Genomic DNA, 114,264 nt, shown 5'->3' with positions numbered 1-114,264 from the left:
GCGTTCCTGGTCGGCGGGGCGCGCAGCGTACGGCAGTTGGTGCACCTGACGACGGCCGCGCTGGTCGTGACGGCGTTCGCGGTGCCGGCCACCTCGGGCCGGGCGGCGCTCGCGCTGCCGGTGTTCCTCGCCCTCGCCAAGGCCCTCGCCGACCGGAAGCGACTGGTCGTGATGCTGGCGCTGCTGTTCCCGACCGTGATCCTGCTGTCCGCGGTGGCGACCCTGATCGGCGCGGGCGCGCATCTGATCACGGTGTCGGTGCTGTGGGAGGCGACCGGGGACCGGATCGGCTTCACCCAGTGGCTGCTGCTCGGTCTGCCGCTGGCGGTGACCTCCTCCCATCTGGCCGCCGAGACCGTCCTGTCGACGACCACTCGGCGAGCGGACCGCAAGGGCCCGGTCCGGATCACCGCACAGGAGATACAGCGGCACAGCGAGAGCCCGGTCACCGGTCCCTGGACGCAGGCGGAGAAGCGCTGCGCCGCGCTGCTGGCCACCGTGGTGACCCTGTGGTGCAGCGAGCCGCTGCACCACGTCTCCCCGGCGGTGGTGGCGCTGATCGGCGCGGTCGTCGCCTCCTCCCCCGCGCTCGGCACCGTGCGGCTCAAGGACGCGCTGAAGACCGTTCCCTGGTCCCTGCTGCTGTTCATGGCGGCGACCATGGCGATGGGCGTCGCGCTCGCCGACTCCGGTGCGGCCGAGTGGCTGGTGTCGGGCTTGCCGGCGGACGTCACGCCGGCCGTCTTCCTCGGGGTCGTGGTCGCGGTGAGCACGGCGGCCCACCTGGTTCTCCAGTCCCGCTCGGCCCGGTCCTCCGTCCTGGTGCCACTGGTGATCGCCGCGGCCGTGGGCGTCGGCGTCAACCCGGTCGCCGCCGCGCTCGCGTCCACCGCCGCGGCCGGCTTCTGCCACACGCTCCCGGCCTCCGCCAAGCCGGTCACGCTCTTCTCCGACATCCCCGGCACCCCCACCTACACCCCGCGCGACCTGCTGCGGCTGTCCGCCGTCCTGGCACCGCTGACCGCCGCGCTCGTGCTGTTCTTCGCCGCCGCCGTCTGGCCGCTGCTCGGCGTACCCGTGACCCGTTGAAGGAGTCCTCCATGTCCTCAGTGCCCTCAGTGCCTTCCGCGCCTTCCCTGCCCTCAGTGCCTTCCGCGCCCTCCGTGCCGTCCGTGCCGTCCGTGCTGAACCGTGTCGTCGTGGCCCCCAGCGGCTTCAAGGAGTCCCTGTCCGCCCAGGCCGCCGCGGACGCCATCGCGGCCGGTGTCCGCCGGGTGCTGCCGGACGCCGGGATCGACCGGATCCCGCTGGTGGACGGCGGCGAGGGCACGGCCGTCGCGCTGGCCGCCGCGACCGGCGGGCGGCTGGTCGCGCTGGCCGCCACCGGCCCGGTCGGCGAACCCGTCGGCACCCACTTCGCGCTGCTCGGCGCCGGGGACACCGCCGTGGTGGAGATGGCGGCCGTCGCGGGCCTGTCCCTGGTCCCCCGCGATCTGCGCGACCCGGGCACCACGACGACCCACGGCGTCGGCGAGCTGATCCGCGCCGCGCTCGACACCGGGGTGCGGCGGGTCCTGGTCGGCTGCGGCGACTCGGGCACGTCGGACGGGGGCGCGGGCGCGCTCCAGGCGCTCGGGGCCCGGCTGCTGGACGCGGACGGCTTCGAACTCCCGCACGGCGGGCGGGAGCTGGCCCGGCTGGCCCGCATCGACGCGTCCGGTCTGGACGCCCGGCTGCGGGACACCGAGCTGCTCGTCGCCTGCAACCCGTTCAACGTGCTGTGCGGCGAGCGCGGCGTGGCCCGGGTGTTCGGCCCGCAGAAGGGCGCGACGCCCGCGCAGGTCGAGGAGTTGTCGGCCGGTCTGGAGAACTGGGCGCGCGTCCTCGTCCGCGACCTCGGTGCCGTCGGCACCGACCTGCGCCACGGCCCCGGCACCGGCGCCTCCGGCGGGCTCGGCGCCGGTCTCGCCGCCGTCGGCGCCCGGCTGCTGCCCCGCTTCGACGTACTCCTCGACCACCTCGACCTCGACGCCCGCCTGGCCCGCGCCGACCTGGTGCTCACCGCCGAGGGGGCGCTGGACCACCAGACGCCGCGCGGCAAGGTCCCGGCCGAGGTGGCCCGCCGCGCCAAGCTCTACGGCCGTCCCGTGCTGGCCCTGGCCGGCACGCTCGGCGAGGGCGCGCACGAGGTGCCGGGGGTGGACGCCTGCCACGGCATCATGCCGGCGCCGATGGCCCTGGCGGACGCGTTGCTGCGCGCCGCCGAGCTCCTCACGGACGCCACGGAACGGGCGCTGCGGATGATCCTGCTGGGCTCGCGGCTGCCGGGTCAGACGGCAGTGCCGGCGGCGGACGTCCCGGCGCCGGGGGTGCCCGCGGCCGACGTCCCGGCGCTGGGGATGCCCGCGCCGGAGGTGCCCGCGGCGGACGTGTCGGGCACGCAACGCCCGTCCTCGGTCCGGTAGTTCCAGCGGGCGCCGTCGCTGACCAGCTCCCTGACGGCCTTCACGAACCGCTCGACGTGCTCGTTGGGGGTGCCCGCGCCGAAGCTCACGCGGATGGCGTTGAGGGACTTCTCCCCGGGCGCCGCCTCGGGGGCGCCGCACTCGCCCTGCGCCTGCGGGTCGCTGCCGAGCAGGGTGCGCACCAGCGGGTGGGCGCAGAACAGGCCGTCCCGCACACCGATGCCGTACTCGGCGGAGAGGGCCGCGGCGAAGTGAGAGCTGTTCCAGCCCTCGACGACGAAGGAGAGCACGCCGACGCGGGGGGCGTCGGCGCCGAAGAGGGAGAGGATCCGCACCTGCGGCACCTCGGCGAGCCCGGCCCGCACCTTCCCGATCAGGTACTCCTCGCGGGCGACCAGCGCGTCGAACCCGGCCTCGGTGAGCGCCTTGCAGGCGGAGGCGATCGCGTAGGCGCCGATGACGTTGGGCGACCCGGCCTCGTGCCGTGCGGCGCTGTCGTGCCACTCCACGTCCACGCCGCCGTCCGCGCGCCGGGTGACCTTGCGGCTGGCGCCGCCGCCGGCGAGGTACGGCTCCGCCTCGCGCAGCCAGTCGGCGCGTCCGGCCAGTACGCCGGCGCCGAAGGGGGCGTACAGCTTGTGCCCGGAGAAGGCGACCCAGTCGACGTCCAGGCCGGCCACGGAGACGGGGTGGTGCGGGGCGAGCTGGGCGGCGTCCAGCACGATCCGGGCACCGTGCGCGTGCGCGGCGGCGGCGAGTTCGCGCACCGGCCACAGCTCGCCGGTGACGTTGGAGGCGCCGGTGACGCAGACCAGCGCGGGCCCGTACGGCTCGCGGGCGGCGAGGGCGCGCTCCAGGGTCTCGACGGCCTGCGCCGGGGTGCGCGGGGCGTCCAGGAAGGTCACGTCCGCGTCGCGCCAGGGCAGCAGCGAGGCGTGGTGCTCGGTCTCGAAGACGAAGACCCGGCAGCCGGCCGGCAGCGTGGCGGCGAGCAGGTTGAGGGAGTCGGTGGTGGACCGGGTGAACACGACCTGGTCCCCGTCCCGGCAGCCGAGGAACCCGGCGACGGTCCTCCGCGCGTTCTCGAACAGGTCGGTCGAGAGCTGCGACAGGTACCCGGCCCCGCGGTGCACGCTGCCGTAGTAGGGGGCGTAGGCCGCCACGTCGTCCCAGACCCGCTGGAGCGCGGGCGCGCTGGCGGCGTAGTCGAGGGCGGCGTAGCTGACCTCCCCGCCGGTGACGAGCGGGACGGTGACATCACGGCCCAGCACGGGCAGCGCGCCCTCGGTGTCGGGACAGGCGGACTGGTCGGCGGCGAGGGCGGAGACGGACATGGGTGCACTCCCGTGAAGGCAGGTGGAGTCACCACGCGAACCGCGACGGCTCAAGCGTGGGACAAGGCGGAGAAGGCGGTGAAGGGGGATGCGGAGGCGGGGCTCTGCGGCCCTATCGCATTCGCTGATTCACGGGAGACTCCCTCGGACGACCCAGGACCCCTGGTTTCGCGAGGGGTCCGCGCTTGCCGTGAACCTTGCTGTCCACGGCCTGGTCTTCACCCGGGGCACCCCGCCACGGACGGAGGGTTGCCGGACAGTCGGCCGGGGCCTGATGACTGTCACTCATGACCTGGACAAAACCTAGGGGAAGAGAACGACGCCCCGCAACCCGGGTCCGGATCGCGGGACGCACGTCACACGGGGAGGCCGCTACGCGTTGCTCACGGCCACCCAGCGCTCCAGGACGCGCCTGGCCGCGCCCGAGTCGATCGACTCCGCGGCCCGGTCCATACCGGCCCGGATCTGCTCCGTCAGCGTCCCCGCACCCGGCTCCAGGGCCACCAGGGCCGCCGCCGAGTTGAGCAGCACCGCGTCCCGCACGGGTCCCGTCTCGCCGGCCAGCAGGCGGCGGGCGACGTCGGCGTTGTAGGAGGCGTCGGCGCCGCGCAGCGCCTGAACCGGCACCAGCTCGAGTCCGACGTCCCGGGGGTCGAAGGTCTCCTCGGTCACCCGGCCGTCCCGCACGACCCAGACCCGCGAGGTGGACGTCGTGGTCAGTTCGTCGAGCCCGTCGTCGCCTCGGAAGACCAGGGACGAGTGGCCGCGCTCGGCGAAGACGCCGGCGATGATCGGCGCCATCCGGGCGTGGGCGACCCCGATCGCCTGGGACCGTACCTTGGCGGGATTGGTCAGCGGGCCCAGGAAGTTGAACACCGTGCGGATGCCGAGCTGGCCGCGCGCCGCCGCCACATGGCGCAGGGCGGGGTGGAACTTCACCGCGAAGCAGAAGGTGATGCCGGCCTCCTCGGCGACCTCGGCCACTCGCTTCGGGGTGAGCTCCAGGTTGACGCCGAGCTTCTCCAGCACGTCGGAGGCGCCGGATGCCGAGGAGGCGGCCCGGTTGCCGTGCTTGACGACCTTCGCGCCCGTGCCGGCCACGACGATCGCCGACATGGTGGAGATGTTGACGGTCTTGGCGCCGTCGCCGCCGGTGCCGACGATGTCGACCGTCTCACCCGGCACCTCGATCACGTTGGCGTGGGCGTACATGGTGCGGACGAGACCGGAGATCTCCTCGACCGTCTCCCCCTTGAACCGCAGCCCCACCGCGAAGCCGGCGATCTGCGCGTCGGTCGCCTCGCCGCGCATGATCACGTCCAGCGCCCAGGCGGTGTCGTCCGCCGACAGGTCGCGGCCGTCCAGCAGTCCGTTCAGCAGGGCGGGCCAGGAGCGGCCCGCCGCGGTGTCGCCTCCAGCGGGGGTCACAGCGCTCATGAGCCGCTCCTGAATCGTGTGTATGGCGGGCAGGGAGTGTGGTCCCACCCTATCCAGCCCCGGGCACGGCGAAGGGCCCCGTCCGCGGAACGGACGGGGCCCTTCGACCGTGGTGTGGCGACGCTGGAGGGTCAGTGGTGGCCGTGGCCGCTCGTGATCTCCTTGTACTCCTCGACGGTCGGCTTCGGGATCTGCGACTCCTCGCCGTAGTAGCCCTTGCTCAGCTTGGCGCGGAGCTTCTCCGTGCGCTTCACCTTGCGCCGGACGCCGTTCTCGTCGACCTCCGGGCCGATCTCGGCCGGCTTGTACTGCTCGTGCGCCGTGAGCGTGTGCAGTTGCTCCTGGCTGAGCGGCTCGTGCACCTCGATGAACTCACCGTGCGGCAGGCGCTTGATGATGCCCGACTCGCGGCCGTGCAGCACCTTGTCCCTGTCCCGGCGCTGGAGGCCGAGGCAGATCCGCTTGGTGACGATGAACGCCACGACCGGGCCGACGAAGAACGCGATGCGGACGAACCAGGTGATCGCGTTGATCGACAGGTGGAAGTGCGTGGCCCAGATGTCGTTGCCGCCACCGACGAGCAGGATGAAGTACTCGGTGATCCAGGCGACACCGAACGCGGTGCGCGTCGGGGCGTTGCGCGGGCGGTCCAGGATGTGGTGCTCGCGCTTGTCGCCGGTGACCCAGGACTCGATGAACGGGTAGACCGCGATCGCCGCCAGGACCAGCGGGAAGATCATCAGCGGGATGAGCACGCCCAGGACGAGCGTGTGGCCCCAGAAGTTGATCTCCCAGCCGGGCATCACACGGATCAGACCCTCGGAGAAGCCCATGTACCAGTCGGGCTGGGCGCCGGTGGAGACCATGTCCGGCCGATAGGGGCCGATGGACCAGATGGGGTTGATGGTGGCGATGGCCGAGATGGCGGCGATCACACCGAAGACCAGGAAGAAGAAGCCTCCGGCCTTCGCCATGTACACCGGCAGCAGCGGCATGCCGACGACGTTCTTGTTGGTCTTGCCGGGACCCGCGAACTGCGTGTGCTTGTGGTAGAAGACCAGGATCAGGTGGCCCACCACCAGGCCGAGCATGATGCCCGGCAGCAGCAGGATGTGGATCGAGTAGAACCGGGCCACGAAGTCGTGGCCGGGGAACTCCCCGCCGAAGAGGAAGAACGAGATGTACGTGCCGACGATCGGCACGGACAGGATCGCGCCCTCCATGAAGCGGATACCGGTGCCCGAGAGCAGGTCGTCCGGGAGCGAGTAACCGGTGAAGCCGGTGAACATGCCGAGGACGAGCAGCAGGAAGCCGAACAGCCAGTTGATCTCACGCGGCTTGCGGAACGCGCCGGTGAAGAAGACGCGCATCATGTGCACGAACATGCCGGCGAGGAAGATCAGCGCCGCCCAGTGGTGGATCTGCCGGATGAGCAGACCACCGCGGACGTCGAAGCTGATGTCCAGCGTCGAGGCGTACGCCTCACTCATGAGCTGGCCCTGCAGCGGCACGTACGAGCCGTGGTACGTGACCTCGTTCATCGACGGGTGGAAGAACAGCGTCAGGTACACACCCGTGAGGATGATGATGATGAAGCTGTAGAGGCAGACCTCACCCAGCATGAACGACCAGTGGTCGGGGAAGATCTTGCGCATGTTGGCCTTGGCCAGGGAGTAGATCCCCAGACGGCCGTCGGCCCAGTCGGCGACGCGCTCGCCGGCCGGCGCCTTCCCGCGAGAGCGGGGGGCTTCGTTGGCTGTAGTGCTCATCCGCGCTCCCAGAAGGCAGGACCGACGGGCTCCTCGAAGTCGCCGAGCGCTTCGAGGTACCCCTCGTCGTTCACGCCGATGCGCAGTTGCGGCAGGGCGTGACCGGCGGGACCGAAGATCACCCGGGCGCCGTCGGCAAGGTCGAAGGTGGACTGGTGGCAGGGGCAGAGCGCGTGGTGCGTCTGCTGCTCGTACAGGGAGATCGGGCAACCGACGTGGGTGCAGATCTTCGAGTACGCCACGATGCCCTCGTGCGACCACTCGAGCTCGCGCTTGTCCTTGATGGCCTCCGGCTCCAGCCGGATGATCATCAGGGCCGCCTTCGCGATCTCGGTCATGAACTCCTCGTCGTGCTCGTCCAGGCCCTCGGGCATGGCGAAGGTGAGCGAGCCCACCGCGACGTCGGAAGGACGCAGCGGTTCGTGGGTGTTCATGTTGACGAGCAGCTTGCCCTTGGACCACAGGGTGTGGCGGAGCTTGGTCCCGGGCAGCGGGCCGAGGTCGCGCAGCAGGACGACGCCGGAGAGCGGCACCAGCGTGAGCGCGCCCAGCATCGTGTTGCGGATCAGCTTGCGGCGCCCGATCACGGATTCCTTGGCACCCTGCTTGAAGTCCGCGTGGACCTTGGCACGGGTCTCGGCGTCAGCCTCGATCGGGTGACGCTCGTCGGCGACCTCCTCGTCGGACATCAGCGTGCGGGCCCAGTGGACCGCGCCGGCGCCGATCGCGAACAGCGCGACGCCGAGCGTCATGCCGAGCGCGAAGTTCAGCGCACTGATGTGACCGAGCGGGAAGATGTACACCGACTCGTCGACCGGGATCGTCACGAACGAGGCGATGAAGCCGACGGTGGCCAGCATCGAGAGCGTGAACAGCAGGGCGACCGTGCGCTCGGACCGCTTGGCGGCCCGCTCGTCGACGTCCTGGATCCGGTGCTCGTGGGGCGGCAGACCCGGGTCGGCGAACGGGTGCTGCTCGTCCGCGGGGCGCATCGCGCCGTGCCCGTGCGGGGCGTCCTGCTCAGCGGGCAGGTTCTCTTCTGGAATGTCTTGGCTACTCATGACTTCTTGGCCTTTGCGGTCCGAGCGGCGACCCAGACGGCGACGGCGATCAGGGCGCCCAGTCCGAACACCCAGGCGAACAGACCTTCACTGACCGGACCCAGTCCGCCGAGGCTGAGACCACCCGGGTTCTCGGTGTCGTCGCTGTTGACCGCGTCCAGGTAGGCGATGATGTCCTTCTTGTTCTGCTCCGACAGCGTGGTGTCGGGGAAGGAGGGCATGTTCTGCGGGCCGGTCTGCATGGCCTCGTAGATGTGCTTGGGGTCGACATCCTCGAGGTTCGGCGCGTACTTGCCGTGCGTCAGGGCGCCGCCCTTGCCGGTGAAGTTGTGACACTGCGCGCAGTTGTTGCGGAACAGCTCACCGCCCTTGGCGATGTCCGCGCCCTCCGGGCCGTACTTCTCCTCCGACGGGATGGCCGGACCGGCACCCAGCGACGCGACGTAGGCGGCGAGCTGGTCGATCTCGGCCTGGGAGTAGATCACCTTCTTGCGCGGGACCTGCGCGCCGGGCTGCTGGGCCGGCATACGGCCGGTGCCCACCTGGAAGTCGACGGCCGCGGCGCCCACGCCGACCAGGCTCGGACCGTCGGTGGTGCCCTGCCCTCCGGTGCCGTGGCAAGTGGCACAGCCGACGGCGTAGAGCTTCTTGCCCTCGTCGATGGCTAGGGACTGGGCGGTTTCATCGGCCTGCGCCTTGTCCGCAGGTGCGAACGCGGCGTACAGCCCCCCTGTGCATGCCAGCGCGAGGAGTAGGACGACGAGCGCCGCCAGCGGGTGGCGTCGTCGTGCGGAGAGCTTTTTCACGGATTACCCCGGTGTCAGGATCTTCTGCGTCGATGCTTCTGGTATTGCGCGGGTGCTTGCCGCGACTACTTGATCATGTAGATCGTGGCGAAGAGGCCGATCCAGACGACATCGACGAAGTGCCAGTAATAGGACACGACGATGGCCGCGGTCGCCTGCTCGTGGGTGAACCTCCGGGCCGCGTAGGTGCGGCCGAGGACCAGCAGGAAGGCGATGAGGCCGCCCGTCACGTGCAGTCCGTGGAAGCCGGTGGTCAGGTAGAACACCGAGCCGTACGGGTCCGACGAGAGCGAGAGGCCCTCGTGCTTGACCAGTTCGGTGTATTCGAACACCTGACCGCCGATGAAGATCGACCCCATCACGAAGGTGACGATGAACCACATCCTGAGCTTCTTCACGTCACCGCGCTCGGCCGCGAACACGCCGAGCTGACAGGTGAGGGAGGAGAGCACCAGGATCGTGGTGTTCGTCGCGGAGAACGGGAAGTTCAACGCGTCGGCCTTCTCGGACCAGAAGTCCGGGCCGGTCACCGATCGCAGGGTGAAGTACATCGCGAAGAGGGCCGCGAAGAACATCAGCTCGGAACTCAACCAGATGATGGTTCCGACGCTGGTGAGGTTCGGCCGGTTGACCGACGGGTGCGCGTGCCCGGTTTCTACTGTCGTTGCTGTCGCCACGACCGACATTATGTCGGTCGCTTATCCCGCCCTCACCCCGGGGGGTGCCGTTCGGAGTGTCCCCCCTGTCTGTACTGCCCGTATGGCCCATCGAGCGGCCGGTCGAAGCCATGTCCGAACCAGTGTTGACGAGGTGTTCAAAGGAGTAGCATCCGGCGCGACGGGCTACGACTGTTTCACTGCGTATCGGAGGAAGCATGCAGCCGACCGCCACGGTGCTGGTCTACAGCGACGACTCCAACACCCGCGAGCAGGTGCGGCTGGCGACCGGTCGCCGGCCGGCTCCGGACGTTCCCGTGGTCGAGTTCGTGGAGTGCGCCACTCCGGCAGCCGCGATCAAGGAGCTGGACAAGGGCGGGATCGACGTCTGCGTCCTGGACGGCGAGGCGGTGCCCATGGGCGGCATGGGACTGTGCCGGCAGATCAAGGACGAGGTCTTCCGGTGCCCGCCGGTGCTGCTGCTCATCGCCCGCCCGCAGGACGCGTGGCTGGCGACGTGGAGCCGTGCGGAGGCGGCTGTGACGCTGCCGGTGGAACCGGTGGAGTTCGCGGGTGCGCTGGCCGCCCTGCTGCGGGAGAAGAGGCTGCAGGGCGTCTAGGGGCGCGCGGGGGTCGGGGGGCGGGCGCGCGGTCGGGGCGGCGCTCCTGTGGCTTGTCACGGCGTTCCCCGCGCTTCTGAGCGCCTCACACAGCCGTCGGCCGCAGTCTCGCCGCCTCCTGGGTGTTCGGGGCGTTGCCGGTAGCGCCCGTCAGGGCGCTTCCCGCGCGCCATTTCGCCCAGTCCAGGTTCCAGTCGCCGAAGCCGTTGCCGAAGGGTTCCATCGTCTCGCCCCCGGAGTTGACCACCTCGACGAGGTCGCCCTCCTGGACCGCGCCGAAGAACCACTCCGCGTTGGCGGTGCTCATGCCTACGCAGCCGTGGCTGACGTTGGCCATGCCCTGCGAGCCGACCGACCAGGGGGCGGCGTGCACGTACTCGCCGCTCCAGGTGACCCGGGTGGCGAAGTACACCGGCAGGTCGTACGACTCCGAGGAGCCCTCGGCGATGCCGACGGTGCTGCTGCGCATGCGTACGAAGGGTTCCTTGCCCAGGACGACCTTGACGCCGTTGCGGGTCTCGAAGCCGGGCTTGCCGGTCGTGACGGGGATCTCCCTGACCTCCCGGCCGTCCTGGAAGACCGTGAGCGTGTGCGCGGCGGCGTCGGTGACGGCCACGACGCGGTCGTCCGTGGTGATCTTCAGGGGCTTGGCGGTACCGCCCCACATCCGGTCACCGATCTTGATGCCGTCGAGGGTGCTGCGGACCTGGACGGTGGCGTGGGCGGGCCAGTAGTCCTTGGGCCGGTAGTGGAGCTTCTTGTCGTCCACCCAGTGCCAGGCGCCCTCGACGGCGGGCGTGGAGTCCACCTTCAGGGCGCGTTCGACTATGGCCCGCTGGGCGCGGTCCCGGACCGGCCGGCTCAGCTCCGCCGTGACGGGCTGGCCGACGCCGTACGCGCCCGCCTCGGGCCCGAAGGAGACGTCCAGGGTCTTCTTGGTGCTGGGCAGGCCGGTCTCGAAGGTGAGGACCTTGCGGCCGGGCGCGCCGTCGCCGTCCTCGGTGCTCACCCGGACCGTGTAGCTCGCGCCCGCGGCCAGCGGTGAGGTGCTGTGCCAGCGGGCCCCGTCGGCGGAGAGTTCACCCGCGACGTAGCGGCCCGCCGCGTCCACGGCCGTGACGTCCGTGATGCGCCCGTCGGCGCCCTCGGCGACGACCTCAAGGGGTTTGTCCGGGTCGGCCTTCTTGCCGGCGTCCGTGGGGCCGTTGAAGGAGATCTGGCCGGCCGCGTCGTACGGCGCGGCGGACAGCGGGTTGTCGTCGTCTGCGCTGCAGGCGGTGGCGCTCGCGCCGAGGGCGATCACCAGCAGGGTGCAGCCGACGACCGTACGCCCTCGCGCCTGGAAGTGAACCGGGTTGCTCATGACCTCACGCTAGGGAGCGACGTCAACAGCGGCACGACGGGTAACCCGGACGAGTGAGGAGAGTGCGCCAGACGAAGGGGCCCGGACGCTCCTGACGGAGTGTCCGGGCCCCTCGGCGCTCGGCGCGTGCTACTGGGTGCGGTTCTCACCGCGGTAGTACTCGAAGACCCAGCCGAACAGGCCCACGAGGATGACCGGTGCCGAGAAGTACATGATCCACCAGCCGACCGCCACGCCCAGGAAGGCGAGCGCTCCGCCGAGACCGAGCGCCAGCGGCTGCCAACTGTGCGGGCTGAAGAACCCGACCTCGCCGGCGTCGTCCGCGACGTCCGCTTCCTTGTTGTCCTGAGCACCGACGTCGACCCGCTTGGCCGTGAAGGCCAAGTAGAAGCCGATCATGATGGCCAGGCCGAAGGCCAGGAAGAGCGCCGTGGTGCCGGCCGGCTCCATCGACCAGTAGCCGTAGACGATCGCGACGACGAGGATGAAGACGCTCAGCCAGATGAAGAGCTGTCCCTGGATCTTCACTTCCCGGCCTCCTTGCCGCCGACGAGGGCCTTCTCACCGTGACCGACGTTCTCGAGCTGGTCGAGCGCGGAGATCTCCGGGTGGTGCAGGTCGAAGGCGGGGGATTCACTGCGGATGCGCGGCAGCGTGAGGAAGTTGTGCCGCGGCGGCGGGCAGGAGGTCGCCCACTCCAGCGAACGGCCGTAGCCCCACGGGTCGTCCACGTTGACCGGCTTGCCGTACTTGGCCGTCTTCCAGACGTTGTAGAAGAACGGCAGGAGCGACATGCCGAGCAGGAACGAGCTGATCGTCGAGATCGTGTTCAGGGCGGTGAAGCCGTCGGCGTCCAGGTAGTCGGCGTACCGGCGCGGCATCCCCTCGGCGCCCAGCCAGTGCTGGACCAGGAAGGTGCCGTGGAAGCCGATGAACAGCGTCCAGAAGGTGATCTTGCCCAGGCGCTCGTCCAGCAGCTTGCCGGTGAACTTCGGCCACCAGAAGTGGAAGCCGGCGAACATCGCGAACACCACGGTGCCGAACACCACGTAGTGGAAGTGCGCCACCACGAAGTACGAGTCCGAGACGTGGAAGTCCAGCGGCGGCGAGGCCAGGATGACACCGGTCAGACCACCGAAGAGGAAGGTGATCAGGAAGCCGGTGGACCACAGCATCGGCGTCTCGAAGCTGAGTGATCCCTTCCACATGGTGCCGATCCAGTTGAAGAACTTCACACCGGTCGGGACCGCGATCAGGAAGGTCATGAAGGAGAAGAACGGCAACAGCACGCCGCCCGTGACGTACATGTGGTGGGCCCACACCGTCACCGACAGACCCGCGATCGCGATCGTCGCCGCGATCAGACCCATGTAGCCGAAGATCGGCTTCCGGGAGAAGACCGGGATGATCTCACTGACGATGCCGAAGAACGGCAGCGCGATGATGTACACCTCCGGATGCCCGAAGAACCAGAACAGGTGCTGCCACAGCAGGGCTCCGCCGTTGGCCGAGTCGAAGATGTGGGCGCCGAACTTGCGGTCCGCCTCCAGCGCGAACAGGGCCGCGGCCAGGACGGGGAAGGCGAGCAGGACCAGCACACCGGTCAGCAGCACGTTCCAGGTGAAGATCGGCATGCGGAACATGGTCATGCCGGGCGCGCGCATGCAGATGATCGTGGTGATGAAGTTGACCGAGCCGAGGATGGTGCCGAAGCCGGAGAAGGCCAGACCCATGATCCACAGGTCACCGCCGATACCCGGCGAGTGCACCGCGTCGGACAGCGGCGAGTAGGCGAACCAGCCGAAGTCGGCCGCGCCCTGCGGGGTCAGGAACCCGCCCACCGCGATCGTCGAGCCGAACAGGTACAGCCAGTAGGCGAACATGTTCAGCCGCGGGAACGCCACGTCCGGCGCGCCGATCTGCAGCGGCATGATCCAGTTCGCGAAGCCGGCGAACAGCGGCGTCGCGAACATCAGCAGCATGATCGTGCCGTGCATCGTGAACGCCTGGTTGAACTGCTCGTTCGACATGATCTGCAGGCCCGGACGGGCCAGCTCGGCGCGCATGAACAGCGCCATCACGCCGCCGATCACGAAGAACGCGAACGACGTCACCAGATACAGCGTGCCGATCGTCTTGTGGTCAGTGGTCGTCAGCCACTTGATCACGACGTTGCCGGGCTGCTTGCGCCGTACCGGCAGCTCGTTCTCGTACGAGTCCTCCGCTGCCGAGGCACCCTGGGGTTCGTTGAGGATGCTCACAGGTTGTTCGTCTCCCGGTTCTTCTCGTGGCTCGTCTGCGCGATGCCGGCGGGAACGTAACCGGTCTGCCCCTTCTTCGCGAGGTCCTGGAGGTGCTGCTCGTAGCGCTCCGGGGAGACGACCTTGACGTTGAACAGCATCCGGGAGTGGTCCACGCCGCACAGCTCGGCGCACTTGCCCATGAAGGTGCCCTCCTTGTTGGGGGTCACCTCGAAGGCGTTGGTGTGGCCCGGGATGACGTCCTGCTTCATGAGGAACGGCACCACCCAGAAGGAGTGGATGACGTCACGCGAGGTCAGGACGAAGCGGACCTTCTTGCCCTTGGGGAGCCAGAGGGTCGGGCCCGGGTTGTCGGTCTGCGGGTTCCGCGTGCCGGGGACACCGCAGTCGTGGACGCCGCCGGCGTTCGCCGGGAAGTCCTCCTTGAACCGGTCCGGGATCGCGGCCAGTTCCTTGGAGGTCTTCGCGTCGCCGGTGGAACCTTCGACGTTCTCGACGTGGTTGAAGCACCAGCTCCACTGGAAGCCGACCACGTTGACTGTGACGTCGGGCTTGTCCTCCAGGCTCATGAGCTCGGACTCGTCACGGGCGGTGAAGTAGAACAGCACCGAGACGATGACGAGCGGAACGATGGTGTACAGCGCCTCGATGGGCAGGTTGTACCGGTTCTGCGGAGGAACCTCGACCTTGGTGCGGCTGCGCCGGTGGAAGAAGCAACTCCACAGGATCAGGCCCCACACCAGCACGCCGGTGGCCAGCGCGGCTGCCCAGGAGCCCTGCCACAGGGAGAGGATCCGCGGAGCCTCTTCCGTGGTGGGGGTGGGCATGCCGAGGCGGGGGAAGTCCTCCCATGTGCAACCGGTAGCGGTCGCCAGGACCAGGCCCGCGGTCAGTGCCTGCAGCAGCTTCCGCCGCATGGGGCGCCGCGGCGTGGGGGTACCGCCCGCGCCGCCCGCGGCGTGGGGGAGGTCGGAGCCGTTGGGACTCACGTAGCGCCTTCCCGAGAGTCTCGCCCGCGCTGTTCGGCTGCGGCCTTCTCGCTGGTCGGTCGCCGCCCTGCGTCGGGCAGGGGTTTGATGTTTATGCGGACCAAACCCTAGCCGACGTCCTCCGGGGGCTCGCGGGGAGGGTGGCATACGCGCCGGGGGGCGCCCTGAAAGGGTGGGACGGGACGCCCGCGGGACGCCTGCAGGGGCGGGGCCTGGGGTTGTTCGGCGGCTGACGGCTCGTCGTGGCCCGTCGCGCCCGCGCGGCGGAGCCGCCTATCGATCACAGCCCCGCGCCCCTGTTCGGCACAACCCTGCCGGACGTCATAGCGTTGCCGTGTGGCTTACCTCGACGCTGCTTCCGCTGTTCCGCTGCATCCCGTGGCCCGGCAGGCTCTTCAGGCCTCGCTCGACGAAGGGTGGGCCGATCCCGCACGGCTCTACCGGGAAGGGCGGCGGGCCCGTCTGCTGCTCGATGCCGCCCGGGAGGCGGCCGCGGAGGCCGTGGGGTGCCGGCCCGACGAGTTGGTGTTCACCCCTTCGGGGACGCGGGCGGTCCATTCGGGGGTCGCGGGGGCGCTGGCCGGGCGGCGGCGGGCCGGGACTCACCTGATCGTGTCAGCGGTCGAACACTCCTCCGTACTGCATGCGGCCGAGGTGCACGAGGCCGGCGGCGGGACCGTCACGCAGGTGCCCGTGGACCGGACGGGGAGGGTGGAAGCGGCGGCGTACGCGGCCGCCCTGCGCGGCGACACCGCGCTGGCCTGTCTCCAGTCGGCCAACCACGAGGTGGGCACCGAGCAGCCGGTGGCGGAGGTGGCCGAGGTCTGCCGGGCGGCGGGCGTACCACTGCTGGTGGACGCGGCCCAGTCGCTGGCGTGGGGGAAGGTGGCGGGCGGCTGGTCCCTGCTCGCGGCCAGTGCCCACAAGTGGGGCGGGCCGTCCGGGGTCGGACTGCTCGTCGTACGCAAAGGGGCGCGGTTCGCGCCGCAAGGGCCCGGCGACGAGCGGGAGTCGGGGCGGGCGCCCGGTTTCGAGAACCTTCCGGCGATCGTGGCCGCGGCGGCGTCGCTGCGGGCGGTGCGGGCGGAGGCGGCCGGGGAGGCGGCCCGGCTGCGGGAGTTGACGGAGCGGATCCGGGCGCGGGTGCCCGCTCTCGTGCCGGATGTGGAGGTGGTCGGCGACCCGGTGCGCAGGCTGCCCGGCACCGTCACCTTCTCGTGTCTCTATGTCGACGGGGAGGCTCTGCTGCACGAGCTGGACCGTGCCGGCTTCTCGGTCTCCTCCGGCTCGTCCTGCACGAGCAGCACCCTGCTGCCGAGCCATGTCCTGAAGGCGATGGGGGTGCTCAGCGAGGGCAACGTACGGGTGTCGCTGCCCCCGGGGACGCCGGCCGGGGACGTCGAGCGGTTCCTGGAGGTGCTGCCGGGCACGGTGGCCGCGGTGCGGGAGAGGCTCGGGGCGCCGGTGGCCGCGGAGGCCGTCCCGCGGACCGGTGGCGACCTCGTCGTGGACGCGACCGGCCGGCGCTGCCCCGTCCCGGTGATCGAACTCGCCAAGGTCATCGGCGACGTCCCCGTCGGGGGCACGGTCCGCGTCCTCTCGGACGACGAGGCGGCCCGCCTGGACATCCCGGCGTGGTGCGAGATGCGGGGGCAGGAATACGTGGGCGAGGAGCCGGCGGACAGGGGCACGGCCTACCTGGTACGCCGGGTGAGCTGACGCCGGCGAGGGGCGCGGGGAACCGCGCTCTCAGCCCCCACGCACCCGCCCCTCACCCGCACCAGCGCCCGCACCCGCACCCGCACCCGCACCCGCACCCGCACCGACCACACTTCCCACGGGGCGGGCGAGTGGCCGCCGCCCGGGGTCAGCCCAGGTGCGCCTGGACCTCGGCGGCCGCCTCGTCCCCGTACGCCTTCGTGAACCGCTCCATGAAGTGCGCCCTGCGCAACTGGTACTCCTGCGTACCCACCGTCTCGATGACGAGCGTCGCCAGCATGCAGCCGACCTGCGCGGCCCGCTCCAGCGGGACTCCCCACGCCAGTCCCGAGAGGAACCCCGCGCGGAAGGCGTCGCCGACGCCGGTGGGGTCGGCCTTGCGCTCCTCGTCCGGGACGCCGACCTCGACGGTCTCCTCGCCGGCCCGTTCGATGCGGACCCCCCGCGCGCCGAGGGTGGTGACGCGGTGGCCGACGCGGCCGAGGATCTCCTCGTCCGTCCAGCCGGTCTTGGTCTCGATGAGCCCCTTCTCGTACTCGTTGGAGAAGAGGTAGGTCGCCCCGTCCAGCAGTATCCGGATCTCGTCGCCGTTCATCCGGGCGATCTGCTGGGAGAAGTCGGCGGCGAAGGGGATGGAGCGGGTGCGGCACTCCTCGGTGTGCCGGAGCATCGCCTCCGGGTCGTCGGCGCCGATGGAGACCAGGTCGAGGCCGCCGACCCGGTCGGCGACGGTCTTGAGCTCGATGAGGCGGGCCTCGCTCATGGCGCCCGTGTAGAAGGAGCCGATCTGGTTGTGGTCGGCGTCGGTGGTGCAGACGAAACGGGCGGTGTGCAGGGTCTCGGAGATGCGCACCGAGCCGGTGTCGACCCCGTGCCGGTCCAGCCAGGCCCGGTACTCGTCGAAGTCCGAGCCGGCGGCGCCGACCAGGATCGGCCGGGTGCCGAGCTGTCCCATGCCGAAGGCGATGTTCGCGGCGACGCCGCCCCGGCGTACGTCGAGCTGGTCGACCAGGAAGGAGAGCGAGACCGTGTGCAGTTGGTCCGCGACGAGCTGGTCGGAGAAGCGGCCGGGGAAGGTCATGAGGTGGTCGGTGGCGATGGAGCCGGTGACTGCGATGCGCACGGCGTGGACTCTCTCCTGATGGGGAGGCGGGTTGACAGTTCACGCTACCCGGCGGTGCCGCCTGGCCGAAGCAGGCAAAACTACCCGGTAGTACAACTTTCTTCGCGGTCCGGGACGTGCCTACGGTTCTGTTATGACGAACCTGAGGACCGCCGACCCCGCCCCGGCCGACCTGGACGGCGACCTGGCGTCGCTGCGCGGTGACTGCGCCCGGATGGCCCCGCGCTGGGAGGCCCCGGCACACGCCGCCACCCGCCCCGTCCCCGTCTCCCTCATCCACGGCGTGCGGGTGCCGCGGACGTCGGCCCGGCTGCTGGACGCGATGTCGGAGTACGGCGACTGAGGCCGTTCGGGCGACGCGTGACGCCGCCGGGAACCGGATCCTCGCCCACCGCGTCCCATCGCTGTCCCCAGTAACAGCCGAAGGAGCGATGCGGTGAACACCGAGCGACCCGACAACGACGCCGACGGCGCCGACGAGGCCGGCACCGGGCGTCCCGCGCGGCGGCGTCCCCCGGCGGTCGTCGTCGCTTCCGTCGCCGCCGCCGTGCTCGTGGTCGGGACCGGCGGGGCGTATCTGGCCACGTCCGCCTCCGGCGGCGGCCGGGACGGCGGTACGGCGTCCGGGGCGGCGGGCGACGACACTCCCCCGCCGCTCGTCCTGGACGACCACCCGGCGCCCTCCCGGGACGGTACGAACGGCATCGCGCCCGGCGAGCCCAACCCGTACGGCGTCACCTACCGCGCCGGCGGCACGCTTCCCGACGGTCCCGGCTCGGCGCCCGTGTACCGGGCGGAGGGCGAGGTCACCGAGGCGGAGGTGGCCCGGCTGGCCGAAGCGCTCGGGATCGACGGAGCGCCGCGCGTCCAGGGGGAGGCGTGGAAGGCCGGCAACGCCAAGGACGGTTCCGGACCACTGCTGACGGTGAACACGCGGGCCCCGGGCACCTGGACCTTCCACCGCTACACGCCCGGCACCGACAACTGCGAGAAGGGCGCCGTGTGCAAGGCCCCGTCCGCCGACGGGAGCCCGGTGAGCGAGGCGGCCGCGAAGAAGGCGGCGGCGCCGGTGCTGAAGGCGCTGGGCCAGGACGCCGCCAAGCTGGACGCGGGCCAGGTCATGGGCGCCAAGCGGGCCGTGAACGCGGAACCGGAGGTCGGCGGGTTGCCGACGTACGGCTGGACGACCGGTGTGGTGGTCGGCGCGCAGGGTGACGTGGTCGGCGGCAGCGGCCAGGTGAAGGAGCCGGTCAAGGGCGACACGTATCCCGTCCTGGGCGCCGAGGAGACGCTGGCGCTGCTGAACGCGCCGGGCGGCGGTTCCGGCGCCGGCATCGGCGGCTGCGCGAGCCCCGTACCGCACCAGGATCGCGCCGACACACCCTGCGAGCTGCCGACGGGTACCCCGAAGAAGCCCGGGAAGCAGACGATCACCGTCGAGGACGCCGTGTTCGGGCTGGCCGCGCATCCGGTGCGGGGCCGGCAGACGCTGGTGCCGTCGTGGCTGTTCGAGGTGCGGGCGCCGGGCACCGAGGACGCCTTCACGGTCACGTATCCGGCGGTCGACCCGGAGTACCTGACGTCCGCGGCTCCCGCCTCGCCGTCCCCGGCCCCGTCCGACGGTCCGGCCTCGGCGCCGGGTGAGCCCCGGGACGTCGGGGTGAGCGGCTACACGGCCGAGGGCCGGGAGCTGACCGTGCACTTCACGGGCGGGGTGTGCTCCGACTACGAGGCGAAGGCGCGGGAGAGCGCGGGGAAGGTGACCGTCACGGTGACCGAGACCCCGCGTCCCGGGAAGGTCTGCATCCTGATCGCCAAGGAGTACGCGCGGACGGTGCCGCTCGACGAGCCGCTCGGCGACCGGACGGTCGTGGGCTCGGACGGCGAGGAGATCCCGGTGCACAAGCCCGGCGCGCGGCTGCCGGCGCCGTCCGGGAGCCGGTGACGGCGTCGGCGCGACAGACCCGACAGACGCGACAGACAGGCGAAAGGGCGGCGGCCCGGGGTTGGTCCCCGGGCCGCCGCCCTTTCGTACGGCTGTGGCGCGTGCGCCGCGCGGCTTAGCTGAAGGAGTCGCCGCAGGCGCAGGAGCCCGTCGCGTTCGGGTTGTCGATCGTGAAGCCCTGCTTCTCGATCGTGTCCACGAAGTCGATGGTGGCACCGCCCAGGTACGGGGCGCTCATGCGGTCGGTGGTGACCTTCACGCCGTCGAAGTCCTTCACCACGTCGCCGTCGAGCGAGCGCTCGTCGAAGAAGAGCTGGTAGCGCAGGCCGGAGCAGCCGCCGGGCTGGACGGCGACGCGCAGCGCCAGGTCCTCACGGCCTTCCTGGTCGAGCAGGGCCTTGACCTTGGCCGCGGCGGCGTCGGTCAGGATGATGCCGTCGGTGACGGTGGTGGTCTCGTCCGATACGGACATCTACATCTCTCCCGGGTTGTACGGAGACTGCTTGCCGACGGTTCCAACCGGCGGGGCCGCGGATTCATTCCGGGGCGGACCCGTGTCTTGCTCCTCGGCCTTCCCTTCATGCTCGCACACGCCCCGGGGAGCGGACAGCGGCTGTGGACGGCGACTGCGGACGGCGACTGCGGACGGCGGCCCGGGCACCGGGATTCACGTCACACCGACACTATGGCCGTCGTCAAACTGACGTGAACCGGTTATGATATATAGCGTCAGTTCGACGAAAAGTAGAAAAGGTGCGTGTCGTGACCACCGCCCAAACCCAGGAGCTCGACGTGCAGCCGTCGCCCCTCGCCCTGCTGCTGCTCGGCCGCGAGGCCGACCCGCGGAGCGAGCGCGGCGTGGAGTGCCCCGGCGACCTGCCCTCGCCCTCCGACCCGGACCTGGTCGCACGCGCCCGCGCGGCCAAGGAGAAGCTCGGGGACAAGGTCTTCGTGCTCGGTCACCACTACCAGCGCGACGAGGTCATCCAGTTCGCCGACGTCACGGGTGACTCCTTCAAGCTGGCCCGGGACGCGGCCGCGCGCCCGGAGGCCGAGTACATCGTCTTCTGCGGTGTGCACTTCATGGCGGAGTCGGCCGACATCCTGACCTCCGACGAGCAGAAGGTGGTCCTGCCCGACCTGGCCGCCGGCTGCTCCATGGCGGACATGGCCACGGCCGAACAGGTCGCCGAGTGCTGGGACGTGCTGACCGAGGCCGGGATCGCCGAGCAGGTCGTGCCCGTCTCGTACATGAACTCGTCCGCGGACATCAAGGCGTTCACGGGCAGGCACGGCGGCACCATCTGCACGTCGTCCAACGCCGAGCGGGCCCTGGACTGGGCCTTCGAGCAGGGTGAGAAGGTGCTCTTCCTGCCCGACCAGCACCTGGGCCGCAACACCGCGGTGCGGGACATGGGCATGTCCCTGGAGGACTGCGTCGTCTACAACCCGCACAAGCCGGGCGGCGGGCTGACCGCCGAGGAGCTGCGCGCCGCGAAGATGATCCTGTGGCGGGGCCACTGCTCGGTGCACGGCCGCTTCAGCCTCGACTCGGTGAACGACGTGCGCGAGCGCATACCGGGCGTGAACGTCCTGGTGCACCCCGAGTGCCGGCACGAGGTCGTGGCCGCGGCGGACTACGTCGGCTCGACCGAGTACATCATCAAGGCCCTGGAGGCGGCCCCGGCCGGTTCCAAGTGGGCCATCGGCACCGAGCTGAACCTGGTCCGACGGCTGGCGAACCGTTTCGCTGCCGAGGACAAGGAGATCGTCTTCCTCGACAAGACGGTCTGCTTCTGCTCGACCATGAACCGCATCGACCTGCCGCACCTGGTCTGGGCGCTGGAGTCGCTCGCCGAGGGCACCCTCGTCAACCGGATCGAGGTCGACAAGGAGACCGAGGCGTTCGCGAAGCTGGCGCTGGAGCGGATGCTGGCGCTGCCGTAGCGGGTTTTTCCACCCGCCCACCCGCCCGCCCGTGCGGGGTGTGCAAAAGGCGCGGGTCCCGCCCGACCACCTTCGGTGTCGGAGCGGGACCCGCGCCTTTTCGCGGTCTCAGACCTCCGCCGGTTCCGACGCGTCCGAGGCTTCCGCCTGCGGCGGTACGTCGCCGCCCCGCTTCGCCGCCTTCTTCTTCGCGCGCCGCTCCTTGCGCAGCTCCAGCATCGCGTACAGCGTCGGGACCAGCAGCAGGGTCAGCAGGGTCGAGGTGATCAGACCGCCGATCACCACCACCGCCAGCGGCTGGGCGATGAAGCCGCCCTCCCCGGTGACGCCCAGCGCCATCGGGAGCAGGGCGAAGATCGTCGCCAGGGCCGTCATCAGGATGGGCCGCAGCCGGTGCCGGCCGCCCTCGATGACCGCTTCGACGACGCCGTGGCCCTGCTTGCGGTACTGGTTGATCAGGTCGATCAGCACGATCGCGTTGGTGACCACGATGCCGATCAGCATCAGCATGCCGATCATCGCCGGGACGCCCATCGGGGTGCCCGTCGCCAGCAGCAGGCCGACCGCGCCGGTGGCCGCGAACGGGATCGACACCAGCAGGATCAGCGGCTGGACCAGCGACCGGAAGGTGCCGACCAGCAGCATGAACACGATCGCGATCGCCGCGAGCATGGCCAGGCCCAGGTTGACGAACGCCTCGTCCTGGTCGGCGGTGACGCCGCCGATCTCGGCCGTGGCGCCGGCCGGCAGGTCCAGCCCGTCGATCTTCGACTGAAGCTCGGTGCCCACCGCGCCGGTGTTGTCACCGGTCGGCTTGGCGGTGATGGTCGCCGCCCGCTGTCCGTCGATGCGGGTCATCGACACCGGGCCGTCCACCAGCTCGACCGTGGCGATGTCGCCGAGCTCGGCCGGGCCCAGCTTCAGGGCCTCGAGCTGCGCCAGCGTCTCGGCCGGCTGGGCCGACTTGATGACGACGTCGCGCTCGGTGTCGTCCAGGACCGCCTTGGCGGCCGGGGTGCCGCGCACCGCCTGGGCGACGGCCGCGCCGAGCGTCTGGTCGGTGAACCCGGCCTCGGCGGCCTTCGCGTTGGCCTTCACCGAGATGCGCGGCACGCTCTGCGCCAGGTCGCTGGTCACGTCGGTGACGTCGTCGAGCCCGGCGACCGCCTCGCGGACCTCCTCGGAGGCCTCGCGGAGCACCTGCGCGTCGGCCGCCTTGACGACGACGCTGAGGTCCTGGCTGCCGAAGCCGTCACCGGCGGCGACCGTGGTGGTGCCGATGCCGTCGAGCCCCGCGAGCCCGTCCTCGATGTGTTCCTGGACGTCCTCGGCGGACGCCGAGTCCTCCAGCATGAGCTGGTACGAGGCCTGGTTGGTGTCCGTGCCGCCGCCGAAGGCGGCCATGAAGCCGGACGAGCCGATGGTGACCTGGTAGTCCTTGACGCCCTCGGTGTCGCCGAGCAGCTTCTCGACCTTCTCGGCCTGGGCGTTCGTCGCCCCCAGGCTGGTGCCGGGCTTCAGCTCCTGCTTGATGCTGAGGACCTTCTGCTCGCCCTGGTCGAAGAAGTTGGTCTTCAGCAGCGGTGCCATGGCGAACGTGCCGATCAGCACGACGACCGCGATGGCCACGCTGGTGAGACGGCGGCGGGTGGCGAAGCGCAGGACGGGGACGTAGAAGCGCTGCAGGCGGCTCTTCGCCTCCTTCTCCTCGGCCAGCCGGCGGGCCTCCGCCGCGTCGTCGGGGGTGCCCTTCGGCGGGCGCAGGAACCAGTACGACAGCACCGGGACGACCGTCAGCGACACCAGCAGGGAGGCCAGCAGCGCGGCGGTGACGGTCAGGCTGAAGGAGCCGAACAGCTCGCCGACCATGCCGCCGACCAGGCCGATCGGCAGGAACACGGCCACCGTGGTGAGCGTCGAGGAGGTGACCGCGCCGGCGACCTCGCGGACGGCCTTGAGGATGGCCTCCTGGCGCTCCTCGCCGTAGCCGAGGTGCCGCTTGATGTTCTCCAGGACCACGATCGAGTCGTCGACCACCCGGCCGATGGCGATGGTCAGCGCGCCCAGCGTCAGCATGTTCAGCGACAGGTCGCGCGTCCACAGGACGATCAGGGCGAGCACCACCGACAGCGGGATGGAGACCGCGGTGACCAGGGTGGAGCGGATCGACGCCAGGAAGACCAGGATGACCAGGACGGCGAAGAGCAGTCCGAGGCCGCCCTCGGTGGTCAGGCCCGAGATGGCCTTGGAGACCGCCGGGCCCTGGTCGCTGACGACGGTGAGCGTGGCGCCGGAGCCGAGCTGCTCGCGCAGGCCGGGGAGCTTGTCCTCGACGGCGTCGGAGATCGCGACCGCGCTGCCGTCGTGGTCCATCGTGACGGCGACGGAGAGGCTCGGCTCGCCGTTGGTGCGGGTGAGGGAGTCGGCCTTGGCCTCCTGCTCCTCGACCGTGGCGACGTCGCCGAGGCGGACCGGCTTGTCGACGCCCTCACCGGTGACCATGAGGTCCTGGATCTGCTTCAGCGAGGTGAAGCCGCCGCCGACCTGGACGGTGCGGTTGGCGCCGCCCTCGTCGAAGGAGCCCGCGGGCACGGTCGCGCCGCCGGCCTGCAGGGACTGGGCGAGGGCCTGCGGGCTCACCCCGGCCTTCGCGAGTCTCGCCGGGTCGGGAGTGACGGTGACCTGGACGTCCCGGACGCCGTCGACCACGACCTGGGCCACGCCGTCGACGTCCTTCAGCTCGGCGACGACCGTCTTGTCGAGCTGGTCGGCCAGCGCCTGCTGGTCCTTGTCCGAGGTGACGGCGAGGACGACGGTCGGGATGTCGTCCGTCGACCCGGAGATGACCTGCGGGTCCACGTCGTCCGGGAGCTGGGCGCGGGCCCGGTTGACGGCCTGCTGGACGTCGGCGACGAGCTGCTGGGTGCCGTTGCCGTAGTCGAAGGACGCCATGATGACGGCGTTACCCTCACTGGCCGTCGAGGTGATGCCCGAGATTCCGTCGACGGCTTCGAGGCTGTCCTCGATCGGTTCGACGACCTGCTTCTCGACCACATCCGGAGAGGCGCCCTGATACGGCGCCAGCACGGACACCACGGGCAGTTCGATGGTGGGCAGCAACTGCTGCTTGAGCTGGGGGACGGCGATCGCGCCGAAGACGAGCGCGACGATCGACATCAGGCCTATCAGGGCCCGTTGCGCGAGGCTGAATCTCGACAGCCAGGACATGGGTCGGGGTCTCTCTTCTGTGGCCGAGCGGGGGACGAGGCACGTGCAGCGCCACACGCGGACGCCACGAGTGACGCCCACCCCAACACCCTGGGCCATGGGCGGCCCCCGTCACCTAGACCCCAGGTCCATTTCCTTATCCGGCGCATACTCCGGCCGCAGTACACCGGGCCCGGGATCACTCCACCCTTGGACGGACCAGCCCGGATTCGTACGCGGTGACGACCAGTTGGGCCCGGTCCCGGGCGCCCAGCTTGGCCATGGCCCGGTTGACGTGCGTCTTCACGGTGAGCGGGCTGACTTCCAGCCGCTCGGCGATCTCGTCGTTGGAGTGTCCGCCCGCGACCTGGACCAGCACCTCGCGCTCGCGCACGGTCAGCGTCTCCAGCCGCTCGGCACGGGCGGGATCGCGGTCCTCGCCGGACGTGCCCTCCTGCGCCAGGAAGCGGGCGATCAGCCCCTTGGTGGCGGTCGGGGACAGCAGCGCCTCGCCGCCGGCCGCGACGCGGATCGCGCTGAGCAACTCCTCCGGCTCCGAGCCCTTGCCGAGGAAACCGGAGGCACCCGCGCGCAGCGACTGCACCACGTAGTCGTCGACCTCGAAGGTGGTCAGTATGACCACGCGGACATGGGCGAGGGACGGGTCGGCGCTGATCATGCGGGTGGCGGCGAGACCGTCGGTGCCGGGCATCCGGATGTCCATCAGCACCACGTCGGCCCGCTGCTCGGCGGCCAGGCGGGCCGCCTCCGCACCGTCGGACGCCTCCCCCACCACCTCCATGTCGGGCTCGGAGTCGACCAGCACCCTGAAGGCGCTGCGCAGCAACGCCTGGTCGTCGGCGAGCAGGACACGGATCGTCATACGGGGCCCTCCGCGGCATCGGTGCGGTTCCTGACCGGAAGGATCGCATGGACCCGGAAACCGCCTCCGTAGCGGGGACCGGTGGTGAGGGTGCCGCGCACGGCGGTGACGCGCTCGCGCATGCCGAGCAGGCCGTGGCCGCCGCCGTCGGTGCCGGCCGCGGCGGCGGGGGACCCGGCAGGGGCGTCGCCCCCGTCGGCGCCGTCGTCGAGCACGGTGACCTCGATGTTCGGCCCCACCCGGACGATGCTGACCTCGGCCTTGGCCCGCGTCCCCGCGTGCTTCTGCACGTTGGTCAGCGCCTCCTGGATGATGCGGTACACGGCCAGGTCGACGGCGGTGGGCAGTTCGGTGCCCTGGTCGGTGCGGGCCACCTCGACGTGCAGTCCGGCGTGGTGGAAGGTGGCGACGAGTTCGCCGAGGCGCTCCAGGCCGGGGGCGGGTTCGGTCGGGGCCTTCGGGTCGCCGGACTGGCGCAGCAGGCCGACGGTGGCGCGCAGCTCGCCCAGCGCGGAGCGGCTGGCCTCCCGTACGTGGGCGAGGGCCTCCTTGGCCTGGTCGGGCCGCTTGTCCATGACGTGGGCGGCGACCCCGGCCTGGACGTTGACCAGGGCGATGTGGTGGGCGACCACGTCGTGCAGGTCGCGGGCGATGCGCAGCCGCTCCTCGGCGACCCGGCGGCGGGCCTCCTCCTCGCGGGTGCGCTCGGCCTTCTCGGCCCGGTCGCGGATGGCCTGCACGAAGGCACGCCGGCTGCGGACGGCGTCCCCCGCGGTGGCGCCGATGCCGGTCCAGGCGAAGACGGCGAGGTTCTCCTGGGCGTACCAGGGCAGGGGTCCGGCCAGCATGGCGGCGCCGGTCAGCACCGTCATGGTGAGCAGGCCGACCCGCCAGGCGGTGGGACGGTCGGTGGAGGCGGCGACGGTGTAGAGGGCGATGACGGCGGACATGACGACGGGCGCGCGGGGATCGCCGGTGACGCCCTCGACGACGGAGACACCGCCGGTGACCGCGAGGACCGCCAACGGGGCGCGGCGGCGGAAGACGAGCGCGGCGGCGCCGACGGCCATGAGGGCCAGGCTGAGCGCGTCGGGGGTGCGCAGGCCCCAGCTCACGCCCTCGGGGCCGTGCGGGTCCACGAAGGAGCCGGCGACCATGCACACCAGGACGGCCGCCGCGATGGCCGTGTCCAGGGCGGAGGGGTGGGCACCGATGGTGCAGCGGGCGCGGGCGAGGGTGCTCACGGCTGTTCACGGTAGCCGGAGTGGGCGTGTCTCATGTGTGGGCCCGCATTCGGTGGGCGTTGGCCGGGGGTTGCGCCCCCGGGCCCCGCTTCGGCTTGAGCGGCCTCGTCCTCAAGCGCCGGACGGGCTGGGAATTCCCGTACCGCCCGTACCGCCCGGGAAACAGGCTGCCGGGATTCACGCACCGCCCGGGATGAGGCCGTCGTCGCTCAAGAGTTCCTGAACCTGCTCCAGCGTGGCGTCCGAGGACGGGAGGATCAGATCGGACGGCTCCAGGAAGTCGTCCGGGACGGGCTCGCCCAGTTCGCGGACCTTGGCCAGGAGGGCCTGGAGGGTCGCGCGGAAGCCGGGCCCGTCGCCGTTGTCCATCTCGGCCAGCAGCTCGTCGTCCAGTTGGTTCAGCTCGGTGAGACGGCTGTCGGCCAGCGTGAGCTGTCCCTCCCCCATGATCCGTACGATCATGTCGCCCTCCTAGGCGTGGGCTTACTGCTTGTCGAAGCGCGGAGTGTCCTGCGGCTGCTGGGACTGCGCCTGGCCCTGGTCCTGGCCGCCCTCGATGGCCTGCCGGTCGGAGGTGCCGCCCCCGGCCAGCTCGGCCTTCATGCGCTGCAGTTCCAGCTCTACATCCGTACCACCGGAGAGCCGGTCCAGCTCGGCCTGGATGTCGTCCTTGTGCATGCCGGACTGGTCGTCCAGGGCGCCGGAGGCGAGCAGTTCGTCGATGGCGCCGGCCCGGGCCTGGAGCTGGGCGGTCTTGTCCTCGGCCCGCTGGATCGCGAGGCCCACGTCGCCCATCTCCTCGGAGATGCCGGAGAACGCCTCGCCGATGCGGGTCTGCGCCTGGGCGGCCGTGTAGGTGGCCTTGATGGTCTCCTTCTTCGTACGGAAGGCGTCCACCTTGGCCTGGAGGCGCTGGGCCGCCAGGGTGAGCTTCTCCTCCTCGCCCTGGAGGGTGGCGTGCTGCGTCTCCAGGTCGGTGACCTGCTGCTGGAGCGCGGCGCGCCGGGAGAGCGCCTCGCGGGCCAGGTCCTCACGGCCCAGCGCGAGCGCCTTGCGGCCCTGGTCCTCCAGCTTGGACGACTGGGACTGGAGCTGGTTGAGCTGCAGTTCCAGGCGCTTGCGGCTGGTCGCCACGTCGGCGACGCCGCGGCGCACCTTCTGGAGCAGCTCCAGCTGTTTCTGGTACGAGTAATCGAGGGTCTCGCGCGGGTCCTCGGCCCGGTCAAGGGCCTTGTTGGCCTTCGCGCGGAAGATCATCCCCATACGCTTCATGACACCGCTCATGGGCTTCGCGCGCCCCCTTCTGACCGACTCCAGCTCCAGCACCTGCGACAGAACCCACAGTACGGGCCCTGCATCCATTACCGCACTGTTCGGGGACGGATGCGCTCATCCCCAAGGACGACTGCGTGCGCTCCCGGTCCGGCGTAGGGAGTAGGTGCTCCCCGGGGTTGTCCGGAATGACCCGGTGCCCTGGGGTGTACGCAACGTCCCCTCTGTCCACTTACAGACGACCGGCGTTGCCGGATCGTTCCCCACCGGACTGGGGTCCACACCCCGGCACCCCGTACCCTTGGGTTTTGTGTTCCGTAGCCGCGCCAAGGAAGAGAAGTCACCGAGCCTCGTCAAGACGCCGGTGACCGACTCCAATCAGCCCCGTGACCCGCAGGCCCCCAAGGGAAGGCCGACGCCCAAGCGCAGTGCGGCCCAGTCCCAGCGCCGCAGCGTCGCCAACACCCCGATGACGCGCAAGGACGCCGCCAAGCGCCAGCGCGAGGAGCGCCGGACCGCGATGGCGCGGCAGCGCGAGGCGCTGGCGAAGGGCGACGAGCGGTACCTGCCGGCCCGCGACAAGGGCCCGGTCCGCAAGTTCGCGCGCGACTTCGTCGACTCGCGGTTCAACATCGCGGAGTACTTCCTGCCGATGGCCGTGATCATCCTCGTGCTGAGCATGATCCGGGTGGCCTCGCTGCAGAACGTCGCACTGCTGCTGTGGCTGGTCGTGATCGTGATGATCGTGCTGGACTCGATCGTCACCGGCTTCCGGCTGAAGAAGCGTCTCGCCGAGCGCTTCCCGGACGAGCGCAGGCGCGGCGCGGTCGCCTACGCGCTGATGCGTTCCCTCCAGATGCGCCGGCTCCGCCTGCCCAAGCCCCAGGTCAAGCGCGGGGAGCGGCCCTGAGCACGACGCCGTTCGCCGACGGCGCGGCCGATGCCTGGCTGGACAGGCCGGGTGCTCTGCGGGACGTCGTGCGGCAGGAGCTGGTGGCCCGGCAACTGGACGAGCAGATAGCCGGTCGTTTCCCGGTCGGCAAGCGCCTGCGCGTCCTGGACGTCGGCATGGGCCGGGGCGCCCAGGCGCTCCGGCTGGCACGGGCCGGGCACCAGGTGACCGGTCTGGAGCGGGACGCCACGATGATCGCCGCGGCGCGTGACGCCCTGGCCGGCCAGCCCGAGGGCATCCGCGAGCGGATGCGGATCATCGAGAGCGACGGCCGGGACACCGGCGTGCACTTCCTGCCGGGCAGTTTCGACGTGGTGCTGTGCCACGGGGTGCTCATGTACGTCGAGGAGCCCGACCCGCTGCTCGCGGGGCTGGCCCGGATGCTCGCCCCGGGCGGGCTGCTGTCGCTCCTGGTGCGCAACGGCGACGCGCTCGCGATGCGCCCCGGCCTGCGCGGCGAGTGGGCCGACGCCCTCGCCGCCTTCGACACCACCGTCTGTCGCGACAGCCTCGGCCTGGCCGTCCGCGCGGACCGGCGGGCGGCGCTGACGGCCAGGCTCGCGAGCATCGGCGCCCCGCTGCACACCTGGTACGGCGTCCGGGTCTTCACGGACACGGCCCCCGACGGCCCTCCGGGGCCGGAGGTCCTCACAACCCTGCTGGCCGCCGAGGAGCGGGCCGGCCGGACCGACCCGTACCGCGGGATCGCGGCGCTGCTGCACCTGTGCGGGGTGCGGGGGTAGGACCGGTCCGGTCCGGACGGCGCCCGTTCGGGGGTTCTCGGCAAGCCGCGCCCGCGGTGCGCGGTGAGACTCGGGGCATGAACGCTTCCCGTACCCGTCCGCCGCGGCTGCTCGGCCGTGCCGTCGCGCCGACCTGCTCGCTGCTGCTCGTCGCCGGCTGCTCCGGTGCCGGATCCGGGCCGGGTTCCGGGAGCGGGCGGGAGGGCGATCCGGCACAGGCCGCGGCGCCGTACGCGGCCAACGACCTGCAGGCCGACTACGAGCGGGTGATCAACGACGTACTCCCGTCGGTCGTGCAGATCCAGGCGGGCGACTCCCTGGGGTCGGGGGTCGTGTACGACGACGAGGGGCACGTCGTCACCAACGCCCACGTCGTCGGGGACAACAGGTCCTTCCGGGTGACGACCGCCCGCACCGAGGACGCGCTGGCCGCGGAGCTCGTTCTCGCCTATCCCGAGCAGGACCTCGCCGTCATCAAGCTGGAAAGGGTGCCCGACGGTATGAGGGCGGCCCGCTTCGGGGACTCATCGAAGGTCGGGGTCGGGCAGATCGTGCTGGCGATGGGCTCGCCGCTCGGACTGTCCTCCAGCGTGACGCAGGGCATCGTCTCGGCCACCGGGCGGACCGTCACCGAGGGCCGCTCCGGGGGCGGTACGGGCGCGACCATCGGCAACATGGTGCAGACGTCCGCGGCCATCAACCCCGGCAACAGCGGTGGCGCCCTGGTGAACCTCGACGGCCAGGTGATCGGCATCCCGACGCTGGCCGCGACCGACCCGGGCCTCGGCGACAGCGCGGCGCCCGGCATCGGGTTCGCGATCCCGGCGTCGATGGTGAGGACGGTCGCCGACCAGATCATCGAGGACGGCCGGGTGACCGACTCCGGCCGGGCGGCGCTCGGCATCACGGCCCGTACGGTCGTCGACGACGGTTACCGGCCGGCGGGCGTGGCCGTCGTCGAGGTCGGCGAGGGCGGGGCCGCCGACGACGCGGGACTGCGGCCCGGGGACGTCGTCGTCCGGCTGGGCGGCACGGAGATCACCACGATCACCTCGCTGGCCGAGGCGCTGGCGTCGATGGAGCCGGGCGACCGGACGAAGCTGACGTACACCCGCGACGGCGACGAGCGCACCACCGAGGTGACGCTGGGCGAACAGTGACGAAGGCGGGGCCGGTCCGGTCGGGACCCGCCCCGCCCACCGGTCAGGCCTCCGGCTCCGCGGCCGCTTCCGCCTCCTGCGCGTGCAGGCTCATCGGGCCGTAGATCTCGGTGGCGTCCTCGAACAGCCGCACCTGATCGGTGCCGCCCTCCTTGAGTTCCTTCCAGTACTCACCGATCCAGGACTCGGCGTCCCCTTGCGTGGTGAACTCCTCGGGCTGCACCGCGGGCTGGACCTCCGTCCCGCCGGCCGTCTCGAACCGCCACGTCCATGCCGCCATGTACGCCTCCAAGATGTGAGCACATGCAGAGCGGAAGCCGGATCTTGGTCCGGCCTCCGACCGCAGCCTATGCGCTGAGCGGGGCGGGCCGTAGAAGGCCGGGGGGCGAGAGCCGGAACCGCCGGCGCCCCTGGGGGCCTGTCCGGGGGGTCTCGGGCGCGCACGTCCCCGGGGGACCGGGGAAAATCGAGGCGTGGACGTGACTCTGCTCGGCACCGGTGCCCCCGCGGGACTCCCCCGCCCCGACTGTCCCTGCGCGGCCTGTACCGCCGCACAGGGCGACAACGCGCGCGCGGCGACCTCGCTGCTGGTGGACGGGGCGCTGCTGCTCGACCTGACACCCGGCGCCGCGTTCGCCGCCGCGCGCGCCGGGCACTCCCTGTCCGGCGTACGGCAGGCACTGCTGTCGCACCCGCACGACGGGCCCGCGGTGGAAGTGCCGGCCGGTCTGCCGCAGCCGGGGCGGGTGCCGGACGGGCGGGAGCTGGCGCTGCTGACCGGGCACCGGGTGCGGGCGGTGGCGATGGACGCGCCGGGCACCGGCTACGCCGTGACCGGTCCGGACGGGCAGCGGCTGCTGTATCTGCCGCCGGGCGGCGCGCCGGCCGGTCTGGAGGAGCCCGCCGAGCCGTACGACCTTCTCGTCGCGGACGTCGTGGGGCGGCCGGACGCGGTGGCGAGGCTGCGGGCGGTGGGTGCGGCGGGCGCGACGACGGACGTCGTCGCCGTCCACCTCGGCCACGAGGTGCCGCCGGGCCCGGAACTGACGCGGCGGCTCGCGGCGGCCGGAGCGCGGGCGGTGCCGGACGGGACGACGCTGGTGGTGGGCTCCTACGAGGACGTACCCGACGTCCCGCGGCGCACCCTCGTGCTGGGCGGGGCCCGGTCGGGCAAGTCGGTGGAGGCCGAGCGGCGGCTGGAGGCATTCCCGGACGTGCTCTACGTCGCGACCGGCGGCTCCCGCAACGGGGACACCGAGTGGGCGGCGCGGGTCTGCGCGCACCGGGAGCGGCGCCCGGGTTCGTGGCGCACCGCCGAGACGTGCGACCTGGTGCCGCTCCTGAAGGACGACGGGCCGGCGCTGCTCGTCGACTGTCTGTCCCTGTGGCTGACGGACGCGATGGACGCGGTCGGCGCGTGGGACGACGCGGAGTGGGCGGACGGCGGGGAACGGGCCCTCAGGGACCGGGTGCGGGAGCTGACGGAGGCGGTGCGCGCCACCCGGCGCACCGTCGTCGCGGTGTCGAACGAGGTGGGCTCGGGCATCGTGCCCGCCACCGCCTCGGGCCGCCGCTACCGGGACGAACTCGGCCGGCTGAACGCGGCGTTCGCGGCCGAGTGCGAGCAGGTGGTGCTCGTGGTGGCCGGGCAGGCGCTGGTGCTACGGGGCTGAGGCGTCCTTGCGCGCGATGACGCGGTGGGTCCGCGGGCCGGTGAGCACCGTGCAGCCCCGCGCCGCCAGTTCGACGTGCAGGCCCGCCGGGTGCGAGGCGCCGGGCGGGAGGACGAGCAGGCGGCGCGGGTCGGCCACGTCCACGAGCAGATGCCCGCCCGGGCGGAGCACGTGGAGGGCGGCACGCAGTTCGGCGCGCGGGTCCGGGACGCGTTCCAGGTGGTGGAAGAGGCTCACCACGTCGTAGCGGGCGCGCAGGCGGGCCGCGATGTGCGGGTCCGTCAGGCGGCCGACGAACGCCTCCTCGACACGCTCCACCGCGCGGGCGCGCAGGACCCGGTGGGTGGGGTCCAGGCCGTCGAAGGAGGTGTACGGGAAGTGCCTGCGCGCGGTGCGGGGGAAGTCGGCGTCGCCGGTGCCCACGTCCAGCCAGCTCTCGGGGTCGGGGTGGCGGCGGAGCATCGCGCGGGCGGCGAGGTCGTGTCTCAGGCGGACGCCGGCGCGGACCACGGGGTGCTCGGGGCCGGGCGTGAGCGGAGGGTTGCGGAAGACGTGCCGGCAGTCCCGGCAGCGTTCGAGCGCGGACCGGCCGGGTGCGGCCCGCCACGGGTCCTCGCGGCGCGGGCGGTGGCCCAGCCGCCGCGAGCCGCACCAGGGGCAGTCCTCGCGGTGCGGCCCGTACCCGGGCACGGGAGGCACCCGGGGGACGGGAGTCGGTGCCGAGGGGGCGGAGGGTGCGGTCATGGCGGCTCCCGGCGCGGAAAGGGGACACAGGACGGCGACATACGACGCCATACGACAAACCAGGCAAAACGTTACGTACGTGATCGCGTTCCGGGGTGCACCGACGCCGCCCGGGCGCGGTGCGCACGGGCCCTCCGTGGCGTTCGACCGGGGCCGGTACTGTTCGGCGAATGAGCTCGCTGAATCTCGACGACTTCACCGATCTGATCGAGCGCCCCGACGGCGGGGTGCGCCGCGACGCCGAGGCGCGCCGGGAGCGCCAGGTCGTCCCGCCCGGATCGCTGGGCCGCCTGGACGACCTGGGCGAGTGGCTGGCCGCGGCGCAGTCCGCCGTACCGGTGCGGCCGGTCGAACGGCCGCGGGTGGTGCTCTTCGCCGGTGACCACAAGGTGGCCGAGCTGGGCGTCTCGGCGCGGCCCGCGGGCAGCGCCGGCGAGCTGGTGCGCGAGGTCCTGGAGGGCGGCCGGCCCGTGTCCGTGCTCGCCCGCCGCCTCGGTGTGCCGGTGCGGGTCGTCGACATGGGCCTGGACTGCGACCCGGAGACACTGCCGGCCGACGTCGTACGGCACCGGGTGCGGCGCGGCGGCGGGCGCATCGACGTCGAGGACGCGCTGACCCAGGAGGAGGCGGAGGCCGCCTTCCGGGCCGGGATGGCGGTGGCCGACGAGGAGGCCGACTCCGGCACGGATCTGGTGGTGCTCGGCGACGTGAGCGTGGGCGGGACCACGGCGGCGGGCGTGCTGGTCGCCGCGCTGTGCGGGACCGACGCGTCGGTCGTCACCGGGCGGGGCGGGCTGGCCATCGACGACCTGGCCTGGATGCGCAAGTGCGCGGCGATCCGGGACGCGCTGCGCCGCGCCCGGCCGGTCCTCGGGGACCAGTTGCGACTGCTGGCGACCGTGGGCGGTGCCGACCTCACCGCGATGACGGGTTTCCTGCTGCAGAGCGCGGTGCGGAAGTTGCCGGTGATCCTGGACGGCGTCGTGACGGTCGCGTGCGCGCTGGTCGGGCAGCGGGTCGCGTTCCGGGCGCCGGACTGGTGGCTGGCCGCGCACGACAGCGGGGAGCCGGGCCAGGCCAAGGCGCTGGACCGGATGGCCCTGGAGCCGCTGCTGTCCCAGGGCGTGACCGTGGGCGAGGGGGCGGGGGGCCTGCTGGCGCTGCCACTGGTGCAGGCGGCGGCGGCGCTGGCGGCGGAGCTGCCCGAGGTCCGCGACGACGAGGCCGCGGCCGACGAGGCCGCGGTCGACGCCGACGCCCGGTGAGCCGGCGCCGGCCGCCCACCCGGCACGCGAGCCGCGCCGCGCGCACCCCCGCCGGACCCGCACCGGCCGCCGCGGGCGTCAGCGGTGGTCCGGAGCCGGATCCGGGCGGCCGCCGATCCAGTCCTGGAAGGCGCGGCGGGGCCCGGACCAGCGGCGGTCGTGGCGGTAGGCGCGCAGCCGGGACTTGGCGCGGGCGCGCGGGCGGCGGCCGTAGCAGCGCCGGGCCCAGGGCGAGCCGGGACGGGCCAGGCGGATCGCGCCGATCAGGGCGACGAGGGGGACGATCACCCCGAAGACCGCGAGGCGGGTCTTGCCCTTGGCCAGGGCGAGCAGGGAGAAGAAGAAGTTCCCGGCGACGGCCGCGATGACGCCCGCGCGGTTTTGCGACTCGTCCTCGGACATGCCGTCGACACCGAACGGCGTGAATCCGGCGAGGACCAGGACGACCAGGGCCGCGGTGACCACCACGACCTCCACGCTCTGCCGGCCCGCCTCGGTCCAGTAGACGTCGTCGAGGTGCAGGACCAGCGCGAACTCGTCCAGGACGAGGCCCGCCCCGATGCCGAAGACCACCGCCGCGAGGGCGGAGCCGAACCCGTTCCGGCCCCCCGCGACCGCGCCGAAGCCGCCGATGACGGTGAGGACGATCCCCGGCACGACGTGGTGGATGTGCACCCCGCCCGACTCGACGTTGCCGAAGGGGCCCCGGCCGGCCCGGATGAGGCGGGTGACGGCCCGGGTGATCACGAACGTCAGGACGAAGGCCGCCAGGGCGAGAAGCAGCGGCAGCTTGCCCGGTTCCATGATGTTGCGCTGCCACCAATCTCCCATATGCGCACTTTATCCCCGACGGCCTCCGGCGCCCCGGTGACCGCCGGGTAGTCTGCGCCGGTGCTCAGGACCCCCTCGCCCGACGGCCTCCGCTTCGCGTTCGGCACCCTCACCGTGTTCCCGGTCAAGGTGACCCGATGGGACCGGGAGGCGGCGCGCGGCGGCATGCTGTGCGCGCCGCTGGCCGGGCTGGCCATCGGCACCGCCGCCGCGGCGGCCGGGCTCCTGCTGCTGTTCCTGGGCGCGGGAAGCCTGCTCGCGGCGGTCGCCACGGCAGCCGTACCCGCCGCGCTCACCCGCGGGCTGCACCTGGACGGGCTGGCCGACACCGCGGACGGACTCGGCAGCGGGAAGCCCGCCGGGGACGCGCTGCGGATCATGAAGCAGTCGGACATCGGACCGTTCGGCGTACTCGTCCTCGTGTTCGTGCTGCTGGCCCAGGTGGCCGCGCTGGCCCGGGCCTACGACGGTTCCTGGGCGCGGGGCGCGCTCGCCGCCGTCGTCTCGGCGGCCGCGGCCCGGCTGGCCCTCACCCTCGCCGCCCGGGCCGGGGTGCCCGCCGCCCGCCCGGAGGGACTGGGCGCGGCGGTCGCCGGGGTGGTGCCGGCGGGTGGCGCGCTGGCGGCCACCGCCGTCGTCACGGCGGCCGGTGCGGCGGCAGGCGCGTTCGCCGGGCCCGGCGACGGGCCGTACGGCGCGCTCCGCACCGCGCTCGCCGTCCTGTGCGCCGTCGCCGTCGCCGAGCTGCTGCTGCGGCACTGCGTCCGCCGCTTCGGCGGGGTCACCGGTGACGTCTTCGGCGGGGTGGCGGAGACGGCGGCCACGACGTCGCTGGTGGTGCTGGTCCTCGGCTGAGCCCCTGGTCCCCCGGGGCCTCGCCCGCCGGCTCCCGGCGGGTGCCTCAGCAGGCCTCCCGCCACACCCCCAGCTCGTACTTCTTCAGCATCGAACTCAGCCCCAGCTCGCGGGACTCGGCGCAGAAGCGGTCGGCCGGCAGCTCGTACTCGACGTGGAAGACCGCCTTGTCCGCGTCGATGAACGGCTGGTTGTCGGCGCACTCGTTGTACTGGGCGCACTGCTCGTTGACCGCGAAGTCGAAGTCGTCCACCAACTGGGGGATCTGGTCCAGGTCGTTCTTCAGACCGACGGCCATGCCGCGGTCGTGGGCGAGCTTCGCGATCAGCCGGTTGTAGCGGAGCTGGTCGTCGGCGGTGAGCGGGAAGCCGGTCTCGTTCCTGTAGCCGTCCATGTTGTCCGGCTCCACCGCGTCGAAGCCCTTCTCGCGGCACATGTCGATGCGCTCGGCCATCAGCGGCTCCAGGACGTCCGTCGCACGGATGTCCAGCCAGCGCTCCCCCTCCCAGCCGTTGCCCCTGCCCAGCACCGACTCCGGGAACTTGTCCGCGTCGGGGCGGAAGTCCTCCCAGGCGCCGGTGGACAGGTAGCAGATGACCTTGCGGCCGTCCTCGTGCAGCCCGGCGACCGTGGCCCCGGTGTGGTCGAAGCCGTCGATGTCGTAGACCGGTACGTCGACGGACGTGTCGAGCCTGCCGCTGAGCTGCCACTGCCACGCGGTGCCGGGCCGGGGCCGCCAGTGGTCGCCGGCCTCCGGATCGTCGTCGTTGGCAGACGCGCAGCCCGCGAGGAGCAGGAGAAGGGCTGTCGACAGGGCCGGCCGGCGTCTCACTGGCGTGCTCCAGGGTGTGGGGTGGCGAGGTGGTGTACGCCGGGAATGATCTCCCATCCCGGGGGCCGCGCGGCGAACCGCGCCCCGCGGGAGCGAGCGGGGGCGGCCGCGAGCGTAGGCTCGTGCCGGGTGTTTGCCTGCCCGGGTAAAGACCGCATCGCAGGAGGGATCTAGGGTCGGTTGTCGGGCCCGGTCGACCCACCCGCATTCGGCCACAGCAAGACTTCATACGGAAGCGAGATTTCACCACCGTGACTGCTCTCACTCTCAGCACCGCCGCGGCGCCCGGCCTGCGGGCCGACGCGATCGTGATCGGTGTCGCCAAGGGCACGGCGTCCAGGTCCGAAGGTCTGGTCGTCGCACCGGGCGCGGAGGCCGTGGACAAGGCGTACGACGGCCGGCTCGCCGGCGTCCTGGAGACCCTCGGTGCCACCGGCGCCGAGGGCGAGGTGACGAAGCTGCCCGCTCCGTCCGGCTTCAAGGCGCCCGTCGTGGTGGCGGTGGGCCTCGGCGCCCGGCCCGAGAAGGACGCCGCTTTCGACGCCGAGGCGCTGCGCAGGGCCGCCGGTGTGGCCGCCCGCGCCCTCGCCGGCGCCAAGAAGGCCGCCTTCGCCCTCCCGCTCACCGAGGCCGCCGACGCCGGCGCCGTCGGCGAGGGTGTGCTGCTGGGCGCGTACTCCTTCGACGCCTACAAGGAGCCCGGCAAGGAGGCCAAGGCCAAGAACGGCAAGGCCCCGCTGGCCGAGGCCGCGCTGCTGGGCGGCAAGCCCCGCGACAAGGCGTACAAGGCGGCGATCGAGCGTGCCGCGGCCGTCGCCGAGGAGCTGAACCGCGCCCGCGACCTGGTCAACACCCCGCCGAACGACCTCAACCCCGAGGCGTTCGCGGCGGTCGCGCAGGCCGCCGCCAAGGAGCACGGCATCAAGGTGCAGGTGCTCGACGAGAAGGCGCTCACCAAGGGCGGCTACGGCGGCATCCTCGGCGTCGGCGCCGGGTCGGCGTCGGGCCCGCGCCTGGTGAAGCTGTCGTACACCTCGTCCAAGGCGACGAAGTCGCTCGCCTTCGTCGGCAAGGGCATCACCTACGACTCGGGCGGCATCTCGCTGAAGCCGGCCGGGCACAACGAGACCATGAAGTGCGACATGGCCGGTGCCGCCGCCGTGTTCGCCGCGGTCGTCGCCGCCGCCCGCCTCGGCCTCGAGGTCAACGTGACCGGCTGGCTGGCGCTGGCCGAGAACATGCCGTCCGGCTCCGCGACCCGCCCGGGCGACGTGCTGCGCATGTACAGCGGCAAGACGGTGGAGGTGCTCAACACCGACGCCGAGGGCCGGCTCGTGCTCGCCGACGCGCTGTGGGCGGCCTCGCAGGAGAAGCCGGACGCGATCGTCGACGTGGCGACCCTGACCGGCGCGATGATGCTGGCGCTGGGCAACCGGACGTACGGGATCATGGCGAACGACGACGCGTTCCGTGCCGCGGTGCACGAGGCGGCGGAGGAGGTCGGCGAGCCGGCCTGGCCGATGCCGCTGCCGGAGCACCTGCGCAAGGGCATGGACTCGGCGACCGCCGACATCGCCAACATGGGTGAGCGGATGGGCGGCGGGCTGGTGGCCGGCCTGTTCCTGCGCGAGTTCGTCGGCGAGGGGATCACCTGGGCGCACCTGGACGTCGCGGGCCCGGCGTTCAACGAGGGCGGGCCGTTCGGGTACACCCCGAAGGGCGGGACGGGCACGGCTGTGCGGACGCTCGTGCGGGTCGCCGAGCTGACGGCCGCGGGGGATCTCGGCTGACGTCGCCCGCGCGCTCGGGGCGCGGGTGATCGTGACCGCGGGCCCGCCGTGGCTCGTCGCGCCGGTCCCCGCGCCCCGCACGGCGCTGTCCGGCCGCCCCTGACAAGGGAACGTGGGGCGTCTCACACCCCGGCCCCACGTCTCGTTCGCCTCTCACAAGTGCGAAGATGGGGCTCGGCAGGACAGGGCCCCACCTAAGGGCCGAGAACAAAGAGCGGCCGGACACCAGCCGCCGACCGGTCACTGGAGACCGGCGTGGCGCACATGCATGGAGGACGTGACGTGGCGAACGACGCCAGCACCGTTTTCGACCTAGTGATCCTCGGCGGTGGCAGCGGTGGTTACGCCGCGGCCCTGCGCGGGGCGCAGTTGGGCCTGGACGTCGCCCTGATCGAGAAGAACAAGCTCGGCGGCACCTGCCTGCACAACGGCTGCATTCCCACCAAGGCCCTGCTGCACGCGGGCGAGATCGCCGACCAGGCCCGCGAGAGCGAGCAGTTCGGCATCAAGACGTCCTTCGAGGGCGTCGACATGGCGGGCGTGCACAAGTACAAGGACGACGTGGTCGCCGGCCTGTACAAGGGCCTGCAGGGTCTGGTCGCCTCCCGCAAGGTGACCTACATCGAGGGCGAGGGCCGGCTGTCCTCCCCCACCTCCGTCGACGTGAACGGCCGGCGTGTCCAGGGCCGCCACGTCCTGCTGGCGACCGGCTCCGTGCCGAAGTCGCTGCCGGGCCTGGAGATCGACGGCAACCGGATCATCTCCTCCGACCACGCCCTCGTCCTGGACCGCGTGCCGAAGTCGGCGATCATCCTGGGCGGCGGTGTCATCGGCGTCGAGTTCGCCTCCGCGTGGAAGTCCTTCGGCACCGACGTCACGGTCATCGAGGGTCTCAAGCACCTCGTGCCGGTCGAGGACGAGAACAGCTCCAAGCTGCTGGAGCGCGCCTTCCGCAAGCGGGGCATCAAGTTCAACCTGGGCACCTTCTTCGAGAAGGCCGAGTACACCCAGGACGGCGTCAAGGTCACCCTCGCCGACGGCAAGGAGTTCGAGGCCGAGGTCCTGCTCGTCGCCATCGGCCGCGGCCCGGTCTCCCAGGGCCTGGGCTACGAGGAGGCCGGGGTCGCCATGGACCGCGGCTACGTCCTGGTCGACGAGTACATGCGGACGAACGTCCCGACGATCTCCGCCGTCGGTGACCTCGTCCCCACCCTCCAGCTCGCGCACGTCGGCTTCGCCGAGGGCATGCTGGTGGCGGAGCGGCTGGCCGGTCTGAAGACCGTCCCGGTCGACTACGACGGTGTGCCGCGGGTGACGTACTGCCACCCGGAGGTCGCCTCCGTCGGCATCACCGAGGCCAAGGCCAAGGAGATCTACGGTGCGGACAAGGTCGTCGCCCTGAAGTACAACCTGGCGGGCAACGGCAAGAGCAAGATCCTGAAGACCGCGGGCGAGATCAAGCTCGTCCAGGTCAAGGACGGTGCCGTGGTCGGCGTCCACATGGTCGGCGACCGCATGGGCGAGCAGGTCGGCGAGGCCCAGCTCATCTACAACTGGGAGGCCCTGCCGGCCGAGGTGGCCCAGCTCGTCCACGCCCACCCGACGCAGAACGAGGCGCTCGGCGAGGCCCACCTGGCGCTGGCCGGCAAGCCCCTGCACTCCCACGACTGACCTCCCTCGGTCATTGGGCGCGACGACACAGACTTCCGCAATTCGTAAGGAGCAACCGAAACCATGGCGGTTTCCGTAACCCTTCCGGCGCTCGGCGAGAGCGTCACCGAGGGCACCGTCACCCGTTGGCTGAAGGCCGAGGGTGAGCGCGTCGAGGCCGACGAGCCGCTGCTCGAGGTCTCGACCGACAAGGTCGACACCGAGATCCCGGCCCCCGCCTCCGGCGTGCTGTCCTCCATCAAGGTGGCCGAGGACGAGACCGTCGAGGTCGGCGCCGAGCTGGCGCTGATCGACGACGGCTCCGGCGCCCCCGCGGCCGAGGAGGCCCCGGCCGCCGAGCAGGCTCCGCAGGCCGAGCAGGTCGCGGAGCCGGCACCCGAGCCGGCACCGGCCGCCCCGTCCACCGAGCAGGCCGCCCCGGCGCCCGCTCCCACCGCCGAGGCCTCCACCGGCGGCGGCGCCGCCGAGGGCACGGACGTGGTCCTGCCCGCGCTCGGCGAGTCCGTCACCGAGGGCACCGTCACCCGCTGGCTGAAGTCGGTCGGCGACAGCGTCGAGGCCGACGAGCCGCTGCTCGAGGTGTCCACCGACAAGGTCGACACCGAGATCCCGGCCCCCGCCTCCGGCACCCTGCTGGAGATCGTGGTCGGCGAGGACGAGACCGCCGAGGTCGGCGCCAAGCTCGCCGTCATCGGTGCGGCGGGTGCCGCTCCGGCGGCCGCCCCGGCCCAGGAGGCCCCGGCCGCCCCCGCGCAGCCCGAGCCCACCCAGGCCCCGGCCGCCCCCGCGCAGCCCGAGCCCGCCCAGGCCCCGGCGCCGACTCCGGCCCCGGCGCCGGCACCGCAGCAGGCCGCCCCGGCCCAGCAGGCCCCGGCCGCCCCCGCGGCTGCGGCCCCGCAGGCGCCCGCGCCGGCCCCGGCCGCCACCCCGGCCGTCCCGGCCGCCGCCCAGCCGGTGGACGAGGGCGCCTACGTCACCCCGCTGGTGCGCAAGCTCGCCGCCGAGAACGGCGTCGACCTGTCCACCGTCAAGGGCACCGGCGTCGGCGGCCGTATCCGCAAGCAGGACGTCACCGCCGCGGCCGAGGCCGCGAAGGCCGCCGCCCCGGCTCCGGCCGCCGCTGCCGCGCCCGCCGCGAAGAAGGCCCCCGTCCTGGAGGCCTCCCCGCTGCGCGGCCAGACCGTCAAGATGCCGCGCATCCGCAAGGTCATCGGCGACAACATGGTCAAGGCGCTGCACGAGCAGGCGCAGTTGTCGTCGGTCGTCGAGGTCGACGTCACCCGCCTGATGAAGCTGCGCGCCCGCGCCAAGGACGCGTTCGCGGCGCGTGAGGGCGTCAAGCTCTCGCCGATGCCGTTCTTCGTCAAGGCCGCGGCCCAGGCGCTGAAGGCGCACGCGCCGATCAACGCCAAGATCAACGAGGCCGAGGGGACCATCACCTACTTCGACACCGAGAACGTCGGTATCGCGGTGGACTCCGAGAAGGGCCTGATGACCCCGGTCATCAAGAACGCCGGTGACCTCAACCTGGCCGGCATCGCCAAGGCGACCGCCGACCTGGCGGGCAAGGTCCGGGCCAGCAAGATCAGCCCGGACGAGCTGGCGGGTGCGACCTTCACCATCAGCAACACCGGTTCGCGCGGCGCGCTGTTCGACACGATCATCGTGCCGCCGGGCCAGGTCGCCATCCTCGGCATCGGTGCCACGGTCAAGCGTCCGGCCGTCATCGAGACGGAGGACGGCCCGGTCATCGGCGTCCGCGACATGACGTACCTGACCCTGTCCTACGACCACCGCCTGGTGGACGGCGCCGACGCCGCCCGCTACCTGACGGCGGTCAAGGCGATCCTGGAGGCGGGCGAGTTCGAGGTCGAGCTCGGCCTGTAACCCCCTGCCCGTGGGCCTGTACGGTGCCCCCGCCCGGAGCTTCCCGGGCGGGGGCACCGTCGTGTGCGGGCCGTATCCGTCGTGTAAGTCTCGTCTCACCTGCGTGAAAGCGCCCCCGTGCGCCCTTCCGGCCGGCGGTGACGGCCGTATTGTTTCTCAACGTCAGTCGCCCCAGGGGGCCGGAAGGGCCCTCTCCCGAAGGAGCTCTCATGACCGCGCCCGTCGTCCACTCGCTGCGCGAACAGATCCGCGAGCACATCCTGGAAGGGATCATCAGCGGACGCTGGCAGCCGGGCGAGCGGATCGTGGAGCGCCGGATCGCCACCGAGCTGGAGGTCAGCCAGACGCCGGTGCGGGAGGCGCTGCGGGAGCTGGAGTCGCTGCGGCTGATCGAGTCGGCGCCGAACAAGGGCGTACGCGTACGCAACCTGACCGCCGCCGACCTGGAGGAGAGCTACCCGGTCCGGGCCGGTCTGGAGGCGATCGCGGCGGAGCTGGCGGCGGACCGGCTCGCCGAGGACTGCTCCGCCCTCGAACCGCACGTCGCCGCACTGTACGAGGCCGACCGGGTGTCCGACGGGACGGCCCAGGTGCGGCACACGGTGGGCTTCCACCGGGAGCTGGTGCGGGCGGCCGGCAACTCGGTGCTGCTGCACACCTGGGAGGGCCTGGGCATCGAGGTGTTCACGGCGCTGTCGATACGGTGGCTGGGGACGGTGCAGCAGTCGTACGCGGAGGAGCACGACGAGCTGGTCGCAGCGTTCCGGCGCCGGGACCCGCGGATCGACGAGATCGTGAAGGCCCACGTCCTGGGCTGCGCCCCCCGCGCGTAGTCAGTCGCCCCCGCCACCGCTGCGGGGGCGCGGGGGACCGCGTGATCAGCCAGGCCGCACCCGCACCCGCCACGCCTGCGAACCACCCGAGCTCTACCGCGCTCACCTGCACGAACACCCACCAGGGCGGGACACGCCGTGCCATCGGCGGAGGCACCCCGTGCCTACTTTCTCGTGATCAAGAGGTTTTGCCCCTCAACCCTTTGATCGATCATCGATCAGCGAGTTACAGTCACGGACGGGCTTCCACCAGAGCCTCAGCCCTGTCCTGCCAAAGACCTAGGGCACCCCCGAACCCTTGACGATGAGGGAACCCCCTTCGACTGAGGAAGGCGGCGACATGACCGACCCCAAAGCCATCCAGCCGAGCGAGCTCGACCAGCTCCCGGACCGCGACCCCGAGGAGACCGCCGAGTGGCGGGCCTCCCTGGACGCCGTTACCAAGGCGGCCGGGCCGCACCGTGCCGCGTACCTGATGCGCCGCACACTGGAGCGCGCCGAGGGCGCCGGCCTCGCGCTGCCGAAGCTCCTCGAGACGGACTACGTCAACTCCATCCCGACCGCCGACGAGCCCGCCGTGGACGGCGACGAGGCGATGGAGCAGCGGATCACCGCCTGGAACCGCTGGAACGCGGCGGCGATGGTGACCCGCGGCAGCAAGCACGGCGTCGGCGGCCACATCGCCACCTTCGCCTCCGCGGCCTGGCTGTACGAGACCGGCTTCAACCACTTCTTCAAGGGCAAGGAGGGTGACGGCTCCGGCGACCAGCTCTACATCCAGGGCCACGCCTCCCCCGGCATCTACGCCCGCGCCTTCCTCGACGGCCGGCTGAGCGAGGAGCAGCTCGACAACTTCCGCCGCGAGGCCGGCGGCAACGGCCTGCCGTCCTACCCGCACCCGCGCCGGCTGCCCTGGCTGTGGGAGTTCCCCACCGTCTCCATGGGCCTCGGCCCGATCTCCGCGATCTACCAGGCGCGGTTCAACCGCTACCTGACCAGCCGCGGCATCAAGGATCTGACCGACTCCCACGTGTGGGCGTTCCTCGGCGACGGCGAGATGGACGAGCCCGAGTCCACCACCGCGCTCACCCTCGCCTCCCGCGAGGGCCTGGACAACCTGACCTTCGTCATCAACTGCAACCTGCAGCGCCTCGACGGCCCGGTCCGCGCCAACTTCAAGATCGTGCAGGAGCTGGAGGCGCAGTTCCGCGGCGCCGGCTGGAACGTCGTGAAGTCGCTGTGGGGCACGGCGTGGGACGAGCTGTTCCAGCTCGACACCACCGGCGCGCTCGTACGCCGCCTGCGCGAGGTACCGGACGCGCAGGTGCAGACGTACCAGACGCGCGACGCCGCCTACATCCGCGAGGACTTCTTCGGCAAGGACCCGGCGCTCGTCGAGATGGCGAAGCTGCTGAGCGACGACAAGATCCTCGAGTGCTTCCACTACTCGCGCGGCGGCCACGAGTCCCGCAAGGTCTACGCCGCCTACCGGGCCGCGCTCGCCCACAAGGGCGCGCCGACCGTGATCCTGGCCCAGACGGTCAAGGGCCACACCCTCGGCAAGGGCTTCGCGTCCAAGAACGCCAACCACCAGATGAAGAAGCTCTCGGTGGACGAGTTCAAGGACATGCGCGACCTGCTCGGCCTGCCGATCAAGGACAGCGACTTCACCGACGGCGTGGTCCCCTACGGCCACCCGGGCGCCGACTCCCCCGAGGTCCGCTACCTCCAGGAGCGCCGCGCCGCCCTCGGCGGTCCGGCCCCGGCCCGCCGCGTGCACCCGGTCGCGCCGCTGCCCGCGCCCGCCGAGAAGGCGTTCGCGTCCTTCGACAAGGGCTCCGGTTCGCAGAGCGTGGCCACCACGATGGCCTTCGTCCGCCTGGTCAAGGACCTGGTCCGCGACAAGGAGACCGGCAAGCGCTGGGTGCCGATCGTCCCCGACGAGGCGCGCACCTTCGGCATGGAGAGCCTCTTCCCGTCCCTGGGCATCTACTCGCCCAAGGGCCAGACGTACGAGCCGGTCGACCGCGACCAGCTCATGTACTACAAGGAGGCCGAGAACGGCCAGATCCTCAACGAGGGGATCACCGAGGCCGGTTCGATGGCCGACTTCATCGCCGCTTCCACGTCGTACGCGACGCACGGCGAGGCGATGATCCCGTTCTACATCTTCTACTCGATGTTCGGCTGGCAGCGCACGGCCGACCAGATGTGGCAGCTCGGCGACCAGCTCGGCCGCGGCTTCCTGGTCGGCGCCACGGCCGGCCGGACCACGCTGACCGGTGAGGGCCTCCAGCACGCGGACGGCCACTCGCCCGCGATCGCGGCGACCAACCCGGCGGCGCTGACGTACGACCCGGCCTTCGCCTACGAGGTCGCGGCGATCGTCAAGGACGGTCTGCGCCGGATGTACGGCGAGGCGGCCCCGGACGAGGACCCGAACGTCTTCTACTACCTGACCGTCTACAACGAGCCGATGCCGCAGCCGGCCAAGCCGTCCGCCGCCGGCGTGGACGAGGGCATCGTCAAGGGCCTGTACCGCTTCAACACGGCGGAGACGGCGGGCCTGGCCCCGGCCGCGAACGCCCCGCGCATCCAGCTCCTGGGTTCCGGCACGGCGATCCACTGGGCGCTGAAGGCGCAGCGACTGCTCACCGAGGAGTGGGGTGTGGCCGCCGACGTGTGGTCCGCGACCTCCTGGACGGAGCTGCGCCGGGACGCGATGGAGGCCGACGCGGCGCTGCTGCGCGGCGAGGAGCGGGTGCCGTACGTCCGTCAGGCGCTCCAGGGCGCCGAGGGCCCGGTCCTCGCGGTCTCCGACTACATGCGTCAGGTCCCGGACCAGATCGCGCAGTGGGTCGAGCAGGACTGGTCCTCGCTGGGCGCCGACGGCTTCGGTCTGTCGGACACCCGTGAGGCCGCCCGCCGCCACTTCGGCGTCGACGCCGAGTCCATCGTGGTCGCGGCCCTGGCCCAGCTCGCGGGGCGCGGCGAGGTCAAGGCGACGGCCGTGAAGGAGGCGCGCGAGCGCTACGGCCTGTAAGGACCGGTACGACGTGAGGAGGCCCCCGCCGCGGCGGGGGCCTTCCGCGTTCTCCTGCATCATGTGGGCATGCGCGCTGCCCGCCTGATCAAGATGGTGCTCCTCCTCCAGTCCCGCCCGTCGATGACCGCCACCGAGCTGGCCCGGGAGCTGGAGGTGTCGGAGCGGACCGTGACGCGGGACGCGCAGGCGCTGTCGGAGGCGGGCGTGCCGGTGTACGCGGAGCGCGGCCGGGTCGGCGGCTACCGGCTGATCGGCGGCTACCGCACCCGGTTGACCGGACTCGCCCGGGGCGAGGCGGAGGCACTGTTCCTGTCCGGGGTGCCGGGGGCGCTGCGCGAGATGGGTCTTCAGGACGCCGCGTCCGCGGCCCGCCTGAAGGTGTCGGCGGCCCTGCTCCCCTCCCTCCGGGACGCCTCCCGTACGGCCGCGCAGCGGTTTCACCTGGACGCGCCGAACTGGTTCCGGGAGCCGGAGACGCCCGAGCTGCTGCCGGCGGTCGCGGACGCGGTCTGGGACGACCGGACCGTCGCCGCGCGCTACCGGCGCGGGGAGGACGAGGTCGTCCGGGAGCTGGAGCCGTACGGGCTCGTGCTGAAGGCGGGGGTCTGGTACCTGTGCGCGCGGGTCGCGCGGGCGGCGGACGACGGGGCCTTCCGGGTGTACCGCATCGACCGGTTCACGGCGGTGGAGGCGGGTGAGGAGCGCTTCGCGCGGGACGACGGCTTCGACCTGCCCGCGTTCTGGGCGGAACGGGCCGAGCAGTTCGCCCGGTCGATCCTGCGGGCGGAGGTCGTGGTGCGGCTGTCGGCGCAGGGGGCGCGGGGGCTGCCGTACGCCGTCGGCGCGCTGTCCGCCCGGGAGGCGCTGGCGGCCGCCGGCGCGCCGGACGCGGACGGGTGGGTGACGGTGACGCTGCCCGTGGAGTCCGAGGAGGTCGCGTACACGCAGCTCGCGGGGCTCGGTCCGGAGGCGGAGGTGCTGGCACCACGGACGCTGCGGGAGCGGTTCGCGCGGGACGCACGGCGGCTGGCCGGGTTGTACGGCGACGGGGCGGACGGGGACGGCCCGAAAGGCGACGGGGCGGACGTGGACGGGTCGGAGGCCGACGGGGTGGACGGGGACAGGTCCGAGGCCGACGGGGTGGACGGGGACGGGTTGGACGGGGGCGGGGTGGACGGGGAGGCGGATCCGGCCGGCACATAACGATCCGCCGCACTCCACGTGCGTACCACCCCTGCAGGGCCGATGCTGGACCCGTGATGGACGAGACGGAGTTCTGGGAGCTGATCGACGCCACCCGGCAGGGCGCCGACGGCGACCCCGAGGACCAGGCCGACCTGCTCGTGGAGCGGCTCCTCGGGATGGACCCGGACCTGGTGCTCGACTTCGCCCGCCACTTCGAGGCCCGTTACAACCGCGCCTGCACCTGGGACCTGTGGGGCGCCGCGTGGGTGCTGCTCGGCGGGGCGAGCGACGACGCCTTCGACTACTTCCGGTGCTGGCTGATCGGCCAGGGCCGCGAGGTGTACGAGGGCGCGGTGCACGATCCCGACTCGCTCGCCGAGCTGCTGGACGACTTCGACGAGGAACTGGACGGCGACGGCGAGGAGCTCGGCTACGCGGCCGACGAGGCCTACGAGCAGCTCACCGGCACCGTCGCCCCCGACCTGGGCATCGCGCCCGCTCCGGCGGAGCCGCTGGGCGCCCCGATCGACCTGGAGGACGACCGGGCGCTCGCCGCGCGGTTTCCCCGCCTGTGGGAGCGGTTCGGGCAGGACTGACCCGCCCGCCCCCGCTCACGCGGTACGGCGGCGGCCCGTGTCCGACGGGAGGTACGCCTGGGGCCGGTCGGCGCCGAGGTCAGCCGGGCCGGCCCTGGAGCCGGGCCGCCTCCTGCCTGATGTCCGGGAGGCGGGCGGTGAGGGCGGCGCCCGGGCAGCTCGTCTGGTAGCCCTCGTCGTGGCCCGCGACGGCGGGCAGGGTGGCGGTGGCGCCGACGGCGTACCGGCTGAGGCCGTTGCTGGAGACCAGGCTGGCCTTTCCACGCGGATCGGTGTCGGTACGGCCGAGCTTCCAGGCGGTCAGCGCGGCGATGGCGTCGGTCAGCGCGTCGGGCACGGGCACGCCGGCGGTGAAGGTGCCGAGGGCGGCGATCCCGGTGGTGCGGTGGTTGAAGCCCTGGGTGTGGGCGCCGGTGACGGCCCGGTCGATGCCGCCCGCGCGGCCCTCGTAGATGGTGCCGCAGCGGTCGACGACGAAGTTGTAGCCGATGTCGTCCCAGTCCCGCGCGCCGGTCTGACCGGTGTAGACGCCGCGGAGGATGGCCGGCACGTCGGCGCAGTCGTAGCCGTTCGGCGTGTCCGTGTGGTGGACGAAGACGGCGAGGATCTTGTCGTCGTAGCGCGGGGGCGGCTGCGCGCGGGCGGCGTCGCCCAGCCAGACCGACCGGGGCACGACGGGCGGCCGGGGCGCGGTGTGCCGGTCCGCCGCGGCCGGCCGGGGGTGCGCCGCGGCGGCCCGTTCCACCCCGCTCGCGCACAGCGCCAGTGCGGCGACGGCGGCCAGACCGGGCAGGCAGCCGAGCAGCACGCGTACCGCGCCCGGCAGGCGGGCGGCGCCCGGCATGGGAACCGCGCGCCGTTCCCGGGCGTCGGGCGGTCCTCGGAAGACACGCATGGATCCACTGTCCGGCGGATCCGGTCCGCCCGCGATGTGTGCTGTGCCACGCGGTGGAACCATCGTCCCGGTCCACGACGTTTTCCGTTTGACCGCTCCCACTCGCACTCACTCGTACTCACTCGCCGACACGCACGGGGGCCGTAGCCGGACAGCCACGGCGTCGCGGGCTGATCACCGGGACCGTCCGGCACGTACTCAGGGACCGAGGCCCGCGGGGCCCGGACGGAAAGGCGGCTCGCGTGGACCTGCTCGACATCGTGCTGGTGCTGGTGGTGCTGGCCTACGCGGCCTCCGGCTACCGGCGCGGACTGCTGGCCGGCTGTGTCTCGCTGGCCGGCTTCGTGGGCGGCGCGGTGATCGGCGTGTGGGTCCTGCCGTGGGTGATGGACCTGGTGTCGCCGGGGTCGACGGCGGCGACGGTGACCGCCGTGTTCACGGTGCTGCTGCCGGCGGTGGCCGGCCACGAACTGGCGGGGCGGCTGGCGCTGCGGCTGCGCCGGGAGCTGGACGCCGGCCCGCTCCGGGTCGCCGACGGTGTCGGCGGCGCGGTGGCCAACGCGGCGGCCGCGCTGATCGTGGCGTGGGTGGCGGCGAGCGTGCTGGCGGCGTCCTCGTCCTCGCTGCTGACCTCGGCGATCCGGGACTCGACGGTGCTGGGCGCGGTGCAGCGGACGATGCCGGACACCACCCCGGCGTGGTTCTCCCGGGCGACGTCCGCACTGACCGAGGCGGGGTTCCCGCGGGTCTTCAACCCGTTCGAGAACGAGTCGACCGCCCAGGTCGCCGACCCCTCCGGCGACAGCGTCACGGCGGCGGCCACCAACGCGGCCAAGCTCAGCACGGTCAAGGTCGAGGGCGTCGCCGGCACCCAGGGCCGGGAGGGCAGCGGCTTCGTCTACGCGCCGGAGCACGTGATGACCAACGCCCACGTGGTGGCCGGCATCGACGACCCGACCGTGCGGGTCGGCGGGGTGGGCCCGTCGTACGAGGCGCGGGTGGTGCTGTTCGACCCGGGCGAGGACGTGGCCGTGCTGTACGTCCCGGACCTGGCCGCGCCCGTCCTGCGGTTCGACGACGACGCGGAGCGCGGCGACCCCGCGGTGGTCGCGGGCTATCCGCAGGACGGCGACCTGGACCTGCGCGCGGCGACGGTGGCGAACCGGATACGGGCGACCGGACAGAACATCTACAGCGACGCGAACGTCACCCGGGAGATCTACTCGATCCGCTCCACGGTCCGCCCCGGCAACTCCGGCGGTCCCCTGCTGACCACCGACGGCCGGGTGTACGGCGTGGTCTTCGCCCGCTCCACCTCCGACGCCCGGACCGGATACGTGCTGACGGCGGACGAGGTGGCCGACGACGCGCGGCGCGCGGCGGACGCGACGGAGGCGGTGGACACCGGCGAGCCCGTCACGTCGTGAGCGTCGGCGACCGGTCACGAGCCGGTCAGGGACCGATCACCCGGTCACGAGTCGGCCGGGGGCCGGCCGGGAGCGGGCCGAGGGTCGGCCACGAGCCGGTCAGGGGCCGGTCAGGAGCCGGTCAGGGGCCGACCAGCGACTGCCCCATCAGCACGTCGTCGACGTACTCGCCGTCGAGATGGAACTCCTGCGGCTGCACTCCCTCGACGACGAAGCCCTCGGACTCGTAGAGCTTGCGGGCCGCGGTGTTGTGGCCCAGCACGCGCAGGGTGACGCGCCGGGCACCCAGGCGGCGGGCCTCCTGCACGGCGGCCCGGACGAGCGCGCGGCCGACGCCGTTGCCGCGGGCCGCGTCGGAGACGGCGAGGCCGCGGATCTGGCGTACGTGGGCGTTGGAGGCCAGTGGCGTGGGGAAGCCGAGGCGGACGTAGCCGACGACGGCGCCGTCCAGTTCGGCGACCAGGTGGTCGGCGGGGCCCGAGGTCTCGCGGAAGAAGGGGTCGTCCGGTCCCGGCGGGGGCGAGACGGCGTGCAGCGAGGACCAGGTCTCCTGGTCGAGCCGGCGCAGCGGCTGCTCGTCGTCGGGTCTGGCGTGGCGTATGTGCGGGACTGGCATGACGATCACTGTACGACGGGGAACCGGGAGCCGGTCCGGGGTTTTTCCGGGCCCGCGCGGCAGGATGGGCGCATGGAGGATGGGCGCATGGACAGGGTACGTTCCCGCGTGGCGGTGGCCGGCGCGTCCGGTCTCATCGGCGGCGCGCTGGCGCGGTCCCTGGCCGCGGACGGGCACGAGGTGGTGCGCCTGGTACGCCGCGCGCCCCGGGACGCGGACGAGGTCCGGTGGGATCCCGAGGGGGGTCGCGTGGACGCGGCCGGGCTCGACGGGTGCGACGCCGTGGTCAATCTGGCCGGGGCCGGGGTGGGCGACCACCGCTGGACCGACGCGTACAAGACACGCATCCGCAGCAGCCGGGTGCACGGCACGACGGCGCTCGCGGAGGCCGTCGCCTCGCTGGAGCGGCGTCCGCGGGTCTTCGTGAACGGCAGCGGGATCGGCTTCTACGGGGAGACCGGTGACCGGGCCGTCGACGAGAGCGCACCCGCGGGCGAGGGCTTCCTGCCGTCCCTGTGCGTGGAATGGGAGGCCGCCGCGGTCCCCGCCCGGGAGGCGGGCGTACGGACGGTGTTCGTGCGGACCGGGCTGGTCGTCGCCCGCCGGGGCGGTGCCTGGGGGCGGCTCTTCCCGCTCTTCCGGGCGGGGCTCGGCGGACGGCTCGGTGACGGGTCCCAGTACTGGTCCTTCGTGGCGCTGCACGACGAAGTGGCGGCCATCCGGCACCTTCTGGACCGCGAGGACCTCTCCGGCCCCTTCAACCTGACCGCCCCGCACCCGCTGACGAACCGTGAGGTCACCGCGGCCATGGGGCGCGTGCTGCACCGCCCGGCCCCTTTCGCGGTGCCCGCCCCGGTCCTGCGCGCGGCGCTCGGCGAGATGGCCGGCGACGTCCTGGGCAGCGCCCGGGTACTCCCGGCCCGCCTGCTGGAATCGGGCTTCCGCTTCGCGTTCCCGGAGATCGACGGGGCGATCCGGGCGGCGCTCTGAGGGAACCGGCGCCGACCACGCGCCGACCCGTGCCGACCACTTGGTGGCCATACCGAGCTCGCATGCGACCGTCGTGCGACCGTGCCCTGTCTCCGTGCGACTCCCCTTGACCGTTTCCGGCCCTAACCTCGACTCGAACTCGGGTATCCCTCAAGCCGGTTGGGGGCATGACGTCCTCAGCGGCCGCGCAACCTCGAGGAGGGGCACGTGCTTGAGCCCGCGTACCAGGCGGACGTCGTCGTCGTGGGAGCCGGGATCGCCGGACTCGCCGCGGCGCATCGACTGACCAGCGCAGGAGTGACGACCACGGTCCTGGAGGCCGCCCATGGCGTGGGCGGCCGGATGGCCACCGAGAAGGTCGACGGCTTCCGGCTCGACAGAATCGGCCAGCCGCTGTCCACGGCGTACGCCGAACTACGCCACACCCCAGGGCTCGACGGCCTCGCGCTGCGACCGTTCGCACCCGGGGTCCTCCTGCACAGCGAGGGCCGTCACCACCGCGCGGGCGCTCCGGCGGGCGCGCGGGGCGCAAGGGGCGCACTTCATGCGGTGCGCGCCCTTGCGAGCGCCCCCCGGTCGGTTCCCGCGCCCCGGCGCCCGGCCAACGCGCCGGGGACGTCCGGGGGGCCCGTGACCGCCCCTCGCACCCGGGCGGGGGCCCCGCTGGGCACCGCCGTCGACCAGGCCAGGCTCGGCGCCGCGCTGACCCGCCTGGCGAGCACCCCGGTCGAACGGCTGCTGGCCCGGCCGGAGCTGCCCGCCGCCCAGGCGCTGGCGGTCCGCGGGCTGCCGGCCCGCACGATCGACGGCTTCCTGCGCCCGCTGCTCGCCGCCCTGCTGTGCGACCCGGAGCTCACGACCTCCAGCCGGTGCGCCGACCTGGCGCTGCACGCCTTCGCCGGCGGGCGGCTCGGGCTGCCCGAGGGCGGCGCCGAGGCGCTGCCGGAGCTGCTGGCACGGGCGCTGCCGCCCGGCACCGTGCACACCGGCGTCCGGGTCATTTCGGTCGCCACCAACGCCGTGACCACCGCGGAGCACGGCGTCATCCGCTGCCGGGCCGTCCTCGTGGCGACCGACGCCCGCGCCGCGGCCGAGCTGCTGCCGGGCCTCAGGGTGCCGGACTTCCACCCGGTGACGGTCGTGCACCACACGACGGACGTCCCCCCGGCGACCGGCGCCTCCCTGCTGCTGGACGCGGACCGCGGCGGCCCGGTCGCCCACACGGCGGTGGTCAGCCACGTGGACCCGTCCCGCGCACCGGCCGGGCGCGTCCTCGTCTCGTCGACGGTCCTGGGCGCTGTCCCGTCCGACGTCGACACCGCCGTACGCATCCATCTGTCCCGCCTCTACGGCACCCCGACCACCCGCTGGGAGACCCTCGCCGTGCACCACACGCCCGAGGCGGTGCCCGCGATGCGCGCACCGCACGATCTGCGCAGGCCGGTGCGGCTCCTGGCCGGCCTGTACGTGTGCGGCGACCACCGCGACACGAGCACGGTCCAGGGCGCGCTGCACTCGGGCCACCGGGCGTCGGCGGCGATCCTGACGGACCTGGGAGCGGGCCGGCCGATGCACACGGCGGAGGCCCTGCCCACGGCCCGCGCCGCCTAGCGGCCCGCCGACGCGACCGCTGCCCGGGACGTGCCCCGGGCAGCCCGTCGTCGCGCGCCCCGCCCGGCTCCCCGGCACCGCCGCCTCGTCCCGGCTACCGGCTACCCCAGCGCCGCCACCCTGTCCCGGTACCCCCGCACCGGCGCCGCGTCCCGGTACGGCTCCAGGCGCCGTTCGAAGTCGCGTACGTACTCCGTCGCGCGCACCGACCGCATCTCGGCCGCCTGCCCGGCCGCCTCGGCGGCCAGTTGGCAGGCCTGGTCCAGTTCGCCGAGGCCGAGCCGGGCGGTGGCGAGGACGACCCGGCAGAAGAGCCGGCTGCGGGCGTAGACGGGGGCGCGCAGTTGCAGCGAGCGTTCCGCGTGCTGGGCGGCGGCGCGGAACTGCTGCAGGTCGCGGTGGCAGTGCCCGAACTCGTCGGCGAGCTGCGCCTCGTCGAAGAAGCGCGCCCAGTGCGGCACGTCGTCGCCGGGCCGGGCGGTCTCCAGGGCGCGCTCCGCCCGGACCAGCGAGGCGGTGCAGGCCCGCACCTCGCCGAGCAGGCCGTGCGCCCGGGCCTCGGCGGCGTGCAGCAGCGTCTGCACGACCGGCGGCGCGGAGGTCCCCACGCCCTGCTGCGCCACCCGCGCGAGCTGCACCGCCTCCCGCCCGTGGCCCAGGTAGACGGCCTGGCGGCTCATGGTGACCAGCACGTACGAGCCGTACGCCCGGTCGCCGGCCGCCTGCGACAGCCGCAGCGCCTGTACGAAGTAGCGCTGGGCGAGGCCGTGCGCGGCGATGTCGTAGGAGGTCCAGCCCGCGAGCCGGGTCAGGTCGGCGGCGGCGGCGAACAGCCGGCGGCCGGTCTGCTCGCCGTAGGTGCCGCGCAGCATCGGTTCCAGCTCGTGCTCCAGGTAGCGCACGAGGGCCTGGCGGGCGTGTCCGCCGCCGTACCGGTCGTCCAGGCTGCGGAACAGCTCGCCGACCGAGCGCAGCGCGGCGAGGTCGCCGCCGGTCACCTTCTGGCCGGGCGCGCGCTCGGCCGGGACCCGCCGGCGGGACGGGGCGAGCTGGGCGGGGATTCCTGGTGTCGCCGGACGGCCCTGCGCGGGGATGCGTACGGGCACCTCGACCCGGGCCACCTTCTCGTCGGCGCGGCCGATCAGCCAGTCCCGGCTGGGCACCACGAGGCCCGCCGGAGTGAAGGCGATCTTGCGCAGTTCGGCGTGGCTGCCGGAGTCCTTGCGCCACAGCCCGCCGACGATGTCGACGGCCTCGTCCGGGGACGCGGCGAACTCCAGCCCCGCGTAGACGGGCGCGCAGGCGTCCAGACCGAGGTCCTGGGCGGTGAGGCGGCGGCCGAGGCGCCGGGTGAAGACCTCGGCGATCAGGGCCGGGGTGGTGCCGCGGGGCTGCTGGCCGCGCAGCCACCGGGTGACGGACGTCTTGTCGTATCTCAGGTCCAGGCCGTGTTCGAGTCCGAGCTGGTCGACGCGACGCGCGAGACCCGCGTTGGAGAACCCCGCTTCGGCGATGAGCGCGGCTAGCTGGCGGTTGGGGGTGCGCTGCGCGGGTCGTTCCGTCATGGTGCGGTGCGGTCTCCTGCCTTCCGGGCGTTCGATGTGCCCGGAGCGCCTGTGAGCAGCCCTTATGGCCTCTCGAACGGCGCGAATGTAGCGGAGAGTAAACACCCGATCGCACACTTCGACCGGCATTCATCCGATCGTGTGAGGATTGCCCGCCCTGCTGACGGCGAACGGACGGTCGTACAGTGGCGTGGGCACGGTTCGTGCCTTACGACCTTCCAGGGAGGCACTTGCCGTGAGTGAGCTGCGGTTCGTCCGAATGGGGTTCGGTGCCGATCGCGTCGAGTACCAGGAGGCGTGGGACGAGCAACGCCGGGTGCACGCCGCGCGGTTCGCCGACGAGGTCCCCGACACGGTGCTGCTCCTCGAACACCCGCCGGTCTACACCGCCGGCCGGCGCACCGAGGACGGCGAGCGTCCGCTGGACGGCACACCGGTCGTCGACGTCGACCGCGGCGGCAAGATCACCTGGCACGGTCCGGGCCAGCTCGTGGGCTACCCGATCCAGAAGCTCCCGCGTCCGGTGGACGTGGTGGCGCACGTACGGCGGCTGGAGGAGGCCCTGATCCGCACCTGCGCGGAGTTCGGCCTGGAGACCAGCCGGGTGGAGGGCCGCAGCGGGGTCTGGGTGCTCGGCGACCCGGTCGAGCGGCGCCCCGCGCTCGGCGGACTCTCCCTGGACTTCGACCCGCGCCTGACGGACGACGAGTTCGACCCCCGCCTGAACGGCCCCGACTACGCCCCGTCCAACGCCGGCCAGCGCCGCGAGGACCGCAAGATCGCCGCGATCGGCATCAGGGTCGCCAAGGGCGTCACCATGCACGGCTTCGCCCTGAACGTGAACCCGGACAACAAGTGGTTCGACAAGATCATCCCGTGCGGCATCCGCGACGCGGGCGTCGCCTCACTGGCGGGCGAACTCGGCCGTGATGTCACCATCGAGGAGGTACTGCCGGTGGCGGAACGCCATCTGCGGGACGTCCTGGAGAACGCGGACCCGAAGCCGCGGGTGATCGAGAAGACGCCCGCATGACTCCCGCGCCGGCGGCATGAAACCAGCCCGTCCGGCGTTGGAGGACGAGGCCGTTCAGGCCGGGAGCGGGGGCCTGGGGGCGACAGCCCCCGGCAGGGCCGGTACCACCGCCGACCAACAAATCAACGGGCGTACCCTGAAGAACGCCGAAGAATCAATCGCTAGGGAGCCGGTCGTGTCCGCAGTCGCACCCGACGGACGCAAGATGCTGCGCCTGGAGGTCCGCAACAGCCAGACCCCCATCGAGCGCAAGCCCGAGTGGATCAAGACCCGGGCGAAAATGGGCCCCGAATACACCAAGATGCAGAACCTCGTGAAGAGCGAGGGCCTGCACACGGTCTGCCAGGAAGCCGGCTGCCCCAACATCTACGAGTGCTGGGAGGACCGCGAGGCGACCTTTCTCATCGGCGGCGACCAGTGCACGCGGCGCTGCGACTTCTGCCAGATCGACACCGGCAAGCCCGAGGCGCTCGACCGCGACGAGCCGCGCCGGGTCGGCGAGTCCGTGGTCACCATGGACCTGAACTACGCCACCATCACCGGCGTCGCCCGTGACGACCTGCCGGACGGCGGCGCCTGGCTGTACGCCGAGACGGTGCGCCAGATCCACCAGCAGACGGCGGAGCGCGCGGACGGCCGCACCAAGGTCGAGCTGCTGGCCCCCGACTTCAACGCGGTGCCGGAGCTCCTCCAGGAGGTCTTCGCCTCCCGCCCCGAGGTCTTCGCGCACAACGTCGAGACGGTGCCCCGGATCTTCAAGCGCATCCGCCCCGGTTTCCGCTACGAGCGCTCCCTGAAGGTCATCACCGAGGCCCGCGACTACGGTCTGGTCACGAAGTCGAACCTGATCCTCGGCATGGGCGAGACCCGCGAGGAGATCAGCGAGGCGCTGAAGCAGTTGCACGAGGCGGGCTGCGAGCTGATCACCATCACGCAGTACCTGCGCCCGTCGGTGCGCCACCACCCCGTGGAGCGCTGGGTCAAGCCGCAGGAGTTCGTGGAGCTTCAGCAGGAGGCCGAGCAGATCGGCTTCTCCGGCGTGATGTCGGGCCCGCTGGTGCGGTCCTCGTACCGGGCCGGACGGCTTTACCGGATGGCGATGGAGCAGCGTCACTCCGCCACCGTGTGAATTCACGCACAAGTCACTACTCGCCAGTAATGGCCGATACGCCGCGGTCCCGACCGTCCTCGCAGATGAGGACACCGGTCGGGGCCGCGACGCCGTTGTGGCCTGCGGCATCGCGGCTTCACGTCCGTTTGACCGGCGGGTCACGCCCTGGTAACACCAGTCTGTGACCCTGGTATCACACCACGTACACCCGTCTCCGCACCCGGAGCCGTACCGAGGGGGGACCTCCACGATGCAGGCCGCGCCAGTTCGCCCCACCGCCGTCCGCGCCACCGCCATCCCGTCGTTCACCACCGCGCTGCGGGCCGTCGAGTCGCTGCTGATGAGCGGCGGTCAGCGCACCGCCCGGCGCAACGCCTGGACCTCCGTGCTGGAGGACCGCCGCCGCGCCGAGGACCGGATCGAGACGGAGCGCGTCCTGCGGCAGTCCGTCGCCGGCCGCCCCTGATCCCGGTCCGGCCCGCGTCCCCTCCCCCGCGCCGGGCACTGCCGTCGTCGGCGCTTTCGGGGACACGTAGACTTCGTGCCATGGCGAGGAAGGAACCTGCAGCGGACGCTGCGAATCCCGGGCGACTGAAGCAGATCGCTCTGACCTACAAGATGACCCGCAAGGCCGACAAGAAGATCGGTCTTGTGCTCGCGGGTGTCGGCATCGTCGTCTTCGGTGTCCTCCTCGCGATCGGTTTCTTGATCGGTCACCCCATCTACGCGGGCATCCTGGGCGTGCTGCTCGCCTTCCTCGCGACGGCGATCGTCTTCGGGCGCCGGGCCGAGCGGGCGGCCTTCGGCCAGATGGAGGGCCAGCCGGGCGCTGCGGCGGCCGTGCTGGACAACATCGGCCGGGGTTGGACGACGACACCCGCGGTGGCGATGAACCGCAACCAGGACGTGGTGCACCGCGCGGTCGGCAAGGCCGGCATCGTGCTGGTCGCGGAGGGCAACCCGAACCGGGTGAAGTCCCTGCTCGCGGCCGAGAAGAAGAAGATGAACCGCATCGTCGCCGACGTGCCCGTGCACGACCTGGTCGTGGGCACCGGCGAGGGCCAGGTCGAGCTGAAGAAGCTGCGCACGACCATGCTCAAGCTGCCCCGCGTCCTGAGCGGCCCGCAGGTCACCGTGACCAACGACCGGCTGCGCGCCCTGGGCGACCTGATGAGCAACATGCCGCTGCCCAAGGGCCCGATGCCGAAGGGCATGCGCATGCCCAAGGGCGGCAACCCCAGGGGACGCTGACCCGTAGGACTCCGATACGCCGGTACGGCGATGGGGCGCCCGGATCACTCCGGGCGCCCCATCGCCGTACCGGCGTCGTACCGCCTGCCTCGTACCGTCTGCCTTCTACCGCCGGCGTCGCGCTGTCCGCGTCGCGGTGACGGCGTCGTGCCGTCCGTGTCGCGGTGACGGCGTCGTGCCGTCCGTGTCGTGCCGTCCGTGTCGCGCCGTCCGCTAGATCCGCACTTCCACGGTGCGCGCCAGCCGGTCGTGCAGGCCCCGGCCGTCGCGGTCCCAGATCAGCGCCGGGAGGGCGACGCACAGCAGGGCCGAGCGCAGCAGGGCACGCAGGGGACTCGGGCGGCCCGTCCCCAGGTCCAGCACGCGCAGGCGGAAGAGGCGCTTGCCCGGGGTGAAGCCGACCGTACCGACGGTCAGCACGCTCAGCACGAAGAAGATCAGCAGGGCCCAGTTGCCGGTCGCCTGGTCGTAGCCGTCCGTGATCAGGCCGTATGCGATCAGGAGGCACAGGGCCCAGTCGACGGCCAGGGCGCCGATCCGCCGGCCCGGGCGGGCGATCGAGCCCGGTCCCTCCTCGGGCAGACCGAGCTGCTCACCCCGGTATCCGAGATCGGCGCCGGCCTCTTCGATGGCCGCGCGCGGCCCGGAAAGCCACGATCCGATTGCTTGCCTGTTGTCCACCCGTCCACGGTACTGCGGCCGTATATGACCGAAGGACGGAGGGTGGGCGCAGGGGCCGCGGGGCGGCGTACGGCGGGGTGTGGCGGGCCCGGATGAGGCCTAGGCTGGAACCGAGCCGGTTAACTTCTGCGAAACAAATGGGTCACGCCCGAGAAATCACCCGTCCCTAGGGTCGAGGAAGCGTGTGCCACCCGCACTGGCCGCACGAACGATCTACCACCCCGGCGGGACGGTCGGGAGTAGGAGGAGCTGGATGTTCCAGAACGCCGACGACGTCAAGAAGTACATCGCAGACGAGGACGTCAAGTTCGTCGACGTCCGGTTCTGCGACCTGCCGGGCGTCATGCAGCACTTCACGTTGCCCGCCGCGGCGTTCGACCCCGACGACGAGCAGGCCTTCGACGGCTCCTCGATCCGCGGCTTCCAGGCCATCCACGAGTCGGACATGTCGCTGCGCCCCGACCTGTCCACCGCGCGCCTCGACCCGTTCCGCCGGGACAAGACCCTCAACATCAACTTCTTCATCCACGACCCGATCACGGGCGAGCAGTACTCCCGCGACCCGCGGAACGTGGCGAAGAAGGCCGAGGCCTACCTCGCCTCCACGGGCATCGCCGACACGGCGTTCTTCGGCCCGGAGGCGGAGTTCTACGTCTTCGACTCCGTCCGCTTCGCCACCAGCGCGAACGAGTCCTTCTACCACATCGACTCCGAGGCCGGCGCCTGGAACACCGGTGCCCTGGAGGACAACCGCGGTTACAAGGTCCGCTACAAGGGCGGTTACTTCCCGGTCCCGCCGGTCGACCACTTCGCCGACCTGCGCGCCGAGATCTCCCTGGAGCTGGAGCGGTCCGGCCTCCAGGTCGAGCGCCAGCACCACGAGGTGGGCACCGCGGGCCAGGCGGAGATCAACTACAAGTTCAACACGCTGCTCGCCGCGGCCGACGACCTCCAGCTCTTCAAGTACATCGTGAAGAACGTGGCCTGGAAGAACGGCAAGACGGCGACCTTCATGCCGAAGCCGATCTTCGGCGACAACGGCTCGGGCATGCACGTCCACCAGTCGCTGTGGTCGGGCGGCGACCCGCTCTTCTACGACGAGCAGGGCTACGCCGGCCTGTCGGACATGGCCCGCTACTACATCGGCGGCATCCTCAAGCACGCCCCGTCGCTGCTGGCCTTCACCAACCCGACGGTGAACTCCTACCACCGCCTGGTGCCGGGCTTCGAGGCGCCGGTGAACCTGGTGTACTCGCAGCGCAACCGCTCGGCCGCGATGCGTATCCCGATCACGGGCTCGAACCCGAAGGCCAAGCGCGTCGAGTTCCGCGCGCCGGACGCCTCCGGAAACCCGTACCTGGCCTTCTCGGCCCTGCTGCTGGCGGGCCTGGACGGCATCAAGAACAAGATCGAGCCGGCCGAGCCGATCGACAAGGACCTCTACGAGCTGGCTCCCGAGGAGCACGCGAACGTGGCGCAGGTCCCGACCTCCCTCGGCGCGGTCCTCGACCGCCTGGAGGCCGACCACGAGTTCCTCCTCCAGGGCGACGTCTTCACGCCGGACCTGATCGAGACGTGGATCGACTTCAAGCGCGCGAACGAGATCGCGCCGCTGCAGCTACGTCCGCACCCGCACGAGTTCGAGATGTACTTCGACGTGTGACCGACGCCCGGGTCCGGCCCGGGTCGTCCGACGCCCCCGTCTCCTGCTCGCCAGGGACGGGGGCGTCGTCGTTGGCCGAAAAGCTTTCCAGAGGGAACCCGGCCCGGGATCATGTTTACTGACACGGTTGTTCGAGTCAGGGGACGGGGAGAGGGACCGGACATGTCCGATCGGGACGAAGAGGAACGCGAGTTCGACATCAAGTGGGCGGACGGTGCCGAGCACAAGGAACCCTCCGCACGCGCCCGTATGCTCGCGGCGCGCTGGAAGGAGAACCCGCCCGGACCGGTCCCCTTCCGCGCCGACCCCGAGCACGTGGGGTCCGGACGCCGGTCGTCGTGGGTGTCCACCGCCGTGGTGCTGGGCTGCGTGGCCGCGCTGATCGTCCTGCTCGGGTACGCCAACTTCCGGGCGTCCTACTAGGCCGCACAGCGGGCCGCGGCCCGGCGTTGTCAGTGGTGCCGGACAGGATGGCCGTACCGAGGACGCGACAGGCGGGTGGAGGCCGGTATGGGTGAGGGACCGCGGCACATCGGGACGGCGGAGCGGCGGGACCGGCTCGCGCTGCGGCAGCGGCTTGCGGGACCGTCCCGGGCGGAGAGCCCGGAGGAGGTCGCCGGTTCGCTGGTCGCGCTGCACGGCACGGACCCCGCGACGGTGTACCTGGCGGTCGGCGCACGGCTGGCGGACGCGGCGAAGACCGTGGGTGATACGGAGCGGGCGCTGTACGAGGACGGGACACTGGTCCGGATGCACGGCATGCGGCACACCGTGTTCGTGTTCCCGACGGAGCTGACGGCGGTCGTGCACGCCTCGACCGGTCGCACCGTCGCCGCCCGCGAGCGGGCCACGTTGCTCAGGAACATGGCGGAGGCCGGGGCGCCGGACGCGGCCTGGCTGACGGAGGTCGAGGAGTCGGCGCTGGCCGCGCTGGCCCGGCGCGGCCAGGCCACGGCGGCCGAGCTGGCCCGGGACGAGCCGCGCCTGAAGGAGCAGTTCGTCTACGCGGCCGGGAAGAGCTACGAGGGCGTGCACACCGTCTCCACCCGGCTGCTCAAGGTGCTGGGCGTGGAGGGCAAGGTCGTCCGGGGCCGGCCGCTGGGCTCGTGGACGTCCGGCCAGTTCCGCTGGGCGCCGGCGCCCGAGCATCCCGCGCTGGACCCGGCCGAGGCGCAGGCGGAGCTGCTGCGGCGGTGGCTGGCGGCGTGCGGGCCGGCCACCGAGGAAGACCTGAAGTGGTGGACGGGGTGGCGCGTGACGGAGGTGCGCCGGGCGCTGGCCGCGATCGGCGCGGAGACGGTGTCACTGGACGAGGGCACCGGGTACGTCGTCGCGGGTGACGCCGGTCCGGTCGCCGGACCTCCCGAACCGTGGGCGGCGCTGCTGCCCGCGCTGGACCCGACCGCGATGGGCCGGCGGCAGCGGGACTGGTACCTCGCGCCCGAGCTGCGGCCGATGCTGTTCGACCGCAGCGGCAACGTGGGGCCGACGGTGTGGTGGAACGGCCGCGTGATCGGCGGCTGGGCCCAGCGGGCCGACGGCGAGATCGTCTGGCGGGTGCCGGCCGGCGAGGGGATCGGCCGCGACGCGGAGAGTGCGATCGCGGCGGAGGCGGAGCGGCTGGCGTCCTGGGTGGGGACGACACGGGTCACTCCGCGGTTCCGGACTCCCCTGGAGCGGGAGCTGTCGGCATAGGCACGCTCACGCGGCGCCGGACGGCTCCTCGACGCCGGGCCGGGAATCCCGGCCCGCCGGGTGGCCACCTTCTCGCTCCCCTCTGGTGAGACCGGGGACGAGGCCGACGGGGCCAACGAGGCCGTGCAGGCGGAGCCGGGTTTCCCTCCGGGGGCGGCAGCCCCCGAAGACCGCGACAGCGACGCCGGGCGCCCGCAACGAGCGGCACCCGGCGCCACCGCTCACCGCGAGTACCGCATCAGCGCCCGCACCATGTGGCACGTCGTGTCCGACGGCGGGTGGACGCCGATCGTCTCGGCGGCGCTGCGTATCCTCTCGTTGCGCGCCTGGTTCGGCAGGTACACGCCGGAGTCGAGCAGGGCGATGGCGAGCCGCATCGCCTTGAGCCGGCGGTTGTGCGTGACGTACCACTCACGGGGTCGGCCCGCCGGCAGCGGACGCTTCTCCACGGGTTCGTACGGCAGGTCGAGCAGGACGGGCCGCTTGGCGGTGGACTGGGTGGGCAACGGCTTCGGCTTCAGTGCGGCAGCGGGCACGGGCATCCTCCTGTCGCGGTCAGGGCGCCGTCCGGACCTCCCGGCGACACCCTCGAACACTGCTTCTATTTTACCGCCCACCACTGACAAAAGCCCCTGGCCACAAGGGCTTTCGGGGTCCCTGTGACGCACGGGGTGAACGAGTTTTCGCACCCCCCGGGCTACCGTGTGCGGCATGGAGATCTGGATCAACCCGGCCTGTTCCAAGTGCCGCAGCGCGATCAGCCTGCTCGACGCCGAGGGCGCCGACTACACCGTCCGCCGCTACCTGGAGGACGTACCGAGCGAGGACGAGATCCGCGAGGTGCTCACCCGCCTCGGCCTGGAGCCGTGGGACATCACCCGCACCCAGGAGGCCGCCGCGAAGGAACTGGGCCTGAAGGACTGGCCCCGTGACGAGGCGTCACGCGACCGCTGGGTCCGGGCGCTGGCCGAGCACCCGAAGCTGATCCAGCGTCCGATCATCACGGCGGACGACGGAACGGCCGTCGTGGGCCGCACCGACGAGGCGGTCCGGGATGTTCTGTCCCGTTAGCCGATGACTTGTCGGGCGCCGGGACTCAACACCGTCCGCGCTGTTACCCTGCGCCGCCATGACCCACGATGATCAAGGAATGCAGCACGGGCAGCACGGGCAGCACGGCGCGCACGACCGGGCCGCGCAGTACGGGCAGCAGCCGCAGTACGGGCAGTACGGGCAGGAGCCGCAGTACGGGCAGTACGGGCAGCAGCCTCCCTACGGCCCAATCGGCCCGTACGGCCCCGCGGCGGCCACGGCCGCCCGGGAGGCCGAACAGCAACGCATACGCAGACGCCGCCGCACCCGGGTCGCGGTGGTCACGGGAACGGGTGGTGTCCTCGCCGCGGCCATCGTCGCCGGCACCCTGATGTACACGGGTGGCGATGACGGTGACGACCGGGCCGCGCCGTCGTCCGCCACGGCGTCCGCCACGGCCGCCGCCGTCCCCTCCGTCTCCGCCGCCCCGCCCTCCGACGCGCCCTCCGCCCTGCCCTCACTGCTCGCACGCCCGGTGGTGCGTCCGGAGCAGGCCTTCCCGGAGACGAGCGTGCGCCTGTCCGACGGCTCCCGGTACAAGCGCGTCGACCTGGCCACCACCACCGAGTGCGCGCAGGGCATGTCCCCGGAGCTCGCCGCCCTGGTCGACCAGGGCGAGGGCTGCCTGCGGCTCACCGCGGCCCTCTTCACGGACGCCGAGCGGCGCTCGCAGGTGAGCGTGACCGTGGCGAGCTTCGTGCGCGCGGAGGACGCCGGGACGGTGTTCGCGATGGCTTCCATGGACCCGGTGACGTACCAGACGGTCTCGCTCGACCCGCCGCCCGAGGCAGGGCTGCCGACGGTGCCGCCCGGGTCGGCCGGCGTCTTCCGGCGGCTGATGACCGTGCGGTCGGTGGTGTTCTCGAACGGCCAGTGGGGCGACGGGGCGGAAACCGGGGAGGAGGCGCTCACCCGGCAGACGGAGGGCCTGCTCCAGTACGCCAACGACAACGTGGTGGCGTACGAGGAGGGCGGGGTGTGACACGGGTTACCCGCGCGTGCCGGCACGACCGCTGAGCAACTTCGTTCGGTATCCCGTACATAACGGCGTACGCTTCCCCACCTCTTCAGGAGACGCGCATGTCGCGCAGGAAAACTCTCGGTACGAAGAAGAAGGTCGCGCTGCTGGTCGGCGCGGCGGCGGTGGCCGGCGGCGGGGCGTTCGTGACGGCGAACGCCTCGAACGCCGCGCAGACCACCCAGAACGCGCGGACGACGTCCGCCCAGGACTCCTCCGTCTGCCAGGGCCTGGCCACGGCGCTCGGCAACAACCAGCGGTTCATCGACGGCCAGCGGGCCGCTCCCGACGCGCAGTCGGAGGCCAGGATCGCCAACCGCGAGGCTGTCATCGCGGAGATCGAGCGCAAGCAGGAGGCGTCCGGGTGCGCGGTCGGGGAGTCGGCTCAGGACTCCCAGGCCACCCAGCCGCCGCAGGGCGGCCCGCAAGCCGGGCAGGACACCGGGCAGGACACCGGGCAGGAGGCGGGCCGGGAAGCCGGGGAGCAGGCCGGAGGCGCCGGCCAGGCAGGCGAGGAGGTCTGCGACGGCTCCACCGTCACCCTCTCCGGCGAGGGCGGCGCACCCGCCGCCTCCAGCAACCAGTTCCCGGTCGGCACCAAGCTGAAGGTGACCAACCTGGACAACGACAAGTCCACGACGGTTGAGGTCGATTCCGTCTCCGGTAGCTGCGTACTGCTCAACAACGCGGCGTTCGAGCAGGTCCGCGAGCAGGGCAAGTTCCTCGTCCGGCGGGCACTCGTCGAGAGGGTGGGGTGAGTCTCGGCCACCCGGCGGAGCGGGGAAGTCACGGAGGCGGCGGCCGCGGACGGGCGGGAGCCGTGGGAGACGCGCCACACCGACCCCAGGTAACACGGGGTTCACAAACGGGCAACGGACGGGAAATCGCCTGTTGGCACGCTGCACGGCAGTAGTCGCGGCGCCCAGTGCCGCAGCGCCGCAGCACCCGCAGTGCGCCCGGACCCACCCCGAAGGATGTGTCACCGTGACCTTCAAGGCCGAGTACATCTGGATCGACGGCACCGAGCCGACGGCCAAGCTCCGTTCCAAGACGAAGATCATCACGGACGCCCCCGCCGGCCTGGACACCCTGCCGATCTGGGGCTTCGACGGTTCCTCCACCAACCAGGCCGAGGGCAGCTCCTCGGACTGCGTGCTCAAGCCGGTCTTCTCCTGCCCCGACCCGATCCGCGGCGGCGACGACATCCTGGTGCTGTGCGAGGTCCTCGACACGGACATGACCCCGCACCCGAGCAACACCCGCGCCGCGCTGGCCGAGCTCTCCGAGCGCTTCGCCGCGCAGGAGCCGATCTTCGGCATCGAGCAGGAGTACACGTTCTTCAAGGGCGCCCGCCCGCTCGGCTTCCCCGAGGGCGGCTTCCCGGCCGCGCAGGGCGGCTACTACTGCGGTGTCGGCTCGGACGAGATCTTCGGCCGTGACGTCGTCGAGGCGCACCTGGAGAACTGCCTGAAGGCCGGCCTCGGCATCTCCGGCATCAACGCCGAGGTCATGCCGGGCCAGTGGGAGTTCCAGGTCGGCCCGCTGTCGCCGCTGGAGGTCTCCGACCAGCTCTGGGTGGCCCGTTGGCTGCTCTACCGCACGGCCGAGGACTTCGAGGTCTCCGCCACCCTGGACCCCAAGCCGGTCAAGGGCGACTGGAACGGCGCCGGTGCGCACACCAACTTCTCCACCAAGGCGATGCGCGAGGGCTACGAGGCGATCATCACCGCGGCCGAGTCGCTCGGCGAGGGCTCCAAGCCGCTCGACCACGTCAAGAACTACGGTGCCGGCATCGACGACCGACTGACCGGCCTGCACGAGACGGCCCCGTGGAACGAGTACTCCTACGGCGTCTCCGACCGCGGTGCCTCGGTCCGCATCCCGTGGCAGGTCGAGAAGGACGGCAAGGGCTACATCGAGGACCGCCGTCCGAACGCCAACGTCGACCCGTACGTGGTGACCCGCCTGCTGGTGGACACCTGCTGCACGGCGCTGGAGAAGGCCGGCCAGGTCTGATCCGGCCCGGCTCCGGCGAAGGGGCGTCCACCACGTCGGTGGGCGCCCCTTCGCGCCGCCGTCACGACCCGCGCCGCCGTCAGGCCCGCCACCACCGTCAGGCCCGCCACCGTCAGGCCCGCCACCGTCATGACTCGCCGCCGTCATGACTCGCCGCCGTCATGACTCGCCACCGTCGTGACCCGCCGCCGTCGTGACCCGCCGCCGTCGTGATCGCGTTGTCAGTGGCGCGTGCCATCGTGGAGGGCATGGAGATCGACGGGGACCTCGCCATCAGGGTCGAGACGGAGAACTGGCAGACGCACACCGGGATCCGGGCGGCCGCGCTGCGCGAGCTGGTGACACGGATCGGCGGCACCGGCGACCGTTACCTGGTCGTCCAGCGGATACCGGACATCCCCGACGTGTTCGCGCAGGTGTGGCACGAGGAGGGCGGGGACTACCGGCTGGAGCACCGGGCCGCCGAGGAAGCGTTCTTCGGCACGGCCCTCGGCGATCCCGGCCGCGTGGCGGACCTCCTGACCGGCTGGGCACGCCAGGAGACCGGCTGGGACACCGGCGTCGACTGGGAGCCGATCGACCTCGGTCCGCAGCAGGAGGTGCCGGAACTGCCCGAGGAGGTCCGGGAGAAGGTCGAGCGGCGGGTGCGGGAGCGGCTGCGCTGCGGCTACGACGGCCGCGGGTCCCTGGCCGAGATCGCCGAGGACTTCCTGACCGGCGGTGACCACGGGGAGCGGCCGGTGTCCAAGGCCCAGGCAAGGCGGCTGGTGGACCGGCTGTGGCTGGAACGGCTCGCGGAGCAGGAGTGCTGGGACGACGGCGCCACCGACCCCGACCGGGTCACCCGGGTCTTCGGGACGCTGGACGCGGCCGGGATCACCGCCCGGGAGGACTTCGCGTGCTGCCGCGGCTGCGGCATGGCGGAGATAGGCGCGGAGCGCGCGGGCGCGCGGGGCTTCGTCTTCTTCCACCGGCAGAGCACGGAGAGTGCGGCCGAGGGGTACGGACTCACCTTGCACTACGGCGGTTTCGACGGTTCCGAGGACACCACCACGGCGGTCGGACACGAGGTCGTGGCGGCGTTCACGGCGGCCGGGCTGGCCACGCGATGGGACGGCGATCCGGGCCGGGCCATCACCGTCACGCCGCTGAACTGGCGCAAACGGCTGGTGGGCTGACCGGTTCGGTGTCGGCTCCACGCCGGAGCGACGCCCACGCAGCAGGAGGCCCCGGTAAGCGCCGCCCACGAGGCGCTTGGCCTTAGCTGTCGGCAGACGGGTGTTCCCTCCGTCCGGCGCGCCGGGCACAGTGATCCGCATGAGGCTACTGGTGCTGGGCGGTACGGAGTTCGTGGGGCGGGCCGTGGTGGAGGCGGCGCTCGGGCGCGGCTGGGAGGTGACCGTCTTCCACCGCGGGCGGCACGCCCCGCCGGACGGGGTGCGGTCGCTGCACGGCGACCGCACCGAACCCGACGGGCTGACCGCCCTGTCCGACGGCACGTGGGACGCCGTCGTCGACACCTGGTCGGCGGCGCCCCGCGCGGTGCGGGACGCGGCGCGGCTGCTGCGGGGCCGCGCCGGCCGGTACGTGTACGTGTCGAGCTGCTCGGTGTACGCCTGGGCCCCGCCCGCCGGGTACGCCGAGGACGCGCCGCTCGTCGAGGGCGCCTCGGCGGACGCCGGGCCGAGCGACTACGCCCGGGACAAGCGGGGCGCCGAGCTGGCCGTCCGGGACGCCTTCGGCCCGGACCGTTCGGTGCTCGTCAGGGCCGGGCTGATCCTCGGCCCGTACGAGAACATCGGGCGGCTGCCGTGGTGGCTGAACCGCGTCGCACGCGGCGGCCCGGTGCTCGCGCCGGGCCCGCGGGACCTCCCCCTCCAGTACGTCGACGTCCGCGACCTCGCCGCCTGGGTCCTGGGCGCGGTGGAGCAGGAGCTGAGCGGACCGTACAACCTGGTCTCCCCGCCCGGGCACACCACCATGGGCGCCCTGCTCGACGCCTGCGCGGCGGCCACGGGCGGCGCCGCCGAGCTGCGCTGGACCGCCCCGGAAGCCGTTCTCGCCGCCGGCCTCGAACCGTGGGGGCAGTTGCCCGTGTGGACACCGCCCGGCAGCGACCTGCACGACGCCCTGCAGAGCGCGGACGTGTCCCGGGCGCTGGCGACGGGCCTGAGCTGCCGCCCGGTCGGCGACACCGTCACCGACACCTGGGCCTGGCTGCGGGACATCGGCGGCACGGCGCCGCAGCGCCCGGACCGGCCGCCGGTCGGCCTGGACCCGGAGACGGAGGCGAAGGTGCTCGCGGGCGGCGGGAGCGGACCCGGCGGTGGTGTACCTGGCACCACCCCCTGACCGGGGGCCGGGCCCAGTGCCCCGCGCCGTCGGCTCCGCGAGACTTGCGGCATGAACCTCGAGACGAAGAGCGACGGCCGGCGCACCGGCCGGAGGACCCGGACGCGGGGTGTGGCACTGTCCGCCGGGCGCGGACTCGCACTCGCGCTGATCGCCCTGCCCGGCGCGGTGCTGTGCTTCTGCCTGACCCTCGTGTCCGTCGCCCTCGTCCCGGTCGGGATCGGCATCGTCACCACACCCTGGGTCCTGACCGGCGTGCGGGCGTTCGCGGACCGGCGGCGGCTGCTCGCCGCCGAGTGGGGCGGCGTGCGGATCCAGCGGGCGTACCGGCCGCTGCCCGAGGACGCCAATCCGTGGGGGCGTACCTTCGGGATGCTGCGCGACCCGGCGACCTGGCGGGACTTCCTGTGGCTGCCGGCCGACATGACGGCCGGCTTCGTCACCGCGCTGCTGGCCTTCGCGCTGCCGCTCTACCCGCTGGAGGGCTTCGCGATCGCGGCCGGGCTGTGGCGGGTCCTGCCCGACGGGTACTGGTACGGCTTCGTCCGGGTCACCGACCAGAGCTCCGCCTTCTACGCCGCGGGCCTCGGCGCCGTGCTCCTCGTCGTCGCCCTCTGGCTCGCCCCGCGCCTGCTGCGGGCGCACTTCCGGCTCACCGCCGCCCTTCTCGGCTCCGGGCAGGGCGAACTGGCCGAACGGGTGCGCGTGCTGACCGAGACCCGCCGCGACGCCGTCGACACCTCCGCCGCCGAACTGCGCCGCATCGAGCGGGACCTGCACGACGGGGCGCAGGCCCGGCTGGTCGCCATGGGCATGGACCTCGGGACGATCGAGGCACTGCTGGAGAAGGACCCGGCGAAGGCCCGGGAACTGCTCGCGCAGGCCCGCCGGTCCTCCGCCGACGCCCTGACCGAGCTGCGCGAGCTGGTGCGCGGCATCCACCCGCCGGTGCTCGCCGAACGCGGCCTCGGGGACGCCGTACGCGCCCTGGTGCTGCGGCTGCCCGTCGCCGCCGAGGTCGACGTGGAACTGCCCGGCCGCGCCGAGGCACCCGTGGAGTCCGCCGCGTACTTCGCGGTCAGCGAGATCCTCACCAACACCGTGAAGCACTCCGGCGCCGACCGGGTCTGGATCGACATGCACCACGACCAGGGGCGGCTGCGCGTCGCCGTCACCGATAACGGCCGGGGCGGCGCGGTGACCGGAGCGGGGTCGGGGCTGGCCGGGGTGGAGCGCCGGCTGGGTACATTCGACGGCGTCCTGGCCGTCAGCTCGCCCGTCGGCGGCCCCACCATGGTCACCATGGAGATCCCTTGCGCGTTGTCCTAGCCGAAGACCTGTTCCTGCTGCGCGACGGGCTGGTCCGGCTGCTGGAGGCCCACGACTTCGAGATCGCCGCGGCCGTCGAGACCGGTCCCGAGCTGTCCCGGGCGCTGGCCGAACTCGAGCCGGACGTCGCCGTCGTCGACGTACGCCTGCCGCCCACGCTGACCGACGAGGGCCTGCAGTGCGCACTCGAGGCCCGCCGCAGGCGGCCGGGAATGCCGGTTCTGGTGCTCTCCCAGCACGTGGAGCAGTTGTACGCCCGGGAGCTGCTCGCCGACGGCAGCGGCGGGGTCGGGTACCTGCTCAAGGACCGGGTGTTCGACGCGGAGCAGTTCGTGGACGCGGTACGGCGGGTGGCGGCGGGCGGTACGGCGATGGACCCGCAGGTCATCCAGCAGCTCCTGAGCCGGCGTGCGGCGGAGGACCGGCCGCTGGAGCGGCTGACGCCCCGCGAGCTGGAGGTGCTGGAGCTGATGGCGCAGGGGCGGACCAACGCGGCGATCGCCGGCCGGCTCGTCGTCACGGAGCGGGCGATCGCGAAGCACACCGCGAACATCTTCGCGAAGTTGAGCCTCGAGGTTTCGGACGACGACAACCGCCGTGTGCTGGCGGTTCTGGCGTATCTGGACCGCGGCCGCTGACCTCGCCGGCCTCACAGGACCCATCAATTCCGCAGACGACTGAACACCCCCGGGACGGCCTCCGTATGGAAGGGAGCCGCTTCACTCCTGTCGGGCGCCCTCGATGCCCCGCAAGGAAGTCAGAGGAGTTCCATGGGACGCAACACAAGAAAACGCCGTACGCCGCTGGCCACCAAGGTCGTTGCCGGGGCGGCGGCCCTGGCGGTCGGCGGGGGCGGGCTGGTCTGGGCCAACTTCTACGCCTCGGCGCACGAGGAGAATCCGGGGCACAACCGGACGAGGTCCGCCGCCGCGCAGGTGGCGACGATCGACTGTCCGGACGTCGGCCAGCAGCTCTCCGACGTGCCGGACCGGGCGCGCGGGGAGGTCGACGGCGAACTGGCCACGATGGACAGCCAGATCACCGAAGCTTACAAGCGCCTCGCCACCACGCGACGGGCGCAGGCGGGTGACGCGCAGTTCGTCCAGAACGCCATTCTCGGCCCGCTCAAGGACCGCCGAAAGGCGATCATCGACCGGATCCAGCTAGAGATCAACCGGGCCGGCGGCCAGGCCGACGACAACCTGGACGAGCTGGCCGGGTGCCAGGGGCAGCCCGCGCAACAGCCGCAGAACGGCGACGGCCAGGACAACGGCGACGGCCAGAACGGCGACGGCCAGAACGGTGACGGTCAAGGCGGTGACGGCCAGGGCCAGGACGACGGCCAGAACCAGGGCGACAACGGGAACGGAGCGGCGGGCCCCTTCGCCGAGGACTTCGTCGACATCAACGACGTCCAGCCGGGCTCGCGGGACCTGGAGAACGGCCTGGCCGCCAACGGAGAGGGCGGGTCCACGGGCTCGTTCACCGCGAACTGCGGTGTCAACGAGAACAACCTGTTCAACAGCGACAACCTGATCGTGGCCCCGGGCGTCGACAACGGCGCGCACCACACGCACGACTACGTCGGCAACCAGGACAACGACGCCTTCTCCAGTGACGAGGACCTGGCGGCCGCCGACACGTCGTGCCAGAACCAGGGTGACAAGTCCACGTACTACTGGCCGGTGCTGCGTCTCCAGGACGGCACCCAGGAGTTCGACGCGGGGGATCTGGGCGGTGGCGCCGAAGGCAACGTCGGCAAGATTCTCAAAGCCAGCGAGGCCGAGATCAAGTTCGTGGGCAACCAGCGGAGCGACGTCGTCGCCATGCCGAAGTTCCTGCGCATCATCACCGGTGACGCCAAGGCGTTCACCAATGGGGTCGCGAACGCCAACAGCTCGTTCAGTTGTACCGGCTTCGAGGACAGGCAGGTGACGGACAAGTACGTGCTCTGCCCGGAGGGCAGCCAGGTCGTGCGCACCTCCAACTTCCAGAGCTGCTGGGACGGCCAGAACATCGACAGCGCCAACCACCGTGACCACGTGGCCTTCGTCCAGCAGGACGGTAGCTGCCCGAACGGCTTCCAGGCCATTCCGCAGCTCCAGGTCCGCCTGGTGTACGACGTGCCCGCACCGACCATCGAGAACGGACAGGTGCAGAACCCGTACGCGGTGGACGGCTTCCCGGAGCAGTTGCACAAGCCGATCACCGATCACAACGACTTCATCAACGTCATGGACGAGGACCTGATGAACGAGGTGGTCGACTGCATCAACAGCGGCGAGGACTGCCAGTAGTCCTCGCGGGGGCCGCATGAGGGGGCCGGTGGCGGCATTCGCCACCGGCCCCCTTCGCGTCCCCCTACGGGTCAGCCGCCGTGCCCGCCATGCCCGCCGTCTCCCTCCTCGTGGCTGCCGCCACCGTGCTGCGTGCCCTGCTCCAGGGTGCCGCCCAGCCGCCCGCGCAGGTCCGCCACGACGTCCTCGTGGCCGACGGCGACCCACTTGCGGCCGACGAGGTAGTAACCGCCGTAGTCCTTGGCCGTGTTGATCCACTCGCGCTGGCCCCGGTCGGTGGAGAAGGTGGCGAGGACGTACTTCTCGTCGCCCTCCTCGCAGATGGCCTGGCGGATGGTGTCCTCGTCGGTCTGCATGTTCGGGGCGCACTTCACCTCGGCGGCCAGGTGCTCCAGGCTGCCGGTGGCCGTCTCGGGCACGGCGGACCCGCCGTCCCCGTCGGATCCGCAGCCCGTCAGTGCCAGGAGCGCCGCCGCTCCGGCCAGCGCGAGCATCGGTCGGGTCAGCCTCATGTGTTCCTCCGGTCCGTTCCGGCGACATGCCGCACGGAGCCCCGGCGAGGGCTCTCGCCATCGATACGGCCACGGGGCGCGAACCACTCAGAATCCTGGTGCCGTTGCCGGCCCGCCCGTGCGAGAGTGACGCCGTGGACCAGGACTGGGAAGACCGTGTGACCGCCGCGTGGGCGACGTTCGACGACCTCGCCGAAGGAGACGCGGCCGCCTTCCGGGCGGTGATCGGCGCCCTCGCCGACGAGTTGCCCCCGGACAGTCCCCTCGGCCTGTTCGAGCGGGCCTGCGCCTGGGACTCCACGAGCCACTCCGACCGCGCGGTGCCGCTGTACCGCGAGGCGCTGGCGCGCGGCCTGGGCGGGGTCAGCCGCTACAAGGGCCGCCGGGCGAGGATCCAGCTCTCCAGTTCCCTGCGGAACACCGGACACCCACAGGAGGGCGTCGAGCTCCTGACTCCCGAACTGTCGGCGCCGTCCGACGAGTTGGACGACGCCGTCCGGGCCACGCTCGCCCTGTGCCTGTCGAGCACGGGCCGGGACCGTGAGGGCCTGTCGCTGGTGCTCGGCGCGCTCGCGCCCCATCTGCCGCGCTACCAGCGCTCGATGGCCGCCTACGCACGGCTGCTGGTGGAGCCCGGGGACTGACCCGGGCACGGTGACCAACCACCGATTCGCTCGTTCTGCTGAACGTGCAGTCACAGGATGTCGCCCCGCGCCCCGCACCGTCCTCCGCCTCCCCGGCCGGCCCGGTCGTCGACGTCGAGCAGGCCGAGGCCGCGCTCGTCGAGCACTACCCGCGCCTGGTCCGGCTCGCCTATCTGGTGCTGCCGCCGCGCCTCGGCCGGGGCCGCCGGGTGCTGACCGCGCACGCCCTCACCCAGCGCGCACTGCCCCGGAACCGGACGACGACCCCCGTGATCCCGGCCCAGCCGACCGGCCGCGAGGTGGACCCCGGCTACGCCCTGGTCCGCCTCCGGGTCGTCCGTGCGGCACTGGAGGCGGGCCTTCCGCTGAGGCGGCGGGCATGGCCCAAGCGTTCCCAGTTGCCGCCGCTGCTGCCCCAGGTGCGCGGACTCAAGCTCTTCCCGCGCTCCGGCGGCGCCGACGAGCTCGCCCTCGACCAGCGGCTGTCCGCCCTCTCCTCACCGGCCCGGGCGGCGTACGTGCTGCGGGGCCTGGAGAAGCTCCCCGACGACGGCGTCCGGCAGTTGCTCGGGGCCGCCGGGGTCGCCGACGCGCAGGCCGCGCTGCGGGAGGCCGACGAGGTGCCCGGCCAGTACGCGCTGCTCGGCTCCCCGGAGTTCGACCCCTGCTCGCTCCAGGCCCGGCCGACCGATCTGATGCGCCGCCGGCAGCACACGAAGGCCGCGCTGGTCGCCGGGGCGGCCCTGGTGGTGTGCGGGGCGCTGCTGGTACTGCCCGGCGACGGCTGGGGGCCGGACGGCGCCGCGGCCCCGCCGTACTCCCGAAACCCCGCGGCCCAGGCCGCCCTCGACCCGGCCGAGCTGACGAAGGTGGCCCCGGCCGCCTGGAAGACCTCCGCGCGCACCGACTTCTCGGTGTGGCCGGCCCGCGGGGACCTCACCGGTGACGAGGAACTGCTGCGCCGCGCCCTCGCCGTCTGGGCCCGGCCCGGGGAGAGCGTGGGGGTCTCGGCGACGCCGGGCACGCCGACCGGCGGTCCGTCCGGCCCGCCCCAGCTCCTGTACGCCGGGAACGTCGACAACGCCCGCGTGGTGATCCTGCACGACGGTCTGCGCATCGCCAGGTACGCCGAGCCGAAGGACGGCACGGCCGGTGCCGCCCTGGACTTCGCGCGCATCGACGGTGCCGGACGGGCGGAGGCGACCGCCGTCGTCCTGGGCCGGGCCGACGGCAACGTCCGCTACCTGACGGCGCCCTGGGTGACGAAGGCGGCCGGGCGGGACCTCACCGACCCGGACGCCGGTGCCCGGGACCTGACACTGACCGACGGTGTGACCTCGCCGGTGGCCAGCCCGGTGCAGCAGCGGTCCGACGGGTGCACGTCCTGGAACGCGCTGGAGCTGACCGACGGCTCGGACACCCGTCTGGTGACCGACCTGGGCGAGCTGGTGCCGGCCCGCCTCACCACCGGGCGTCCCGGCTCGGCGAAGGACGCCGCCGGTGCCGGGGCGCGGGACACCTGGGCGCCGTACGCCTGCTCGCTGGGCGCGGTGCGCGGGCGGGGCGTGCGGTCGGTGAACGCCTGGCGGTTCGCGGCGCAGCCGCTGCCCGACGCGAGCGGCTCGGCCGCCTGGGTGTGCACCCGTGCCGAGACCTGGCGGGGCGCCGGGACCCGGGTGATGGCCCAGTTCCGGACGCCGGGCGGGGCGCAGGGCGCGGTGGCGGCGAAGGCCCAGGACGTACCGGCGTGCGGCGAGCGCGATCCGCACGTGCTGGCCGGGGTGCTGTGGAAGTCGGAGGGCGGGCACTGGTACCTGCTCGCCGCCGGCGACCGCGACACCAAGTCGGTCGAGGCCACGGGCGGCATCAAGGACTCCGCCGACGGGAACCTGCTGACGGCGGGGGCCGAGCAGGGAGCGCAGGCCGAGCTGAAGGGCACCCTGGAGAGCGGCCGGACCATCGGCGGCCTGCGCTAGCCGGGGCATACGGCGCCAACCGGGGCGTGCGGGGGAGGTGCGCGGACCGCGCAACCGCTTCCCGCTGGTCGAGGCCCCCGCCTACGCCTTCGTGGCCGGCGGCATCGGCATCACGCCCGTCCTGCCGATGCTGCGGGCCCTGCCGGAGGGCACCGAGTGGCGGCTGCTGTACGGCGGGCGGACGCGGGCCTCGATGCCGTTCCTGGAGGAGATCGAGAAGCTGGATGCGGACCACGAGCGAAGCGAGACGGGGGTGCCCCCGGCCGAAGGCCCAGGGAGGGTCACCGTCGTCGCCGAGGACGAGGACGGGCGCCCGGGGCTCGACGCCTTCCTGGCGGACCTCCCCGAGGGCACGGCGGTGTACTGCTGCGGCCCGGAGGGCCTGATGGCGGCCGTCGGGGAACGCCTCCCGGCGGGCGTCACCCCGCACCTGGAGCGGTTCGCGCCGCGTACGACGGCCGGTGGCGACGGGGAGTTCGAGGTCGAGCTGCACCGCAGCGGGCGCACGCTCACCGTGGACGGGGACACCTCGGTGCTGGCCGCCGTGCGCGCCGAGCTGCCGAACACTCCGTACTCCTGTGAGCAGGGATGGTGCGGGACCTGCCAACAGAAGGTGCTGGAGGGCGAGATCGATCACCGCGACGAGCTGCTGACCGACTCGGAGCGCGGCGACTCGATGCTGATCTGCGTGTCCCGCGCCCGGGGGAACCGGCTCGTGCTGGACATGTGAACGCCTGTGCCCGGTCCGGCCCGTTCGAAGGCCGGATTCGATCGGTAAGGTGTTCGTATGACTATCGGGGTGCGCCGCAGGATGGGCGTCGAGGAGCGGCGGCAGCAGTTGATCGGCGTCGCGCTCGATCTGTTCAGCCGCCGCTCGCCCGACGAGGTCTCCATCGACGAGATAGCGTCGGCCGCGGGCATCTCGCGCCCGCTGGTCTACCACTACTTCCCCGGCAAACTCAGCTTGTACGAGGCCGCGTTGCAGCGTGCCTCGGACGATCTGGCGGCCCGGTTCGTGGAGCCGAGACAGGGCCCGCTGGGCGCGCGGCTGCTGCGCGTCATGGGCCGCTACTTCGACTTCGTCGACGAGCACGGGCCGGGTTTCTCGGCGCTGATGCGCGGCGGCCCGGCGGTCGGCTCCTCGACCACGAACGCGCTCGTCGACTCCGTACGGCAGGCCGCGTATGTCCAGATCCTTTCGCACCTGGGCGTCACCGATCCGCCCGCGCGCCTGGAACTGGTCGTCCGTTCCTGGATCTCGCTCGCCGAGTCGACGGCGCTGATCTGGCTGGACGGGCGCCGTATCCCGCGCGCCGAGCTGGAGGTCCAGCTCGTGCACGACTTCGCCGCGCTGATGGCGGTGAGCGCCGCCTACGACGAGGAGATGGGCGCCCTGCTGCGCCGTGTCATCGAGGCCGAGCCGGCCGACGGCCACTTCGGGGACCTGGTCGGCCGGCTCGTCGGGCTCGCGGGCTAGCTGCTCAGTTCTCGAACTTGCGGTACGACGGGTCCAGGTCGCGGACCTCGGCGGAGGCGTGCAGGGCGAGGCCGTCGCCCGGTTTCACGTACTGCCGCAGCAGTTCCAGGACGGCCTCGGTGAGACGTGCCCTGGTCTCCTCGGTGCGGCCCGCGAGCAGCCCGAGGGTGACGTGTACCACGGCGTGTCCCTCGGTGTCGGGGCCGACCGTGGTGTCCTCGGTCCGGCGGAACTGCGTCTTGCACGCCGGCGGCTTCGCGGCCGCGATGTCGACGACGGCGGTGTGCAGCGCCCGCGCGAACGCGGGCCGGTCGAAGTCGTCCGCGAGCCGGGCGGAGTAGTCGACGGTGATCTGCGGCATGAGCCCTCCCGTTGCGTGAACAGCAGGGCTCACCCTAACCGCAGTCCTACGGCCGTCAGCCGGCCCGCTCGAACACGGCGACCGTACGGCCCGGCACCGTGAACGTGCCGGTCTTCGCCGTGTACGAGGATTCCTTCACCACCGGGTCCGCGCCCGCCGCCTGCACCGGGTGCAGCCGGTAGCCGGTCCCGGCCGCCGCCTCGATCCGCTGCTCCCGCGGCTTCGGGGTGGCGTTGAAGACGACCACGAGGTCACCGAGGTCCATGGTGATCACGCCGGGTGTCTCGTCCGTCCCGGAGAGCGGGAAGGAGAGCCGGGACTGCACCTGCTCCGCCGTGGCGAGGGAGAAGTCCGGTTCGCTCGTGCGGATCCTCAGCAGGTCCCGGTACGCCGCCGAGGCGCCCGTGATCTGCGGGCAGCCGACCTCGACCGTGCCCAGCAGGGGCTCGGCGTACGGCCACTTGTCCCGGTTGTCGGCGGCCGGGGGCAGGCCGCGGCCGAAGCCGTTGCCGTCGGCACAGTTCCAGTGGATGGCGTTGAACCAGTCGCCGCTGTCGTACGAGTTGCGGTCCAGCGACTTGGAGCGCAGCAGGTCGGTTCCGGCCTGGGAGAGCGCCGGGCCCTGGGAGAGGCCCGCGGTCGCCATCGCGAGTACCTGCATGCGGGCCCGGTCGTCGGCGCTCACGGTCGCCGGCAGTTTGAAGGCGAGCGCGTCGAAGAGCGACTCGTTGTCGTGTGCGTCGGCGTAGGCGAGGGCGTCGCCCGGGGCCTCGGCGTATCCGGCGGGGGCGCCGTTGTAGTCGACCTCGGAGCCCTTGACCTCCTTTCCGTCGGTGTCCGTGAAGGTGTAGTCGGCGAGGTTGCCGGAGAGGCCGACCTTGATCAGGTCCTGGTAGTGCAGCAGGCGGGCCTTCTGCTCCGCCGGGGTGCCGTTGGCCTCGGAGGAGTTGGGCTCGGTGAACAGGCCCGAGGCGAAGCCCTGGACGCCGGGGTCCTCGTCGAAGGGGCCGCCGCCGCGCACGGCGTCGCGGGCGCGGTCGGAGAAGGTCGCGACGCCGGTGCCGGCCATGTTCTTCTGGGTGGCCTGCGTGAAGCGGGCGTCGTCGGCGACCTCGCCGAAGTTCCAGCCCTCGCCGTACAGGATGATCTTCTTGCCGTCGACGCCGTCCTTCTCGAGGGTGAGCGCGTCGAGGGCCTCGCGGGCGGCGAGGATGTTGGCCTTCGGGTGGTGGCCCATGAGGTCGAAGCGGAAGCCGTCGACCTTGTACTCCCTGGCCCAGGTGACGACCGAGTCGACGACCAGCTTGCCCATCATCGCGTTCTCGGTGGCGGTGTTCGCGCAGCAGGTGCTGTTCGCCACCGAGCCGTCGGCCAGGAGCCGCTGGTAGTAGCCGGGCACGATCCGGTCGAGGACGCTGGTCTTCGCCTGGCCGCTCGCCGCGGTGTGGTTGTAGACGACGTCCATGACGACCCGCAGGCCGTCCTCGTTCAGTGCCTTGACCATCTCGCGGAACTCGACCGTGCGGGCGGTGCCGTCCGGGTCGGTGGCGTAGGAGCCCTCGGGGACCGTGTAGTGGTAGGGGTCGTAGCCCCAGTTGTAGGCGTCCTTCGCGGCGGCCTTCGCCACGCACTCCTGCTGCTTGTCGGAGTCGGCCGGGAGCGCGGCGAGGTCGCAGTCGACGGTGGCCTGGTCGGACTTCCTCTCGGGGATGGTGGCGATGTCGAAGGCCGGGAGGAGGTGCACGTACGACGTGCCCGCCTCGGCCAGTTCGCGCAGGTGCTCGGAGCCGTCGCTGTCCTCGTCGGTGAAGGCGAGGTAGGTGCCGCGGTGGTCCGCGTCCGCCGTCCGGTCCGCGACGGAGAAGTCGCGGATGTGCAGCTCCTGGATCTGGGCGTCCCTGAGCGGTACCGCCTCGGGCTTGTCGTAGCCGTGCCAGCCGCGCGGGGTCAGGGAACGGTCGTCCAGGTCGACGACGAGGCTGCGCTCGGAGTCGGTGGTCAGGGCGAGCGAGTAGGGGTCGGTGACCTTGTTGGTGACGACCTCGCCGGCGCTCGGGGCCCACACCGTGACGGCGTAGCGGTAGGCCTTGCCCTTCCAGGACTTCGGGCCGGTGGCGGACCAGACGCCGGTGTCGTCGTCGCGCCGCATGCGGACGGTGCGGTCGCCGATCTCCAGCTTCACGCTCTGCGCGGTCGGCGCCCACACGGACAGCGTGGGCCGGCCGTGGCGGAAGACCGGCCCGAGGTCGGTTTTCGTGGCGTCGGCCGCGTAGAGGTCGTCCAGGGCGCCGGCGGTCTGCACGCCCGTCGCCGCGAGCAACGCGCCGTTGGCCGCGCGCTGGGAGGCGACGACCTGGCCGCGCAGGGCCTCGCGCACCCGGTCGCGGTCGCGCGGGTCGACGGACCAGGCGGTGTACTCCTTCAGGTGCGGGTACGCCGCCTTCTGGGCGTCGGTGAGGGCGGTCTCGGTGAGGCGGAGCCAGGTGGTCTCGTCGCCGACGGTCAGGGTGCCGTCCTCGGCCTTGACCGAGCCGGTGCGGGAGGCGAGCAGTTGGGTGGAGGCGGCGCCCCCGGAGCCGTTCCAGGCGACGGTGTTCCGGTCGATCCAGACCGCCTTGGCGGTGGTGAGGTCGACGGCCGCCGCCGAGCCGGCCGGCTGCGGCAGCAGGTACTTCTCCTCGCCGCTCACCAGCCACACCTCGTGGCCCTGGGCCTTGAGGTCGAGGGCCTGGTCGGTGGGCAGGTCCTTCTCGTCGCCCTTGTGGACGATGTAGCCGAGACTGTCGGCACCCTCGGTGAGCGGTACCTCGAAGACCGCGCCGTAGGAGTCGGTCCTCACCGGCGTCAGGGGCTTCGACCAGTCGGTGGGGTTCGCGGCGTCGCCCCAGGTGTGCAGGCCCCAGCCGTCGTAGTCCCCGTCGGCGCGGTGGTAGTGCAGGACGGCCTTGGTGGTGTCCGGGGCGGGGTGGTCGGGCCGTTCCGTGACGACCTGCTCCTCGCCCTGCTCGATCCAGACCTGGCCCGTCCGTGTGACGTCGATGGCGCGGTCGGCGGCGACGTCCTTGTCGCCGTCCTCGTCTATGACGAGGAAGTTGACGTCGGTCGCGCCGGGCCTGAGCTTGACGTAGGCGAAGGCGCCGTAGGCGTCCCGGCCGGTGAACGGGTGGCTCTTCGGCCACTCGGTGGCCTCGCCCTCGGCGAGGTCGCCCCAGGCGTACAGGCCCCAGTCGTCGTAGTTCCCGTCCTCCCGCTTGTAGTGGACGATCGCGTAGTCGCGGGAGGCGGCGGTCGGCGGCTGCTCGACGGGCGGGGTGCCGGTCGTCGAGGCGGCCGTGGTGCTCGCGGTGCGGCCCGCCGAGTCGACGACGACCGCCTTGTAGCGCAGGGCGGTGCCGGCCGGGGTGTCCTCGGCGATGGTGTGGGTGACCTTGTAGGGGGCGTGGTCGGCGGAGCCGAGGGTGCGCCACTTGCCGTCGCCGGTCTGGGCGGCGAAGACGACGCGGTTGAGCTGCCCGCCGTCGACGTCGGCCGTCAGCTCGACGGTGCCGGTGGCGCCGGGGTCCGGGGCGGTCAGGGTGACCGTCGGCTCGGTGGCGGGCTCGGCGAGTTGGCCCGCGGCCCCGAGGACGATGGCCGACCCGGCGGGGACGGTGACCGTGACCTTCTTGTCGGCGCCGGACCTCACGTCGTCGTCGGTGCCGTAGAGGCCACGGAACGCCATGTGCGGCGAGCCGGTCGCGAAGGTCGCGGTCCTCGCCTCGTCGGCGTTGTTGAAGGCGACGACGTACTCGGTGCCGCGTGCGGCGTCCGTGCGGGAGAAGGCGTAGACGCCGGCGCCGTCGGCCGCGTAGCGCTCGGTCTGGACCCCGTCGGCGAGGGCGGGGTGGGCCTTGCGCAGCTCGGCGAGCGCACTGATCTGCCGGTAGAGCGGTGCTCGCGTGTCGTACGCGTCGTCGGCGTGGGTGCGGCCGGTGCCGAGCTGGTCGTCGTCCAGGTAGTCGGCGGTACGGGAGGCGAACATCGGCTGGCGGGCGTCCTTGTCGCCGCCCGCGCCGGTGAAGCCCTGCTCGTCGCCGTAGTAGATCACCGGGTTGCCGCGGCCGAGGAACATCAGCTCGTTGGCGAGCCGGGCCTTCTTCAGCAGTTCGGCGTCGTTGGCCTCGGGGTCGTCCTGCTTGAGGAAGGTGCCGAAGCGGCCCATGTCGTGGTTGCCGAGGAAGGTGACCTGTTCGTAGGCGTTGGCCTTGTCGGTCGTGTACTTCCAGTCGTCACCGAAGACGGCCGCGAGCTTCCGGGCGCTGCCGCCCTGGGAGGCGTAGGCGCGGGCCGCGTCCTGGAAGGGGAAGTCCAGCGTGGAGTCCAGGCGGCCCTGGGTGACGTACGGGGAGGTGACGGCGGTGTCGGCGGAGTAGACCTCGCCGAACATGAAGAAGTCGTCCCGGCCCTTCTTCGCCGCGTAGGCGTCGAGCGCGGTGGCCCACTGGGTCCAGAACTCCATGTCGACGTGCTTCACGGTGTCGATCCGGAAGCCGTCGATGGCGAAGTCCTTCACCCACCGCTGGTAGATCTTCTCCATGCCGCTGACGACCTCGGGACGTTCGGTCCACAGGTCGTCGAGGCCGGAGAAGTCTCCGTAGGTGGCGGACTCGCCGGCCCAGGTCGAGTCGCCCCGGTTGTGGTACATCGCCGGGTCGTTGAGCCACTTCGGGACCTTGAGGTCCTTCTTCGCCGCGGGAACGACCGGCGTGCGGGGGAAGGAGCCGGCGTCCACGCGGGGGAAGCGCCGGGAGCCGTCCGCGTGGTCGGCGTCGTCGAAGGGTTCCCCGTCCCTGGTCAGGTACGGGAAGGCGCCCTTGGAGAGGTAGTCGTAGGACTTCTCCTCGTAGTCGACGACGTCGGCGGTGTGGTTGGTGATGACGTCGAAGAAGACCTTCATGCCCTTGGCGTGCGCCTTGGAGATGAGGTTCTTCAGGTCCTGGTTGGTGCCGAAGTGCGGGTCGACCTGGGTGAAGTCGGTGATCCAGTAGCCGTGGTAGCCGGCGGAGGCGTTCTCCCCGGTGCCCTGTACGGGCTGGTTCTTGAAGATGGGCGCCATCCAGATGGAGGTGGTGCCCAGGCCCTTGATGTAGTCGAGCTTCTGGGTGAGGCCCTTGAGGTCGCCGCCCTGGTAGAAGCCCTTGTCGGTGGGGTCGTAGCCGGTGGCGAGGCGGGTGCCGGTCAGGCCGCCCCTGTCGTTGCGGGTGTCGCCGTTGGCGAAGCGGTCCGGCAGGACGAAGTAGAACTGCTCACGGGTGAGGTCGTGGCGGGCGTCGGCCTCGGCGAGCCTGGCGTCGGACGGGGGCGGGGGCGGGGCGTCGGCCCGCGCGGCGAGGGGCGGGAGGAGGGCTGCGGCGAGCGCGGCCACGGTGACGGCCGCGACCCGTCTCGCTCGTGCGGTGCGGCGCGCGTCAGGCACCGGCCTTCTCGGTATCACGGCGTGAGCTCCTTGCGATGACGGCTCGATCGGGTCCGACCCCGGCGAGACGGTAACGCCCGCGCAAGACTTGCGGCAAGGGTCGTGAAAGCAGCGGTAAGAACTTTCACGAACTCTCACGACCCCTGCCCGGTACGTCCGTTCAGCAGGCGGACTTGCCCGCGTGCAGCGCGAGCGCCGTGTGGGCGCCGAGCGTCGCGGTGAACTGGCCGGAGCCGTTCACGGTCACCGGCCTGCCGCTCTGGACGTCGCAGTACGTCCCGGCCGGCAGCGAGGTCTGGTAGGTGCGGGTCAGGGCGCCCGACTCGTGGTTGACGACGACGTAGCCCTTGCTGCCGCGCCCGAAGGCGATGGCGTCGTTGCCGTTGTCCCACCAGTTCGTGACGGCCTGCCCCCGGGTGGCGTTGCGGAAGGCGACCATCGACTTGATCTCCGGCCAGGCGTGCTGGCACTTCCAGCCGTCCTGCCAGCAGGCGTCGACCCGGCCGCCGTTCGGCGGTCCGGCGTCGTGGTCCGACCACTCGTAGCCGGAGTTGACGTCGGGGGCGCCGTAGGGCCAGGCCAGCATGAAGACGTTGGCCAGGGTGTAGGTGGCGTTGTCCTTGTAGCTGAGCGTGGAGCCGTTGCGCTCGGTGTCGTGGTTGTCGACGAAGACACCGGCGACGCCGCTGTTCAGGTACCCCCAGCCCTCGCCGTAGTTCTTCAGGTAGGCGAGGTTCTCGTTGTTGAAGACGCGCTTGAGGTCGTAGGCGTAGCGGAACTCCTGCACGTCGCCGTTGCCGGTGTACTCGCCCGGCTGGACGGCCTCTCCGGCACCGTGGATGACCTCCTGCTTCCAGTACACGCCCGGGTTGCTCAGCCGGGACTTGACGTCGGCGAGGTCCGAGGCCGGGATGTGCTTGGCCGCGTCGACGCGGAAGCCGTCGACGCCGAGGGAGAGCAGGTCGTTCAGGTATCCGGCGATCTTCCCGCGGACGTAGTCCTCGCCGGTGTCGAGGTCGGCGAGGCCGACCAGCTCGCAGTGCTGGACGTTGTACCGGTCTCCGTAGTTGTTGATCTCCGAGCGGCAGTCGTCGAAGTCGTACGAGGAGTAGAGGCCCGGGTAGTCGTACTTGCCGTACGAGGAGCCGCCGGTGCCGGTGCCGCCGCCCGCCGACATGTGGTTGACCACGGCGTCGGCGACGACCTTCACACCGGCCGCGTGGCAGGTGTCCACCATGTCCTTGAAGGCGGCGCGGTCGCCGAGCCGCCCGGCGATCCGGTAGCTGACGGGCTGGTACGAGGTCCACCACTGCCCGCCCTGTATGTGCTCGGCGGGCGGGGAGACCTGGACGTAGCCGTATCCGGCGGGACCGAGGGTGTTCGTGCACTCCCGGGCCACGGAGGCGAAGTTCCACTCGAAGAGGACCGCGGTGACGTCCTTGGCGCCGGGCGGGGAGGCCTGCGCGGACGTCGGGGTCATGACAAGGGTGGCCGCCGCCAGAGCGACGGCCCCCGTGAGGGCTGTGCGTGCCATGTGGGGTTTCCTTCATCGTCGAAGGCGTTGGGGGGAGCCGAAGGTGCCCGGAGGCCCGCTTGAAGACTCTTGCTGAAACCTTCAGAAACCTTGCGGTGACGCAGATGTTAAGGGTTCACCGACCGAAAGGGCAGCGGTCGGGGCGAAGTCGGGGTGAGAAGTTCCGCCGGGGAGCCGGCGCCGGGGCGCTGTCAGTGCCCGGCCGCATACTGCCCCCATGCGGATCACCGAGGAAGCGCTCAAGCAGGCCTGGCACCGACTGGCCGCGGGCTCCGACCTGCTCGACGACGCCATGTTCCCGCCCACCGGCACGTCGTACGGGCAGTACGAGGAGCATGTGGAGGACGGGTACACCGGCCTCTTCCTCGTCCTCGAGGAGGACGGCACGGTGTGGGGCCACAGCGGCCCCTACGACGAGGTCTTCGTCGCCGAGGGCCTGGACGAGGCGCTGTACTGCCTCGCCGAGGAGGCCGTCCGCGGGCTCGACGGGACGGTCACCGGCCGGGCCGGGCTGATGGACCGGATAGACGCCGGCTGGGGCCGCAGGTTCCGCGGCGGCGGCGCGGACGGTACGGCGCCCGCGCCGCCGTGCGGACGCGACCCGCTGGAGGGCTTCGCCTGGATCGCCGGCTCGTGGCGCGAGCAGGCCCCCTACACCAATCTCACCTTCTTCCGCGGCGAGCGGGTCAGTGCCGAGCGGATCGCCCTGCTCCACGGAGCCGACCCCGAGCAGGTCGCCGCCGGGACACGCCTGTCGGACCTGCGCGGTGCGGACGGCCGCGCCGACTGGGACACGCTCGGGAAGTCGTACTGTTTCGGGCAGACGGGCGACTGGACGTTCCTGCTGTACCACGACACGCCGCCCGGCGCCTGGGCCGACGCCGACGCCTTCGCCGAGCTGGGGATCACGGAGACCGTGTGCCTGAGCGCCTGTTCCGCGAAGGCCATCTACACCTTCGACTACGTGCGCGACGGCCACCGCGTCGACGACGGCGGAATCATCGAACTGATCTGGTACGACCGGGGCCGCTCCCCCTTCGACCGGCGCGGACCGCTCGACTTCGTCAACCGGGCCATCCGCCGCGCCGAACTGGACCACCCCGAGCTGACCGACGAGTTCGCGCTGTACTTCCACGCCCTGGAGACCTCGCTGGGTCTGGGACTGCCCCGCGAGGACATCGAGGAGGGGACGGTCCGGGCCGCCCGGTGGGCGCGGCGCGACGGCTGACGGGCGTCAGCCGCGCACCGGGCGAGGGGCCCGCCGCTCCCCGGGGGAAACGGCGGGCCCCTCGGTGGGCGGGCGGTCAGGCCCGCGACCACCACACCGTCGTGTCCGCCGGCACCTTCGCCTCGCCGGCCGCCTCGGTCACCTCACCGCTGGCCAGCAGCACCCGCCCGTACGCGGGCGTCGCCACCGACTCGCCGGTGGTGTTGGCCACGCACACGAACTCCCCGCGCCGGAAGGCGACGACGCCCTCGGGCGCGCGCAGCCACTCGACGGCGTCGCCCGCGCCCAGGTCGGGCTGCTCGCGGCGCACCGCCAGCGCGGCGCGGTACAGCTCCAGGGTGGAGCCGGGCTCGCCGGTCTGCGCCTCGACACTCAGCTCCCCCCAGCCCGCCGGCTGCGGCAGCCAACTGCCGCCGTCGCCGAAGCCGTACGACGATCCCGTGCGCGTCCAGGGGATCGGCACCCGGCAGCCGTCGCGGAAGCCGTCCTGCCCGGCGCCCCGGAAGTACGCCGGGTCCTGGCGCACCTCGTCGGGGAGGTCGACGACGTCCGGCAGGCCCAGCTCCTCGCCCTGGTAGACGTAGGCCGAGCCGGGCAGCGCCAGCATCAGCAGGGTCGCCGCGCGCGCCCGCCGCAGCCCCAGTTCACGGTCGCCGGCCAGGCGGATCTGGGTGCCGAGGCCGGGCGGGTTGGCGAAGCGGGTGGCGTGCCGGGTGACGTCGTGGTTGGACAGGACCCAGGTGGCGGGCGCGCCGACCGGGCGCATGGCGTCCAGCGTGCGGTCGATGACCGTGCGCAGCTCCTCGGCGTCCCAGTGGGTGCCCAGGTACTGGAAGTTGAAGGCCTGGTGCAGCTCGTCGGGACGGACGTAGTTGGCCGTGCGCTCGACGGTCGGGGTCCACGCCTCGGCGACGAAGATGCGCCCGCCCGTCTCCCGCCCCCGCCCTTGTGCGGAAGGCCCTCCGGGCCCCATCGCATCGGAGTACTCGTCGAGGATCAGCCGCCACTGGCGGTAGATGTCGTGCACGCCGTCCTGGTCGAAGAACGGCATGACATCGTTGCCCAGCAGCTTCAACTGCTCGTGCGATCCGAGGTCGGGCAGGCCCTTGGCCTTCACCATGCCGTGGGCGACGTCGATGCGGAAGCCGTCCACGCCCATGTCCAGCCAGAACCGCAGGATCGAGCGGAACTCGTCGCCGACGGCCGGGTGCTCCCAGTTGAAGTCGGGCTGCTCGGGGGCGAACAGGTGCAGGTACCACTCCCCCGGCGTGCCGTCGGGCTCGGTGACCCGGGTCCAGGCGGGTCCGCCGAAGACGGACTCCCAGTCGTTGGGCGGCAGTTCGCCGTTCTCGCCCTTGCCGGGGCGGAAGTGGTAGCGGTCCCGGGACGGCGAGCCGGGGCCCTCGGCGAGGGCGCGCTTGAACCACTCGTACTGGTCGGAGGAGTGGTTCGGGACCAGGTCGACGATGATGCGCAGGTCCAGCGCGTGGGCGTCGCGGATCAGCGCGTCGGCGTCCAGCAGGGAGCCGAACATGGGGTCGACGGCCCGGTAGTCGGCGACGTCGTAGCCGGCGTCGGCCTGCGGAGAGGCGTAGAAGGGGCTGAGCCACACGGCGTCCACGCCCAGGTCGCGCAGGTACGGCAGGCGGGTGCGGACACCCTCCAGGTCGCCCATGCCGTCGCCGTTGCTGTCGGCGAAGCTGCGCGGGTACACCTGGTAGATGACCGCGTCCCGCCACCAGTCGCGGCGCCCCGCGACGGTGGCGGTGGCGGAGGTGGGGGCCGGTGCGGCGGAGTGCTGCTGGCTCATGGCGTCCTTGTACGTAACGGTGGTCTGGTCATGGATGCGTGGGTGGGGGACGAGGCGGCCGGCCGCGGTGCGGCGGGGTCGGATGGGCACCGCGGCCGGACGTTTTCCCCCGTCGGGCGTCAGCCCTTGGTGCCGCCGGCGGTCAGGCCGGTGACCAGGTTCTTCTGCACGAGGTAGAAGAACGCGGAGACGGGTATCGCGACGAGCACGGCGGTGGCGGCCATCAGATGGCGCTGCGCGTCGTGTTCGCTGACGAAGCTCTGCAGACCGACCGCGAAGGTGTACTTCGTGTCGCTCAGCATGAACGTCGAGGCGAAGGCGACCTCGCCGAACGCGGTGATGAAGCTGTAGAAGCCGGCCACCGCGAGGCCCGGCCGGGCGAGCGGCAGGATCAGCCGGAAGAAGGTGCCGAAGGGGTTCAGCCCGTCGACGCGGCCCGCCTCGTCGATCTCGAACGGGATGGTGTCGAAGTAGCCCTTGAGCAGCCACGCGCAGTACGGCACCGCGGTCGAGCAGTAGACGAGGATCAGACCGAGGTAGCTGTCGACGAGCTGGAGCTCGGACAGGATCTGGTACATCGGCACGATCAGCACGGCGATGGGGAACATCTGGGTGACCAGGAGTACCCACATGAGCTTGCGGTAGCCCGGGAAGCGCATCCGCGAGACCGCGTAACCGGTGGTCGCGGCGACCATGACGCCGATGACCGTGGTGCCCAGCGAGACGATCAGCGAACTCTTCAGCCAGTCGAAGAACTGCGTGTGCTGGAGCACGAACGCGTAGTTGTCGAAGGTCATCTTCGACCAGATGCGCTCGGGGTGCAGGTAGTCGTTCTTGTCCGGGCCGAGGGAGAGGTAGACCAGCCAGGCGACGGGGAAGAGCGCGATGAGGCTCGCGACGGTCAGGACGCCGTGGGAGGCGAGGGACGCGGCGCGGCCGCGTTCGCCGCGGCCACGCACCCGGCGGGGCGGCGCGGTGGACGCGGTGACCTGCTCGGCCGGGGCCTTGGTCGGCGCGGTGGTGGTACTCATGGCGGCTCCTGCCTCAGTTCGCGAGCTGCTGCTCATTGCGGTTCAGCCAGCGGCGGTAGAAGGAGGTGAAGACGATCAGGATGGCCAGCAGCAGGATGCCGTAGGCCGCGGACTGCGCGAAGTCGCGTGGTTGCTGCCCGAAGCCCAGGTGGTACGCCCAGGTGACGAGGATCTGCGCGTCGGGAGCGGTGTTGCCGAACAGCAGGAAGATCACGGCGAACTGGTTGAAGGTCCAGATGATGCCGAGCAGGACGACGGTGGAGCTGACGGACCTGAGGCCGGGCAGGGTGACGAAGCGGAACCGCTGCCAGGCGTTCGCGCCGTCCATCTCGGCGGCCTCGTAGAGGCTGTTGTCGATGGACTGCAGGCCGCCGAGGAGCGAGACCATCATGAACGGCACGCCGCACCAGGTGTTGACCATGATCGCGGAGAACCGCTGCCAGAAGGTGTCCTCGAGCCACGCGGGGGTCGGCAGGTGCAGCCAGTCCAGGGCCGAGTTGACGATGCCGGCGTCGGCGAGCATGAAGCGCCAGCCGAAGACGGTGACGAAGGTGGGCACGGCCCACGGCAGGACCAGGATCAGCCGGTAGAAGGTGCGGCCGCGCAGGTTCTGGTTGAGCAGCAGGGCGAGGCCGAGGCCGATGAAGAAGTGCAGGCCGACGCAGACCGCCGTCCACACGATGGTCCAGATGAAGTGCGACCAGAAGCGGTCGTAGGCGGTCGGGCCCCACAGGATGTCGGCGTAGTTGTCCAGGCCGATGAACTCGTAGGTGGCCTCGATCTCGTTGACGCCGATGGTGCGCCCGGTGTTGAGGCTGTTGGCGTCGGTGAGGGTGAGGTAGAGGCCGTACCCCAGCGGGTACAGCACGAGGACGCCGATCACGACGGCCACCGGCGCGATCATGGCGTAGGCGTACCAGTGCTTCTGGTAGCCGTCTTTCAGACGCCGGCCAAGGCCGGGCCGCGGGGTGCGGTCACCGCGGCGCTTGCCGGTCGCGCGGTCGATGGCGACTGTCATGGTTCGACACCTTCGGGAGCATCTGGACGAGCGGGACGTGCGGGACGATCAAGGGGTGCGGCGCGCAGGCCGGTGGCCGCCGGGTCCCCTCCCCCCACAGCGGGGGACCCGGCGGCCACCCGGAGTCACTTGCTGAAGTCCGGCACCAGCTTGGCGATCGCCGTCTCGGCGTCGCTCAGACCCTCGTCCAGGGACTGCTTGCCGCCGGCGATCTGCGGCAGCTCGTCGTCGAGCGGGGTCCACAGGGAGCTGTACTCCGGCAGGGCGGGGCGCGGCTGGGCGGCGGGCAGGACCGTCTGGAAGCCGGCGATGCCCGGGTCGGCCTTGACCTCGTCGGTGTAGGCGTCGTCGCGCGTCGGCAGCGTGGAGTTCTTCAGGGCGATGGTCTCCTGGGACTTCGCCGAGGTCATGAACTTCACGAACTTCAGCGACGCCTCCTGGTGGGCCTTGTCCGAGCCGGCGTACACCGACAGGTTGTGGCCGCCGGTCGGGGCGCCCGCCTTGCCGGTGGAGCCGGCCGGGACGGTGGCGATGCCGAGGTTGCTCTTGTCCTTGAAGGCGGAGCCCTTGTAGAAGTTGGTGATCTCCCACGGCCCCTGGATGATCGAGGCGACCTTGCCGCTGACGAACGCCTCCTGGATGTGGGCGTAGGCGTCGGCGGTGACGTCGGCCTTGTGCAGGCCCTCGCCCTCGAACAGGCTCAGCCAGGTGCCGTACGCCTTCTTCGCCTCGGGCGAGTTGACGGTGATCTTCTTGGCGTCGGCGTCGACCGTGTCGGTGCCCTCGCCGTAGAGGAACGGCTGCGCGTAGTAGCCGGCCGTGGAGGCCCAGTAGCCGTCGACGCCGGTCTTGTCCTTGATGGTGGCGGCGGCCTTCTTCAGGTCGTCCCAGGTCTTGGGAACCTCGACGCCGGCCTTCTCGAACAGTTCCTTGTTGTAGACGAAGGCGAGGGTGTCGGTGACCAGCGGGACGCCGTAGGTCTTGCCCTCGTACTTGGCCTGCTCGATCAGGTTGGGCTGGAACTCGTCCTGGTCGGCGAGGGCCTCGGTGCCGTCCAGCGGCAGGAAGAAGCCCTTCTTGGCGAAGGCGGGGGTCCAGCCGACCTCGGCGCGCAGCACGTCGGGGGCGCCCTTGGAACCGGCGGCGGTGTCGAACTTGTTCTGCGCCTGGTCGAAGGGGACGTTGACGAAGTTGACCTTGATGCCCTTGTTGGCGGCCTCGAACTCCTTGACCAGGGCCTTGTAGGTCGGCGACTCGTTGGTCGCGTTCGAGGTGTCCCAGTACGTGATGGTGACCGGTCCGCCCGACTCGCTGTCGCTGTCGCCGTCCCCGCCGCACGCCGTCGCCGCGAGAGCGAGGGACGCCACCAGCGCGGTGGCCGCTATGCCACGCCGCATGAGTTCTCCTTGAGGGTGAAAGCCCGTGTGGTGCAGGGTGCGGGCCCGTCCGCCGCTCCTGCCGCTGCCGACCGCGTCGTTGCCGCCGTCGGGCGACGTGAACGTAACAGCGCTGTAAGCCCGGCGAAAGGTCTTGCAGCAAAAAAGTGCAAGAGATCTCCGAAGTTATCCGGGCGTGACCTCCTGGCGACCGTCATGAGACGCTTGTTTACGGGGTCGAGCGGTATCGGGCCGGTTGTGCAAGACTCTGCAAGCTCTTGCCACCACTTCCTGAGGGAGCGCGATGACGCAGCAGCCCGCGCCGGGGCGTCCGACGGGCCGTCCAACAGGCCGCCCACGGCGCCCGATCGGTGTGCAAGGCGGCGGCCGACAGGTACAGTCCACCCCTGTGACCACACGGCTTGCCGACATCGCTGCCCAGGCGGGGGTGAGCGAAGCGACCGTCAGCCGCGTCCTCAACGGGAAGCCGGGCGTCGCCGCCACCACCCGCCAGTCCGTTCTCGCCGCTCTCGACGTGCTGGGCTACGAGCGCCCCGTCAGGCTGCGGCAGCGCAGCGAGGGCCTGGTGGGTCTGATCACCCCGGAGCTGGAGAACCCGATATTCCCGGCGCTGGCCCAGGTCATCGGCCAGGCGCTGACGCGCCAGGGCTACACGCCGGTCCTCGCCACCCAGACCCCGGGCGGTTCCACGGAGGACGAGCTGACGGAGATGCTGGTCGACCGCGGGGTCGCCGGCATCATCTACGTCTCCGGTCTGCACGCCGACACCACCGCCGACATGCAGCGCTACGAACGGCTGCGCGCACAGGGCGTGCCGTTCGTCCTCGTCGACGGTTTCTCGTCCAAGGTGCAGGCGCCGTTCATCTCCCCCGACGACCGCGCCGCGATGAGCCTCGCCGTCACACACCTCGTCTCGCTGGGGCACACCCGCATCGGGCTGGCCCTCGGCCCCAAGCGGTTCGTGCCGGTGCAGCGCAAGATCGAGGGCTTCGTCCGCACCGTCCAGGACCAACTGGAGCTGAGTGCCGAGACCGTGGAGACGGAACTCGTCCAGCACTCGCTCTACACCCTGGAGGGGGGCCAGGCGGCGGCCACCGCGCTCATCGAGCGCGACTGCACGGCGGTGGTCTGCGCCAGCGACATGATGGCGCTGGGCGCGATACGGGCGGCCCGCCAGCGCGGCCTGGAGGTACCCAAGGACTTCTCGGTCGTCGGCTTCGACGACTCGCCGCTGATCGCCTTCACCGACCCGCCGCTGACGACCGTCCGCAAGCCGGTCCCGGCGATGGGGCAGGCGGCGGTGCGCACCCTGCTGGAGGAGATCGGCGGGACGCCCGCGCCGCACAGCGAGTTCGTGTTCATGCCGGAGCTGGTGGTGCGCGGCTCTACGGCGTCGGCGCCGGGCGAGCGCAACCGGACCTGATCCCGGCCCCCGAGGCGGGCGGATGCGGCCCGGATCCGACGGGGGGATGATCGGTGGGAGAGTGCTTTTCTGGCAGACTTCATACCTATGGGTGACGCGACCGTGAGGACCACGGAACGCCTGGAAGAGGCCGTTCCGCACCCCGTCACGGAGGAGACGGGGCGGGGTGCGCTGCGCCGGCTCCGCGCCCCGCGCCGACCCCGGCTGTGGTTCGAGATCCTGCTGATCGCCGTCAGTTACTGGACGTACTCCCTCGTCCGGAACGCGGTACCGGAGCAGCGGGCGCAGGCGCTGCGCAACGCCGACTGGATCTGGCGCGTCGAGCAGCAGCTCGGCATCGCCGTCGAGCAGGCCGTCAATCACGCCGTGAACTCGGTGACTTGGCTGGTCGTCGGCATGAACTACTACTACGCCACGCTGCACTTCGTGGTGACCCTGAGTGTGCTGGTGTGGCTGTACCGCAGTCATCCCGGGCGGTACTCGGCGACCCGGCTCGTGCTGTTCGCCACGACGGGCGTCGCCCTGGCCGGTTACTACCTGTATCCGCTCGCCCCGCCCCGCCTGATGAACGGCGGGCACTTCATCGACACGGTGATGGTCCACGAGACGTGGGGTTCGATGGCGTCCGGCGACCTGAAGAACATGTCCAACCAGTACGCGGCGATGCCGTCGATGCACATCGGGTGGTCGGTGTGGTGCGGGCTGACGATCTTCGCGCTGGCCTCGGTGCCGTGGGTGCGGGTGCTGGGGCTGGCGTATCCGGCGCTCACGCTGGTCGTGATCGTCGCCACCGCCAACCACTTCTGGCTGGACGCGGTGGGCGGGGTGCTGTGTCTCGGGTTCGGGTACATGGTGGCGGCCGCCTGGTACGGGCGGCTGCCGCACGCGTTGCCGCGGACGGTGGCGACGCGGTGGGAACCGGTCGCCCACGCGGGCGTGGCACCGACCCCGTCCGGCGTGCGGGGACGGTCGTTCAGGTCGCCCGAGGAGCGCGGGTGACCTCCCAGGCCGCCTCGATCATCCGGAAGATCTCGTCCAGCGCCGCCTCCGGATCGGGCGCCTCCCGGGCCAGCGCATAGGCGTCGATCGCGAACCTCGCGATCGTCCGGCACACCGTCGTGCTCCGTGACAGGCCGGGATCGGCGGCGATGACCGCCGCCAGCGACTCCGCGTGGCGCAGCCTCATCGACTCCTCGTACTCCCGCAGGGCGGGCGATCCGTCGATCATGCGCCGGATCGGGGCGGCGCCGTCCGCCGTGCAGTGCCGCACCAGGGCCAGGACCTCGCGGCGCAGCGCCGGGACGAGCGACTCGTCCGGCGCCCGGCCGGTGACCGCCTGCGTGAGGCGTCGCTCGAAGTCCCGGTCCTGCTCGAACACCAGGGCCTCTTTCGAGGCGAAGTGGGAGAAGAGCGTGGTGACGGCCACGTCGGCCTCGGCGGCCACGTCCCTGATGCCCACCGCGTCGTAGCCGCGTTCCAGGAACAGCCGCAGGGCGGCGTCGGCGATCTTCTGGCGGGTCGCGGCCTTCTTGCGCTCCCTGCGCCCGGTCGGCACGGTCATGCCTCTGACACTACCAAATGCGAAGGCGTAACGGTTGCTTTAAGCTAACCGTTAGCGCTACGGTCGGCGGCATGAAGAAAGTGATCTTCGCCGAGTTCGGCGGTCCGGACGTCCTGCGACTCACAGAGGCCGAGGAGCCCCACGCGGGCCCCGGCCGGATACGCGTCGCCGTGCGCGCGGCGGGTGTGAACCCCGTCGACTGGAGGGTCCGCGAGGGCCAGATGCTCAAGGCCCATCCGATCGAGTTGCCCGCCGGAGTCGGGCTGGACGCGGCGGGTGTGGTGGACGAGGTCGGCGAGGGCGTCGAAGGCGTCGAGGTCGGCGACCGGGTGTTCGGCGAGGGCTCGAGCACCTATGCCGAGTTCGCCGTGCTGGACGCCTGGGCCCGGATGCCCGAGGGGCTGACGTTCGAAGAGGCCGCCGGATACCCCTCGGTGGTGGAGACCGCACTGCGCGTCATCCGCGAGACCGGCGTGCGGTCCGGGCAGACCCTGCTGGTCAGCGGCGCGTCCGGGGGTGTCGGATCGGCGGTGTTGCAGATCGCCCGCGACCGCGGCATCACGGTGATCGGCACGGCCGGGGCCGCGAACCAGGACTATCTGCGGAGCCTGGGCGCCCTCGCCACGACGTACGGCGAGGGCTGGGTCGAACGGGTGCGGCGGCTCGGCCGGGTCGACGCGGCTCTCGATCTGGCCGGCTCGGGCGTGATCCGCGAACTGGTCGGGCTGACGGGGGACCCGGACAAGGTGGTGTCCATCGCCGACCTCGCCGCGCCGGAGTACGGTGTCCGGTTCTCCGGCGTGGCCGGGAGCGTGCCGGACGCGCTCGCCGAGGCCGTCGCCCTCATCTCACGGGGAAGGCTCCACATCCCGGTCGAGAAGTCGTACCCGCTCGCCGAGGCCGCCGCGGCGCACATCGACAGCCAGGCCGGTCACACGCGCGGGCGCCGGGTCCTGGTCGTCTGAGCCCTCGCCCACCCGGCCGCACGGCCCGGCGGCGGGCACCGGAGCGGGTCCGGTCCGGCACGTCCCGCCGTGGGTCCGGTCCGGCACATCCCGCCGTCCCTCGCGGGGCGGGCGGGACGTGCCGGACCGGACCTCAGGAGGCGTAGAACAGGTCCTCCACCACCGCCCGGGCCCGGCGGGCCGTGCGGCGGTACTCGTCGAGCATGTCGCCCGCGTGGCCGGGTCCGTGGCCCAGGTAGCGGCCCACCGCCGCCAGCTCGCGGGGGTCGGTCGGGAAGGTGTCGGCGGCCCGGCCGCGTACCAGCATCACCGCGTTGCGGACGCGCGTCGCGAGGACCCACGCCTCGTCGAGCGTCCCGGCGTTCTCCGCCGAGATGAGCCCGGCGGCGCAGGCGGCGGACAGGGCCTGCCGCGTCCGGGTGGTCCGCAGCCCCCGCTCCGTGTGCCCGTGCCGCAACTGGAGCAACTGCACGGTCCACTCCACGTCGGACAGCCCGCCCGGCCCCAGCTTGGCGTGCAGCTTGGGGTCGGCGCCGCGCGGCAGCCGCTCGGACTCCATCCGGGCCTTGAGCCGCCGGATCTCCCGTACGGCGTCCTCCCCGAGCCCGTCCGCCGGGTACCGCAGGGGGTCGACCAGCTCGACGAACCGGCGCCCGAGGTCCGCGTCGCCGGCGACGAACTCGGCCCGCAGCAGCGCGTGCCGCTCCCACACCAGCGACCAGCGCCGGTAGTAGGCCTCGTACGACTTCAGGGTCCGCACCAGCGGGCCGGACTTGCCCTCGGGCCGCAGGTCGGCGTCGATGAGGAGGGGCGGGTCGGCGCTGGAGACCTGGAGCAGGCGGCGCATCTCGGAGACGACCCTGCCCGCCGCGTCCGCCGCCTCCCGCTCGCCGGCTCCGTCCCGCGGCTCGTGCACGAACAGCACGTCCGCGTCCGAGCCGTAGCCCAGCTCGTGCCCGCCGAACCGGCCCATGCCGATGATCGCGAACCGGGTCGGCAGCGTGTCGCCCCAGCCTTCCCGCACGACGGCCCGCAGCGTCCCGGCCAGGGTCGCCGCCGTCAGGTCGGACACGGCACCGCCGACCAGGTCCACCAGGGCGCCCTGGTCGGCCTCGACGGGCTGCGCCTCGGTGCCGTAGGAACCGACGATGTCCGCGGCGGCCGTACGGAACAGCTCCCGGCGCCGGACCCCGCGTGCCGCCGTCACCGCCTGCACCGCTCCGTCGGCGCGGCGGACCGCGGCCAGTATCTCCTGCTCCAACTGGAGCCGCCCGCGCGGCGCCAGCCCTCCGGCGTTGCCGTCCCCGAGCAGCGCGACGGCCTCGGGCGCCCGCATCAGCAGGTCGGGGGCGAGCCGCCCGGCGGAGAGCACGCGGGCGAGGTTCTCGGCCGCCGCGCCCTCGTCCCGCAGCAGCCGCAGGTACCAGGGCGTCTGGCCGAGCGCGTCGGAGACCTTGCGGAAGTTGAGCAGGCCGGTGTCCGGGTCGGCGGAGTCGGCGAACCAGCCGAGCAGCACCGGCAGCAGGGTCCGCTGGATGGCCGCCTTGCGGGTGACGCCGGACGCCAGCGCCTCCAGGTGCCGCAGCGCGGCGGCCGGGTCGGCGTACCCGAGGGCGACCATCCGCTCCCGCGCCGCCTCGGCGCTCAGCCGGGCCTCGCCGGGCGCCAGTTGGGCCACGGCGTCGAGCAGCGGCCGGTAGAACAGCTTCTCGTGCAGCCGGCGTACGACGGAGGCGTGCCGCCTCCAGGCGCGCAGCAGCCCGGCGACCGGGTCGGTGCGCAGGCCGAGGGAGCGGCCGAGGCGGCGCAGGTCGGCCTCCTCCTCGGGCACGAGGTGGGTGCGCCGCAGCCGGTGGAGCTGGATGCGGTGCTCCATGGAGCGCAGGAAGCGGTACGCCTCGTCGAGCTGGGCGGCGTCCGCGCGGCCCACGTACCCGCCCGCGGCTAGGGCCTCCAGCGCGTCCAGCGTCGTACCGCTGTGCAGGGAGGTGTCGGAGCGGCCGTGCACGAGCTGGAGGAGCTGCACGGCGAACTCGACGTCCCGCAGGCCCCCCGGGCCGAGCTTGAGCTGCCGGTCGACCTCGGCGACGGGGATGGTCTCCACCACCCTGCGGCGCATCTTCTGCACGTCCGGGACGAAGTTCTCCCGGTCGGCGGCCTGCCACACCAGGGGCTGGAGGGCGGCGACGTACTCGGCGCCGAGCCCGGGGTCGCCGGCCACCGGGCGGGCCTTGAGCAGCGCCTGGAACTCCCAGGTCTTGGCCCACCGCTGGTAGTAGGCGAGATGGCTGCTGAGGGTGCGCACCAGCGGGCCGTTGCGGCCCTCGGGGCGGAGGTTGGCGTCGACGGGCCAGATGGAGCCCTCGACGGTGGTCTCGGAGCAGATCCGCATCAGGTGCGAGGCGAGCGCGGTCGCGGCCCGCATCGCTCTGGCCTCGTCGTCGGTGCCCCCGGTGCCTTCCGCGGGTTCGCCCACGAAGATCACGTCCACGTCGGAGACGTAGTTCAGCTCGTGTCCGCCGCACTTGCCCATCGCGATCACCGCGAGCCGGCACCGCGCGGCGTCCTCGGGCGCGGCGGCCTCGGCGAGGGCGAGGGCGGCGCGCAGGGTGGCGGTGGCGAGGTCGGCCAGCTCGGCGGCGGTCTCGGCGACGTCGATGGTGCCGCACACGTCACGGGCGGCGATGGACAGCAGGCAGCGCCGGTAGGCGACGCGCAGGGAGACCGGGTCGGTGGCCTCGGCGAGGCCGTACTCGAACTCCGCCACCCCGCGGTGCAGGTCCCGCGGCTCGTAGGTGACCAGGGCCTGCCAGTCCCCGGCGTGCCGGGCGAGGTGGTCGGCGAGCGCCTCGGAGGCGCCGAGCACACCGAGGAGGCGGTCGCGCAGCGGCTTGGACGCTATCAGGGTGTCCAGCAGCTCCCTGCGTGCGGTGGGGTCCGGCTGCGCCTCCAGGAGCCGGACCAGGCCGTGCAGGGCGAGGTCCGGGTCGGCGGTGGCGCCCAACGCCTCCAGCAGCACCGGGTCGTTGCGCACCGGTGCCAGCTCCACGCCGTCCAGCAGCCGCTCGGCGGCCGAGGGATCCGTGAAGCCGTGCCGCAGCAGCCGCGTGAAGGTACTGCTCCTGCGCCCCGGCGCCGTCATCTCGGCCTCCTGTCGGACCTGTGGGATCAAGGTCGTACGGCCCGAGCGTAACCGGGGAGCCGCGCGCGAGCGCTGGGACGTACCGGTGCCGGTCCCGGCCTCGGGCCGTCCCGGTCCCGGCCTCGGGCCCGCTGTCCGGTGGCCCGCTGCGCACTCGTACGATATCTTGTACAAGCCGCGAAGGGAGGCATTGGTATGTCCATCACCGCCAGCGAAGCCCGTCAGAACCTGTTCCCGCTGATAGAGCAGGTCAACGAGGACCACGCCCCGGTGCACATCACCTCCCGCAGGGGAAACGCCGTGCTCATGTCCGAGGAGGACTTCACGGCCTGGACGGAGACGGTCCACCTCCTGCGCTCCCCCAAGAACGCCCGCCGCCTGCTCGACTCCATCGCCGAGGCCGAGTCCGGCGCCGCGCGCCGGCGCGAGCTCATCGATCCGGACGCGGAGCGCACGTGAGGATCACTTTCACGTCGCACGGCTGGGAGGACTACGTCCACTGGGCCGAGAGCGACCGGAAGGTGACCAAGCGGATCAACAGACTGATCACCGACATCACACGTGACCCGTTCAAGGGCATCGGCAAGCCGGAGCCGCTGAAGGGCGACCTGTCGGGTTACTGGTCGCGTCGCATCGACGACACACACCGTCTGGTGTACAAGCCCGCCGATGACGTGCTGGTCATCGTGCAGGCGCGCTACCACTACTGATCAAGCGGCACCACTACTGACCGAGCAGCACCCCTACGGACCGAGCGGCACCACCACCGACTGAACCGACATCGCGACATCGTGCTCGACAAGGACGTCGAAGGAGCCATGCCATGGACTTCACGCTCGAAGTGATCCCGCTGCCCGTGACCGACCTCGACCGGTCCCGGGACTTCTACCGGGACAAGGTCGGCTTCCACGTCGACATCGACCAGGAGGTCATGCCGGGGATGCGCATCGTCCAGCTCACGCCGCCCGGCTCCGGCTGCTCGATCGCCCTCGGCGAGGCCATCTGGGACATGGGGGGCCAGACCCCGCCGGCCCCCGGCTCGTACCAGGGGCTGCAGTTGTGCGTCGCCGACATCGAGGCGGCCCACGCGGAGCTGGTGGGGCGCGGCCTGGAGGTCTCCGAGCCGGTGCGGTACACGCCGGACGACGGCGCCACGTTCATGTACTTCAAGGACCCGGACGGCAACGGCTGGGCGGTCCAGGAGTACCGCCGCCGGGCGACCGAGCCGCTGCACCGACTGCTGGCGGACCAGAAGCGGCAGGGCCAGGGCTGACCCGGCCCGGCGGGGTCAGCCGGTCTCCCGCCACCGGTTGGTGATCGGGAGCCGGCGGTCCTTGCCGAAGCCCTTCGGTGAGATCTTGGTGCCCGGCGGGTACTGGCGCCGCTTGTACTCCGCGGTGTCGACCATGCGCAGCGTCCTGGTCACCAGGTCGCGGTCGTACCCGGCGGCCACGATCTCGTCCGCGCCCCGGTCCCGGTCGACGTACAGCTCGAGGATCGCGTCCAGCACCGGGTAGTCCGGCAGCGAGTCCGTGTCGACCTGGCCCGGGCGCAGCTCGGCGCTCGGCGGCTTGGTGATCGAGTTCTCGGGGATCGGCGGGGTCTGGCCACGGGCCGCGGCCGCGCGGTTGCGCCACTCGGCGAGGCGGAAGACGGACGTCTTGTACACGTCCTTGACGGGCCCGTACGCGCCCACCGAGTCGCCGTACAGCGTCGAGTAGCCCACCGCCAGCTCCGACTTGTTGCCGGGCGCGAGCACGAGGTGGCCCTCCTGGTTGGAGATCGCCATCAGCAGCGTCCCGCGCAGCCGGGACTGGAGGTTCTCCTCCGCCAGCCCGGTCAGGTCCAGCGACCCCGTGTACGCGTCGAACATCGGCTCGATCGCCACGGTGCGGTAGTTCAGCCCGGTACGCCGCGCCAGCTCCGCCGCGTCGTCCCTGGAGTGCTCGGAGGAGTACTTCGACGGCATCGAGACGCCGTACACGTTCTCCGCGCCGAGCGCGTCGCAGGCGATCGCCGCGACCAGCGCGGAGTCGATGCCGCCGGACAGTCCGATCAGCACCGAGCGGAAGCCGTTCTTCGCGACGTACGCCCGCAGCCCGACGACCAGTGCCGAATAGACCTCCTCGTCGTCCTCCAGCCGCTCCGCGTACCCGCCGGACAGCTCCGGCGGGTACGCCGGCACCGGCTCCCCGGACAGCACGACCCGGTCGATGCGCAGCCCGTCGTCCACCACGCCCGCCGGTGCGTCCGGGTCGGCGGCCGGCAGGTCCAGGTCGACGACCACGCAGCCCTCGGAGAACTGCGGCGCCCGCGCCACGACCGCCCCGTCCCGGTCGACCACGATCGAGTCGCCGTCGAAGACCAGCTCGTCCTGCCCTCCGGTCATCGCGAGGTAGGCGGTCGTGCAGCCGGCCTCCCGGGCGCGTCCCCGCACCAGCTCCAGCCGGGTGTCGTCCTTGTCGCGCTCGTACGGCGAGGCGTTGACGGAGAGCAGCAGCCCGGCCCGTGCCGCGCGCGCGGCCGGCACCCGGCCGCCGTCCTGCCACAGGTCCTCGCAGATGGCCAGCGCCACGTCCACGCCGCGCACCCGCACCACCGGCAGGGTGTCGCCGGGTACGAAGTAGCGGAACTCGTCGAAGACGCCGTAGTTGGGCAGGTGGTGCTTGGCGAAGCTCAGCGCCACCTCGCCGCCGTACAGCACGGCCGCCGCGTTCTGCGGGGCACCGGCCGGCTGGCCGTACCTGGGCTGGGCGGTCGCGGAGCGGTCGAGGTAGCCGACGACCACCGGCAGCGTGCCGAAGCCCTCCTCCGCCAGGCGCGCCGCGAGCGAGCGCAGGGCCGCGCGGGACGCCTCCACGAAGGACGGCCTCAGGGCCAGGTCCTCGACGGGGTACCCGGTCAGCACCATCTCGGGGAACGCCACCAGGTGCGCTCCCCGCTCGGCCGAGTACCGGGTCCAGCGGACGACGGACTCCGCGTTCGAGGCGATGTCGCCGACGCACGAGTCGATCTGGTTCAGGGCGAGTCGTAGTTGAGGCACGCGGGCAGTGTAATCGTCAGAACGACACGATGGGGGGCGTGCGGGGCCCCGCACCGCTGCCCGGCTCACGTCCGCGGCTTCGCGCCCCGCTCCTTCAGCAGGTCCGTCATCAGCCGGATCTCCGACTCCTGCGACTCCACCATCCCCTGGGCCAGCCGCTTCTCCACGCCGACCGCGCACTTGTCCGCGCACCCCTGGGCCATGTGGACACCGCCCCGGTGGTGCTCGGTCATGAGCTGGAGGTAGTAGACCTCCGCCCGCTTCCCGTCGAGCGTGGCCAGTTGCTCCATCTCGGCGTCGGTGGCCATCCCCGGCATCAGCGAGCCCTCACCCGCGGAGGGCGTGTCGCCCATCCCCATCCAGGTCATCGGCGGGTCGGACGACACCTTCGGCAGCCCCCACAGGTCGAGCCAGCCGATCATCATGCCGCGCTGGTTGGCCTGGGTCTGCGCGATGTCGTACGCGAGCCTTCGCACTTCCTCGTCCTTCGTGCGGTCGCGCACGAGGTACGACATCTCCACGGCCTGCTGGTGGTGCACCGACATGTCCCGCGCGAAACCGGCGTCCGCGGAGTCGGCGGTCGGGACGCGGCCCGCGCCGTCGTCCCCGGCGCCGGCGTAGGTGATGGCGCCGGCGGCGACGAGGGCCGCGGCGGCGGCCCCCGCGATCCAGCCGGCCCGCCTCGGTGTCACTGCGACAGTCCGTTGGTGCAGGCGGCCCCCGGCTCGGGGGTCTGCTCGCCCTGCACGAACTTCTCGAAGAACTTGTCCACGTTCGGGTCGTCGGCGCCGGTCACCGTGCGCTGGTGCCCCCAGGCGGTGAGCATGATCGGGTCCTTCTGCTCGTCGTCCGGGCTCATCAGCGTGTACGGCGTCTTCCTCACCTTCTCCGCCAGCTTCTCCACGTCGGCCTCGGGGGCCTTGCCGGAGTACGTCACCCAGACGGCGCCGTGCTCCAGCGAGTGCACGGCGTTCCTGTTCTTCAGCGGCTTGGTGTAGACGTCGCCGTCGCAGTTCATCCAGACCTGGTCGTGGTCGCCGCCGACCGGCGGGTCGACCGGGTAGGACACCTCTTCGGTGACGTGGTTGCGGGACAGTGTCCCCTCCCACTTCCGCACCCCGTCCTTCCCGGCGACGAACTTGCCGGAGGTCTTGCCGTCGGAGGCGGTGTCGCCGGAGGAGTCGTCGGACTGCGACCGGACGAGGACCACCCCGCCGACGGCCAGACCGGCGACGACCACGGCGCTGACCGCGATGGTGAGGATCCGGTTCCGGCGGTCGCGGGCCTCCTCGGCGCGCCGCATCTCGGCTATGCGTGCCTGTCGCGCCGTGTTGCTGCTCTTCTTGGCGGAACCCATGGGGTGTGCCCTTCTGGGAAAGGGGGGCGGTGAAGTCCGCTGATCGTAATGGCGGAGGAGGGCTGATTCGTAGGGTGATCACAGGATCTGTCGCCGCGGGACCCCAGGAATGGCCCGATCGAACAGGTGGCCTCTACGCTGCGGGGAGGGCCGGAGGGCCGATCGAGGTCCGCAACGCGTACGAAACCGTGCCGTGGTGTGATGTCGGGTGCGGGGCCGCCTCCCGCCGTACCGGAGACAGACGGCCTGACCAGCAAGGATGGGGAAGCGGAAGATGGACAAGCAGCAGGAGTTCGTGATCCGGACGCTGGAGGAGCGCGACATCCGGTTCGTACGCCTGTGGTTCACGGACGTACTGGGCTTCCTCAAGTCCGTCGCCGTGGCCCCGGCCGAGCTGGAGCAGGCCTTCGACGAGGGCATCGGTTTCGACGGCTCCGCGATCGAGGGCTTCGCCCGGGTCTACGAGTCGGACATGATCGCCAAGCCGGACCCGTCGACCTTCCAGGTCCTGCCCTGGCGCGCGGAGGCCCCCGGTACGGCCCGCATGTTCTGCGACATCCTGATGCCGGACGGCTCCCCGTCCTTCGCCGACCCGCGCTACGTCCTCAAGCGCGCCCTGGCCCGCACCTCGGACCTCGGCTTCACCTTCTACACCCACCCGGAGATCGAGTTCTTCCTGCTGAAGGACAAGCCCGTCGACGGCACGGTCCCCACCCCCGCCGACAACTCCGGCTACTTCGACCACACCCCGCAGAACATCGGCATGGACTTCCGCCGCCAGGCCATCACGATGCTGGAGTCGATGGGCATCTCGGTGGAGTTCTCCCACCACGAGGGCGCCCCGGGCCAGCAGGAGATCGACCTGCGCTACGCGGACGCGCTCTCCACGGCCGACAACATCATGACGTTCCGCCTGGTCATGAAGCAGGTCGCACTGGAGCAGGGCCTCCAGGCCACCTTCATGCCGAAGCCCTTCTCGGAGTACCCCGGCTCGGGCATGCACTCGCACCTGTCCCTCTTCGAGGGCGACCGCAACGCCTTCTACGAGTCCGGCGCCGAGTACCAGCTCTCCAAGGTCGGCCGCTCCTTCATCGCGGGCCTGCTGCGGCACGCGGCGGAGATCTCGGCGGTCACCAACCAGTGGGTGAACAGCTACAAGCGCATCTGGGGCGGCAGCGAGCGCACCGCCGGCGCCGGCGGCGAGGCCCCGTCCTACATCTGCTGGGGCCACAACAACCGCTCGGCCCTGGTCCGCGTCCCCATGTACAAGCCCGGCAAGACCGGCTCGGCCCGCGTCGAGGTCCGCTCCATCGACTCCGGCGCCAACCCGTACCTGACCTACGCCGTCCTCCTGGCCGCCGGCCTCAAGGGCATCGAGGAGGGTTACGAACTCCCGCCGGGCGCCGAGGACGACGTCTGGGCCCTGTCCGACTCGGAACGCCGCGCGCTGGGCATCGAGCCCCTCCCCCAGAACCTCGGCGAGGCCCTCGCCCTGATGGAACGCAGCGACCTGGTCGCCGAGACCCTCGGCGAGCACGTCTTCGACTTCTTCCTGCGCAACAAGCGCCAGGAGTGGGAGGAGTACCGCTCCCAGGTGACGGCGTTCGAGCTGCGGAAGTCGCTGCCGGTGCTGTGAAGACGGCCGGCGGGCGCGTCCCGCCGTCGTGGCCGAGGGGGCCGGCGGTCGACCGACTGCCGGCCCCCTCGCGTGTTACTCCCCCTGAGCCGGGATCCGGCCGGGAACCGGCCCCGAAAATCCCTCGGACCCGCACACTGTTCATCGCACGGTCGCACGGAGAGGGCGGAGTGGAGGCAGACCGGGCCGACCGCGCGCGTGGCGGCCCCGGGAGGACTCCCTTACTGGTGGGTAGCGTGAAGACGCGGGCTTTTTCCCTGACCGCATTCGCACACTGATGGACGTGCGGACGCCGGGAGCCGACCTCCGACAGCGCGCGGATGGTCGGCCGTTCACCAGCGTGCTTTGATCGGTGCGCGGCACGCCGGTGATCGGTTCCGGACCCCCCCAACTCCGGATCCGTGTGCGTGTCTCACCGCTCCCATTTCGTTCGCACGAAAGGAAAGACCTGTCATGAACCTCGTCCCCCAGGTCGAAACGGCTGAAATCTCCGACGCGGACCTGGACCAGGTGTCCGGCGGCAACATCGGCGTCGACGCCGGTACGGCCGTCGTGACCGCCGGCAGCGCCGTCGGTGGCGGCCTCCACACGGAGGCCGGCCCGCTCTCCGTCACCGCCGGTCTGGGCGCCTCGGCGACCCTCGGCGGCACCGCGGCGCAGGGCCACGCGCACACGACCATGGTCTGAGGCGCGCGACCGTAACGTGCCCGAGCCCCGGACCGTCGCGTCCGGGGCTCACCCGTGCCGGGCGTCGGCCACGAACGCCGACCACGCCGCCCGCGTGACGGCGAGGCGGGCGCGCCGGGGACGCTTGGAGTCGCGGACGCGGACGATGGCGGGGGTTATCGCGACCTCGACGCAGTCGTTGCCGTCTCCGCTGCTGCTGTAGCTGCTCCTGAACCACGCCAGGGCGGGAGCGTCCGGGGTTGCGGGGATGCGGATCATGACTCTCCAAGCATCTGCTCGATGACGGCCCGCGACTCTCGGGGCGTGAGAGCCTGGGCCCGGATCATGCCATAGCGCAGTTCAAGGATTCTGAGCTGCTTCGGATCGGTCACCGGCCGCCCGGCGAACGCCCCCTCGGAACGCCCCACCGCTGTGCCGTCGGGGAACTTGAGCACCTCGACCAGCCCGCCCGTTCCGACGTGCTCCTCACAGTCGGTCGGCATCACCTGAATCGACACGTGCCGCAACTCCCCCAGCTCCAACAGACGTTCGAGCTGCCTGCGCCACACCATTCTGCCCCCGACCGGTCGGCGGAGCGTCGCTTCCTCCTGGACGAAACTGAGGGTCGGTGCCGGCGACCGCTCGAAGACCGAGCGGCGGGCCAGCCGCGCGGCAACCATGCGTTCGGTCTCCTCCTCCGTGTAGGCGGGCAGCCACGCATCGAACAACGCGCGCATGTGAGCCTCGGTCTGCAGCAGACCGTGGACGTTGTGGGTGCTTACAACCCGATCTCGACCGCACCGGCCTCCAGCTTCGCCAGTTCCCGGACGCGCTTCGGGTACCGGACCCTCGCGACGTCCTCCCACATCGCCGTCAGCAGCCCACCCGCCCCCAGCACCTCGTCGGCCCGCTCCAGGTACTCCCGCCGCGGAATCCGCTTCCCGCCCTCGACCTTGTAGACCAGGTCCTCCCCGTAGCCCACCGCCGTACCGAACTCGGCCGCCCGCATCCCCACCGTCTCGCGCCGCAGCTTCAACTGCCTCCCCACGGTGGTGAGGACGGCCACACCCCACTCGTCGTCCGGGTCGACCTCCCAACCCGGCTCTTCCGTCCCGCCGTTCAACGACATCCGCATCCCTTCGCCGTACGCGTCGTATCGCGAGGGGCCACACGGTAGAGGGCGCCCTGTGCCCGTGGACGGGAAACGGGACTCCGCGCACGCCAACGAGTGATGGGCCAGCCGCGAGGTCATGGCCGGCTCGGCGTGGGTCCACAGCAGGGCGCCGCGGTGCCGGGTACGACGCGACGGTGGGCGCCGGAGGGGGCGACGTCTCCGGATCCCCGCTCCACTACAGTGGCCCGGCCCTCCCGGGCCGCCCAACAACTTACGGAGAACGTATGAAACGCGCACCGGTCGCCGTCGCAGCGCTGTCGTCGGCCGCTCTACTCGCCGGATGCACACTGGAGGAGCCGGGGACCGGCAACCCGACCCGGTCCCCGGCGGAAGCCGCCTGGTACGAGAGCGGCGCGGCGGAACGCCGGGGGTACTGCGCCGCGTACGACGCACACGATCCGCAGCAGCCGATCAACGTCCCCGCGCATCGGTCGGACCGGACGAACGAGGAGTTCGCCGACGACTTCTACGAGGTGCTGAAGGACCGGTGCTGAAGGGAACGGAGCGAGGCCTCGGCTGCCCGGCCCGTCACCGCCGTACCGCCTCCGCCCCCTCCGGCACATACGTCGCGACCACACGCTCGCGCCCGCCCGCCACAGCGACGGCGCCCCGCCGCCGGTCCACGGCGTACGCCGCGCCCGCGACCGCCAGGCCGAGCACCGCCAGCCCCGCGCCCGCCGTCGCCGGGGACGTGGCGCCGAAGCCCGCCGCGAGGGCGAGGCCGCCGATCCAGGCGCCGCCGGCGTTGGCGAGGTTGAAGGCGGCCTGGTTGGCGGAGGAGGCGAGGGAGGGGGCCGCCGAGGCCTTCTCCATGACCATGAGCTGGAGCGGGGAGCCGGTGACGAAGGCGGCCATGCCCAGGAGGGCCACCGCGACGGCCGCGCTGACCTCCGTGCGCATCAGGAGCGGGAAGAGGGCGAGGACCGCGACCAGCGAGGCGAGGCCGCCGAAGAGGGTGCCGCGCAGGGAGTGGTCGGCCAGCCGCCCGCCCAGCAGGTTGCCCGCGGTGGCGCCGACGCCGAAGAGCGCGAGCAGCAGCGTCACGCCGGCCTCGGCGAAGCCGGCGGCGTCCGTGAGCATCGGCGTGATGTAGCTGTAGGCGGCGAAGAGCGCCCCGAAGCCCGCGACCGTCGTGCCGAGCGCCAGCCAGACGGGCAGGGAACGCAGGGCGGCCAGCTCGCCGCGCAGGCCCGTGGCGGGGGCCGGGGCGTCATCGCGCGGGATCAGCGCGACCAGCGCCGCTATCGCCGCGACGCCGATCGCGCTCACGCCGAGGAACGTCGCCCGCCAGCCGAACTGCTGGCCCATGGCCGTGGCCGCGGGCACGCCGACGATGTTGGCGACGGTCAGGCCGAGGAACATCAGGGAGACGGAGCGCGCCCTGCGTTCCGGCGCCACCATGCCGGTGGCGACCACGGCGCCGACGCCGAAGAAGGCGCCGTGCGGCAGGCCGCTGACGAAGCGGGCGGCGAGCAGGGAGACCTCGCCGGGGGCCACCGCCGACAGGGCGTTGCCGAGCACGAACAGTGCCATCAGGGCGACGAGGACCGTGCGACGGGACATCCGCGCGGTCGCCGCCGCGAGCAGCGGGGCGCCGATGACCACGCCCAGCGCGTAGGCCGAGACCAGGTGGCCGGCGGCGGGGATCGAGATGTGCAGGTCGTCCGCGACCTCGGGCAGCAGGCCCATCATCACGAACTCGGTCGTACCGATGCCGAAGGCGCCCACGGCAAGGGCGAGCAGGGCCAGGGGCATGAAGGGTCTCGCCTTTCGAGAGCGGGAGGTGCGTACGGGACGTACGTCTGTACTTCCGGCGCCCGTACTTCCGGAACGCCTATGTTCCCGTACGGAACAAAGCCTCTCAGGGCGAGTATTCCGCCGACGAATCTCAGGAGGCGGTTGTGTCGACCTTCACACGCGCGGCGATCGGAAGGTGGTCGCTGCCGGTCGCCGGGAGCGTCCAACTGGTCGTCGGTTCGACGCCGCTGACCAGGATCTGGTCGATGCGGGCCATCGGGAAGGACGCCGGCCAGCTAAACCCGAAGCCGTCGCCCACGGCGCCCTGCGGGGAGCGCATCTGGGAGGTGATCGCGGTGAGCGCGCGGTCGTTCATGGTGCCGTTGAGGTCGCCGAGCAGGATCTTGCGGGGCAGCTTCTCGTCGGCGATGACCTCGCCGAGGGCCTCGGCGCTCTTGTCCCGCTGCCGCGCGGTGAACCCCGCCTCCAGCTTGACCCGTACGGAGGGCAGGTGGGCGACGTACACCGCGACCGGCCCGGAGGGGGTGGCGACCGTGGCGCGCATCGCCCGCTTCCAGCCCAGCCGGATGTCGACGGCCTGCACGTCGCTCATCGGGTACTTGCTCCACAGCCCGACGGTGCCGACGACCGCGTGGTGGCGGTACTTCGACTCCAGCGCCTTCTCGTACGTCGGTACGGCGGACGCCTTCAGCTCCTCCAGGGCCAGCACGTCCGCGCCGGCGGCGGCCACGGCGCGGGCGGTGCCGGCCGGGTCGGCGTTGTCGGCGTTGACGTTGTGCGTGGCCACCGTGAGGTCGCCGCCGGTGCCGGTCTTGTCGAAGAGCAGGCCGCCGAAGAGGTTGAACCACACGGACACCGGCAGCAGGAGCGCGATCAGCGCCGTCGCCGACTTGCGGGCGAGGGCGATCACCAGGAGTACCGGGACCAGCAGGCCGAACCACGGCAGGAACGTCTCCGTGAGGCTGCCGAGGTTGCCGATGGCGTTCGGGATGCGCGAGTGACCCGCCATGACGACGGCCAGGACCACGGCCACCGCGGCGGTGACCAGGCCCCGGCGCCAGATCCGCGGGTCGCCGCGCCAGCCGGTGACCACCCGGGCGAGCAGGCGCCGAAGCCGGGGCTCTCGGCGCTCGGGCCCCGAGCCGCCGTTGTCCGTCTCCGTCATGTACGCCTGCTGCGCCATACCGTCGCCTCACTACCCGCCGTGCAACACCGTCGCCCCCCGTGACTCAGCACCCTAGGGGATGATCGGTTCCGATCCCGCCGTCCCGTGACGGCCGTACTGGCACAAGGACGTGGGAGCCGGCGTCCGGAGTTCCGAACGGGGTCGACACGGGCCGCTCTGTGACACAACGATCACATTCGCCCCCTCTTCCCCGCCCCGGGACGCGGCCGTGTCGCAGGTCCCCTAGCCGTCCGGAGGCACGAGGTGCCACCATGGGAGGGATCCGGGGACACCGTGAGGGTGCCTCGAGATGACATGAAGGAGCCGTTGCCATGACGCAGCTTTCGGCTGCCCCGACGCCGCAGGGCAAGCCCGCCGACGGGAACAGGGCGCTGTACGGGGGCAAGAGCAACCGTCGCATCACCGTCCGGGACATCACCGCCGCCAAGGAGCGCGGTGAGAAATGGCCCATGCTCACCGCCTACGACGCCATGACCGCGTCCGTCTTCGACGAGGCCGGCATCCCGGTCATGCTCGTCGGCGACTCCGCGGGCAACTGCCACCTCGGCTACGAGACCACCGTGCCCGTCACGCTGGACCAGATGACCATGCTCTCGGCCGCCGTCGTACGGGGCACCGGCCGCGCCCTGATCGTGGCCGACCTGCCCTTCGGTTCCTACCAGGAGGGCCCGGTCCAGGCGCTGCGCTCGGCGACCCGGCTGGTCAAGGAGGCCGGGGTCGGGGCGGTCAAGCTGGAGGGCGGCGAGCGCTCGCACCGGCAGATCGAGCTGCTGGTGGAGTCCGGCATCCCCGTGATGGCGCACATCGGCCTCACCCCGCAGTCCGTCAACTCGATGGGCTACCGGGTGCAGGGCCGGGGCGAGGAGGCGGCCCAGCAGTTGCTGCGCGACGCCAAGGCGGTGCAGGACGCGGGCGCCTTCGCGGTCGTCCTGGAGCTGGTGCCGGCCGAGCTGGCCGCCGAGGTGACGCGGACCCTGCACATCCCCACGGTCGGCATCGGCGCGGGTCCGGACACGGACGCGCAGGTGCTGGTGTGGACCGACATGCTCGGGCTGACCGGCGGCCGGATGCCGAAGTTCGTCAAGCAGTACGCCGACCTGCGCGGCGTCATGGGCGACGCGGCGAAGGCGTTCGCCGAGGACGTCGTCGGCGGAACGTTCCCGCAGGAGGAGCACTCCGTCCACTGAGCCATCGCGGCACCACACACCGGCCCCGCCGATCTTCCCCCGTCGGCGGGGCCGGTGGTATGTGCGGCGGCCCGGCGGTCCGTCCCGCGGCCCGCGCCGACATCCCCGTCGGCGGGACGCCGGTCGCGGCGGACGGCTGTCGGCGGGGTGTCGGTCGTACCGGACGGCTGTCGGCGGGATGTCGGTCGTACCCGGACGGCTGTCGGTGGGATGTCGGTCGTACCGGACGGCTGTCGGCGGGATGTCGGTCGTTTGTCGGTGCGGGCTGACAACGTCGTCGGCATGAAGCGAATCGACGGCAACCCCCCGACCGCCGCGGGCAGCGCGGTCACCGTACGGGGGCTGGTCAAGCACTACGGCGAGACCAAGGCGCTGGACGGCGTCGACCTGGATGTGCGCGAGGGCACCGTGATGGGCGTGCTCGGGCCGAACGGGGCCGGCAAGACCACCCTCGTCCGCATCCTGTCCACCCTCGTCACGCCCGACGCCGGCCAGGCGCACGTCGCCGGCTACGACGTCGTCCGGCAGCCGCGGCAGCTCCGGCGGGTGATAGGGCTCACCGGGCAGTACGCGTCCGTGGACGAGAAGCTCCCCGGCTGGGAGAACCTGTACATGATCGGGCGCCTGCTCGACCTGTCCCGCAGCAACGCCCGTACCCGGGCCGACCAACTGCTCGAGCGGTTCTCGCTCACCGAGGCCGGCAAGCGGCCCGCGGCCACCTACTCGGGCGGCATGCGGCGCCGGCTCGACCTGGCCGCCTCCATGATCGGGCACCCGGCCGTCCTCTACCTGGACGAACCCACCACCGGCCTGGACCCGCGCACCCGCAACGAGGTGTGGGACGAGGTCAAGCGCATGGTCGGCGACGGTGTCACCGTGCTGCTGACCACCCAGTACATGGAGGAGGCCGAGCAGCTCGCCGCCGAGCTGACCGTCGTCGACCGCGGCAAGGTCATCGCGAACGGCGGCATCGAGGAGCTGAAGGCCAAGGTCGGCGGCCGCACCCTGCGCGTCCGCCCGGCCGACCCGCTCCAACTGCGCCCGCTCGCCGCCTACCTGGACGAGCTGGGCATCACCGGGCTCGCCAACTCCACGGTGGACGCGCGGCGCGGTGACGTCCTGGTGCCGATCCTCAGCGACGAGCAGCTCACCGCCGTGGTCGGCGCGGTCACCGCGCGCGGCATCACGGTCGCCTCCGTCACCACCGAACTGCCCAGCCTGGACGAGGTCTTCCTGTCCCTCACCGGCCACCGCGCCAGTGCCCCGCAGGACTCCGCGCCCGCCGACGCCCGTGAGGAGGACGCCGTATGAGCGCCCGCCCGTCTCCCACCACCACCCCGCCTGAGGCGCTTCGCGCCGCCCCTTCGGTCACCGTGCCCCCCGCTCCCCGTGCCGACGCCCGGATCTCGCCGCGCGGACATGTCCGGCACACCGGTGCCCTGGTCCGCCGCAACCTGCTGTGGATCCGGCAGGACCCGGAGTCGATGTTCGACGCCCTGCTGATGCCGGTCGTCTTCACCCTGCTGTTCGTGTACGTCTTCGGCGGTTCGATCGGCCAGGCCCTGGGCGGCGGCCAGGACGGCTATGTGCAGTACGTGATCCCCGGCATGATCGCGATGATGAGCATGACGCTGTCCCAGGGTGTCGGCACCGGGTTCAGCCAGGACTTCAACTCCGGTGTCATGGACCGCTTCCGGTCCCTGCCGATCGGGCGCGGCTCCGTGCTCTTCGCGAAGATCTCGGTGGAGATGCTGCGGATGCTGTTCGCGACGACGGTGCTGATGGTCGTCGCCGTCCTGGTCGGCTTCGACATCCGGAACTGGGCCGGTCTGTTCGCGGCGGTCGCCCTGTCCGCGGTGTTCGCCTCGTCGATCATGTGGGTGTTCCTCACCCTGGGCGTGATCCTGAAGAACGCCCAGGCCGTGCAGGGGATGGGATTCATGGTGCTGTTCCCGCTCCAGTTCGGCTCGTCCATCTTCGCCCCGCCGCAGTCGATGCCGGGCTGGCTGCAGGCCTTCACCGACTACAACCCGCTGTCCACGCTCGCCGACGCGGCGCGCGGACTGATGGTCGGCGGCCCGGTCGCGCACGACCTGTGGATGACGCTCGGCTGGTCGGTGGCGATCACGGCGGTGATGGCGCCGGTCGCCATCCACAAGTTCCGTACGAAGACCTGACCCGGCCCGGGATCAGAGCAGGGCGACGGCCTCCTCCGCGGTGAGGCCGGCGCCCTCGGCGTGCGCGGCCTCGTACGCCTGGGCGCCGAGCACCTCGCGGACCCGCCCGGCGGCCCGGGCGCGCGCGTCCCGCTCCAGGCCCATCGGGACGTGGTCCGGCGGCAGCAGCGCGTCGGCGGCGCCGATGCAGCGCGCGGCGTCCGCGGCCCGGCGCCCGCCGTCCACGCGGGCCAGCGCCATCGCGGCGATGGTCAGGTACCCGGAGCGCATGTGCGGGGCGACGGCGGCGGACAGCGGGTCCTCGGCCCGTTCCAGCGCCATGCGGGTCTTGTCCAGGCACTCCTCGTGCCGGTCCTCCAGCGTGGCGATCCATGCCTCGGCGGCGAGGATGAAGGCGTCGAAGACGATGAAGTGGGAGACGGCGAAGTCCTCGCGCAGCAGCCGCAACTGCACACGCGCCTCGGCGATCCGGTCGGTCATGCCGAGCCAGCCGGCCAGGAAGAGCCGGGCGGCCGGCACGGCGCCGTTGTGCCCGGTCCCCTCGGTCCGGTCGATCACGGCGGTCAGGATGCGCTCGCCCTCCTCGCCGTCCCCCGCCTCCAGCAGCACGCTGCCGAGGCGGGCCTCCAGGACGTCCACCTGGGCGTGCGCGCCGAGCCGTTCGGCGTGCACCGCGGCGAGCCGGTAGTCGGCGGCGGCGAGTCGGTACTCGCCCTTGCGCTCACGGGCCTCGCCGCGGGCGGCGAGCGCCTCGGCGGTGCCCCAGGCGTCGCCGAGGCGGCGGTAGATATCCAGTGCCTCGTCGGCGTCGCGGGCCGCGTCGCCCGCCCACTCGGTGCGGTTGGCGTGGAAGTTGGCGCGCATCTGCAGACTGCCGGCCAGCGACCACTCGAACCCGGGTGTCGCACGGCAGGTGCGCACGGCGGCGTCCATGATCTCGCGCAGCCGCTCCATGTCGCCGGAGAGCATCACGGCGAAGAACCAGAGCAGGCCGGGAGGGGAACAGGTCTGGGGCATGCCCGGTTCGTAGGTCTCGGCGATGACCCGCAGTTTCCGCTTGGCCTGCGGCTGCTCCCAGGCCTCCCGCTCGGTGTCCATGCAGGCGAGGTGGGCGAGGTGGACCCCGCGCCGGGCCTCGGCCAGTACTTCGCCGGTGATCGGGGGCGGGGCGGCCGTGCACCGCTCCCACACCGGCTCGGCGCGGCGCACCGGCTCGGCGAACGGGTCGGGGCCGAGGGCCATGACCTCGCTGAACCAGTTCCGGGCCTCCACCCGCAGGTCGCGCATCTGCCAGTACCAGACCAGCGAGAGGGACAGGCTGAGCGCCTCCTGTTCGTCGCGCTCGGCGATGGCGTGGCGCAGGGCGGTGCGCAGGTTCTCGTACTCGCGCTCCAGCCGCTCGATGGCGGTGAGCTGTTGCGGGCCGCGCAGCAAGGGGTCCGCGGTCCGGGCGAGTTCGCGGTAGTACGTCAGGTGCGCGCGCTCGGCGGCGGGCCGGCCGCCGGTCTCGTCGAGGCGTTCGGCGGCGTATTCGGCGACGGTCTCCAGGAGCCGGTAGCGCATGCCGTCACCGCCGGACGGTGCGGCCACGACCAGGGACTTGTCGACGAGGGAGCCGAGGGCGTCCAGGGCGGCGGGCCCGCACACGGCCTCGGCGGCGACGAGGTCGCAGCCGCCCGCGAAGACGGACAGCCGCCCCAGCACGTCCCGTTCCTCCGCGTCCAGCAGGTCCCAGGACCA

97 protein-coding genes, 3 pseudogenes and 1 riboswitch (2 of these 101 running past the window's edge) are annotated in these 114,264 nt (G+C 72.1%); of the genes and pseudogenes, 56 read left to right on the top strand and 44 right to left on the bottom strand.

The window, feature by feature from the left end; translation table 11 throughout:
• Nucleotides 1–1,089, top strand: the 3' portion of a protein-coding gene (locus B1H29_RS26595) for an SLC13 family permease (protein WP_055416534.1). 327 nt of this gene lie to the left of the window's left edge; 1,089 of the gene's 1,416 nt are visible here — the last part of the coding sequence; the start codon falls outside the window, past its left edge; it ends in the stop codon at nt 1,087–1,089.
• An 11-nt stretch (nt 1,090–1,100) separates the two neighbouring features.
• Nucleotides 1,101–2,249 (top strand): annotated as a pseudogene (locus tag B1H29_RS26590) (glycerate kinase); the annotation flags it as partial.
• 80 nt (nt 2,250–2,329) lie between these two features.
• Here the strand turns inward: B1H29_RS26590 and B1H29_RS26585 are convergent.
• The 6 genes from B1H29_RS26585 to ctaE all read right to left on the bottom strand — a co-directional run bounded on the left by B1H29_RS26585 (nt 2,330) and on the right by ctaE (nt 9,558).
• Nucleotides 2,330–3,799, bottom strand: a complete 1,470-nt coding sequence (locus tag B1H29_RS26585) for an aminotransferase class V-fold PLP-dependent enzyme (RefSeq protein WP_055416535.1) — start codon at nt 3,797–3,799, stop codon at nt 2,330–2,332.
• 176 nt (nt 3,800–3,975) lie between these two features.
• Nucleotides 3,976–4,092, bottom strand: a riboswitch (SAM riboswitch).
• Between the two features lie 79 nt (nt 4,093–4,171).
• Nucleotides 4,172–5,236: an anthranilate phosphoribosyltransferase gene (gene trpD / locus B1H29_RS26580; RefSeq protein WP_055416536.1), complete on the bottom strand. Its 1,065-nt coding sequence runs from the start codon at nt 5,234–5,236 to the stop codon at nt 4,172–4,174.
• Nucleotides 5,237–5,367: 131 nt separating this feature from the next.
• Nucleotides 5,368–7,005, bottom strand: coding sequence for a cytochrome bc1 complex cytochrome b subunit (qcrB, locus tag B1H29_RS26575; protein ID WP_055416537.1), 1,638 nt, complete (start codon nt 7,003–7,005; stop codon nt 5,368–5,370).
• Nucleotides 7,002–8,066, bottom strand: coding sequence for a cytochrome bc1 complex Rieske iron-sulfur subunit (gene qcrA, locus B1H29_RS26570; protein WP_055416538.1), 1,065 nt, complete (start codon nt 8,064–8,066; stop codon nt 7,002–7,004). Before qcrA ends, qcrB begins: the two co-directional genes overlap by 4 nt.
• The gene (gene qcrC / locus B1H29_RS26565; RefSeq protein WP_055416539.1) at nt 8,063–8,872 is read right to left on the bottom strand and encodes a cytochrome bc1 complex diheme cytochrome c subunit; all 810 of its coding nucleotides are present in this window, start codon (nt 8,870–8,872) and stop codon (nt 8,063–8,065) included. Before qcrC ends, qcrA begins: the two co-directional genes overlap by 4 nt.
• 65 nt (nt 8,873–8,937) lie before the next feature.
• Nucleotides 8,938–9,558 (bottom strand): aa3-type cytochrome oxidase subunit III, encoded by a 621-nt coding sequence (gene ctaE, locus B1H29_RS26560; protein WP_055416540.1) that lies wholly within the window; start codon nt 9,556–9,558, stop codon nt 8,938–8,940.
• A gap of 188 nt (nt 9,559–9,746) precedes the next feature.
• Here ctaE and B1H29_RS26555 point away from each other — a divergent pair, with 188 nt between their 5' ends.
• Entirely contained in the window at nt 9,747–10,148 is a 402-nt protein-coding gene (locus B1H29_RS26555; RefSeq protein ID WP_055416541.1) for a response regulator transcription factor, read from the top strand.
• Between the two features lie 85 nt (nt 10,149–10,233).
• On the opposite strand, the gene B1H29_RS26550 is transcribed toward B1H29_RS26555, so the two are convergent.
• From B1H29_RS26550 to ctaC, 4 genes are all read right to left on the bottom strand, one after another.
• On the bottom strand, nt 10,234–11,511 hold the full coding sequence (locus B1H29_RS26550; RefSeq protein ID WP_055416542.1) for a L,D-transpeptidase: 1,278 nt from the start codon (nt 11,509–11,511) through the stop codon (nt 10,234–10,236).
• A 129-nt stretch (nt 11,512–11,640) separates the two neighbouring features.
• On the bottom strand, nt 11,641–12,039 hold the full coding sequence (locus B1H29_RS26545) for a cytochrome c oxidase subunit 4 (RefSeq protein WP_055416543.1): 399 nt from the start codon (nt 12,037–12,039) through the stop codon (nt 11,641–11,643).
• Nucleotides 12,036–13,772: an aa3-type cytochrome oxidase subunit I gene (gene ctaD, locus B1H29_RS26540; protein ID WP_055416544.1), complete on the bottom strand. Its 1,737-nt coding sequence runs from the start codon at nt 13,770–13,772 to the stop codon at nt 12,036–12,038. Before ctaD ends, B1H29_RS26545 begins: the two co-directional genes overlap by 4 nt.
• Nucleotides 13,769–14,761, bottom strand: coding sequence for an aa3-type cytochrome oxidase subunit II (gene ctaC / locus B1H29_RS26535; protein ID WP_409350893.1), 993 nt, complete (start codon nt 14,759–14,761; stop codon nt 13,769–13,771). Before ctaC ends, ctaD begins: the two co-directional genes overlap by 4 nt.
• Nucleotides 14,762–15,097: 336 nt before the next feature.
• Between ctaC and B1H29_RS26530 the strand changes: the two genes are divergently transcribed.
• Nucleotides 15,098–16,480: a cysteine desulfurase/sulfurtransferase TusA family protein gene (locus B1H29_RS26530; RefSeq protein ID WP_055416545.1), complete on the top strand. Its 1,383-nt coding sequence runs from the start codon at nt 15,098–15,100 to the stop codon at nt 16,478–16,480.
• 148 nt (nt 16,481–16,628) lie between these two features.
• Here the strand turns inward: B1H29_RS26530 and B1H29_RS26525 are convergent, their stop codons facing one another.
• Nucleotides 16,629–17,603, bottom strand: coding sequence for a carbohydrate kinase family protein (locus tag B1H29_RS26525; RefSeq protein ID WP_055416546.1), 975 nt, complete (start codon nt 17,601–17,603; stop codon nt 16,629–16,631).
• Nucleotides 17,604–17,736: 133 nt separating this feature from the next.
• Between B1H29_RS26525 and B1H29_RS26520 the strand changes: the two genes are divergently transcribed.
• Complete coding sequence (locus B1H29_RS26520) at nt 17,737–17,946, top strand: hypothetical protein (RefSeq protein WP_055416547.1); 210 nt, start codon at nt 17,737–17,739, stop codon at nt 17,944–17,946.
• 93 nt (nt 17,947–18,039) lie between these two features.
• Nucleotides 18,040–19,548, top strand: coding sequence for a hypothetical protein (locus B1H29_RS26515; protein WP_055416548.1), 1,509 nt, complete (start codon nt 18,040–18,042; stop codon nt 19,546–19,548).
• 115 nt (nt 19,549–19,663) lie between these two features.
• Here B1H29_RS26515 and B1H29_RS26510 read toward each other — a convergent pair whose 3' ends face one another.
• Complete coding sequence (locus B1H29_RS26510; protein ID WP_053129615.1) at nt 19,664–20,020, bottom strand: iron-sulfur cluster assembly accessory protein; 357 nt, start codon at nt 20,018–20,020, stop codon at nt 19,664–19,666.
• A gap of 290 nt (nt 20,021–20,310) precedes the next feature.
• On the opposite strand from B1H29_RS26510, the gene nadA reads away from it, so the two are divergent.
• Entirely contained in the window at nt 20,311–21,495 is a 1,185-nt protein-coding gene (nadA, locus tag B1H29_RS26505; protein ID WP_055416549.1) for a quinolinate synthase NadA, read from the top strand.
• Nucleotides 21,496–21,603: 108 nt separating this feature from the next.
• Here nadA and B1H29_RS26500 read toward each other — a convergent pair whose 3' ends face one another.
• The 5 genes from B1H29_RS26500 to B1H29_RS26480 all read right to left on the bottom strand — a co-directional run bounded on the left by B1H29_RS26500 (nt 21,604) and on the right by B1H29_RS26480 (nt 28,101).
• The gene (locus B1H29_RS26500) at nt 21,604–24,723 is read right to left on the bottom strand and encodes an efflux RND transporter permease subunit (RefSeq protein WP_055416550.1); all 3,120 of its coding nucleotides are present in this window, start codon (nt 24,721–24,723) and stop codon (nt 21,604–21,606) included.
• Nucleotides 24,724–24,901: 178 nt separating this feature from the next.
• On the bottom strand, nt 24,902–25,585 hold the full coding sequence (locus tag B1H29_RS26495; RefSeq protein WP_055416551.1) for a response regulator: 684 nt from the start codon (nt 25,583–25,585) through the stop codon (nt 24,902–24,904).
• A complete protein-coding gene (locus B1H29_RS26490; RefSeq protein WP_055416552.1) occupies nt 25,582–26,829 on the bottom strand; it encodes a sensor histidine kinase in 1,248 nt (415 codons plus the stop codon). The genes B1H29_RS26495 and B1H29_RS26490 overlap by 4 nt, the downstream gene beginning before the upstream one ends.
• Before the next feature lie 177 nt (nt 26,830–27,006).
• A complete protein-coding gene (pspAA, locus tag B1H29_RS26485) occupies nt 27,007–27,291 on the bottom strand; it encodes a PspA-associated protein PspAA (protein ID WP_055416553.1) in 285 nt (94 codons plus the stop codon).
• Between the two features lie 21 nt (nt 27,292–27,312).
• A complete protein-coding gene (locus B1H29_RS26480) occupies nt 27,313–28,101 on the bottom strand; it encodes a PspA/IM30 family protein (protein ID WP_267891933.1) in 789 nt (262 codons plus the stop codon).
• Between the two features lie 271 nt (nt 28,102–28,372).
• On the opposite strand from B1H29_RS26480, the gene B1H29_RS26475 reads away from it, so the two are divergent.
• The 3 genes from B1H29_RS26475 to B1H29_RS26465 all read left to right on the top strand — a co-directional run bounded on the left by B1H29_RS26475 (nt 28,373) and on the right by B1H29_RS26465 (nt 30,956).
• Nucleotides 28,373–29,011: a DUF3043 domain-containing protein gene (locus B1H29_RS26475; RefSeq protein WP_079160860.1), complete on the top strand. Its 639-nt coding sequence runs from the start codon at nt 28,373–28,375 to the stop codon at nt 29,009–29,011.
• 83 nt (nt 29,012–29,094) lie between these two features.
• Nucleotides 29,095–29,796, top strand: coding sequence for a class I SAM-dependent methyltransferase (locus B1H29_RS26470; protein WP_055417698.1), 702 nt, complete (start codon nt 29,095–29,097; stop codon nt 29,794–29,796).
• Nucleotides 29,797–29,873: 77 nt separating this feature from the next.
• Nucleotides 29,874–30,956, top strand: coding sequence for a S1C family serine protease (locus B1H29_RS26465; RefSeq protein ID WP_055416556.1), 1,083 nt, complete (start codon nt 29,874–29,876; stop codon nt 30,954–30,956).
• A 43-nt stretch (nt 30,957–30,999) separates the two neighbouring features.
• Here B1H29_RS26465 and B1H29_RS26460 read toward each other — a convergent pair whose 3' ends face one another.
• Entirely contained in the window at nt 31,000–31,236 is a 237-nt protein-coding gene (locus tag B1H29_RS26460) for a hypothetical protein (protein WP_055416557.1), read from the bottom strand.
• A 193-nt stretch (nt 31,237–31,429) separates the two neighbouring features.
• Between B1H29_RS26460 and B1H29_RS26455 the strand changes: the two genes are divergently transcribed.
• A complete protein-coding gene (locus tag B1H29_RS26455; protein ID WP_055416558.1) occupies nt 31,430–32,629 on the top strand; it encodes a bifunctional adenosylcobinamide kinase/adenosylcobinamide-phosphate guanylyltransferase in 1,200 nt (399 codons plus the stop codon).
• Here B1H29_RS26455 and B1H29_RS26450 read toward each other — a convergent pair.
• Nucleotides 32,618–33,373, bottom strand: coding sequence for a class I SAM-dependent methyltransferase (locus B1H29_RS26450; RefSeq protein ID WP_055416559.1), 756 nt, complete (start codon nt 33,371–33,373; stop codon nt 32,618–32,620). The genes B1H29_RS26455 and B1H29_RS26450 overlap by 12 nt on opposite strands.
• A 170-nt stretch (nt 33,374–33,543) precedes the next feature.
• Here B1H29_RS26450 and cobT point away from each other — a divergent pair, with 170 nt between their 5' ends.
• Entirely contained in the window at nt 33,544–34,638 is a 1,095-nt protein-coding gene (gene cobT, locus B1H29_RS26440) for a nicotinate-nucleotide--dimethylbenzimidazole phosphoribosyltransferase (RefSeq protein ID WP_055416560.1), read from the top strand.
• A gap of 78 nt (nt 34,639–34,716) precedes the next feature.
• Here cobT and B1H29_RS26435 read toward each other — a convergent pair whose 3' ends face one another.
• Nucleotides 34,717–35,469, bottom strand: coding sequence for a hypothetical protein (locus tag B1H29_RS26435; protein ID WP_055416561.1), 753 nt, complete (start codon nt 35,467–35,469; stop codon nt 34,717–34,719).
• A 60-nt stretch (nt 35,470–35,529) separates the two neighbouring features.
• Between B1H29_RS26435 and B1H29_RS26430 the strand changes: the two genes are divergently transcribed.
• The gene (locus B1H29_RS26430) at nt 35,530–36,324 is read left to right on the top strand and encodes an adenosylcobinamide-GDP ribazoletransferase (protein WP_055416562.1); all 795 of its coding nucleotides are present in this window, start codon (nt 35,530–35,532) and stop codon (nt 36,322–36,324) included.
• Nucleotides 36,325–36,370: 46 nt separating this feature from the next.
• Here the strand turns inward: B1H29_RS26430 and B1H29_RS26425 are convergent, their stop codons facing one another.
• Nucleotides 36,371–37,156, bottom strand: a complete 786-nt coding sequence (locus B1H29_RS26425) for an endo alpha-1,4 polygalactosaminidase (protein WP_055416563.1) — start codon at nt 37,154–37,156, stop codon at nt 36,371–36,373.
• A gap of 251 nt (nt 37,157–37,407) precedes the next feature.
• On the opposite strand from B1H29_RS26425, the gene B1H29_RS26420 reads away from it, so the two are divergent.
• The 7 genes from B1H29_RS26420 to B1H29_RS26390 all read left to right on the top strand — a co-directional run bounded on the left by B1H29_RS26420 (nt 37,408) and on the right by B1H29_RS26390 (nt 48,164).
• Nucleotides 37,408–38,946, top strand: coding sequence for a leucyl aminopeptidase (locus B1H29_RS26420; RefSeq protein ID WP_055416564.1), 1,539 nt, complete (start codon nt 37,408–37,410; stop codon nt 38,944–38,946).
• A 282-nt stretch (nt 38,947–39,228) separates the two neighbouring features.
• A complete protein-coding gene (lpdA, locus tag B1H29_RS26415; protein ID WP_055416565.1) occupies nt 39,229–40,617 on the top strand; it encodes a dihydrolipoyl dehydrogenase in 1,389 nt (462 codons plus the stop codon).
• Nucleotides 40,618–40,680: 63 nt separating this feature from the next.
• Entirely contained in the window at nt 40,681–42,504 is a 1,824-nt protein-coding gene (sucB, locus tag B1H29_RS26410; protein ID WP_055416566.1) for a 2-oxoglutarate dehydrogenase, E2 component, dihydrolipoamide succinyltransferase, read from the top strand.
• Nucleotides 42,505–42,713: 209 nt separating this feature from the next.
• Nucleotides 42,714–43,337 (top strand): GntR family transcriptional regulator, encoded by a 624-nt coding sequence (locus B1H29_RS26405; RefSeq protein WP_055416567.1) that lies wholly within the window; start codon nt 42,714–42,716, stop codon nt 43,335–43,337.
• 340 nt (nt 43,338–43,677) lie between these two features.
• Nucleotides 43,678–46,380, top strand: a complete 2,703-nt coding sequence (gene aceE, locus B1H29_RS26400; RefSeq protein WP_055416568.1) for a pyruvate dehydrogenase (acetyl-transferring), homodimeric type — start codon at nt 43,678–43,680, stop codon at nt 46,378–46,380.
• A gap of 69 nt (nt 46,381–46,449) precedes the next feature.
• A complete protein-coding gene (locus B1H29_RS26395; protein ID WP_234392944.1) occupies nt 46,450–47,586 on the top strand; it encodes a helix-turn-helix transcriptional regulator in 1,137 nt (378 codons plus the stop codon).
• A gap of 56 nt (nt 47,587–47,642) precedes the next feature.
• Nucleotides 47,643–48,164 carry a DUF4240 domain-containing protein gene (locus B1H29_RS26390; protein ID WP_055416569.1) on the top strand — a complete coding sequence of 174 codons (522 nt, stop codon included), beginning with the start codon at nt 47,643–47,645 and terminating at the stop codon, nt 48,162–48,164.
• Nucleotides 48,165–48,243: 79 nt separating this feature from the next.
• Here the strand turns inward: B1H29_RS26390 and B1H29_RS26385 are convergent, their stop codons facing one another.
• A complete protein-coding gene (locus B1H29_RS26385; RefSeq protein WP_063787474.1) occupies nt 48,244–49,122 on the bottom strand; it encodes a peptidoglycan recognition protein family protein in 879 nt (292 codons plus the stop codon).
• Between the two features lie 179 nt (nt 49,123–49,301).
• Between B1H29_RS26385 and B1H29_RS26380 the strand changes: the two genes are divergently transcribed.
• Nucleotides 49,302–50,486, top strand: a complete 1,185-nt coding sequence (locus B1H29_RS26380; RefSeq protein WP_055416571.1) for a MarP family serine protease — start codon at nt 49,302–49,304, stop codon at nt 50,484–50,486.
• A gap of 121 nt (nt 50,487–50,607) precedes the next feature.
• Here B1H29_RS26380 and B1H29_RS26375 read toward each other — a convergent pair whose 3' ends face one another.
• On the bottom strand, nt 50,608–51,102 hold the full coding sequence (locus B1H29_RS26375) for a GNAT family N-acetyltransferase (protein WP_055417699.1): 495 nt from the start codon (nt 51,100–51,102) through the stop codon (nt 50,608–50,610).
• A gap of 72 nt (nt 51,103–51,174) precedes the next feature.
• On the opposite strand from B1H29_RS26375, the gene B1H29_RS26370 reads away from it, so the two are divergent.
• Complete coding sequence (locus B1H29_RS26370; RefSeq protein ID WP_055416572.1) at nt 51,175–52,092, top strand: TIGR01777 family oxidoreductase; 918 nt, start codon at nt 51,175–51,177, stop codon at nt 52,090–52,092.
• Between the two features lie 207 nt (nt 52,093–52,299).
• Nucleotides 52,300–53,703: an NAD(P)/FAD-dependent oxidoreductase gene (locus tag B1H29_RS26365; protein ID WP_055416573.1), complete on the top strand. Its 1,404-nt coding sequence runs from the start codon at nt 52,300–52,302 to the stop codon at nt 53,701–53,703.
• Between the two features lie 101 nt (nt 53,704–53,804).
• On the opposite strand, the gene B1H29_RS26360 is transcribed toward B1H29_RS26365, so the two are convergent.
• Complete coding sequence (locus B1H29_RS26360; protein ID WP_055416574.1) at nt 53,805–55,268, bottom strand: hypothetical protein; 1,464 nt, start codon at nt 55,266–55,268, stop codon at nt 53,805–53,807.
• 235 nt (nt 55,269–55,503) lie between these two features.
• Between B1H29_RS26360 and lipB the strand changes: the two genes are divergently transcribed.
• From lipB to B1H29_RS26340, 4 genes are all read left to right on the top strand, one after another.
• On the top strand, nt 55,504–56,301 hold the full coding sequence (gene lipB / locus B1H29_RS26355; RefSeq protein WP_055416575.1) for a lipoyl(octanoyl) transferase LipB: 798 nt from the start codon (nt 55,504–55,506) through the stop codon (nt 56,299–56,301).
• 175 nt (nt 56,302–56,476) lie between these two features.
• Nucleotides 56,477–57,430: a lipoyl synthase gene (gene lipA, locus B1H29_RS26350; protein ID WP_055416576.1), complete on the top strand. Its 954-nt coding sequence runs from the start codon at nt 56,477–56,479 to the stop codon at nt 57,428–57,430.
• Between the two features lie 232 nt (nt 57,431–57,662).
• Nucleotides 57,663–57,878, top strand: coding sequence for an SCO2195 family GlnR-regulated protein (locus B1H29_RS26345; protein ID WP_055416577.1), 216 nt, complete (start codon nt 57,663–57,665; stop codon nt 57,876–57,878).
• A gap of 80 nt (nt 57,879–57,958) precedes the next feature.
• On the top strand, nt 57,959–58,663 hold the full coding sequence (locus tag B1H29_RS26340) for a DUF4191 domain-containing protein (RefSeq protein ID WP_055416578.1): 705 nt from the start codon (nt 57,959–57,961) through the stop codon (nt 58,661–58,663).
• Between the two features lie 213 nt (nt 58,664–58,876).
• Here the strand turns inward: B1H29_RS26340 and B1H29_RS26335 are convergent, their stop codons facing one another.
• Nucleotides 58,877–59,344 carry an RDD family protein gene (locus B1H29_RS26335; RefSeq protein ID WP_055416579.1) on the bottom strand — a complete coding sequence of 156 codons (468 nt, stop codon included), beginning with the start codon at nt 59,342–59,344 and terminating at the stop codon, nt 58,877–58,879.
• A 253-nt stretch (nt 59,345–59,597) separates the two neighbouring features.
• Between B1H29_RS26335 and glnA (B1H29_RS26330) the strand changes: the two genes are divergently transcribed.
• The 3 genes from glnA (B1H29_RS26330) to B1H29_RS26320 all read left to right on the top strand — a co-directional run bounded on the left by glnA (B1H29_RS26330) (nt 59,598) and on the right by B1H29_RS26320 (nt 62,702).
• On the top strand, nt 59,598–61,007 hold the full coding sequence (glnA, locus tag B1H29_RS26330) for a type I glutamate--ammonia ligase (protein ID WP_055416580.1): 1,410 nt from the start codon (nt 59,598–59,600) through the stop codon (nt 61,005–61,007).
• A gap of 162 nt (nt 61,008–61,169) precedes the next feature.
• Entirely contained in the window at nt 61,170–61,430 is a 261-nt protein-coding gene (locus B1H29_RS26325) for a hypothetical protein (RefSeq protein ID WP_055416581.1), read from the top strand.
• 87 nt (nt 61,431–61,517) lie between these two features.
• The gene (locus tag B1H29_RS26320; RefSeq protein WP_055416582.1) at nt 61,518–62,702 is read left to right on the top strand and encodes a winged helix DNA-binding domain-containing protein; all 1,185 of its coding nucleotides are present in this window, start codon (nt 61,518–61,520) and stop codon (nt 62,700–62,702) included.
• Nucleotides 62,703–62,923: 221 nt separating this feature from the next.
• Here B1H29_RS26320 and B1H29_RS26315 read toward each other — a convergent pair whose 3' ends face one another.
• A complete protein-coding gene (locus B1H29_RS26315; RefSeq protein WP_055417700.1) occupies nt 62,924–63,238 on the bottom strand; it encodes a hypothetical protein in 315 nt (104 codons plus the stop codon).
• Between the two features lie 175 nt (nt 63,239–63,413).
• Here B1H29_RS26315 and B1H29_RS26310 point away from each other — a divergent pair, with 175 nt between their 5' ends.
• The 9 genes from B1H29_RS26310 (at nt 63,414) to B1H29_RS26270 (ending at nt 72,806) form a co-directional block, all read left to right on the top strand.
• Entirely contained in the window at nt 63,414–63,773 is a 360-nt protein-coding gene (locus tag B1H29_RS26310) for an arsenate reductase family protein (protein WP_055416583.1), read from the top strand.
• 58 nt (nt 63,774–63,831) lie between these two features.
• On the top strand, nt 63,832–64,776 hold the full coding sequence (locus B1H29_RS26305) for a hypothetical protein (protein WP_055416584.1): 945 nt from the start codon (nt 63,832–63,834) through the stop codon (nt 64,774–64,776).
• 98 nt (nt 64,777–64,874) lie between these two features.
• Complete coding sequence (locus B1H29_RS26300) at nt 64,875–65,570, top strand: hypothetical protein (RefSeq protein WP_055416585.1); 696 nt, start codon at nt 64,875–64,877, stop codon at nt 65,568–65,570.
• Nucleotides 65,571–65,796: 226 nt separating this feature from the next.
• A complete protein-coding gene (gene glnII / locus B1H29_RS26295) occupies nt 65,797–66,828 on the top strand; it encodes a glutamine synthetase (RefSeq protein WP_055416586.1) in 1,032 nt (343 codons plus the stop codon).
• Nucleotides 66,829–67,076: 248 nt separating this feature from the next.
• Nucleotides 67,077–68,006 carry a DUF6891 domain-containing protein gene (locus B1H29_RS26290; RefSeq protein WP_055416587.1) on the top strand — a complete coding sequence of 310 codons (930 nt, stop codon included), beginning with the start codon at nt 67,077–67,079 and terminating at the stop codon, nt 68,004–68,006.
• A 139-nt stretch (nt 68,007–68,145) separates the two neighbouring features.
• On the top strand, nt 68,146–69,180 hold the full coding sequence (locus tag B1H29_RS26285) for an SDR family oxidoreductase (RefSeq protein ID WP_055416588.1): 1,035 nt from the start codon (nt 68,146–68,148) through the stop codon (nt 69,178–69,180).
• Between the two features lie 51 nt (nt 69,181–69,231).
• A complete protein-coding gene (locus B1H29_RS26280; protein ID WP_055416589.1) occupies nt 69,232–70,509 on the top strand; it encodes a sensor histidine kinase in 1,278 nt (425 codons plus the stop codon).
• Nucleotides 70,494–71,147, top strand: a complete 654-nt coding sequence (locus B1H29_RS26275; RefSeq protein WP_055416590.1) for a response regulator — start codon at nt 70,494–70,496, stop codon at nt 71,145–71,147. Before B1H29_RS26280 ends, B1H29_RS26275 begins: the two co-directional genes overlap by 16 nt.
• A 132-nt stretch (nt 71,148–71,279) precedes the next feature.
• The gene (locus tag B1H29_RS26270; RefSeq protein WP_055416591.1) at nt 71,280–72,806 is read left to right on the top strand and encodes a DUF1996 domain-containing protein; all 1,527 of its coding nucleotides are present in this window, start codon (nt 71,280–71,282) and stop codon (nt 72,804–72,806) included.
• Between the two features lie 71 nt (nt 72,807–72,877).
• Here the strand turns inward: B1H29_RS26270 and B1H29_RS26265 are convergent, their stop codons facing one another.
• Nucleotides 72,878–73,318 (bottom strand): hypothetical protein, encoded by a 441-nt coding sequence (locus B1H29_RS26265; RefSeq protein ID WP_055416592.1) that lies wholly within the window; start codon nt 73,316–73,318, stop codon nt 72,878–72,880.
• Nucleotides 73,319–73,452: 134 nt separating this feature from the next.
• On the opposite strand from B1H29_RS26265, the gene B1H29_RS26260 reads away from it, so the two are divergent.
• The 4 genes and pseudogenes from B1H29_RS26260 to B1H29_RS26245 all read left to right on the top strand — a co-directional run bounded on the left by B1H29_RS26260 (nt 73,453) and on the right by B1H29_RS26245 (nt 77,415).
• On the top strand, nt 73,453–73,962 hold the full coding sequence (locus tag B1H29_RS26260; RefSeq protein WP_055416593.1) for a tetratricopeptide repeat protein: 510 nt from the start codon (nt 73,453–73,455) through the stop codon (nt 73,960–73,962).
• 44 nt (nt 73,963–74,006) lie between these two features.
• Nucleotides 74,007–75,938 (top strand): hypothetical protein, encoded by a 1,932-nt coding sequence (locus B1H29_RS26255; RefSeq protein ID WP_055416594.1) that lies wholly within the window; start codon nt 74,007–74,009, stop codon nt 75,936–75,938.
• 16 nt (nt 75,939–75,954) lie between these two features.
• Nucleotides 75,955–76,668, top strand: a pseudogene (locus tag B1H29_RS26250) (flavin reductase family protein); the annotation flags it as partial.
• Nucleotides 76,669–76,725: 57 nt separating this feature from the next.
• Nucleotides 76,726–77,415 (top strand): TetR/AcrR family transcriptional regulator, encoded by a 690-nt coding sequence (locus B1H29_RS26245; RefSeq protein ID WP_079160475.1) that lies wholly within the window; start codon nt 76,726–76,728, stop codon nt 77,413–77,415.
• A gap of 4 nt (nt 77,416–77,419) precedes the next feature.
• Here B1H29_RS26245 and B1H29_RS26240 read toward each other — a convergent pair whose 3' ends face one another.
• From B1H29_RS26240 to B1H29_RS26230, 3 genes are all read right to left on the bottom strand, one after another.
• Nucleotides 77,420–77,776 (bottom strand): 5-carboxymethyl-2-hydroxymuconate Delta-isomerase, encoded by a 357-nt coding sequence (locus tag B1H29_RS26240; RefSeq protein WP_055416596.1) that lies wholly within the window; start codon nt 77,774–77,776, stop codon nt 77,420–77,422.
• 55 nt (nt 77,777–77,831) lie between these two features.
• Entirely contained in the window at nt 77,832–83,249 is a 5,418-nt protein-coding gene (pulA, locus tag B1H29_RS26235; RefSeq protein WP_055416597.1) for a pullulanase-type alpha-1,6-glucosidase, read from the bottom strand.
• A gap of 142 nt (nt 83,250–83,391) precedes the next feature.
• Nucleotides 83,392–84,765, bottom strand: a complete 1,374-nt coding sequence (locus tag B1H29_RS26230; RefSeq protein ID WP_079160473.1) for an alpha-amylase — start codon at nt 84,763–84,765, stop codon at nt 83,392–83,394.
• A 217-nt stretch (nt 84,766–84,982) separates the two neighbouring features.
• Here B1H29_RS26230 and B1H29_RS26225 point away from each other — a divergent pair, with 217 nt between their 5' ends.
• Nucleotides 84,983–85,993 (top strand): hypothetical protein, encoded by a 1,011-nt coding sequence (locus tag B1H29_RS26225; protein ID WP_055416598.1) that lies wholly within the window; start codon nt 84,983–84,985, stop codon nt 85,991–85,993.
• Nucleotides 85,994–86,069: 76 nt separating this feature from the next.
• Here B1H29_RS26225 and B1H29_RS26220 read toward each other — a convergent pair whose 3' ends face one another.
• The 4 genes from B1H29_RS26220 to B1H29_RS26205 form a co-directional block, all read right to left on the bottom strand.
• Entirely contained in the window at nt 86,070–87,803 is a 1,734-nt protein-coding gene (locus B1H29_RS26220) for a glycoside hydrolase family 13 protein (RefSeq protein ID WP_055416599.1), read from the bottom strand.
• A 119-nt stretch (nt 87,804–87,922) separates the two neighbouring features.
• Nucleotides 87,923–88,834: a sugar ABC transporter permease gene (locus tag B1H29_RS26215; protein WP_055416600.1), complete on the bottom strand. Its 912-nt coding sequence runs from the start codon at nt 88,832–88,834 to the stop codon at nt 87,923–87,925.
• A 13-nt stretch (nt 88,835–88,847) separates the two neighbouring features.
• Entirely contained in the window at nt 88,848–89,852 is a 1,005-nt protein-coding gene (locus tag B1H29_RS26210; RefSeq protein ID WP_055416601.1) for a carbohydrate ABC transporter permease, read from the bottom strand.
• A gap of 125 nt (nt 89,853–89,977) precedes the next feature.
• The gene (locus B1H29_RS26205) at nt 89,978–91,249 is read right to left on the bottom strand and encodes an extracellular solute-binding protein (protein WP_055416602.1); all 1,272 of its coding nucleotides are present in this window, start codon (nt 91,247–91,249) and stop codon (nt 89,978–89,980) included.
• A 388-nt stretch (nt 91,250–91,637) separates the two neighbouring features.
• On the opposite strand from B1H29_RS26205, the gene B1H29_RS26200 reads away from it, so the two are divergent.
• On the top strand, nt 91,638–92,672 hold the full coding sequence (locus B1H29_RS26200; protein WP_055416603.1) for a LacI family DNA-binding transcriptional regulator: 1,035 nt from the start codon (nt 91,638–91,640) through the stop codon (nt 92,670–92,672).
• Nucleotides 92,673–92,759: 87 nt separating this feature from the next.
• Nucleotides 92,760–93,671, top strand: coding sequence for a phosphatase PAP2 family protein (locus B1H29_RS26195; RefSeq protein ID WP_234392945.1), 912 nt, complete (start codon nt 92,760–92,762; stop codon nt 93,669–93,671).
• Here the strand turns inward: B1H29_RS26195 and B1H29_RS26190 are convergent.
• A complete protein-coding gene (locus B1H29_RS26190; RefSeq protein WP_055416604.1) occupies nt 93,646–94,233 on the bottom strand; it encodes a TetR/AcrR family transcriptional regulator in 588 nt (195 codons plus the stop codon). The two genes, B1H29_RS26195 and B1H29_RS26190, sit on opposite strands and share 26 nt — an antisense overlap.
• Nucleotides 94,234–94,304: 71 nt before the next feature.
• Here B1H29_RS26190 and B1H29_RS26185 point away from each other — a divergent pair, with 71 nt between their 5' ends.
• A complete protein-coding gene (locus B1H29_RS26185) occupies nt 94,305–95,198 on the top strand; it encodes an NADP-dependent oxidoreductase (RefSeq protein WP_055416605.1) in 894 nt (297 codons plus the stop codon).
• 133 nt (nt 95,199–95,331) lie between these two features.
• Here the strand turns inward: B1H29_RS26185 and B1H29_RS26180 are convergent, their stop codons facing one another.
• A complete protein-coding gene (locus tag B1H29_RS26180) occupies nt 95,332–98,340 on the bottom strand; it encodes a bifunctional [glutamine synthetase] adenylyltransferase/[glutamine synthetase]-adenylyl-L-tyrosine phosphorylase (RefSeq protein ID WP_055416606.1) in 3,009 nt (1,002 codons plus the stop codon).
• A 195-nt stretch (nt 98,341–98,535) separates the two neighbouring features.
• Between B1H29_RS26180 and B1H29_RS26170 the strand changes: the two genes are divergently transcribed.
• The 3 genes from B1H29_RS26170 to B1H29_RS26160 all read left to right on the top strand — a co-directional run bounded on the left by B1H29_RS26170 (nt 98,536) and on the right by B1H29_RS26160 (nt 99,613).
• Entirely contained in the window at nt 98,536–98,799 is a 264-nt protein-coding gene (locus B1H29_RS26170; RefSeq protein ID WP_055416607.1) for a type II toxin-antitoxin system Phd/YefM family antitoxin, read from the top strand.
• Nucleotides 98,796–99,050, top strand: a complete 255-nt coding sequence (locus B1H29_RS26165) for a Txe/YoeB family addiction module toxin (protein ID WP_055416608.1) — start codon at nt 98,796–98,798, stop codon at nt 99,048–99,050. The genes B1H29_RS26170 and B1H29_RS26165 overlap by 4 nt, the downstream gene beginning before the upstream one ends.
• 113 nt (nt 99,051–99,163) lie before the next feature.
• Nucleotides 99,164–99,613 carry a VOC family protein gene (locus tag B1H29_RS26160; RefSeq protein ID WP_055416609.1) on the top strand — a complete coding sequence of 150 codons (450 nt, stop codon included), beginning with the start codon at nt 99,164–99,166 and terminating at the stop codon, nt 99,611–99,613.
• 15 nt (nt 99,614–99,628) lie between these two features.
• Here the strand turns inward: B1H29_RS26160 and B1H29_RS26155 are convergent, their stop codons facing one another.
• The 3 genes from B1H29_RS26155 to B1H29_RS26145 all read right to left on the bottom strand — a co-directional run bounded on the left by B1H29_RS26155 (nt 99,629) and on the right by B1H29_RS26145 (nt 102,740).
• The gene (locus tag B1H29_RS26155; protein WP_055416610.1) at nt 99,629–101,383 is read right to left on the bottom strand and encodes an NAD+ synthase; all 1,755 of its coding nucleotides are present in this window, start codon (nt 101,381–101,383) and stop codon (nt 99,629–99,631) included.
• Between the two features lie 65 nt (nt 101,384–101,448).
• Complete coding sequence (locus tag B1H29_RS26150) at nt 101,449–102,075, bottom strand: DUF305 domain-containing protein (RefSeq protein WP_055416611.1); 627 nt, start codon at nt 102,073–102,075, stop codon at nt 101,449–101,451.
• On the bottom strand, nt 102,072–102,740 hold the full coding sequence (locus B1H29_RS26145; RefSeq protein ID WP_055416612.1) for a DUF3105 domain-containing protein: 669 nt from the start codon (nt 102,738–102,740) through the stop codon (nt 102,072–102,074). The genes B1H29_RS26150 and B1H29_RS26145 overlap by 4 nt, the downstream gene beginning before the upstream one ends.
• A gap of 274 nt (nt 102,741–103,014) precedes the next feature.
• Between B1H29_RS26145 and glnA (B1H29_RS26140) the strand changes: the two genes are divergently transcribed.
• Nucleotides 103,015–104,376 carry a type I glutamate--ammonia ligase gene (glnA, locus tag B1H29_RS26140; RefSeq protein ID WP_055416613.1) on the top strand — a complete coding sequence of 454 codons (1,362 nt, stop codon included), beginning with the start codon at nt 103,015–103,017 and terminating at the stop codon, nt 104,374–104,376.
• Nucleotides 104,377–104,829: 453 nt separating this feature from the next.
• Nucleotides 104,830–105,063: a hypothetical protein gene (locus tag B1H29_RS26135; RefSeq protein ID WP_055416614.1), complete on the top strand. Its 234-nt coding sequence runs from the start codon at nt 104,830–104,832 to the stop codon at nt 105,061–105,063.
• A gap of 48 nt (nt 105,064–105,111) precedes the next feature.
• Here B1H29_RS26135 and B1H29_RS26130 read toward each other — a convergent pair whose 3' ends face one another.
• Nucleotides 105,112–105,321 carry a DUF397 domain-containing protein gene (locus B1H29_RS26130; protein WP_055416615.1) on the bottom strand — a complete coding sequence of 70 codons (210 nt, stop codon included), beginning with the start codon at nt 105,319–105,321 and terminating at the stop codon, nt 105,112–105,114.
• A pseudogene (locus B1H29_RS26125) lies at nt 105,318–106,171 on the bottom strand (helix-turn-helix domain-containing protein). Before B1H29_RS26125 ends, B1H29_RS26130 begins: the two are co-directional and overlap by 4 nt.
• 269 nt (nt 106,172–106,440) lie before the next feature.
• Between B1H29_RS26125 and B1H29_RS26120 the strand changes: the two are divergent.
• Nucleotides 106,441–106,710, top strand: coding sequence for a hypothetical protein (locus B1H29_RS26120; RefSeq protein ID WP_055416616.1), 270 nt, complete (start codon nt 106,441–106,443; stop codon nt 106,708–106,710).
• 34 nt (nt 106,711–106,744) lie between these two features.
• Here B1H29_RS26120 and B1H29_RS26115 read toward each other — a convergent pair whose 3' ends face one another.
• A complete protein-coding gene (locus tag B1H29_RS26115; RefSeq protein ID WP_055416617.1) occupies nt 106,745–107,971 on the bottom strand; it encodes an MFS transporter in 1,227 nt (408 codons plus the stop codon).
• Between the two features lie 133 nt (nt 107,972–108,104).
• On the bottom strand, nt 108,105–109,157 hold the full coding sequence (locus B1H29_RS26110; RefSeq protein WP_055416618.1) for an endonuclease/exonuclease/phosphatase family protein: 1,053 nt from the start codon (nt 109,155–109,157) through the stop codon (nt 108,105–108,107).
• A 314-nt stretch (nt 109,158–109,471) separates the two neighbouring features.
• Between B1H29_RS26110 and panB the strand changes: the two genes are divergently transcribed.
• The 3 genes from panB (at nt 109,472) to B1H29_RS26095 (ending at nt 112,524) form a co-directional block, all read left to right on the top strand.
• Nucleotides 109,472–110,347, top strand: a complete 876-nt coding sequence (panB, locus tag B1H29_RS26105) for a 3-methyl-2-oxobutanoate hydroxymethyltransferase (protein WP_055416619.1) — start codon at nt 109,472–109,474, stop codon at nt 110,345–110,347.
• A gap of 282 nt (nt 110,348–110,629) precedes the next feature.
• Nucleotides 110,630–111,658 (top strand): ATP-binding cassette domain-containing protein, encoded by a 1,029-nt coding sequence (locus B1H29_RS26100; RefSeq protein WP_055417702.1) that lies wholly within the window; start codon nt 110,630–110,632, stop codon nt 111,656–111,658.
• On the top strand, nt 111,655–112,524 hold the full coding sequence (locus B1H29_RS26095) for an ABC transporter permease (protein WP_055416620.1): 870 nt from the start codon (nt 111,655–111,657) through the stop codon (nt 112,522–112,524). Before B1H29_RS26100 ends, B1H29_RS26095 begins: the two co-directional genes overlap by 4 nt.
• A gap of 12 nt (nt 112,525–112,536) precedes the next feature.
• Here the strand turns inward: B1H29_RS26095 and B1H29_RS26090 are convergent, their stop codons facing one another.
• Nucleotides 112,537–114,264, bottom strand: partial view of an AfsR/SARP family transcriptional regulator gene (locus B1H29_RS26090; RefSeq protein ID WP_107095217.1) — the 3' end only. The gene runs 2,169 nt beyond the window's last position; the window shows 1,728 of its 3,897 coding nt (coding positions 2,170–3,897); the start codon falls outside the window, past its right edge — the gene reads right to left on this strand; it ends in the stop codon at nt 112,537–112,539.

Source organism: Streptomyces pactum, assembly GCF_002005225.1.
Classification (GTDB): Bacteria; Actinomycetota; Actinomycetes; order Streptomycetales; family Streptomycetaceae; genus Streptomyces; species Streptomyces pactum_A.
Note: the sequence above shows the minus strand (reverse complement) of the source record. Positions and strands in the feature narration are given on the sequence as shown.

What these genes read in the sequence shown, in the direction of transcription:
- B1H29_RS26270 (WP_055416591.1), top strand. Translation starts at nt 71,280, where the DNA reads ATGGGACGCAACACAAGAAAACGCCGTACGCCGCTGGCCACCAAGGTC.
- glnA (WP_055416613.1), top strand. Translation starts at nt 103,015, where the DNA reads ATGGACAAGCAGCAGGAGTTCGTGATCCGGACGCTGGAGGAGCGCGAC.
- B1H29_RS26325 (WP_055416581.1), top strand. Translation starts at nt 61,170, where the DNA reads ATGTCCGATCGGGACGAAGAGGAACGCGAGTTCGACATCAAGTGGGCG.
- B1H29_RS26320 (WP_055416582.1), top strand. Translation starts at nt 61,518, where the DNA reads ATGGGTGAGGGACCGCGGCACATCGGGACGGCGGAGCGGCGGGACCGG.
- B1H29_RS26280 (WP_055416589.1), top strand. Translation starts at nt 69,232, where the DNA reads ATGAACCTCGAGACGAAGAGCGACGGCCGGCGCACCGGCCGGAGGACC.
- B1H29_RS26100 (WP_055417702.1), top strand. Translation starts at nt 110,630, where the DNA reads ATGAAGCGAATCGACGGCAACCCCCCGACCGCCGCGGGCAGCGCGGTC.
- B1H29_RS26225 (WP_055416598.1), top strand. Translation starts at nt 84,983, where the DNA reads ATGCGGATCACCGAGGAAGCGCTCAAGCAGGCCTGGCACCGACTGGCC.
- B1H29_RS26520 (WP_055416547.1), top strand. Translation starts at nt 17,737, where the DNA reads ATGACGAACCTGAGGACCGCCGACCCCGCCCCGGCCGACCTGGACGGC.
- B1H29_RS26285 (WP_055416588.1), top strand. Translation starts at nt 68,146, where the DNA reads ATGAGGCTACTGGTGCTGGGCGGTACGGAGTTCGTGGGGCGGGCCGTG.
- B1H29_RS26135 (WP_055416614.1), top strand. Translation starts at nt 104,830, where the DNA reads ATGAACCTCGTCCCCCAGGTCGAAACGGCTGAAATCTCCGACGCGGAC.
- B1H29_RS26240 (WP_055416596.1), bottom strand. Translation starts at nt 77,776, where the DNA reads ATGCCGCAGATCACCGTCGACTACTCCGCCCGGCTCGCGGACGACTTC.
- cobT (WP_055416560.1), top strand. Translation starts at nt 33,544, where the DNA reads ATGAGCTCGCTGAATCTCGACGACTTCACCGATCTGATCGAGCGCCCC.
- B1H29_RS26370 (WP_055416572.1), top strand. Translation starts at nt 51,175, where the DNA reads ATGGAGGATGGGCGCATGGACAGGGTACGTTCCCGCGTGGCGGTGGCC.
- ctaE (WP_055416540.1), bottom strand. Translation starts at nt 9,558, where the DNA reads ATGTCGGTCGTGGCGACAGCAACGACAGTAGAAACCGGGCACGCGCAC.
- pspAA (WP_055416553.1), bottom strand. Translation starts at nt 27,291, where the DNA reads ATGATCGTACGGATCATGGGGGAGGGACAGCTCACGCTGGCCGACAGC.
- B1H29_RS26500 (WP_055416550.1), bottom strand. Translation starts at nt 24,723, where the DNA reads ATGTCCTGGCTGTCGAGATTCAGCCTCGCGCAACGGGCCCTGATAGGC.
- B1H29_RS26340 (WP_055416578.1), top strand. Translation starts at nt 57,959, where the DNA reads ATGGCGAGGAAGGAACCTGCAGCGGACGCTGCGAATCCCGGGCGACTG.
- B1H29_RS26345 (WP_055416577.1), top strand. Translation starts at nt 57,663, where the DNA reads ATGCAGGCCGCGCCAGTTCGCCCCACCGCCGTCCGCGCCACCGCCATC.
- B1H29_RS26120 (WP_055416616.1), top strand. Translation starts at nt 106,441, where the DNA reads ATGAAACGCGCACCGGTCGCCGTCGCAGCGCTGTCGTCGGCCGCTCTA.
- qcrB (WP_055416537.1), bottom strand. Translation starts at nt 7,005, where the DNA reads ATGAGCACTACAGCCAACGAAGCCCCCCGCTCTCGCGGGAAGGCGCCG.
- B1H29_RS26305 (WP_055416584.1), top strand. Translation starts at nt 63,832, where the DNA reads ATGACCCACGATGATCAAGGAATGCAGCACGGGCAGCACGGGCAGCAC.
- B1H29_RS26170 (WP_055416607.1), top strand. Translation starts at nt 98,536, where the DNA reads ATGTCCATCACCGCCAGCGAAGCCCGTCAGAACCTGTTCCCGCTGATA.
- B1H29_RS26480 (WP_267891933.1), bottom strand. Translation starts at nt 28,101, where the DNA reads ATGAAGCGTATGGGGATGATCTTCCGCGCGAAGGCCAACAAGGCCCTT.
- B1H29_RS26185 (WP_055416605.1), top strand. Translation starts at nt 94,305, where the DNA reads ATGAAGAAAGTGATCTTCGCCGAGTTCGGCGGTCCGGACGTCCTGCGA.
- sucB (WP_055416566.1), top strand. Translation starts at nt 40,681, where the DNA reads ATGGCGGTTTCCGTAACCCTTCCGGCGCTCGGCGAGAGCGTCACCGAG.
- B1H29_RS26290 (WP_055416587.1), top strand. Translation starts at nt 67,077, where the DNA reads ATGGAGATCGACGGGGACCTCGCCATCAGGGTCGAGACGGAGAACTGG.
- aceE (WP_055416568.1), top strand. Translation starts at nt 43,678, where the DNA reads ATGACCGACCCCAAAGCCATCCAGCCGAGCGAGCTCGACCAGCTCCCG.
- B1H29_RS26375 (WP_055417699.1), bottom strand. Translation starts at nt 51,102, where the DNA reads ATGCCAGTCCCGCACATACGCCACGCCAGACCCGACGACGAGCAGCCG.
- B1H29_RS26220 (WP_055416599.1), bottom strand. Translation starts at nt 87,803, where the DNA reads ATGAGCCAGCAGCACTCCGCCGCACCGGCCCCCACCTCCGCCACCGCC.
- B1H29_RS26460 (WP_055416557.1), bottom strand. Translation starts at nt 31,236, where the DNA reads ATGGCGGCATGGACGTGGCGGTTCGAGACGGCCGGCGGGACGGAGGTC.
- B1H29_RS26390 (WP_055416569.1), top strand. Translation starts at nt 47,643, where the DNA reads ATGGACGAGACGGAGTTCTGGGAGCTGATCGACGCCACCCGGCAGGGC.
- B1H29_RS26435 (WP_055416561.1), bottom strand. Translation starts at nt 35,469, where the DNA reads ATGGGAGATTGGTGGCAGCGCAACATCATGGAACCGGGCAAGCTGCCG.
- B1H29_RS26145 (WP_055416612.1), bottom strand. Translation starts at nt 102,740, where the DNA reads ATGGGTTCCGCCAAGAAGAGCAGCAACACGGCGCGACAGGCACGCATA.
- B1H29_RS26180 (WP_055416606.1), bottom strand. Translation starts at nt 98,340, where the DNA reads ATGACGGCGCCGGGGCGCAGGAGCAGTACCTTCACGCGGCTGCTGCGG.
- B1H29_RS26130 (WP_055416615.1), bottom strand. Translation starts at nt 105,321, where the DNA reads ATGATCCGCATCCCCGCAACCCCGGACGCTCCCGCCCTGGCGTGGTTC.
- B1H29_RS26265 (WP_055416592.1), bottom strand. Translation starts at nt 73,318, where the DNA reads ATGAGGCTGACCCGACCGATGCTCGCGCTGGCCGGAGCGGCGGCGCTC.
- B1H29_RS26395 (WP_234392944.1), top strand. Translation starts at nt 46,450, where the DNA reads ATGCGCGCTGCCCGCCTGATCAAGATGGTGCTCCTCCTCCAGTCCCGC.
- panB (WP_055416619.1), top strand. Translation starts at nt 109,472, where the DNA reads ATGACGCAGCTTTCGGCTGCCCCGACGCCGCAGGGCAAGCCCGCCGAC.
- B1H29_RS26495 (WP_055416551.1), bottom strand. Translation starts at nt 25,585, where the DNA reads ATGACGATCCGTGTCCTGCTCGCCGACGACCAGGCGTTGCTGCGCAGC.
- B1H29_RS26195 (WP_234392945.1), top strand. Translation starts at nt 92,760, where the DNA reads ATGGGTGACGCGACCGTGAGGACCACGGAACGCCTGGAAGAGGCCGTT.
- B1H29_RS26550 (WP_055416542.1), bottom strand. Translation starts at nt 11,511, where the DNA reads ATGAGCAACCCGGTTCACTTCCAGGCGCGAGGGCGTACGGTCGTCGGC.
- B1H29_RS26095 (WP_055416620.1), top strand. Translation starts at nt 111,655, where the DNA reads ATGAGCGCCCGCCCGTCTCCCACCACCACCCCGCCTGAGGCGCTTCGC.
- B1H29_RS26465 (WP_055416556.1), top strand. Translation starts at nt 29,874, where the DNA reads ATGAACGCTTCCCGTACCCGTCCGCCGCGGCTGCTCGGCCGTGCCGTC.
- B1H29_RS26215 (WP_055416600.1), bottom strand. Translation starts at nt 88,834, where the DNA reads ATGAGTACCACCACCGCGCCGACCAAGGCCCCGGCCGAGCAGGTCACC.
- B1H29_RS26360 (WP_055416574.1), bottom strand. Translation starts at nt 55,268, where the DNA reads ATGACGGAACGACCCGCGCAGCGCACCCCCAACCGCCAGCTAGCCGCG.
- B1H29_RS26190 (WP_055416604.1), bottom strand. Translation starts at nt 94,233, where the DNA reads ATGACCGTGCCGACCGGGCGCAGGGAGCGCAAGAAGGCCGCGACCCGC.
- B1H29_RS26555 (WP_055416541.1), top strand. Translation starts at nt 9,747, where the DNA reads ATGCAGCCGACCGCCACGGTGCTGGTCTACAGCGACGACTCCAACACC.
- B1H29_RS26210 (WP_055416601.1), bottom strand. Translation starts at nt 89,852, where the DNA reads ATGACAGTCGCCATCGACCGCGCGACCGGCAAGCGCCGCGGTGACCGC.
- B1H29_RS26405 (WP_055416567.1), top strand. Translation starts at nt 42,714, where the DNA reads ATGACCGCGCCCGTCGTCCACTCGCTGCGCGAACAGATCCGCGAGCAC.
- glnA (WP_055416580.1), top strand. Translation starts at nt 59,598, where the DNA reads ATGTTCCAGAACGCCGACGACGTCAAGAAGTACATCGCAGACGAGGAC.
- B1H29_RS26510 (WP_053129615.1), bottom strand. Translation starts at nt 20,020, where the DNA reads ATGTCCGTATCGGACGAGACCACCACCGTCACCGACGGCATCATCCTG.
- B1H29_RS26160 (WP_055416609.1), top strand. Translation starts at nt 99,164, where the DNA reads ATGGACTTCACGCTCGAAGTGATCCCGCTGCCCGTGACCGACCTCGAC.
- trpD (WP_055416536.1), bottom strand. Translation starts at nt 5,236, where the DNA reads ATGAGCGCTGTGACCCCCGCTGGAGGCGACACCGCGGCGGGCCGCTCC.
- B1H29_RS26245 (WP_079160475.1), top strand. Translation starts at nt 76,726, where the DNA reads ATGACTATCGGGGTGCGCCGCAGGATGGGCGTCGAGGAGCGGCGGCAG.
- B1H29_RS26585 (WP_055416535.1), bottom strand. Translation starts at nt 3,799, where the DNA reads ATGTCCGTCTCCGCCCTCGCCGCCGACCAGTCCGCCTGTCCCGACACC.
- B1H29_RS26230 (WP_079160473.1), bottom strand. Translation starts at nt 84,765, where the DNA reads ATGGCACGCACAGCCCTCACGGGGGCCGTCGCTCTGGCGGCGGCCACC.
- B1H29_RS26450 (WP_055416559.1), bottom strand. Translation starts at nt 33,373, where the DNA reads ATGACCGCACCCTCCGCCCCCTCGGCACCGACTCCCGTCCCCCGGGTG.
- B1H29_RS26205 (WP_055416602.1), bottom strand. Translation starts at nt 91,249, where the DNA reads ATGCGGCGTGGCATAGCGGCCACCGCGCTGGTGGCGTCCCTCGCTCTC.
- qcrA (WP_055416538.1), bottom strand. Translation starts at nt 8,066, where the DNA reads ATGAGTAGCCAAGACATTCCAGAAGAGAACCTGCCCGCTGAGCAGGAC.
- B1H29_RS26115 (WP_055416617.1), bottom strand. Translation starts at nt 107,971, where the DNA reads ATGCCCCTGGCCCTGCTCGCCCTTGCCGTGGGCGCCTTCGGCATCGGT.
- B1H29_RS26310 (WP_055416583.1), top strand. Translation starts at nt 63,414, where the DNA reads ATGGAGATCTGGATCAACCCGGCCTGTTCCAAGTGCCGCAGCGCGATC.
- B1H29_RS26300 (WP_055416585.1), top strand. Translation starts at nt 64,875, where the DNA reads ATGTCGCGCAGGAAAACTCTCGGTACGAAGAAGAAGGTCGCGCTGCTG.
- B1H29_RS26385 (WP_063787474.1), bottom strand. Translation starts at nt 49,122, where the DNA reads ATGGTTCCACCGCGTGGCACAGCACACATCGCGGGCGGACCGGATCCG.
- B1H29_RS26110 (WP_055416618.1), bottom strand. Translation starts at nt 109,157, where the DNA reads ATGGCGCAGCAGGCGTACATGACGGAGACGGACAACGGCGGCTCGGGG.